Annotated in this window: 111 protein-coding genes, 35 tRNA genes, 3 rRNA genes and 1 pseudogene (2 of these 150 only partly in view); 19 read left to right on the top strand and 131 right to left on the bottom strand. The window is 37.4% G+C overall.

From position 1 onward, the window contains the following. Window positions 1-248 carry the start of a chorismate synthase gene (gene aroC / locus MOO47_RS01850; protein WP_249513516.1) on the bottom strand. Its footprint begins 922 nt before the window's first position, so only the first 248 of its 1,170 coding nucleotides appear in the window; its start codon is at window positions 246-248; the stop codon falls past the left edge of the window. A gap of 6 nt (window positions 249-254) precedes the next feature. Beyond that, window positions 255-1,424 (bottom strand): MFS transporter, encoded by a 1,170-nt coding sequence (locus tag MOO47_RS01855; RefSeq protein WP_249513141.1) that lies wholly within the window; start codon window positions 1,422-1,424, stop codon window positions 255-257. Between the two features lie 244 nt (window positions 1,425-1,668). On the opposite strand from MOO47_RS01855, the gene MOO47_RS01860 reads away from it, so the two are divergent. Then, window positions 1,669-3,735 carry a KUP/HAK/KT family potassium transporter gene (locus MOO47_RS01860; RefSeq protein WP_249513142.1) on the top strand — a complete coding sequence of 689 codons (2,067 nt, stop codon included), beginning with the start codon at window positions 1,669-1,671 and terminating at the stop codon, window positions 3,733-3,735. Window positions 3,736-3,800: 65 nt separating this feature from the next. Continuing rightward, the gene (locus MOO47_RS01865) at window positions 3,801-4,838 is read left to right on the top strand and encodes a zinc-dependent alcohol dehydrogenase family protein (protein WP_249513143.1); all 1,038 of its coding nucleotides are present in this window, start codon (window positions 3,801-3,803) and stop codon (window positions 4,836-4,838) included. Window positions 4,839-4,878: 40 nt separating this feature from the next. On the opposite strand, the gene MOO47_RS01870 is transcribed toward MOO47_RS01865, so the two are convergent. From MOO47_RS01870 to MOO47_RS01895, 5 genes and pseudogenes are all read right to left on the bottom strand, one after another. Next, entirely contained in the window at window positions 4,879-5,751 is an 873-nt protein-coding gene (locus MOO47_RS01870) for a GNAT family N-acetyltransferase (RefSeq protein ID WP_249513144.1), read from the bottom strand. Window positions 5,752-5,800: 49 nt separating this feature from the next. After that, window positions 5,801-6,871: pseudogene (locus MOO47_RS07745) on the bottom strand (MFS transporter). Between the two features lie 80 nt (window positions 6,872-6,951). Further along, window positions 6,952-8,247, bottom strand: a complete 1,296-nt coding sequence (locus MOO47_RS01885) for a hypothetical protein (protein ID WP_249513147.1) — start codon at window positions 8,245-8,247, stop codon at window positions 6,952-6,954. Window positions 8,248-8,499: 252 nt separating this feature from the next. Further along, window positions 8,500-9,177, bottom strand: a complete 678-nt coding sequence (locus MOO47_RS01890; RefSeq protein ID WP_249513148.1) for a 2,3-bisphosphoglycerate-dependent phosphoglycerate mutase — start codon at window positions 9,175-9,177, stop codon at window positions 8,500-8,502. A gap of 12 nt (window positions 9,178-9,189) precedes the next feature. After that, entirely contained in the window at window positions 9,190-10,137 is a 948-nt protein-coding gene (locus MOO47_RS01895; protein WP_249513517.1) for an AEC family transporter, read from the bottom strand. A gap of 92 nt (window positions 10,138-10,229) precedes the next feature. Here MOO47_RS01895 and lepB point away from each other — a divergent pair, with 92 nt between their 5' ends. Continuing rightward, complete coding sequence (lepB, locus tag MOO47_RS01900; RefSeq protein WP_249513149.1) at window positions 10,230-10,820, top strand: signal peptidase I; 591 nt, start codon at window positions 10,230-10,232, stop codon at window positions 10,818-10,820. 43 nt (window positions 10,821-10,863) lie between these two features. On the opposite strand, the gene MOO47_RS01905 is transcribed toward lepB, so the two are convergent. Together MOO47_RS01905 and MOO47_RS01910 are read right to left on the bottom strand one after the other, a co-directional pair. Then, window positions 10,864-11,781: a cation diffusion facilitator family transporter gene (locus tag MOO47_RS01905; RefSeq protein ID WP_249513150.1), complete on the bottom strand. Its 918-nt coding sequence runs from the start codon at window positions 11,779-11,781 to the stop codon at window positions 10,864-10,866. Between the two features lie 106 nt (window positions 11,782-11,887). Continuing rightward, window positions 11,888-12,097, bottom strand: a complete 210-nt coding sequence (locus tag MOO47_RS01910) for a hypothetical protein (protein WP_249513151.1) — start codon at window positions 12,095-12,097, stop codon at window positions 11,888-11,890. Between the two features lie 183 nt (window positions 12,098-12,280). Here MOO47_RS01910 and MOO47_RS01915 point away from each other — a divergent pair, with 183 nt between their 5' ends. Then, complete coding sequence (locus MOO47_RS01915; protein WP_249513152.1) at window positions 12,281-13,201, top strand: DUF5067 domain-containing protein; 921 nt, start codon at window positions 12,281-12,283, stop codon at window positions 13,199-13,201. 118 nt (window positions 13,202-13,319) lie between these two features. On the opposite strand, the gene rpsI is transcribed toward MOO47_RS01915, so the two are convergent. The 35 genes from rpsI to rpsJ all read right to left on the bottom strand — a co-directional run bounded on the left by rpsI (window position 13,320) and on the right by rpsJ (window position 31,575). After that, on the bottom strand, window positions 13,320-13,712 hold the full coding sequence (gene rpsI / locus MOO47_RS01920) for a 30S ribosomal protein S9 (protein ID WP_249513153.1): 393 nt from the start codon (window positions 13,710-13,712) through the stop codon (window positions 13,320-13,322). A 13-nt stretch (window positions 13,713-13,725) separates the two neighbouring features. Further along, on the bottom strand, window positions 13,726-14,169 hold the full coding sequence (gene rplM / locus MOO47_RS01925; protein WP_249513154.1) for a 50S ribosomal protein L13: 444 nt from the start codon (window positions 14,167-14,169) through the stop codon (window positions 13,726-13,728). Window positions 14,170-14,286: 117 nt separating this feature from the next. Continuing rightward, window positions 14,287-15,033: a tRNA pseudouridine(38-40) synthase TruA gene (gene truA / locus MOO47_RS01930; RefSeq protein ID WP_249513155.1), complete on the bottom strand. Its 747-nt coding sequence runs from the start codon at window positions 15,031-15,033 to the stop codon at window positions 14,287-14,289. Beyond that, window positions 15,033-15,830, bottom strand: coding sequence for an energy-coupling factor transporter transmembrane component T family protein (locus MOO47_RS01935; RefSeq protein WP_249513156.1), 798 nt, complete (start codon window positions 15,828-15,830; stop codon window positions 15,033-15,035). The genes truA and MOO47_RS01935 overlap by 1 nt, the downstream gene beginning before the upstream one ends. A gap of 1 nt (window position 15,831) precedes the next feature. Beyond that, window positions 15,832-16,683, bottom strand: a complete 852-nt coding sequence (locus MOO47_RS01940; protein WP_249513157.1) for an energy-coupling factor transporter ATPase — start codon at window positions 16,681-16,683, stop codon at window positions 15,832-15,834. Then, window positions 16,659-17,495 (bottom strand): energy-coupling factor transporter ATPase, encoded by an 837-nt coding sequence (locus MOO47_RS01945; protein ID WP_249513158.1) that lies wholly within the window; start codon window positions 17,493-17,495, stop codon window positions 16,659-16,661. The genes MOO47_RS01940 and MOO47_RS01945 overlap by 25 nt, the downstream gene beginning before the upstream one ends. Before the next feature lie 209 nt (window positions 17,496-17,704). Further along, entirely contained in the window at window positions 17,705-18,085 is a 381-nt protein-coding gene (gene rplQ, locus MOO47_RS01950; protein ID WP_249513159.1) for a 50S ribosomal protein L17, read from the bottom strand. Between the two features lie 18 nt (window positions 18,086-18,103). Beyond that, window positions 18,104-19,039, bottom strand: coding sequence for a DNA-directed RNA polymerase subunit alpha (locus MOO47_RS01955; protein ID WP_249513160.1), 936 nt, complete (start codon window positions 19,037-19,039; stop codon window positions 18,104-18,106). 68 nt (window positions 19,040-19,107) lie between these two features. Next, the gene (gene rpsK / locus MOO47_RS01960; RefSeq protein WP_249513161.1) at window positions 19,108-19,503 is read right to left on the bottom strand and encodes a 30S ribosomal protein S11; all 396 of its coding nucleotides are present in this window, start codon (window positions 19,501-19,503) and stop codon (window positions 19,108-19,110) included. Window positions 19,504-19,525: 22 nt separating this feature from the next. Further along, on the bottom strand, window positions 19,526-19,891 hold the full coding sequence (rpsM, locus tag MOO47_RS01965) for a 30S ribosomal protein S13 (RefSeq protein ID WP_249513162.1): 366 nt from the start codon (window positions 19,889-19,891) through the stop codon (window positions 19,526-19,528). Window positions 19,892-19,909: 18 nt separating this feature from the next. Further along, a complete protein-coding gene (gene rpmJ, locus MOO47_RS01970) occupies window positions 19,910-20,026 on the bottom strand; it encodes a 50S ribosomal protein L36 (RefSeq protein ID WP_046315631.1) in 117 nt (38 codons plus the stop codon). Window positions 20,027-20,080: 54 nt separating this feature from the next. Next, window positions 20,081-20,299: a translation initiation factor IF-1 gene (gene infA / locus MOO47_RS01975; RefSeq protein ID WP_249513163.1), complete on the bottom strand. Its 219-nt coding sequence runs from the start codon at window positions 20,297-20,299 to the stop codon at window positions 20,081-20,083. A gap of 107 nt (window positions 20,300-20,406) precedes the next feature. Then, window positions 20,407-21,063 carry an adenylate kinase gene (locus MOO47_RS01980; RefSeq protein ID WP_249513164.1) on the bottom strand — a complete coding sequence of 219 codons (657 nt, stop codon included), beginning with the start codon at window positions 21,061-21,063 and terminating at the stop codon, window positions 20,407-20,409. Between the two features lie 20 nt (window positions 21,064-21,083). Next, window positions 21,084-22,391, bottom strand: a complete 1,308-nt coding sequence (gene secY / locus MOO47_RS01985) for a preprotein translocase subunit SecY (protein ID WP_249513165.1) — start codon at window positions 22,389-22,391, stop codon at window positions 21,084-21,086. Next, the gene (rplO, locus tag MOO47_RS01990) at window positions 22,391-22,831 is read right to left on the bottom strand and encodes a 50S ribosomal protein L15 (RefSeq protein WP_249513166.1); all 441 of its coding nucleotides are present in this window, start codon (window positions 22,829-22,831) and stop codon (window positions 22,391-22,393) included. Before rplO ends, secY begins: the two co-directional genes overlap by 1 nt. Before the next feature lie 25 nt (window positions 22,832-22,856). Beyond that, entirely contained in the window at window positions 22,857-23,042 is a 186-nt protein-coding gene (gene rpmD, locus MOO47_RS01995; RefSeq protein ID WP_249513167.1) for a 50S ribosomal protein L30, read from the bottom strand. An 11-nt stretch (window positions 23,043-23,053) separates the two neighbouring features. Further along, window positions 23,054-23,554 (bottom strand): 30S ribosomal protein S5, encoded by a 501-nt coding sequence (gene rpsE / locus MOO47_RS02000; RefSeq protein ID WP_249513168.1) that lies wholly within the window; start codon window positions 23,552-23,554, stop codon window positions 23,054-23,056. Window positions 23,555-23,572: 18 nt separating this feature from the next. Continuing rightward, window positions 23,573-23,938 (bottom strand): 50S ribosomal protein L18, encoded by a 366-nt coding sequence (rplR, locus tag MOO47_RS02005; RefSeq protein WP_317617092.1) that lies wholly within the window; start codon window positions 23,936-23,938, stop codon window positions 23,573-23,575. A 27-nt stretch (window positions 23,939-23,965) separates the two neighbouring features. Further along, complete coding sequence (gene rplF / locus MOO47_RS02010) at window positions 23,966-24,499, bottom strand: 50S ribosomal protein L6 (RefSeq protein WP_249513170.1); 534 nt, start codon at window positions 24,497-24,499, stop codon at window positions 23,966-23,968. 31 nt (window positions 24,500-24,530) lie between these two features. Beyond that, entirely contained in the window at window positions 24,531-24,929 is a 399-nt protein-coding gene (gene rpsH, locus MOO47_RS02015; RefSeq protein ID WP_249513171.1) for a 30S ribosomal protein S8, read from the bottom strand. Window positions 24,930-24,955: 26 nt separating this feature from the next. Beyond that, window positions 24,956-25,141, bottom strand: coding sequence for a type Z 30S ribosomal protein S14 (locus tag MOO47_RS02020; protein ID WP_249513172.1), 186 nt, complete (start codon window positions 25,139-25,141; stop codon window positions 24,956-24,958). Window positions 25,142-25,161: 20 nt separating this feature from the next. Continuing rightward, window positions 25,162-25,704: a 50S ribosomal protein L5 gene (gene rplE, locus MOO47_RS02025; RefSeq protein ID WP_249513173.1), complete on the bottom strand. Its 543-nt coding sequence runs from the start codon at window positions 25,702-25,704 to the stop codon at window positions 25,162-25,164. A 25-nt stretch (window positions 25,705-25,729) separates the two neighbouring features. Further along, window positions 25,730-25,978: a 50S ribosomal protein L24 gene (rplX, locus tag MOO47_RS02030; RefSeq protein ID WP_249513174.1), complete on the bottom strand. Its 249-nt coding sequence runs from the start codon at window positions 25,976-25,978 to the stop codon at window positions 25,730-25,732. A gap of 31 nt (window positions 25,979-26,009) precedes the next feature. Next, window positions 26,010-26,378 carry a 50S ribosomal protein L14 gene (gene rplN / locus MOO47_RS02035; RefSeq protein ID WP_249513175.1) on the bottom strand — a complete coding sequence of 123 codons (369 nt, stop codon included), beginning with the start codon at window positions 26,376-26,378 and terminating at the stop codon, window positions 26,010-26,012. Window positions 26,379-26,418: 40 nt separating this feature from the next. Next, window positions 26,419-26,694 (bottom strand): 30S ribosomal protein S17, encoded by a 276-nt coding sequence (rpsQ, locus tag MOO47_RS02040; protein WP_249513176.1) that lies wholly within the window; start codon window positions 26,692-26,694, stop codon window positions 26,419-26,421. A gap of 17 nt (window positions 26,695-26,711) precedes the next feature. After that, window positions 26,712-26,909 carry a 50S ribosomal protein L29 gene (gene rpmC / locus MOO47_RS02045; RefSeq protein ID WP_249513177.1) on the bottom strand — a complete coding sequence of 66 codons (198 nt, stop codon included), beginning with the start codon at window positions 26,907-26,909 and terminating at the stop codon, window positions 26,712-26,714. Continuing rightward, a complete protein-coding gene (gene rplP / locus MOO47_RS02050; protein ID WP_249513178.1) occupies window positions 26,899-27,333 on the bottom strand; it encodes a 50S ribosomal protein L16 in 435 nt (144 codons plus the stop codon). The genes rpmC and rplP overlap by 11 nt, the downstream gene beginning before the upstream one ends. A 3-nt stretch (window positions 27,334-27,336) precedes the next feature. Then, window positions 27,337-28,023, bottom strand: coding sequence for a 30S ribosomal protein S3 (gene rpsC / locus MOO47_RS02055; RefSeq protein ID WP_249513179.1), 687 nt, complete (start codon window positions 28,021-28,023; stop codon window positions 27,337-27,339). Between the two features lie 20 nt (window positions 28,024-28,043). Beyond that, window positions 28,044-28,397 (bottom strand): 50S ribosomal protein L22, encoded by a 354-nt coding sequence (gene rplV, locus MOO47_RS02060; protein WP_249513180.1) that lies wholly within the window; start codon window positions 28,395-28,397, stop codon window positions 28,044-28,046. A 17-nt stretch (window positions 28,398-28,414) separates the two neighbouring features. Beyond that, entirely contained in the window at window positions 28,415-28,693 is a 279-nt protein-coding gene (gene rpsS / locus MOO47_RS02065; protein ID WP_249513181.1) for a 30S ribosomal protein S19, read from the bottom strand. A 40-nt stretch (window positions 28,694-28,733) separates the two neighbouring features. Further along, window positions 28,734-29,573 (bottom strand): 50S ribosomal protein L2, encoded by an 840-nt coding sequence (gene rplB / locus MOO47_RS02070; RefSeq protein WP_249513182.1) that lies wholly within the window; start codon window positions 29,571-29,573, stop codon window positions 28,734-28,736. A 17-nt stretch (window positions 29,574-29,590) separates the two neighbouring features. After that, window positions 29,591-29,878: a 50S ribosomal protein L23 gene (gene rplW / locus MOO47_RS02075; RefSeq protein ID WP_249513183.1), complete on the bottom strand. Its 288-nt coding sequence runs from the start codon at window positions 29,876-29,878 to the stop codon at window positions 29,591-29,593. Next, on the bottom strand, window positions 29,878-30,501 hold the full coding sequence (gene rplD, locus MOO47_RS02080; RefSeq protein WP_249513184.1) for a 50S ribosomal protein L4: 624 nt from the start codon (window positions 30,499-30,501) through the stop codon (window positions 29,878-29,880). The genes rplW and rplD overlap by 1 nt, the downstream gene beginning before the upstream one ends. A gap of 18 nt (window positions 30,502-30,519) precedes the next feature. Next, on the bottom strand, window positions 30,520-31,224 hold the full coding sequence (gene rplC, locus MOO47_RS02085) for a 50S ribosomal protein L3 (RefSeq protein ID WP_249513185.1): 705 nt from the start codon (window positions 31,222-31,224) through the stop codon (window positions 30,520-30,522). A gap of 42 nt (window positions 31,225-31,266) precedes the next feature. Beyond that, window positions 31,267-31,575, bottom strand: coding sequence for a 30S ribosomal protein S10 (gene rpsJ, locus MOO47_RS02090; protein WP_249513186.1), 309 nt, complete (start codon window positions 31,573-31,575; stop codon window positions 31,267-31,269). A gap of 281 nt (window positions 31,576-31,856) precedes the next feature. Here rpsJ and MOO47_RS02095 point away from each other — a divergent pair, with 281 nt between their 5' ends. Continuing rightward, window positions 31,857-32,411, top strand: coding sequence for a cysteine hydrolase family protein (locus MOO47_RS02095; protein WP_249513187.1), 555 nt, complete (start codon window positions 31,857-31,859; stop codon window positions 32,409-32,411). A 192-nt stretch (window positions 32,412-32,603) separates the two neighbouring features. Here the strand turns inward: MOO47_RS02095 and pepT are convergent, their stop codons facing one another. The 6 genes from pepT to rpsL all read right to left on the bottom strand — a co-directional run bounded on the left by pepT (window position 32,604) and on the right by rpsL (window position 39,404). Beyond that, on the bottom strand, window positions 32,604-33,848 hold the full coding sequence (gene pepT, locus MOO47_RS02100) for a peptidase T (protein ID WP_249513188.1): 1,245 nt from the start codon (window positions 33,846-33,848) through the stop codon (window positions 32,604-32,606). Between the two features lie 14 nt (window positions 33,849-33,862). Further along, window positions 33,863-35,482, bottom strand: a complete 1,620-nt coding sequence (locus MOO47_RS02105) for a peptide ABC transporter substrate-binding protein (RefSeq protein ID WP_249513189.1) — start codon at window positions 35,480-35,482, stop codon at window positions 33,863-33,865. Between the two features lie 79 nt (window positions 35,483-35,561). Beyond that, entirely contained in the window at window positions 35,562-36,275 is a 714-nt protein-coding gene (locus tag MOO47_RS02110; RefSeq protein ID WP_249513190.1) for a B3/B4 domain-containing protein, read from the bottom strand. An 84-nt stretch (window positions 36,276-36,359) separates the two neighbouring features. Continuing rightward, on the bottom strand, window positions 36,360-38,453 hold the full coding sequence (fusA, locus tag MOO47_RS02115) for an elongation factor G (protein WP_249513191.1): 2,094 nt from the start codon (window positions 38,451-38,453) through the stop codon (window positions 36,360-36,362). Window positions 38,454-38,479: 26 nt separating this feature from the next. Continuing rightward, window positions 38,480-38,950, bottom strand: a complete 471-nt coding sequence (gene rpsG / locus MOO47_RS02120; RefSeq protein ID WP_249513192.1) for a 30S ribosomal protein S7 — start codon at window positions 38,948-38,950, stop codon at window positions 38,480-38,482. 40 nt (window positions 38,951-38,990) lie between these two features. Further along, window positions 38,991-39,404 (bottom strand): 30S ribosomal protein S12, encoded by a 414-nt coding sequence (gene rpsL, locus MOO47_RS02125; RefSeq protein ID WP_249513193.1) that lies wholly within the window; start codon window positions 39,402-39,404, stop codon window positions 38,991-38,993. Between the two features lie 213 nt (window positions 39,405-39,617). Between rpsL and MOO47_RS02130 the strand changes: the two genes are divergently transcribed. Further along, window positions 39,618-40,292, top strand: a complete 675-nt coding sequence (locus MOO47_RS02130) for a prepilin peptidase (protein WP_249513194.1) — start codon at window positions 39,618-39,620, stop codon at window positions 40,290-40,292. Here MOO47_RS02130 and msrA read toward each other — a convergent pair. Further along, complete coding sequence (msrA, locus tag MOO47_RS02135) at window positions 40,284-40,808, bottom strand: peptide-methionine (S)-S-oxide reductase MsrA (RefSeq protein WP_249513195.1); 525 nt, start codon at window positions 40,806-40,808, stop codon at window positions 40,284-40,286. The two genes, MOO47_RS02130 and msrA, sit on opposite strands and share 9 nt — an antisense overlap. Window positions 40,809-40,922: 114 nt before the next feature. On the opposite strand from msrA, the gene MOO47_RS02140 reads away from it, so the two are divergent. Further along, window positions 40,923-41,726, top strand: coding sequence for a TraX family protein (locus tag MOO47_RS02140; protein ID WP_249513196.1), 804 nt, complete (start codon window positions 40,923-40,925; stop codon window positions 41,724-41,726). 57 nt (window positions 41,727-41,783) lie between these two features. Here MOO47_RS02140 and MOO47_RS02145 read toward each other — a convergent pair whose 3' ends face one another. From MOO47_RS02145 to pth, 23 genes are all read right to left on the bottom strand, one after another. Further along, window positions 41,784-44,654: a DUF1542 domain-containing protein gene (locus MOO47_RS02145; RefSeq protein WP_249513197.1), complete on the bottom strand. Its 2,871-nt coding sequence runs from the start codon at window positions 44,652-44,654 to the stop codon at window positions 41,784-41,786. 277 nt (window positions 44,655-44,931) lie between these two features. After that, window positions 44,932-48,549 (bottom strand): DNA-directed RNA polymerase subunit beta', encoded by a 3,618-nt coding sequence (gene rpoC / locus MOO47_RS02150; RefSeq protein ID WP_249513198.1) that lies wholly within the window; start codon window positions 48,547-48,549, stop codon window positions 44,932-44,934. A gap of 11 nt (window positions 48,550-48,560) precedes the next feature. After that, entirely contained in the window at window positions 48,561-52,241 is a 3,681-nt protein-coding gene (rpoB, locus tag MOO47_RS02155) for a DNA-directed RNA polymerase subunit beta (protein ID WP_249513199.1), read from the bottom strand. 218 nt (window positions 52,242-52,459) lie between these two features. Next, on the bottom strand, window positions 52,460-54,925 hold the full coding sequence (locus MOO47_RS02160; protein ID WP_249513200.1) for an ATP-dependent Clp protease ATP-binding subunit: 2,466 nt from the start codon (window positions 54,923-54,925) through the stop codon (window positions 52,460-52,462). Between the two features lie 199 nt (window positions 54,926-55,124). Then, window positions 55,125-55,188 (bottom strand) — tRNA-OTHER (locus tag MOO47_RS02165). 11 nt (window positions 55,189-55,199) lie between these two features. Beyond that, window positions 55,200-55,273 (bottom strand) — tRNA-Pro (locus MOO47_RS02170). A 10-nt stretch (window positions 55,274-55,283) separates the two neighbouring features. Continuing rightward, window positions 55,284-55,355 (bottom strand) — tRNA-Gly (locus MOO47_RS02175). Window positions 55,356-55,379: 24 nt separating this feature from the next. Next, window positions 55,380-55,453, bottom strand: a tRNA-Arg gene (locus MOO47_RS02180). A gap of 10 nt (window positions 55,454-55,463) precedes the next feature. Continuing rightward, window positions 55,464-55,549 (bottom strand) — tRNA-Leu (locus MOO47_RS02185). A gap of 15 nt (window positions 55,550-55,564) precedes the next feature. After that, window positions 55,565-55,636, bottom strand: a tRNA-Gly gene (locus MOO47_RS02190). 5 nt (window positions 55,637-55,641) lie between these two features. Beyond that, a tRNA-Lys gene (locus tag MOO47_RS02195) sits at window positions 55,642-55,714 on the bottom strand. Between the two features lie 76 nt (window positions 55,715-55,790). Then, window positions 55,791-57,284 carry a lysine--tRNA ligase gene (gene lysS / locus MOO47_RS02200; RefSeq protein ID WP_249513201.1) on the bottom strand — a complete coding sequence of 498 codons (1,494 nt, stop codon included), beginning with the start codon at window positions 57,282-57,284 and terminating at the stop codon, window positions 55,791-55,793. A 12-nt stretch (window positions 57,285-57,296) separates the two neighbouring features. Continuing rightward, entirely contained in the window at window positions 57,297-58,289 is a 993-nt protein-coding gene (gene dusB / locus MOO47_RS02205) for a tRNA dihydrouridine synthase DusB (RefSeq protein ID WP_249513202.1), read from the bottom strand. 49 nt (window positions 58,290-58,338) lie between these two features. After that, window positions 58,339-59,220 (bottom strand): Hsp33 family molecular chaperone HslO, encoded by an 882-nt coding sequence (gene hslO / locus MOO47_RS02210; protein WP_249513203.1) that lies wholly within the window; start codon window positions 59,218-59,220, stop codon window positions 58,339-58,341. Between the two features lie 84 nt (window positions 59,221-59,304). Beyond that, window positions 59,305-61,386, bottom strand: a complete 2,082-nt coding sequence (gene ftsH, locus MOO47_RS02215; RefSeq protein ID WP_249513204.1) for an ATP-dependent zinc metalloprotease FtsH — start codon at window positions 61,384-61,386, stop codon at window positions 59,305-59,307. Between the two features lie 126 nt (window positions 61,387-61,512). Continuing rightward, complete coding sequence (gene hpt / locus MOO47_RS02220) at window positions 61,513-62,055, bottom strand: hypoxanthine phosphoribosyltransferase (protein WP_249513518.1); 543 nt, start codon at window positions 62,053-62,055, stop codon at window positions 61,513-61,515. After that, window positions 62,052-63,392 carry a tRNA lysidine(34) synthetase TilS gene (tilS, locus tag MOO47_RS02225; RefSeq protein WP_249513205.1) on the bottom strand — a complete coding sequence of 447 codons (1,341 nt, stop codon included), beginning with the start codon at window positions 63,390-63,392 and terminating at the stop codon, window positions 62,052-62,054. The genes hpt and tilS overlap by 4 nt, the downstream gene beginning before the upstream one ends. 34 nt (window positions 63,393-63,426) lie before the next feature. Then, entirely contained in the window at window positions 63,427-63,852 is a 426-nt protein-coding gene (locus MOO47_RS02230) for a S1 RNA-binding domain-containing protein (RefSeq protein WP_249513206.1), read from the bottom strand. 16 nt (window positions 63,853-63,868) lie between these two features. Continuing rightward, the gene (locus MOO47_RS02235) at window positions 63,869-64,264 is read right to left on the bottom strand and encodes an FtsB family cell division protein (RefSeq protein ID WP_249513207.1); all 396 of its coding nucleotides are present in this window, start codon (window positions 64,262-64,264) and stop codon (window positions 63,869-63,871) included. A gap of 66 nt (window positions 64,265-64,330) precedes the next feature. Continuing rightward, entirely contained in the window at window positions 64,331-64,573 is a 243-nt protein-coding gene (locus MOO47_RS02240; protein ID WP_249513208.1) for an RNA-binding S4 domain-containing protein, read from the bottom strand. A gap of 1 nt (window position 64,574) precedes the next feature. After that, window positions 64,575-66,113, bottom strand: a complete 1,539-nt coding sequence (locus MOO47_RS02245; protein ID WP_249513209.1) for a polysaccharide biosynthesis protein — start codon at window positions 66,111-66,113, stop codon at window positions 64,575-64,577. After that, window positions 66,110-69,628, bottom strand: coding sequence for a transcription-repair coupling factor (gene mfd / locus MOO47_RS02250; RefSeq protein ID WP_249513210.1), 3,519 nt, complete (start codon window positions 69,626-69,628; stop codon window positions 66,110-66,112). The genes MOO47_RS02245 and mfd overlap by 4 nt, the downstream gene beginning before the upstream one ends. 13 nt (window positions 69,629-69,641) lie before the next feature. Then, a complete protein-coding gene (gene pth, locus MOO47_RS02255) occupies window positions 69,642-70,199 on the bottom strand; it encodes an aminoacyl-tRNA hydrolase (RefSeq protein ID WP_249513211.1) in 558 nt (185 codons plus the stop codon). A gap of 131 nt (window positions 70,200-70,330) precedes the next feature. Between pth and MOO47_RS02260 the strand changes: the two genes are divergently transcribed. The 5 genes from MOO47_RS02260 (at window position 70,331) to cbpA (ending at window position 74,181) form a co-directional block, all read left to right on the top strand. Beyond that, window positions 70,331-71,008 carry a nucleoside/nucleotide kinase family protein gene (locus MOO47_RS02260; RefSeq protein ID WP_249513212.1) on the top strand — a complete coding sequence of 226 codons (678 nt, stop codon included), beginning with the start codon at window positions 70,331-70,333 and terminating at the stop codon, window positions 71,006-71,008. Next, window positions 70,995-72,197 carry a bifunctional phosphopantothenoylcysteine decarboxylase/phosphopantothenate--cysteine ligase CoaBC gene (coaBC, locus tag MOO47_RS02265; RefSeq protein ID WP_249513213.1) on the top strand — a complete coding sequence of 401 codons (1,203 nt, stop codon included), beginning with the start codon at window positions 70,995-70,997 and terminating at the stop codon, window positions 72,195-72,197. The genes MOO47_RS02260 and coaBC overlap by 14 nt, the downstream gene beginning before the upstream one ends. A 109-nt stretch (window positions 72,198-72,306) precedes the next feature. Then, window positions 72,307-73,275, top strand: coding sequence for an L-lactate dehydrogenase (locus MOO47_RS02270; RefSeq protein ID WP_249513214.1), 969 nt, complete (start codon window positions 72,307-72,309; stop codon window positions 73,273-73,275). Between the two features lie 90 nt (window positions 73,276-73,365). Then, window positions 73,366-73,509, top strand: a complete 144-nt coding sequence (locus MOO47_RS02275) for a hypothetical protein (RefSeq protein ID WP_249513215.1) — start codon at window positions 73,366-73,368, stop codon at window positions 73,507-73,509. Between the two features lie 15 nt (window positions 73,510-73,524). Further along, window positions 73,525-74,181, top strand: coding sequence for a cyclic di-AMP binding protein CbpA (gene cbpA, locus MOO47_RS02280; RefSeq protein WP_249513216.1), 657 nt, complete (start codon window positions 73,525-73,527; stop codon window positions 74,179-74,181). 65 nt (window positions 74,182-74,246) lie between these two features. Here the strand turns inward: cbpA and MOO47_RS02285 are convergent, their stop codons facing one another. From MOO47_RS02285 to MOO47_RS02305, 5 genes are all read right to left on the bottom strand, one after another. Next, on the bottom strand, window positions 74,247-74,591 hold the full coding sequence (locus MOO47_RS02285; protein ID WP_317617093.1) for a type II toxin-antitoxin system PemK/MazF family toxin: 345 nt from the start codon (window positions 74,589-74,591) through the stop codon (window positions 74,247-74,249). A gap of 207 nt (window positions 74,592-74,798) precedes the next feature. Next, window positions 74,799-75,908 carry an alanine racemase gene (gene alr, locus MOO47_RS02290; protein WP_249513217.1) on the bottom strand — a complete coding sequence of 370 codons (1,110 nt, stop codon included), beginning with the start codon at window positions 75,906-75,908 and terminating at the stop codon, window positions 74,799-74,801. 5 nt (window positions 75,909-75,913) lie between these two features. Continuing rightward, window positions 75,914-76,273 (bottom strand): holo-ACP synthase, encoded by a 360-nt coding sequence (acpS, locus tag MOO47_RS02295; RefSeq protein ID WP_249513218.1) that lies wholly within the window; start codon window positions 76,271-76,273, stop codon window positions 75,914-75,916. A 65-nt stretch (window positions 76,274-76,338) separates the two neighbouring features. Continuing rightward, complete coding sequence (locus tag MOO47_RS02300; RefSeq protein WP_249513219.1) at window positions 76,339-77,808, bottom strand: DEAD/DEAH box helicase; 1,470 nt, start codon at window positions 77,806-77,808, stop codon at window positions 76,339-76,341. A 171-nt stretch (window positions 77,809-77,979) separates the two neighbouring features. Then, a complete protein-coding gene (locus tag MOO47_RS02305; protein WP_249513220.1) occupies window positions 77,980-79,335 on the bottom strand; it encodes a UDP-N-acetylmuramoyl-tripeptide--D-alanyl-D-alanine ligase in 1,356 nt (451 codons plus the stop codon). Between the two features lie 86 nt (window positions 79,336-79,421). Here MOO47_RS02305 and MOO47_RS02310 point away from each other — a divergent pair, with 86 nt between their 5' ends. Further along, a complete protein-coding gene (locus MOO47_RS02310; protein WP_249513221.1) occupies window positions 79,422-80,624 on the top strand; it encodes an MFS transporter in 1,203 nt (400 codons plus the stop codon). A 43-nt stretch (window positions 80,625-80,667) separates the two neighbouring features. Here the strand turns inward: MOO47_RS02310 and MOO47_RS02315 are convergent, their stop codons facing one another. The 5 genes from MOO47_RS02315 to MOO47_RS02335 all read right to left on the bottom strand — a co-directional run bounded on the left by MOO47_RS02315 (window position 80,668) and on the right by MOO47_RS02335 (window position 85,282). Further along, window positions 80,668-80,916: a type B 50S ribosomal protein L31 gene (locus tag MOO47_RS02315; protein ID WP_249513222.1), complete on the bottom strand. Its 249-nt coding sequence runs from the start codon at window positions 80,914-80,916 to the stop codon at window positions 80,668-80,670. Window positions 80,917-81,019: 103 nt separating this feature from the next. Beyond that, entirely contained in the window at window positions 81,020-82,288 is a 1,269-nt protein-coding gene (locus tag MOO47_RS02320; protein ID WP_249513223.1) for a UDP-N-acetylglucosamine 1-carboxyvinyltransferase, read from the bottom strand. Between the two features lie 180 nt (window positions 82,289-82,468). Next, a complete protein-coding gene (locus MOO47_RS02325) occupies window positions 82,469-84,082 on the bottom strand; it encodes a CTP synthase (protein WP_249513224.1) in 1,614 nt (537 codons plus the stop codon). Between the two features lie 145 nt (window positions 84,083-84,227). Next, the gene (gene rpoE / locus MOO47_RS02330; protein WP_396022049.1) at window positions 84,228-84,794 is read right to left on the bottom strand and encodes a DNA-directed RNA polymerase subunit delta; all 567 of its coding nucleotides are present in this window, start codon (window positions 84,792-84,794) and stop codon (window positions 84,228-84,230) included. A 47-nt stretch (window positions 84,795-84,841) separates the two neighbouring features. Beyond that, window positions 84,842-85,282, bottom strand: coding sequence for a DUF1934 domain-containing protein (locus MOO47_RS02335; protein WP_249513225.1), 441 nt, complete (start codon window positions 85,280-85,282; stop codon window positions 84,842-84,844). A 71-nt stretch (window positions 85,283-85,353) separates the two neighbouring features. Here MOO47_RS02335 and MOO47_RS02340 point away from each other — a divergent pair, with 71 nt between their 5' ends. The 4 genes from MOO47_RS02340 to MOO47_RS02355 all read left to right on the top strand — a co-directional run bounded on the left by MOO47_RS02340 (window position 85,354) and on the right by MOO47_RS02355 (window position 89,541). Next, a complete protein-coding gene (locus tag MOO47_RS02340) occupies window positions 85,354-86,166 on the top strand; it encodes a lipoyl protein ligase domain-containing protein (RefSeq protein ID WP_249513226.1) in 813 nt (270 codons plus the stop codon). A 3-nt stretch (window positions 86,167-86,169) separates the two neighbouring features. Then, window positions 86,170-87,513, top strand: a complete 1,344-nt coding sequence (locus MOO47_RS02345) for an HD domain-containing protein (RefSeq protein WP_249513227.1) — start codon at window positions 86,170-86,172, stop codon at window positions 87,511-87,513. Window positions 87,514-87,542: 29 nt separating this feature from the next. Next, entirely contained in the window at window positions 87,543-87,905 is a 363-nt protein-coding gene (mscL, locus tag MOO47_RS02350; protein ID WP_249513228.1) for a large conductance mechanosensitive channel protein MscL, read from the top strand. Window positions 87,906-88,251: 346 nt separating this feature from the next. Then, entirely contained in the window at window positions 88,252-89,541 is a 1,290-nt protein-coding gene (locus tag MOO47_RS02355; RefSeq protein ID WP_249513229.1) for a pectate lyase family protein, read from the top strand. Window positions 89,542-89,607: 66 nt separating this feature from the next. On the opposite strand, the gene MOO47_RS02360 is transcribed toward MOO47_RS02355, so the two are convergent. From MOO47_RS02360 to MOO47_RS02405, 10 genes are all read right to left on the bottom strand, one after another. Further along, window positions 89,608-90,555 carry a ribose-phosphate diphosphokinase gene (locus MOO47_RS02360; RefSeq protein ID WP_396022050.1) on the bottom strand — a complete coding sequence of 316 codons (948 nt, stop codon included), beginning with the start codon at window positions 90,553-90,555 and terminating at the stop codon, window positions 89,608-89,610. 77 nt (window positions 90,556-90,632) lie between these two features. Then, window positions 90,633-92,021: a bifunctional UDP-N-acetylglucosamine diphosphorylase/glucosamine-1-phosphate N-acetyltransferase GlmU gene (gene glmU / locus MOO47_RS02365; RefSeq protein ID WP_249513231.1), complete on the bottom strand. Its 1,389-nt coding sequence runs from the start codon at window positions 92,019-92,021 to the stop codon at window positions 90,633-90,635. Window positions 92,022-92,086: 65 nt separating this feature from the next. Next, entirely contained in the window at window positions 92,087-92,941 is an 855-nt protein-coding gene (gene purR, locus MOO47_RS02370; protein ID WP_249513232.1) for a pur operon repressor, read from the bottom strand. A gap of 113 nt (window positions 92,942-93,054) precedes the next feature. After that, complete coding sequence (locus MOO47_RS02375) at window positions 93,055-93,288, bottom strand: Veg family protein (RefSeq protein WP_249513233.1); 234 nt, start codon at window positions 93,286-93,288, stop codon at window positions 93,055-93,057. 74 nt (window positions 93,289-93,362) lie between these two features. Further along, on the bottom strand, window positions 93,363-94,253 hold the full coding sequence (rsmA, locus tag MOO47_RS02380) for a 16S rRNA (adenine(1518)-N(6)/adenine(1519)-N(6))-dimethyltransferase RsmA (RefSeq protein WP_249513234.1): 891 nt from the start codon (window positions 94,251-94,253) through the stop codon (window positions 93,363-93,365). Further along, entirely contained in the window at window positions 94,243-94,812 is a 570-nt protein-coding gene (gene rnmV / locus MOO47_RS02385) for a ribonuclease M5 (protein ID WP_249513235.1), read from the bottom strand. The genes rsmA and rnmV overlap by 11 nt, the downstream gene beginning before the upstream one ends. Next, window positions 94,799-95,569 carry a TatD family hydrolase gene (locus MOO47_RS02390; RefSeq protein ID WP_249513236.1) on the bottom strand — a complete coding sequence of 257 codons (771 nt, stop codon included), beginning with the start codon at window positions 95,567-95,569 and terminating at the stop codon, window positions 94,799-94,801. The genes rnmV and MOO47_RS02390 overlap by 14 nt, the downstream gene beginning before the upstream one ends. Window positions 95,570-95,578: 9 nt before the next feature. Beyond that, complete coding sequence (metG, locus tag MOO47_RS02395; RefSeq protein WP_249513237.1) at window positions 95,579-97,597, bottom strand: methionine--tRNA ligase; 2,019 nt, start codon at window positions 97,595-97,597, stop codon at window positions 95,579-95,581. 83 nt (window positions 97,598-97,680) lie between these two features. Continuing rightward, window positions 97,681-98,376 (bottom strand): NAD-dependent protein deacylase, encoded by a 696-nt coding sequence (locus MOO47_RS02400; protein ID WP_249513521.1) that lies wholly within the window; start codon window positions 98,374-98,376, stop codon window positions 97,681-97,683. Between the two features lie 3 nt (window positions 98,377-98,379). Continuing rightward, window positions 98,380-99,339 carry a hypothetical protein gene (locus MOO47_RS02405; RefSeq protein WP_249513238.1) on the bottom strand — a complete coding sequence of 320 codons (960 nt, stop codon included), beginning with the start codon at window positions 99,337-99,339 and terminating at the stop codon, window positions 98,380-98,382. A gap of 94 nt (window positions 99,340-99,433) precedes the next feature. Between MOO47_RS02405 and MOO47_RS02410 the strand changes: the two genes are divergently transcribed. Next, the gene (locus MOO47_RS02410; protein WP_249513239.1) at window positions 99,434-99,946 is read left to right on the top strand and encodes a YbhB/YbcL family Raf kinase inhibitor-like protein; all 513 of its coding nucleotides are present in this window, start codon (window positions 99,434-99,436) and stop codon (window positions 99,944-99,946) included. 32 nt (window positions 99,947-99,978) lie between these two features. Here MOO47_RS02410 and MOO47_RS02415 read toward each other — a convergent pair whose 3' ends face one another. From MOO47_RS02415 to trpS, 6 genes are all read right to left on the bottom strand, one after another. After that, window positions 99,979-100,866 carry a Ppx/GppA phosphatase family protein gene (locus tag MOO47_RS02415; protein ID WP_249513240.1) on the bottom strand — a complete coding sequence of 296 codons (888 nt, stop codon included), beginning with the start codon at window positions 100,864-100,866 and terminating at the stop codon, window positions 99,979-99,981. A gap of 18 nt (window positions 100,867-100,884) precedes the next feature. Further along, entirely contained in the window at window positions 100,885-101,784 is a 900-nt protein-coding gene (locus MOO47_RS02420; RefSeq protein WP_249513241.1) for a DNA/RNA non-specific endonuclease, read from the bottom strand. A 75-nt stretch (window positions 101,785-101,859) separates the two neighbouring features. After that, a complete protein-coding gene (locus MOO47_RS02425) occupies window positions 101,860-102,567 on the bottom strand; it encodes a DUF4811 domain-containing protein (RefSeq protein ID WP_249513242.1) in 708 nt (235 codons plus the stop codon). After that, window positions 102,564-104,036, bottom strand: a complete 1,473-nt coding sequence (locus MOO47_RS02430; RefSeq protein WP_249513243.1) for an MDR family MFS transporter — start codon at window positions 104,034-104,036, stop codon at window positions 102,564-102,566. The genes MOO47_RS02425 and MOO47_RS02430 overlap by 4 nt, the downstream gene beginning before the upstream one ends. Before the next feature lie 3 nt (window positions 104,037-104,039). Continuing rightward, window positions 104,040-104,495 (bottom strand): MarR family winged helix-turn-helix transcriptional regulator, encoded by a 456-nt coding sequence (locus tag MOO47_RS02435; RefSeq protein WP_249513244.1) that lies wholly within the window; start codon window positions 104,493-104,495, stop codon window positions 104,040-104,042. A gap of 132 nt (window positions 104,496-104,627) precedes the next feature. Continuing rightward, entirely contained in the window at window positions 104,628-105,650 is a 1,023-nt protein-coding gene (gene trpS / locus MOO47_RS02440) for a tryptophan--tRNA ligase (RefSeq protein ID WP_249513245.1), read from the bottom strand. A 337-nt stretch (window positions 105,651-105,987) separates the two neighbouring features. On the opposite strand from trpS, the gene helD reads away from it, so the two are divergent. Next, entirely contained in the window at window positions 105,988-108,255 is a 2,268-nt protein-coding gene (gene helD, locus MOO47_RS02445; protein WP_249513246.1) for an RNA polymerase recycling motor HelD, read from the top strand. Between the two features lie 82 nt (window positions 108,256-108,337). Here the strand turns inward: helD and MOO47_RS02450 are convergent. The 31 genes from MOO47_RS02450 to MOO47_RS02600 form a co-directional block, all read right to left on the bottom strand. Continuing rightward, window positions 108,338-108,421 (bottom strand) — tRNA-Leu (locus MOO47_RS02450). Between the two features lie 40 nt (window positions 108,422-108,461). Further along, window positions 108,462-108,532, bottom strand: a tRNA-Cys gene (locus MOO47_RS02455). A gap of 7 nt (window positions 108,533-108,539) precedes the next feature. Beyond that, window positions 108,540-108,611 (bottom strand) — tRNA-Gln (locus tag MOO47_RS02460). Between the two features lie 10 nt (window positions 108,612-108,621). Beyond that, window positions 108,622-108,695, bottom strand: a tRNA-His gene (locus tag MOO47_RS02465). An 11-nt stretch (window positions 108,696-108,706) separates the two neighbouring features. Further along, a tRNA-Trp gene (locus MOO47_RS02470) sits at window positions 108,707-108,777 on the bottom strand. Window positions 108,778-108,784: 7 nt separating this feature from the next. Continuing rightward, window positions 108,785-108,867 (bottom strand) — tRNA-Tyr (locus tag MOO47_RS02475). A gap of 4 nt (window positions 108,868-108,871) precedes the next feature. Next, window positions 108,872-108,944, bottom strand: a tRNA-Phe gene (locus MOO47_RS02480). 6 nt (window positions 108,945-108,950) lie between these two features. Then, a tRNA-Asp gene (locus tag MOO47_RS02485) sits at window positions 108,951-109,024 on the bottom strand. A 3-nt stretch (window positions 109,025-109,027) separates the two neighbouring features. Beyond that, a tRNA-Met gene (locus MOO47_RS02490) sits at window positions 109,028-109,101 on the bottom strand. 12 nt (window positions 109,102-109,113) lie between these two features. Continuing rightward, window positions 109,114-109,201 (bottom strand) — tRNA-Ser (locus MOO47_RS02495). Between the two features lie 15 nt (window positions 109,202-109,216). Continuing rightward, window positions 109,217-109,304: transfer RNA gene (locus MOO47_RS02500), tRNA-Ser, on the bottom strand. Window positions 109,305-109,306: 2 nt separating this feature from the next. Beyond that, window positions 109,307-109,380, bottom strand: a tRNA-Ile gene (locus MOO47_RS02505). Between the two features lie 3 nt (window positions 109,381-109,383). Next, window positions 109,384-109,454, bottom strand: a tRNA-Gly gene (locus MOO47_RS02510). A gap of 17 nt (window positions 109,455-109,471) precedes the next feature. Beyond that, window positions 109,472-109,544: transfer RNA gene (locus MOO47_RS02515), tRNA-Phe, on the bottom strand. Between the two features lie 6 nt (window positions 109,545-109,550). Then, a tRNA-Asp gene (locus MOO47_RS02520) sits at window positions 109,551-109,624 on the bottom strand. Window positions 109,625-109,627: 3 nt separating this feature from the next. Continuing rightward, window positions 109,628-109,701, bottom strand: a tRNA-Met gene (locus MOO47_RS02525). Window positions 109,702-109,733: 32 nt separating this feature from the next. Beyond that, window positions 109,734-109,807, bottom strand: a tRNA-Ile gene (locus MOO47_RS02530). Window positions 109,808-109,812: 5 nt separating this feature from the next. Further along, a tRNA-Met gene (locus MOO47_RS02535) sits at window positions 109,813-109,886 on the bottom strand. Window positions 109,887-109,904: 18 nt separating this feature from the next. Continuing rightward, window positions 109,905-109,978, bottom strand: a tRNA-Pro gene (locus MOO47_RS02540). A 6-nt stretch (window positions 109,979-109,984) separates the two neighbouring features. Further along, window positions 109,985-110,058 (bottom strand) — tRNA-Arg (locus tag MOO47_RS02545). Window positions 110,059-110,068: 10 nt separating this feature from the next. After that, window positions 110,069-110,154 (bottom strand) — tRNA-Leu (locus MOO47_RS02550). Window positions 110,155-110,169: 15 nt separating this feature from the next. Next, a tRNA-Gly gene (locus tag MOO47_RS02555) sits at window positions 110,170-110,241 on the bottom strand. A 2-nt stretch (window positions 110,242-110,243) separates the two neighbouring features. Continuing rightward, window positions 110,244-110,316 (bottom strand) — tRNA-Thr (locus MOO47_RS02560). Between the two features lie 35 nt (window positions 110,317-110,351). Further along, window positions 110,352-110,434, bottom strand: a tRNA-Leu gene (locus MOO47_RS02565). Window positions 110,435-110,439: 5 nt separating this feature from the next. After that, window positions 110,440-110,512, bottom strand: a tRNA-Lys gene (locus MOO47_RS02570). A 2-nt stretch (window positions 110,513-110,514) separates the two neighbouring features. Further along, window positions 110,515-110,587: transfer RNA gene (locus MOO47_RS02575), tRNA-Val, on the bottom strand. A gap of 11 nt (window positions 110,588-110,598) precedes the next feature. After that, window positions 110,599-110,715 (bottom strand): 5S ribosomal RNA (rrf, locus tag MOO47_RS02580). A gap of 75 nt (window positions 110,716-110,790) precedes the next feature. Continuing rightward, window positions 110,791-113,699, bottom strand: a 23S ribosomal RNA gene (locus tag MOO47_RS02585). A gap of 119 nt (window positions 113,700-113,818) precedes the next feature. Further along, a tRNA-Ala gene (locus tag MOO47_RS02590) sits at window positions 113,819-113,891 on the bottom strand. A gap of 12 nt (window positions 113,892-113,903) precedes the next feature. Then, window positions 113,904-113,977: transfer RNA gene (locus tag MOO47_RS02595), tRNA-Ile, on the bottom strand. An 89-nt stretch (window positions 113,978-114,066) separates the two neighbouring features. Beyond that, window positions 114,067-115,343, bottom strand: a 16S ribosomal RNA gene (locus MOO47_RS02600) (it continues 290 nt past the right edge of the window). The 16S, 23S and 5S rRNA genes sit together here with 28 tRNA genes alongside, the layout of an rRNA operon.

Raw genomic sequence — 115,343 nt, forward strand, 5'->3', positions numbered from 1 at the left:
GCAAAATCTTTATTCAAAATTGTTAAAGCTAGTGGCGATCCTAATGTAACTGAGTGTCGCAAACCACCAACAATTTTAACTTGATCATGCTCAATTTTTTGGCGATTACCACGGCCGTAACCGCCTTGTCGCGCTGTCAAAGCAGCATTAATTTGTGCTACATCAATCTCTAAACCGGCAGGCAAGCCATTAATAATCCCCGTCAGCTGCGGTCCATGAGATTCTCCTGCTGTCATGTAAAACAATATTTATACCTACTTTCTTTCTAAATATGAAATACCCCAACTCAGTAACACTGCTGCTCCGGCGAAAAACAATTCACAACATAAAGCTGTATGAATATTTATTTGGGCTAACCTACCCGTAATTAAAGGTACTGAAAAGGAAGCTAAACTACCAAATAGATAGTAATAACTCGTTAAAAATCCGCTTTTGGCCGGGTTAATTTTTATTAATAGCGTCAACCCTAACTGCATAATCCCATTAGCACAACTAAAACCGATTAGAAAACTAACACTACTCAAAAACCAAAATTGCTTTGTCTGCAATAAAATTGATATTGCAACCAGCGTTACTAAATTGAAATAAAATAATAAATGACGGTCTTTAATTTTGCTTTTGGACAACATGAATAAAGTTATAACGCCGACAATTGAACCTAAACTATAGCTAGACATCAAAGCATGGCTCATTGCGCTAGAATAATGTAAAACTTGTTGCGCATATAATGTAATCCACTGAGTAAATCCCAACATCAAGGCCATTGACGCATAGCCATATCCACCTAATAATATGAACAATATAATTTTTTTATTTATCGGCAATGATATAATATTTTGTGCGTAATTTACATCAGTCTCAGAATTCTCACTAGGAAACTGTGCTGTTAAAATAATTCCTAAATTAACCACAATCAATAGGCCCATGATAATAAAAGACCATCCATACCACCATTTTTGCCATTGCAAAAAGACCACTAACCAAGGCAAAGTGAACTCTCCAACAGCCATAAAACCTTTAATCAAAATAGTGGCATACCCTGCACCTTGTTTCAAGGTAACTAAAGTTGGATAAGTACCAGCATCTAAAAAAGAATTCCCCAAACCAGCCAGCATGGTTAAAATGTATAAGATAGCTATTTGCTGAAACCAGATGATACCCCAAGCAAATCCTAAATAGCATAACATAGCACAGACAATCAATTTTTGCGCCGGTAAACGGTCAGCCAAGTAACTTGTCAATAAATAACCGATTAAACGACCGATACCCATCCCCGAAACGATAAAAGCGATTTGAACTACAGGAATTTGCCAACTATGACTCAAATTAGCCATATTTTGTGCAATAATTACTAGGCTAAAACCGTGAATCAAATAATTAAAATATAGCCCCCATTCTAGTTTTAGCATTTGTTTTTTCGACATTAGACCACCATTTCAATAAAAAACAGGTATATTAGTTATACCTGTAGTTACATTAATTATCTTTAGTATATCTTATCAATTATTCAAGGATTATGGCGATAATTGGTGCTATAATTTGCAATAATTGTTATATATTGATATATGATCTACTACTAAACAGACCATATCATATCATTTTCCAAATGTTTGGGAAAGTTGTACTTTAGTGATGCAAAAACAATTATCAAATTAAGGATAAACAATTATGCAAAAATTTAACGAATTGGATACTACCAAAAAAAGTGCCCATAATCGATTATCAATGGCCGGAATCTTAGTTGCACTTGGTGTTGTCTATGGTGATATCGGGACTTCACCAATGTATACCATGTCTTCTCTAATTAGAAGCAATGGCGGTTTAAGTCATATTTCCACGGATTTCATTTTGGGTTCTGTCTCACTCATTTTTTGGACTTTGACGATCATCACAACAATTAAATACGTTTTAATTGCTCTGCGTGCCGATAACAATGGTGAGGGTGGTATTTTTGCACTTTATACCTTAGTAAGACGCAAAGCTAAGTGGCTGATTATACCTGCGATGATCGGTGGAGCAACTTTTCTAGCCGATGGAATGATGACACCTGCTGTCACTGTAACTACCTCTGTGGAAGGTTTAAAGGGCGTTAAGATTTTTCATGGTGTACCTATCAATAATCAAAATACTGTCATCTTTGCTACACTCATTATCTTATCGATCTTATTTTTTATTCAACGTTTTGGTACAGAGGCCATTGGCAAAGCTTTTGGTCCTATTATGTTAATTTGGTTTACCTGTTTAGCTTTAAGTGGTTTATATCGTTTATCTGGTGATTGGACTTTTTTACGTGCTTTCAATCCATATTACGCTTTTAAAGTGCTGATCAGTCCAGAAAATAAAAATGGAATTTTTATTTTAGGCAGTATTTTTCTAGCTACTACCGGTGCTGAAGCTTTATATTCTGATATGGGTCATGTAGGACGGAATAATATTTATGGTAGTTGGCCATACGTTAAAATTTGTCTACTAATCAACTATTTAGGTCAAGCTGTTTGGATCAACCAAATTAAAGATCAAGCAACTTATCAAAAAATAAATAACTTGAATCCCTTTTTTGCTATGGTACCCGAACGCTATCGACTAGCTATGACTTTTCTAGCAGCTATGGCTGCTGTGATTGCTTCTCAAGCTTTAATTTCTGGTTCTTATACCTTAGTTTCTGAAGCAATCAAATTAAAAATTCTGCCTCGCTTACGTACTGTTTATCCAACTAATTTTAAGGGACAATTATATATTCCCGCCGTCAATAATATTATTTGGATTATTTGTTTATTTATTGTCTTATTCTTCAAAACTTCTGCACATATGTCTGCTGCTTACGGTTTGGAAATTACGATTACCATGATCATGACAACTTTACTGTTAAACGCCTGGCTTACTACTACCAGAGTTAACCGCTGGCTGGCTAAGTTTACTATCGGCTTTTTCTTAACAATTGAATTGATTTTTATTGTGACCAATAGCGTTAAATTCGTTCACGGTGGCTATATTACTTTAGGTATCGCTTTAATTTTAATCGTGATTATGATCATCTGGCGTTACGGTGAATTACTCAAAAATGACAATACTTTCCATCGCGAATACGTTTCCTTGTTAGCTTATAAAAACCAGCTTCATGATTTGAGTAACGATCAATCTTTGCCACTATATACGACTAATTTGGTTTATTTGACCAAAATCAAAGATGGCTACAAAATCAAAAAAGATATCCTTTATTCTATTTTAGACAAACGCCCTAAAAGAGCACAAGTTTACTGGTTTGTAACAGTCAACGTTACCGATAAACCTTATACAACTGCATATAGTGTTGACACTTATGGCACTGATTATATGGTTAATGTGCAATTATATTTAGGTTTTCGAATGGAGCAAAAAGTCAATTTCTTCTTACGACAAATTGTTAACGAAATGATGATCAAGAAAGAATTACCACGTCAGCCACAACGCTACACTACTATTCCTGATCGCAGTGTAGGTGATTTTTCTTTTGTTTTAATTCAAGAAATTTTATCGCCCGATACACAATTAAATAGCGCTAAAAAGAATTTAATTCGTGGGCGCCTGTGGCTCCAAAAATATACTGTCACCCCCACTACTTGGTTTGGACTGTCTTATAGTGATGTTGTGACTGAACGTGTACCTTTGAAACTCGGGCAAATTCATTCTGATCACCTGCATTTAATCCAACGCGAGCCAATTATTAATTATGATGATGAAGATGATGAAGATTAAATTTGACTTAATGTCAACTCCAGGTGCTATCATACAAGCAGCTTTTAATGAAAGGGTAGGATAATATGAAAGCAGCAATGTTTGTTAAACCTGGGGAAATTAAAATTGTCGAAACGCCGAAACCGCAAATTCAAAGTGCCAATGATGCCATTATCAAAGTTGTGCGCACTTGTGTATGTGGTTCAGACTTATGGTGGTATCGTGGACTAAACGATCAAGAACCCAACACTTTTGTTGGTCACGAGGCGATTGGAGTCGTCCAAGAAGTGGGCACTAGTGTTACAAATATTTGTCCTGGGGACTTCGTGATTGTTCCCTTTACGCATGGTTGCGGTAACTGTATTGCTTGCCAAAATGGCTTTGATGGCAATTGCTTAAATCAGCAAAACAGTCGTTATAATACAGGTTATCAAGCTGAATATTTACGTTATAATAATGCCGATTGGGGCTTAGTTAAAATTCCTGGTCAGCCTGACGACTATAGCACAGAGCAATTAAATTCCTTGCTAGCTTTATCAGATGTCATGGCTACAGGATATCATGCATCCTGTACTGCTGAAGTCCAAAAAGGTGATACAGTCGTCGTAATTGGTGATGGTGCCGTCGGATTATGCGGCGTGATTGCTGCTAAATTACGTGGTGCGCAACGAATTATTATCATGAGTCGCCACCAAGATCGTCAAGAACTAGCTATTGAATTTGGCGCTACAGATATTATTGTTGAACGCGGTGATACTGCCGTGCAAAAAGTAATGGATCTAACTGCAGGCGCTGGTGCTGATGCAATTTTAGAATGCGTTGGTACTACACAGTCGCTCCAAACAGCGGTGCAAATTGGTTGTCCTGGGGCGCTTGTTGGTCGCGTCGGTGTCCCTCAACAAGCCCAAATGGATACAGCCCAATTATTTTGGCATAATACGGGCTTACGTGGCGGTATCGCTTCTGTCACGACTTATGACAAAAATATTTTGTTGCAAGCTGTTTTAGATCAGCGAATTAATCCCGGTAAAGTCTTCACGCAATCATTTAAGTTGACTGATATTCAACAAGCTTATGAAGCTATGGATCAACGTACAGCAATTAAATCCTTAATCACTTTCTAAAATCTCAAAAGCGACGCTCCTAATGAGAACGTCGCTTTTTTTATTTGGCTTCTTGTAAATAAACAATCTTCGTTTCTATTGCAAAACCGGATTTTTGATACAGATTTAAAGCTGGTGTATTATCACCAACCACTCCTATCACACACCGCTTCGCCGCTTTTTGTTGCAATTTATCCAACATCTGTTGCATAAAGATCGTGCCATAGCCTCGGTGTTGATCTTTTGGAGCAATAAACAAATCAAAAAAGTAATATTCACTCTCCGCATTAATCGCACAATAGCCCACAACCTCTGTTCCACGTTGCAACACAAATTGGATAGTCGCAGGATCTTTTAAGCCACTGGTAATATATTTTTGACTAACGACCAAATCATTGCCAAAAGCTTGCTGTTCCAAAGTGGCAACCATCACAATCTGTTCTGCCTTTAATTCACCAGTCGTTAATTCTGATTGTTCCATCGACCTGTGGCTGTTTTGAGCTAAGTTCAAACTCAATTGGTATTCTATTTCTGGAATTGTTAACTGTTCATGGGTCAAAAAGGCTGGGTTAGCGTTTAAAAAGTTTTGTTCTGAAATATATTGCCAATGTTGATACCCATATTGTTGCAAAATTATTTTGATAGTCGCAAGCAACTGGCGACCAACACCTTGCCGTCTAAATTGAGGTGCCACATTGATATATAAATCAACCATACCTGCTTTAGGTTCTTCATCTGCATAAATCATGGCCATGCCAACCAAGTAATCGGCTTGATAAGCTAATAAAAAAGTAGGCATTTCGGCAAAATAATTAAATTGGTTACTTAAATATGGATCGCGAAATGTGTGATCATATTGATGCACGACTTGTAGTAATTCATTGACAGCAGTCGTTTGTGCTGGATTTAATTTAGTAACACTAGTTATTTGCATTAGTTATCTCCCTTTATTCAAAAAATAATTAATTATTTTTTGAATTTGTTCACAAAAAAATAAAATAAAGTATCAATGTTAAACTAGTAGCCAGTATTCCAGTAAAGATAAATATATATTCAACTTTAAAAAGCGAAAACAAAGCCGTTATTAAAGCAGTTTCAAAAAACATTAAACAAGCGGTTAAAGTATTAACACTAGATATCAAGGATGTCCTTATCTTATCGTTAGATAAATCTTGAATTACAACATTTAGTGAAGTATCAACAAATTCAAAGCCACATTGTAATAAAATTACTGCACTAAATAATATTATATAAATATTTGTTTTTAATATTAAAAAAGCTCCAAGTACCAATACCAACGAAGTTTTTATTGCTTTCTGTGCTCCAAAAACACCAGATACTTTACCGATTGATAATGAAGTAAAAGCTGAAAAAGCTAAAGCCACTGTTAAAACAATAGAGATTTGAAAAGGTGAAAAATGCTTTTCACTTAAAAATAATTGTAAAAAATTAACTAAAACTGATATTGTACTTTGAAATAATGAAATAGTAATGACCAGTACACTAATTTTCCTGATTTTTAGAGTATTGAATAATTCCTTAATTATCTTAGACACACTATTCTTTTCAAAATCAGAACTGGAACTAATAGTAGTTAAGTCCAAGAGATATAATATTAGCGCCGCGAAAGCTTGCGTAATAATTTCAATAATAAATATTGATTACCATGATATGGTAGTTAAATATCCGCCGACTAAAGAACTACACATCTGCGCAAAGATAGTTAAAAATTCAAATAATCCTATTTTGTATTTGTAGCTTTTTTCAGAATCTATTTGAAATAATAAAGTCTGATCACTCCCAGAAATTAGTGAAAGGCCAACACCATAAAAAATAAAACCACAGATCAAAGAAAAATAACCCAAATTAAGTAACATCAACACTAAATAAACAACAATAAATCCATGCCCTAAAAGCATTACTAACTTAGAGCCTAATTTATCAGTTAGAATTCCAGATGGTAATTCAAATAAAAACATTGCCAAAGTAAGAATAGTCTGTAAAGCGCCAATTTGAAATGCATTATAACTAAATTTTTTAAATAATTTATCCAAATCGAACGTTCAAAAAATAATGCAGCTACAAATGCATATAAATATATATTACTTTTATTTATTCTAAGCATTACTCTTTTTTATAAATTTCCTTTTCTATTATCGTAAAAATATTCTTTCATGTTAATCGGATATATAACATCTTTTATTAATTCTATATCATCAACATAAAAAGTATCTTCAGCTACATTCAAGAAAAAAGATTGATTAATTAATACAGGACTCCCAATAATAGTACAATAATTTATATAGTCCTTATACATCAATTTGCTTAAATAATTAACACCTTTTTGCCATGCTTTATGACTTTTAGAATTTAAAGATTGCATTGTTTGAATAAAATCACTATCATTTCCAAAATAATGATAATGATTCTCCTTCATATTTAATTTATTCAAAAAAGGATGATATAAAGACATTGCACTCCTTACAAAAATAACCTTTTTTTCATTCTGTAAAATTTTTAAAAATAATAGCTTGGTTGCACCAATTCCCCGGATTTGTGGGTGTATAATTATCCTAGAAATTTTCCTCAAATTGGAATTTATATTTTTAAGCGATACTTCAGAAACATTATTAGGATAAGGATAACTAGTAACAGCAACACCCAAAATTTTGTTTTTATATTTTAAACAATAATACTTACCACCGTATCTTTCTAAAGTATCACAAGTAGGGTTGTCAAAATAATGATACTGTTCAAAAGGAATTATATCATCATAAGAACCATTAACCACCTCAATATCACTACTAAATGGATAGTTACCTCCATCATGGTTGTTTTTAATAATACTGATTTTGGAAAATTCATTTAATTTGACATGCACATCTGGCTGTAAATATTTTTCTAAATCGTCATTTGTAGTAATAACAACAATTGAAAGTTCACTTTTTCGAATTACTTTCTGTAAATTATAACTAACTATTTGAGCAGTATCTCTATCTAAAAATGAAGTGAACTCATCTATTAATACTTTTGAAACTCCACTTAAAAGTATCTGTGCCAAATAATATCTAAATTGTTGCCCAGTAGACAAATTTTCGTAGGGAGTAAGGTACAAATAAGCCTCAGACAGACCCACCATATTTAAGTAGTATAGAGATTTTTCAAAAGGCACATTCAAACTCTCAATAATTGGTATTTCATTTTCTACTTTTAACGGTACCTTTGAATATCCATATCTTTTTTCAATTGTTCTTCCAATTAATGACTTTCCAGAACCTGAAGGACCACTTATGCAAGTTATTTGGGCATCTTTTATTAAATCTAAATTAACATCATCATAAATTATTCGTTCTGAATTTGTAATTCCAAACATGTTTTGAATTTTTTTTACATAACTAGATGAAGAATCTAAATCTACCTTTTTTTTCATAATCTAACCTCTAATTATTTTATACTCATCATTTTTATTGATAAAAAAGTAAATATCATTTCTTAGTTTACTTTTGAAATAGTGAAATATATTCCCTATGGGGATTATGTTCGAATGGTTAATCAAGAATAAATTCAATAATTTTTGATTATCATAACTTATTATGATTAATTTCTTTTAAATTAAACCAAAAAAAGTCTAAACCTAATTGGTTTAGACTAAATTCAATATAGATGAAACTAATATCTTTGATTAACGCAAAATCAACTTATCCACAATTGCTAACCGTTCATCTAATTCATAAACTATCGGCTGGGCATTTCCTACTTCCACGCAATTGATCGCTGTATCACTAATATTTTCCAAATATTTAATTAATGCACGCAAAGTGCTACCATGCGCCACAATTAATTGACTATGCTGTGCTAACAACAATGGTGCCACCGTATCTTGAAAATACGGCACTGTTCGTTTTAAAGCCATTGCTAAACTTTCTGCTCGAGGCAAAATATCTTTAGGATAACGCTGATAAATACGTTCCTGATCATCAGCCTGCTTTAAAGCCGGTGGCACACTTTCATAACTGCGTCGCCATTGCGCTACTTGTTGTGCACCATATTCCTGGCGCGTTAATTCCTTATTCAAACCGCGCAATGCTCCATAATGACGCTCGTTTAAGCGCCATGACTTAGTTAGTTGGCGATCTACTTGACCACATTCAGCCATAATAACCAGTGCCGTCTGAATAGCTCGTTTTAAAACGGAAGTATGCACTTGTTCAAAACTTATTTTTTGTTGCTTTAACAATTGTCCCGCTAGATGCGCTTGCTGTCTGCCCTTTGGCGTCAAATCCACATCTGACCAGCCGGTATACTCATTTCGCGCATTCGCAATACTTTGTCCATGTCGTACTAAAATTAATTTAACCATTTTTCTTCCTCATCAGAACAATTGATGAACTGTTAGCATCAAGATTGGCACCATCACTAAACTAAAGACTGTTGTCGCTGTCACCATAATGGCGGCATAATCGGCATCGGCACCATATAATTTAGCGACTACTGGGGCATTAGTCATGACCGGCATGGCGGATTGCAACACAAAAATTTCTTTCATCAAATCAGGAACATGGGCTTGCCAGACTAAAACAAGCATCAAAAGTGGCGCTAATAAAAAGCGTCCTAAGAAAATCCCGCCCATATCCTTGCTCCAACGAATTTTTTCCAACCCAACTTGGGCTAATTTCATTCCAATGAAAAACATCGATAAAGGTACCGTCAATGATCCAATATATTTAAAATCTGACATCAAAAAAGATGGCAACTGAATGTGTAATAATACTAAAATAACACCGACCATAAAACCTAACAACGGTGGTGAAAAAACTTTTTTCAAAACATCAACAATCCCGAAATGATCGTCACTATCGCCATCCATACGAATTAAGTAAACACCTACTGTCCAAAAAAAGGTCGTGTTAGCCATATAATAAATTAACACATAAGGTAAACTAGCTTTACCAAATAAAGCCATATTAACGGGTAAACCTACAAAAACTGTATTAGAGTTAGCAAACATGGACTTAAAAATACCCCGATGTTCGGCATTAATACACAATAGTTTTTGTACACCCCAAGAAACAAAAAATAATAAAGTCATTGAAATAATTGGAAAGCGCAAATCCGGAAAAATTTTAATCAATTCTGCACGCGAAAATTGGCCAGTAATAGTCTGAATCATATAACAAGGTAATGCAATTTGCGTAACTAATTTAGAAACAGTTTTACTGAAATTTTCATCAAACCAGCCTAAATTTGTTAGAATATAACCAACTAGGATCATAACTAAAATGATCAAAACACCACTGACACTGTGTAAAAACAATACCAAAAACCGCCTTTCAAAATAAAACAATAATTATATGTTATCATTAATCAGTTCTTTTTTCATAAATCCATCTCGTTTAGTGAGGGTCACGCACAATGAATCGTCCAATTTCTTTTATGCAATCTTTTAAAAATTATTTACATAAACACGCTGTTATCATCAGTTTTGGTGTTGGCTTGATTATCACCGTAGGCTTATTAACTTATCTAATCTTAAACTTTATTTGGATCAATGGCTCAGTTCATGGCAAATCTATGCAACCCAACTTTTATAATGGTGATCGTGTGATCGTTTCTCCCCATTCTCCTGTCCAACGTGGTGATATCGTAGTTGTTGATCCACCCGGCACCACGCAAAACAAATTTTTCTTAAAGCGCGTAATCGGCTTGCCTAATGAAACAATTTCATCTAAAGATGATACTACTTATATTAATGATCACTCAATTGATGAGCCTTATCTAGATCCTTACAAAGCTAGATTAGCTCCCAATCAACTGCTCACCAAAAATTACAATTTAAAAGCACTGTTCGGCATTCACAAAATACCTGCTAATAAATATTTTGTGATGGGGGATAATCGGCGACAATCTGCTGATAGTCGTACTTTTGGTCCAGTTGCTAAGAATCGGATAATTGGTGTTGTTAAAGTACGTTATTGGCCTTTAAATCGTTTTAAAATTTATTAACATAAAAAAACAGCAATAATATTGCTGTTTTTTGTAATTTATTTTACTCAGATGAACCTTGTCTGCGATCAGCTAATAATTTTTCCTGCAAACCACGCTTGTACTCAGCTTGCAAAGTGACATGCCCAATACCATATTGTGTTTTCAGTAGCGTCCCGATTTGTTGATACAATAATTCCAGTTCACTAACATTAATATTGTCCTTAATATTGATATGTGCGTCAAAAGCAATCAATTCTTCATCAATCCGCCATAGATGGACATGATGGACACTACTAACTTCTGGAATTTGCAATATCGTAGCGCAAATTGCATGCAGGTCTAAATTGGGACTAGCTTCCATCAAGATCGATACCGCCTGTTTCAAGACTTCTAAGGAAGCTTTCATAATCCAAGCAGCAGTTAAAATAGTTATTACCGGATCAGCCCAATACCAACCAAATAACTTAATTAAAATAGCTGCCACAATGACCCCTACTGAAGATAGTGTATCTGAAGCCATGTGCAAAAAAGTTGCCTTAATATTTAAATTATTTCGTGCACCTTGCATCATCAATAACATCGAAATTAAATTAGCCGCTAAACCAATTATCGCCACTACTAACATCATGTTACCATTAATGGCTTGCACTTTGCCTAAACGCTTAATACTTTCTATAATCAACAAGACAGTAATGACAATTAAGACAACCGCATTAATAAAAGCTGCCAAGATTTCCGCCCGTTTATAGCCAAATGTCTGACGTTCATCATTGCTTTTCTTAGCAATCAAATGCGTCACAAAAGCTAAAACAATCGAAACAGTGTCCTCCATATTATGGAAAGCATCTGAAATCAAACTTAAACTACCGGATAATAATCCACCAATTAATTCAGCCAAAGTAATTAAGATATTTAAAAGCGTGACTCCTAAAAATTTCAGCGTTGACATATCGCCTTGTACATGATGATGTTCTTCCATCTTAAAATTCCTCCACATGTGAATTTTAAGGTAAAAATAACCATTATTCAATTATTAAAGTAATTAAAAAGATAAGAAGCTAATCTTATCTTGTCTGATTAATATATTAATGAGTATTCTTAGCATTTATTTTAATAGGACGATGAATATCTAGCGTCTCTGAGTATTCATTTTGCACCCATTGCTTCATTTTTAAAACAGCTTCTCTGCGCGAAACATTATGACAAACACGTTTAGTTGTAACCCGTTCGCCACTGATTTTGGTAAATATTCCAATAACCTCATAGTCACTAACAGGTCGGCCAAAAAACAACATCGCTTCTCCTCCAAGAAAATAATAATTTAAGCAACCAGAATGTTATATCACGTATTCATCATAAATACAACATTAAACTCTGAAATTAAACATTAAAATTTAAATTTTGTAAGTAGACTGAATGTTTTAATCGTCGTTAACATTGTATAATGATATTATTGTTAAGAATACAGGAGGTAAAATATGCCTAACAATAATCACCATAATTTTAAAACTACGAGAAATAACCAGAAATCTCCAACACCATCAGAGGCTCCACAAACACCAATTAACAATGAGTCTAAAGACATACTCACACCAAAACCAGCTTATCCTAGCGATAAGCGCCCCAACTATCATGCGCCCCAACCAGCCGAAGCTCCTGTAAAAAACACTGCTGGTAAAAAGACAACACTCACTGCCAATAAGCAACCATCAAAATCACATAAACCCTGGTATAAAAAACCATTATTTTGGATAATTACCGTAATTGTTATCATTATAACTTTAATTGGTAGTTTTCTAATTTTTCAATCAAGACAAGATTCTGAGTCAAATCCACCAGCGCCTAAGCCAGACTTGACATCAAACACATTAAAAAAGAAAAAACCTAATCAAGAAAATATCAAAAAGGCTTCTAAAGCTTCAGTATCTAGGTCCGTTAACAAATCAACCAATAAAAACAACTCTGAAAATCAACGTAATTTTAAGAATCCCGGTTCTTATTCAGATATGAAATATGAAACTGATGACTTTAAGATTGAAATAGACAATTCCTCGGACGGTGTTAAATTGATTTCCGACACTAACAGTCAGCCCGCTTTATATATACGCTACACATTCACTAATAACTCTAAGAGCGATTTAAAACCGGCAGATATCGTTAATCAAGATATTCAATTAAAACAAAACGAGCAAATCTTAAATACCGATGGTAACATTAATGATGACAGCACTGACGATAAAAATAGACTGGATACTGCACAACAACCTGTCACTCCTGGACAAAGTGCACAAGTGGCAATGATGTATCAAGTGAATAACACTAAAGATCAAATTTCAATGTTCTTCATGAATTTAAAAACTAAGCAACCTCTGAGCACTACTCAACCATTTAAACTATAAAAACAATGCTTTTAAAGGCATTGTTTTTTCGTGCTTCTAATTAAAATTATGTACAAAAAAAGCATCAGCAATAACTGATGCTTTTAATTTCCACAACAACGGCAATAAAAAAATAATATTAACGTTTGGAAAATTGTGAAGCTTTACGAGCTTTCTTCAAGCCTGGCTTCTTACGTTCTTTCATACGTGGATCACGAACTAACATGCCTGCGCTTTTTAAAGGTGCACGAAAGTCAGGATCAACTTCCAACAATGCACGAGCAATACCATGACGGATCGCACCAGCTTGACCGGCAAAACCACCACCACGAACATTAACTAAAATGTCATAGCTTTCAGCTGTTTCAGTAATGTCCAAAGGCTGCTTCAAATCTTTAATTAAACTTGCAGATGGAATGTAATCTTCAGCATTCCGCTTATTAATCGTCACGTTACCTTTACCAGGTACTAAACGTACACGAGCAACTGAGTCTTTACGACGGCCAGTTCCAGAATAAGATACTTGTGCCAAATTTTTATCCTCCTTAAACCAACTTATTAATATCTAAAACTTCAGGTTGTTGAGCCATTTGTTTATGTTCAGCTCCAACGTATACATGAAGCTTTTTAAATTGTTGACGACCAAGAGAATTCTTTGGCAACATTCCGCGAATGGATGTCTCAACTAATCTTTCTGGTTTTTCTGCTAACATTTTACCAGCAGCAGTAGCCTTCAAACCACCTGGATGATTACTATGATGATAGTAAATCTTTTGGGTAGCTTTTTTACCTGTTAATTTAACTTTGTCAGCATTGATAATAATTACATGATCACCAGTATCGACGTTCGGGGTAAATGTTGGCTTATTCTTGCCACGTAAAATCGAAGCAACAACTGAAGATAGACGACCTAAAACAACATCAGTTGCATCAATCAGATACCATTTACGTTCAACTTCGCTTGGTTTAGCTAATGGTGTTGTACGCATTTGTTTTCCTCCAATATCTGTGTTTGTTCACACACTCAATAAGTTTCCGGGGCTCATCGTGGGGCAAACAATACCATTTATCAGTATACGTTCTAACAATTGAATAGTCAACCAGCATCACTCATAAAAAACTTGTTTTAAATACAATCCGCTAGCCGGTGCCGTTAAGCGTGCTTGTTGACGATCTTTAACTTCATATAACCGCAAAAAATCGTGTACATCACGTCGACCATTTCCAATATCTAATAAAGTTGCTACCATAATGCGCACCATATTATACAAAAAGCCATTACCATGAAACCGAAAGGTTATTTCCCGGGGAAATTCAGCAACATCAACCTCTGCTCGATAAACTTCACGCACTTTATTTTTAATAACCCCTCCACTAGCTGCAAAACTAGTAAAATCATGCTTTCCCACTATATCTTTCAGAGCAGTTTGAATACGCCCTAAGTCTATTTTATAGGGATAATGTCCAGTATATAATCGCAAGAAAGGATCCGTATATCGCCCTAATGCCACACGATATTCATAAATTTTACTTATAGTATCAAAGCGTGCATTAAAATCAGCCGCAACTTGTTCACCTGCTACAAATAAAATATCCAATGGCATTAAGCTATTTAAAGCCTTAAGCATGTTTTGAGCAGGAATATTTCCCGGGTAATTAAAGGAAATAACTTGTCCCTTAGCGTGGACGCCGGCATCTGTACGTCCAGATGCTATTATTTCCACAGGATGTTGCTTGGTCATTTTTAATAAAGCTGTTTCAATTACACCTTGTACTGTTAAAAGTTGCGGTTGTTTTTGAAATCCATGATAACGGGTGCCATCGTAAGCAATCGTCATTTTATAATTAGTCATTAATAACTCCGTAAAATTAATAAAATAATCGTTAATAAACCAAAAGATGTTAGAACTAAGGTATCTGGCTTTTGCCAATGCAGTTGACGATATTTTGTTCGTCCGGCACTGCCATTATAACCTCGTGCTTCCATGGCAATGGATAGGTCGTAAGCAATATTAAAACTGCTAACAAACAAGGGAATCAGAATCGGTACAATCGCTTTAATTTGTTTAATAATATTTCCTTCACCAAAATCTACCCCTCGAGCACGTTGGGCGTTCATAATTTTAGTAGTTTCATCAGATAACAATGGGATAAATTGTAATGCGATAGACAACATCAATGCTACTTCATCTACTGGAAAATGTATTTTGCGCAAGGGTCGCAATAAATATTCAATCGCATCTGACATTTGCAATGGTGTTGTAGTAATTGTCAAAAGTGTTGAGATAAAAATAATTAAGGTAAAACGCAATAAAATAAAAATACCATTGATAATGCTAAGCTTAGATAACGATAGAATCCCCCACTGCCAAAAAGGATTACCACCAGGTGTGAAAAAAATTTGTAAAGCTACAGTAAACAAAATCAAAAACAGCATGGGACGAACACCCTTAATAAAAAACGTTAAGGAAACTTTTGATAAATACACTGCCCATAAAACGAATAAACCCAATGCTAAATAAGTTGCCCAGTTATTTGCTAAAAAAATAATTGCAACAAAAATAAAAGTAGCAATAAATTTAGCACGAGGATCTAATCGATGAATAAGTGAATTTCCCGGCAAATACCGCCCAACAATAATTTTACCCATTTTAACTTCCTAACTCTTTGACTATTTGGTTAACTAAATCTGCCGTGGTAATTGGCAATCGTGCAAACTTAAAACCTCTATCCGCCAATAAACGTGCAAATTTAGTACTTTCAGGTTGTAATAACTGGTGTTCTTGTAAAAATGTTTTGTCTGTAAAAATTGCTTGTGGCGTATCGTCACGAATTAACCGTGCTTTTTCCATTACCAACACTTGATTACTGTATTGCGCAACATCTTCCATTTGATGTGAAATTAAAATAATCGTTGTCCCTTGGCGATTTAATTGCGCAAATAATTCCATCAATTCTTGATGTCCCTTGGGATCAAGACCAGCCGTTGGTTCATCTAAAATTAAAATATCTGGTTGCGATGCTAATACTCCTGCTATTGCTACTCGGCGCATTTGTCCACCTGATAACTCAAATGGTGATTTTTGTGCGAGTTCCGATGATAAATTAACCTTTTTCAGCATGGTTAAAGCCAATTGTTCAGCATCTTTTTCCGCCATACCAAAATTTTTGGGACCAAAACTAATATCTTTAATTACCGTATCTGCAAATAATTGTTGTTCAGGAAATTGAAATACTACACCAACTTTTTTACGCAAAGGCTTCAGATGCTTATTTTTAGTTTCAGGCGTAATTATGTGATCAGAAACAGTAATCTTCCCTGCCGTTGGCTTTAAAAGCGCATTAATATGTTGCACTAACGTTGACTTTCCGCTACCCGTTCTGCCAATTATCGCAGTATAGCTACCGTCTCGAATCTGAAAACTAATATCTTTTAATCCAGTATAAGCTAATGGACCGTCTGCCTGATAAACATGCGTTACATTTTGGAATATAATTGCCATAATTCATCGACCATTTCCTGTTCTGATAGATATTTGGAATCAATGTCTATACCTTGTTTGATTAATTCCAATTGAACTTGCTGTGTAAAAGGTGGGTTTAAGCCTAATTTTGCTAATTCTTTAGGATTAGCAAAAATTTGCTCGACACTGCCACTTTGAATAATTTGACCTTCTTTTAAAACTACTACTTGATCAGCGTGTATTACTTCTGTCATATCATGCGTAATTGATAAAATGGTGATGCCTAATTCACTTTGTAAATATTGCATGATTTTCATAATATCTTGTCTGCCTTGTGGATCGAGCATACTAGTTGATTCATCCATAATAATTATTTGCGGACGTGTAGCAATAACGCCAGCAATAGCTACACGTTGTTTTTGGCCACCGGATAATGTTTGTGGTGCTTTATGAGCAAATTCGAGCATGTTGACTTGTTCCAGTGCCCAATTCACAAGTTCCACCATCTGATCTCGAGGTATGCCCAAATTCTCTAACCCAAAGGCAACATCGTCTTCTACAGTCGCACCAACAAATTGATGATCAGGATTTTGAAAAATTATCCCAACCTTTTTGCGAATATCCCACACGCTATCAGCAGTCAAAGCCATGCCATCGATAATAATATCGCCACTATCAGCAGTCAACAAGCCGTTCAAAAGTCGCGCCAATGTACTTTTACCACTACCATTAACACCAACCACTGCTACCCAAGTATGCGCTAAAATGCGCAAATTAATGTCTGACAGGGCAGGAACCTTCATCTCATCATAAGTATATGTAACATTCTTTAAATCAATAAGCGTTTTCATTATCTCACCATAATCTACATCCAATTATAGATGTATAATACCATATCAACACACTATTTTTACCAACTTATTACAAATTCCACAAAAAAATCATTCCCAAAAAGTAGCGCCGAAGCATTAGAGCTAGACTTAGTTAAAAACCAACATCATAGCGCTCACTACTAATTGAAAGAATGATAATTTAAATAGCCATTTAAAAAATTTTATAGTTAAACTAATTCGATGATTGCCATTGGTGCAGCATCACCACGTCTTGGGGCTGTTTTTAAAATACGTGTATAGCCACCTTGACGATCTTGATATCTAGGTGCAATATCACTAAATAATTTTTGCAAAGTTGATTGTACTACCACTGCATCATCTTCTTCACTAATACTAGCAACTTCATTGCGAAGGTACTTAGAAGCCAAACGACGGGAGTGTAAGTCACCACGTTTTGCTAAAGTGATCATTTTTTCAGCAGTTCTTCTCACTTCTTTAGCACGAGCTTCAGTCGTTACGATATGCTCATTGATAAATAAATCAGTTGTCAAATCACGTAACATAGCATCACGCTTATCTGATGCACGACCAAGTTTACGATAACTCATCTTTTTGCCTCCTTATCTTTAATCATCTTGACGCAATGAAAGTCCTAAGTTAATTAACTTAACTTTTACTTCTTCTAAAGACTTACGCCCTAAATTACGTACTTTCATCATGTCAGCTTCAGATTTATCGGTTAATTCTTGAACAGTATTAATTCCCGCACGTTTCAAGCAATTATAGGAACGAACTGATAAATCAAGTTCTTCAATGGTCATTTCCAGTTTCTTCTCTTTACGAGTTTCTTCTTTTTCAACCATCATTTCTGCGTTCTTAGCCGTATCCGTCAGATCCACAAAAATTTCTAGATGCTCAGTCAACACTTTAGCAGCTAAACTAATAGCATCTTTAGGTTCAATGGAACCATTTGTCCAAACATCTAACGTCAATTTATCAAAATCGCTACGCTTACCTACTCGAGTGTGTTCAACCTGATAATTGACACGAGAAACAGGGGTAAAAATTGAGTCAACAGGTAGAACACTAATTGGAGTTTCATCATTTTTATTTTGGTCAGCTGAAACATAACCTCGACCAACCTTAACAGTTAATTGCATATGCAATTGACCGCCTTCAGCAACCGTACAAATATACTGATCAGGATCCAAAATTTCTAAGTCATCATCAGTAATAATATCAGCGGCAGTAACTTTTTTCGGTCCATCAACATTAATTTCAACTTTTTTCTCGTCAGAATGTAACTTCAAAGATAATTTCTTAACATTTAAGACAATCTCAGTAACATCTTCTAAGACACCATCAATAGTTGTAAATTCATGCAAAACCCCGTCAATTTGAATGTCAGAAACTGCAGTTCCAGGCAGCGATGCTAACAAAACTCGACGCAAAGAATTACCTAAAGTAGTTCCATAACCGCGTTCTAATGGTTCAATGACGTATTTGCCATAATTATCTGTTTCATCAATTTTTGTAATAACAGGTTTTTCAAATTCAATCATTATTTATGTTTTGCCCCTTTCAATAACACTTTCTATCAACAAAAGTTATTCTCATGCACGGGTCAAAACTACACGCGACGACGCTTTGGTGGGCGTGAGCCATTATGCGGAACTGGAGTAACATCTCTAATAGCAGTAACTTCCAAACCAGTTGTTTGCAATGAACGAATAGCAGCTTCACGACCAGAACCAGGTCCTTTAACGGCAACTTCAACTGATTTCATGCCATGCTCCATTGATTCTTTAGCTGCAGCTTCACCAGCCATTTGAGCAGCAAAAGGTGTTGATTTACGACTTCCCTTAAAGCCTAGAGCACCAGCAGAAGACCAAGAAACAGCGTTACCATGAACGTCAGTAATCATAACGATAGTGTTGTTAAATGTTGAATGAATATGAGCAACACCAGATTCAATATTCTTTTTCACACGTCGCTTACGTGACGTCTTTGCTTTTTTGTTTGCCATGTGGTTGTTACCTCCTTTTTAATTATTTTTTCTTGCCGGCAATTGCCATTTTCTTACCTTTACGAGTGCGAGCGTTATTTTTAGTGTTTTGCCCACGGACAGGTAAACCACGACGATGACGCATACCACGATAAGAACCAATTTCTTGCAATCGTTTAATGTCCATACTTACTTCACGTCGTAAGTCACCTTCGACTTTAATGCCATCAACTTGCGCACGAATTTGTTCCTCTTGATCAGGAGTCAAATCACGTGTTCTGATATCTTCAGAAATACCTGCAGCAGCCAACACTTTATGAGCAGTAGTATTACCAATGCCATAAATGTAGGTCAATGCGACGACAATTCGTTTATCACGAGGTAAATCGATACCTGCAATACGTGCCATATGCTGTTAACCTCCTTATTAACCTTGTCTTTGTTTATGCTTAGGATCAGCAGAACAAATAACCATAACGCGACCCTTACGCTTAATAACTTTGCAATGTTCACACATTGGCTTAACTGATGGTCTAACTTTCATAAATAGATCCTCCCATCTAGAAATAACGGACAACCTTTTACTAACACTATTATCTTATCTGAAACGGTAAGTAATGCGTCCCTTGGTTAAGTCATAAGGTGATAATTCTACTGTAACTTTATCACCCGGCAAAATCCTAATGTAGTGCATCCGAATTTTACCAGAAACATGTGCCAATACCGTTGCACCATTCTCTAACTTAACTTTGAACATCGCATTTGGCAAAGTATCAGAAATAACACCTTCTACTTCGATTACATCATCTTTAGCCAAAAAAGCATCCTCCTGTTTCTATCTAAACACAAAAATAGTGAGAGCTTGGCACTCACTAGACGATACACTTGGAAAGTGTACCATACTACATCGTAATTGCCAATAAATTAATAAATCTTATTTAAAACTGTATCAACATCCGCAAATACTTGATCAATTGCTTGATCACCATCAATACGGTGTAAAATACCATCCTTTTGATAAAAGTCAATCAAAGGTGTATTCATTTTTACGTTAACAGCCAATCTATTTTTAACTGTCTCTGGTTTATCATCTTCACGTTGATAAAATTCATGACTGCCACAGCGATCACAAACGCCAGCAACCTTAGTAGGATGATTTAACTTATGATAAGTGGCACCACAATTTTTACAAATGAAGCGTCCAGATAAACGTTCCACTAGAATGGCTGGATCAACATCAATATCAATCACTGCATCTAGTTTCAAACCTAAATCAGCATTAATCTGAGCAAGCGCCTTGGCTTGTTCGAGATTACGAGGAAAACCATCAAGCATATATCCATTTTGCTTCACATCGTCTTGACCTAAACGTTCTTTAACTAATTCATTGGTAACTTCATCAGGAACCAATTCACCTTTATCAATAAAACCTTTAGCTTTCAACCCCACTGGTGTTTCATTAGCCATAGCTTCACGAAACATATCCCCTGTGGAAATGTGAATTATATGATATTTATCAACAATTTTTTCCGCCTGTGTTCCTTTACCTGCACCAGGCAAGCCCATAAGCATCAAATTCATTTAACTTCCTCCAAAAACAACTATCTAATAAAACCAACATATTCACGTTTCATCAATAAACCTTCGATTTGTCGATTAGTTTCAATTGCTACACCCACAACAATTAACAAACTGGTTCCACCTAAGCCTATTGACTGCGGTAATCCAAAAATGTTTGTTGCTAATTGCGGTAACAATGCGATTAAACCAAGAAAGACTGAACCTACAGTGGATAAACGCATTAATAAACCGGAAATATATTTGATAGTTTCTTTTCCAGGCCAAATACCCGGAATATAAGCTCCCTGCTTTTGCAAATTTTCTGATAATTTTTCAGGATTAACTTGCACAAAAGCATAGAAGAAAGTGAATAAAACGATTAAGACTGTATACACAATTGAACCAGTCATGGTTTGCAAACTAAAGATATTTTGCAAAACTTGGAACCAAGTATCTCCACCATGCGAGTTCTGGAAAGCCATCAAAATTGTTGAAGGCGTAACCACTAAGGAACTAGCAAAGATAACTGGAATAACACCAGCGACATTAACTTTCAGTGGTAAATAACTTTCTGAACCACCACTAGTAGCGCGTCTTGTATACTGAATTGGAACTTTTCGATTAGCTTGTTGAACATAAGTCGTAAATTGAGTAACTAATAAAACAGCAATTAAAATGAGCACTAAGAACAAAATATTTAACCACAAATCTGATGAATTAGCAGAACTAACAATTCGTTCCTTAACTAACTGATAGACGCCTTGTGGCAAGCGGGCAACAATACCAGCAAAGATGATCATTGATACACCATTACCAATACCTTTATCCGTTATTTGTTCACCCAACCAAGTCAATAACATTGATCCACCAGTCATAATAATTCCTAGTGTGATGAATGTTTGTGCATCAGGCTTAGCAACTAGATGCATTCCCTTCATTGAGCTCAAAGCATTAAAACCGGCTGTAATACCAACAGATTGAACAAAAGCTAATACGATTGTCAAGTAACGAGTAACTTGGTTCAGTTTGCGACGCCCAACTTCACCTTGTTTACTCCACTCGACAAATTTAGGAACAATATCCATTTGGAGTAATTGGATAACAATTTGGGCAGTAATATAGGGAGAAACACCCAAAGAAAAAATAGAATAGTTTGAAAGTCCCCCACCACTTACGGTATCTAGCAATGGTACTAATCCAGTAGCACCAAATTTTTCCATTGCTGAGATGTTAATACCCGGAACTGTAATTTGTGCTCCTAAACGATACACTGCTAAAATTAACAATGTGAAGAAAATCTTCTTACGTATTTCCTTAACTTTTAGAGCATGTTTAAGTGTTCCTAGCATTAAATCACCTCGACAGAACCGCCTGCAGCCTCAACTGCTTCTTTAGCAGTCTCAGATATTTTGTTTACTTTAAGAGTCAACTTCTTCTTTAATTCACCTTTGCCTAATACTTTAACACCAGCCAGCTCTTTTTTAATTAGACCAGCTTTGAGTAAAGCAGCAGCATCAACTGTACTACCAGCACGGAATTGATTTAATTGTCCTAAATTAACAATTGCATATTCTTTACGGTTAATATTGTTAAAACCACGCTTAGGAATCCGACGGAACAACGGCATTTGTCCACCTTCAAAACCTAGACGGGTTTTACCACCACTACGTGCTAATTGACCTTTTTGTCCACGACCAGAAGTCTTTCCGTAACCGGAAGAAGTTCCACGACCGACACGTTTACGCGCATGACGAGAACCAGTGCTCGTTTGTAATTCATGTAACTTCACTATTGAGGCACCTCCTTGAATTTAATTATTTAGCTTCTTCAACTTCAACTAAATGAGCAATTTTTAAAACTGCACCCCGAATTGCTGCATTATCAGGCTTTACAACTGAACTATTAATTCGGCTAAGACCCAATTCTTTAGCAACTTTACGTTGTTCTGGGATGCGGTGCGCAACACTACGCTTTAAAGTAATCTTGATTTTATTAGCCATTGTGCACTCTCCTAACCTTTAAATTCTTCAGCAGAAATACCACGCAAGTCAGCAACTTCTTGAGCAGTTTTCAATTTTGTTAATGCATCCATTGTTGCACGAATCATGTTAATTGGAGTATTGCGACCAAGTGACTTACTTGTAATATCATCAACACCAGCTAGTTCCATAACGGCACGTACAGAACCACCAGCAGCAATACCAGAACCAGCAACAGCTGGCTTTAAAAGTACACGACCAGCACCAAATTCACCAATGATTTCATGAGGAATTGTTGTGCCAACTTTAGGAACTTCAACTAAGTTCTTACGTGCATCATCAACAGCTTTACGAATAGCTTCGGGAACTTCTTGCGCTTTACCAGTACCAAAACCAACGTGACCATTTTTATCACCAACGATAACGATAGCTGCAAAACGAAGACGACGACCACCCTTAACAACCTTGGTGATCCGATTAATAGAAACTAAACGATCTTCTAATTCTAATTGTGATGGGTCAACAAAAGCCATATATCTTGTTCCTCCTTTCTAGAATTTTAAACCATTTTCACGAGCAGCTTCAGCTAATGCTTGTACACGACCTTGATATAAATAACCACCACGATCGAAAACAACATCAGTTTTACCAGCTTTAACAGCACGTTCGGCAACTAATTTACCTACTTGACTAGCTTGCTCAGTTTTGTTACTTGCAGTAACTTCTGAATCTAATGTTGAGGCACTTGCTAGCGTCACACCCGCTACGTCATCAATTAATTGCGCGTAGATGTTCTTATTAGAACGAAAAACGTTTAAGCGTGGGCGCTCAGCAGTACCAGAGATTTTTGCACGTACCCGACGATGACGTTTAATACGTGTTTTGTTCTTGTCTGGTTTAGTAATCACAATTTCCACCTCATAAATTTAACATTTGACTAGTTATTATTTACCAGTCTTACCTTCTTTGCGACGAATATGTTCGCCAACGTACTTGATTCCCTTACCTTTATAAGGTTCAGGAGGACGTACATCACGAATTTCTGCAGCAAATTGTCCAACTGCTTGTTTGCTGATACCACTAACATTAATTTGCGTATTAGCAGGCACATCAACTGTCAAGCCTTCTGGAGTCTCTATTTCAACTGGGTTAGAATAGCCAACATTTAAAATCAACTTGTTACCCTGCTTTTGAGCACGATATCCAACACCAACTAATTCAAGACCTTTTTGAAATCCTTCAGCCACACCAACAACCATGTTATTGACATTAGCTCTAGTAGTACCATGAATAGCTTTATCACTTTCATTACTACGTTCAAATTTAACTTGATTACCATCTTGAGTAATCTTGATCTTAGGACTGACAGTTCGAGTCAGTTCACCTTTTGGTCCCTTGACGGTAACTGTTGCATCATCATTGACGGTAACAGTAACATCTTTAGGAAGATCGATTAGTTTATTTCCAATACGACTCATGCTAAGCGCACCTCCTTGTTTATGTTATTAATTACCAAACGTAGGCAATAACTTCGCCGCCGACTTTTTTATCGCGTGCTTGTCGATCAGTAACAATTCCTTCAGATGTTGAAAGAATAGCAATACCTAATCCGTTAAGCACTTTGGGAACGTCATCAGCCTTAACATAATTACGCAGTCCTGGCTTAGAAATTTTCTTTAAACCAGTGATAACACGTTCATTATCTTTACTATATTTCAAGTAAACTTTGATTAAACCTTGTTTATGATCATCAATCACTTCATAATCGCGAATAAAACCTTCACGTTTAAGGATCTCAGAAATACTTTTCTTCATGTTAGAAGCAGGTACTTCTACTGAAGTATGGCGAACCATATTTGCATTACGAATACGTGTCAAGTAATCCGCAATTGGATCTGTCATAGACATGTGCTGACCTCCTAATTTTTATTTTTTTACCAACTAGCTTTTCTCATGCCTGGAATTTGACCTTCATGTGCTAATTCGCGAAGGCAAATACGGCAAAGCTTAAACTTACGATAAACTGAATGTGGACGACCACAGCGTTCACAACGTGTATAAGCTTGTGATGAAAACTTTGCTGGACGGTGATTCCGTACAATCTGTGATTTCTTAGCCAATAGATTGACCTCCTGTTTTATTACTTAGCAAATGGAACTCCGATTTGAGTTAATAATTCTTTTGATTCTTCGTCAGTTTGGGCAGTTGTAACAATAACAACATCCATACCGCGAACTTTGCTAACCTTGTCATAATCAATTTCTGGGAAAATTAATTGTTCTTTAATACCCAAAGTATAGTTACCACGACCGTCAAATGAACGACCATTGACACCATGAAAATCACGAACACGTGGTAAAGAAATATTAATTAACTTATCTAAAAAGTCATACATTCTTTCGCCACGCAAAGTAACTTTGGCACCAATTGCCATCCCTTCACGTAAACGAAAACCAGCAATGGATTTCTTAGCTTTAGTAATTAAAGGTTTTTGTCCAGAAATTAAAGTTAATTCTTCAACTGCACTATCCAAATTTTTGGAATTAGCAACTGCATCACCAACACCCATGTTCAAAACAATCTTTTCGATCTTGGGTACTTGCATTACTGAAGTATAGTCAAATTTTTCAACTAAACTTGGTACGATTTCTTCAACGTACTTTTTGTGTAAAGCATTTTCCATTTTAGACAAAATCCTCCTTTCTTAATTATTTATCTGTCTTATCAGACTTTTCAGCTGCTTCAATAACCTTAACGTTTGATGCATCAAGTGCAGCTTCCATGTCTTTAATTCCACCATTAGGTTCTGTTTGGGTAGGTTTTTGATGTTTTTTAATCATGTTAACACCCTTAACAACTACCTTATTAGTCTTGGGAAAAGCGCTAATAACAACACCGGTTTTACCCTTATCTTTTCCAGCAATGACTTTAACATTATCACCAGTTTTAACAAACACTGATTACGCACCTCCTTATGAATTTAAAATTTTACAAAACTTCAGGAGCCAATGAAACAATTTTCATGAAATTGTTATCACGTAGTTCACGTGCAACTGGTCCAAAGATACGAGTTCCCTTAGGGGTCTTGTCAGCATTAATGATAACCGCAGCATTTTCATCAAAACTGATGTAAGAACCATCAGTACGATGTGAACCAGATACAGTACGGACGATAACGGCTTTTACAACTTCACCCTTTTTGACAACGCCACCTGGTGTTGCTTGTTTGACAGTTGCAACAATCACATCACCTACATTAGCTACCTTACGGCCAGATCCACCTAATACTTTAATAGTTAATAATTCACGCGCACCTGAGTTATCGGCAACACGTAAACGCGTCTCTTGTTGAATCAATTTAGGATCCTCCTCTCATTGTCTTCCGTGCAAAAATAAACTAAATCTTAATAGCTTTTTCAACAATATTTAGTAAACGGAAACGTTTCAAACGTGACAAAGGACGAGTTTCCATGATACGAACAATATCGCCAACTTTTGCTTCATTGTTGTCATCTTGTGCATAATATTTCTTAGAATACCGAACACGTTTACCATAAACAGGGTGATTCTTGTAAGTTTCAACAACAACAGTAATTGTTTTATCCATCTTATCAGAAACCACACGACCTTGATATACCTTGCGATGGTTACGAATATTTTCTGTTTCGCTCAATTATTTTCTCTCCTTCCTTATTTGTTTTCTAAATCTTGCTGACGTAACACTGTTTTAATGCGTGCAATATTTTTCCGTACTTGCTTTAATCTTGCAGGATTTTCCAATTGACCTGTTGCTTGTTGAAAATGCAAGTTAAACAATTCTTCTTTATATTGCGTTTCTTTATCATGCATTTGAGCAGTGGTTAATTGTCTAATTTCACTAGTTTTCATCAGATTCGCCACCTACTTCCTCACGTTTAACAAACTTAGTCTTGATTGGGAGTTTGTTAGATGCAAGTCTCAAAGCTTCACGAGCAACTTCTTCGGAAACACCACCGATTTCAAACATGACTTTTTCACGTTTAACAACAGCTACCCAACCAGCAGGTGCACCTTTACCAGATCCCATACGAACACCAACACCTTTAGCGGTGTAGGACTTATGCGGGAAAATCTTAATCCAAACTTTACCGCCACGCTTCATATAACGAGTCATTGCAATACGAGCTGCTTCAATTTGGCGGTTAGTAATCCAATGGGATTCAACAGCTTGTAAACCGTATTCACCAAAAGTCACTTCACGACCACCCTTAGCAGCACCACGCATCTTACCACGAAATTCACGGCGGTGTTTTACACGCTTAGGTACTAACATCGATTAGTTTCCTCCTTTCACTCCACTATTATTGTTGCGGTTGTTATTACTCTTAGGTTTGTCTGGTAACACTTCACCACGATAAATCCAAGTTTTAACACCTAAATTACCGTATGTTGTAGCAGCTTCAACCCAAGCATAGTCAATATCTGCACGTAAAGTATGCAAAGGAACTGTTCCTTCCGTATGCCATTCAGTACGTGACATATCTGCACCATTCAAACGACCAGAGATTTGTGTTTTGATACCCTTAGCACCAGCACGACGCGTCCGTTGATTAGCTTGCCGCTGTGCACGACGAAAAGCAATACGAGCTTCTAGTTGACGGGCAATACTTTCACCAACTAATTTAGCATCCAAGTCAGGCTTTTTAATTTCCACAATGTTGATGTGGATATTTTTGCCAGTTAGTGTATTTAACTCTTTACGAAGCTTTTCAACTTCAGAACCACCCTTACCAATGACCATACCAGGTTTTGCGGTGTGAATGGATACATTGATTTTCTTAGCTGCACGTTCAATTTCAATACGTGAAATTGATGCACTAGCTAATCTCTTTTCGATGAACTTACGGATTTTTAAATCTTCCAATAAGAACTTAGAAAAGTCTTTTTTATTAGCATACCATTTGGAATCCCAGTCACGAATAACGCCAACACGGAAACCAATCGGATTAATTTTTTGACCCACGTTTTTGCCTCCTTATGGTTTTATTCTACTTCAGAAACTACAACAGTAACATGACTGGTACGTTTATTGATTGGGGATGCGGAACCCTTAGCACGTGGTCTGAAACGTTTCAATGTTGGACCTTCGTTAACATAAGCTTCGCTAACAACCAAATTTTGCACATCTAAGTCATAGTTATGTTCAGCATTTGCAATTGCTGATTTTAAGACCTTAGCTACAATTGGTGAACCTGCACGAGGAGTGAATTGTAAAATAGCCAAAGCTTCAGCAGCACTCTTGCCCTTGATTAAATCAACAACAAGCCGAGCTTTTCTAGGTGCAATGCGGACTGTTTTAGCAGTTGCGGTTGCAGTTGTAATTTGTTCTTCTGCCATTATCTAAGCTCTCCTTTCTATGCGCCTGTTCTTTTGTCATCTTTACCATGACCGTGGAAAGTACGTGTTGGCACAAATTCACCTAATTTATGGCCAACCATGTCTTCTTGAACATAAACTGGGACATGCTTTCTTCCGTTATAAACTGCGATCGTGTATCCTACAAAACTGGGGAAAATAGTAGAGCGACGTGACCAAGTCTTAATAACTGACTTTTTCTCTTGATTTGCTTGGGCATCAATTTTTTTCAATAAATGCGCATCAGCAAATGGTCCTTTTTTCAAACTACGACTCATCAGACAACCTCCCTTTTCGTTATCTTATTTTGCTAAAACTTTATTTTCTCTTATTCTTACGATGACGTACGACAAATTTCTCAGAACGTGCACGGCTTGAACGAGTTTTCTTACCAAGAGTTTTCTTACCCCAAGGAGATAATGGCGATGGACGTCCGATAGGAGCTTTACCTTCACCACCACCATGAGGGTGATCGTTAGGGTTCATTACGGAACCACGAACAGTAGGACGAATACCCATCCAACGCTTACGACCTGCTTTACCAATGTTAATCAATTCATGTTGTTCATTACCAACAGACCCAATTGTGGCACGGCAAGCTGAAAGAATCATCCGTACTTCACCAGAAACCAAGCGAATCAAAGTATATTTACCATCACGACCCAAAACTTGAGCAGATGTACCAGCTGAACGGACTAATTGTCCACCCTTACCAGGTTTTAATTCGATATTATGGATAACTGTACCAACGGGAATGTTTGCTAATGGTAAAGCATTACCTACTTTAATATCAGCATTTGCACCAGATTGGATTTTTTGACCAACTTCAAGACCTTTAGGAGCAATGATATAAGCTTTTACACCATCGTCATAATGCAAAAGAGCGATATTAGCTGAACGGTTAGGATCATATTCAATAGCCTTAACAGTTGCGGTAATGTCATCTTTATTGCGCTTGAAGTCAATAATACGGTATTTTTGTTTATGACCACCACCACGATGACGAACAGTTATATGACCATAAGAATTGCGTCCAGCCGTATGGCTTTGGGATTCTAATAAAGTTTTTTCTGGTGTTGTTTTTGTAATTTCAGCAAAATCAGAACCAGTCATATTACGTCGACCGTTAGTCGTTGGTTTGTATTTAATAATACCCATACTTATTACCTCCTATATTATTGATTTTCAAAAATCTTAATTTCTTTGGAATCTTCAGTAAGCTTAATAATTGCTTTGCGACGCTTGTTAGTTTTACCAACATAACGACCCACACGCTTTTTCTTAGGCTTAATGTTCATAATGTTAACATTAGCAACTTTAACATCAAAAATTTCTTCGATAGCTTGACGTACTTGGATTTTGTTGGCATTAACTGCAACATCAAAAACGTATTTTTTGTCATCCATGTCAGCCATTGAAGCTTCAGTGATTACAGGACGTAAAATAATATCTTGTGCTGCCATTATCCAAGTGCCTCCTCAATAGTATTTAATGCATTTTGTGTAACGATCATTTGTTTGTTATTAACAACATCTAAAACGTTAATTCCAGTTGCCTTAATAACTTTAACTTTATCAATATTACGAGCAGATAAAGCTACATTTTCGTTGTCTGCTTCAACAACAACCAATGTACGACCTTGCACATTTAATTTATCCATAACCGTTTTAAATTCTTTAGTACTTGGCTTAGCAAAGTTTAAAGAATCAATCACAATCATTTCATTATCAGCAACTTTTTGTGAAAGAGCTGATTTAATAGCTAAGCGAGCTACTTTACGTGGCAATTTGTAAGCATATGATCTTGGAGTTGGTCCAAAGACAACACCACCACCACGCCATTGAGGGGAACGGATTGAACCTTGACGAGCACGTCCAGTTCCTTTTTGACGCCATGGCTTGCGACCACCGCCACGCACTGCAGAACGATTCTTCACAGCATGTGTACCTTGACGTAAAGATGCTTGTTGCATGATAACTGCATCAGCAATTACATGTTGATTAGGTTCAATAGCAAAAACTTCGTCTTTAACTTCAGTAGAACCATTTTTGGAGCCAGTTTGTTGATATAAATCTACTTGAGCCATCTATGATAACCTCCTTTCTTATTCTTCAGTTGCTACTTCTTGTTCTTCGTTGGCAGAACTATCAGCAATTAGCGCACCGATATTTTTTTGACCTTTGATACCCTTTAATGTCGATTGGATCTTAATCAAGGATTTGTTAGCACCTGGGACATTACCCTTAATCATTAACAAATTGTTTTCAACATCAATCTTAGCAATCACAAGATTTTGTGTGGTTACTTGATTACCACCCATGCGACCTGGTAACAGCTTGCCCTTAAATACTCGGTTAATAACAGCACCCATTGAACCTGGGATCCGGTGATAACGAGAACCATGAGTTTCAGGACCACGTGATTGTCCATGACGCTTGATATTACCTTGGAAACCATGTCCTTTAGTAATACCAGTCACATCAATAACATCACCACTGGCAAACGTATTAACTTTAACTTCATCGCCAACTTTGTAATCATCCAAATTTACATCGCGAAATTCACGAATATAATGTTTTGGAGTCGTGTTGGCTTTCTTAGCATGACCTTGTTGTGGCTTGTTCGTTAAAACTTCGCGACGATCTTCAATTCCTAATTGAACAGCTTCGTAACCATCGTTTTCAACAGTTTTAAGTTGCATAACAACGTTAGGTGTTGCTTGGATAACAGTAACGGGAATTAATTCACCCTTATCAGTAAAGAGTTGTGTCATTCCGACTTTTTTACCAAGAATTCCTTTTCTGGTCATGATTACACCTCCATTAATTTGATTTTTTTATAAAACCTATAATTATAGTTTAATTTCGATATCGACACCACTTGGTAGATCAAGCTTCATCAATGAATCAACAGTCTTAGGTGACGGATTAACAATATCAATTAAACGCTTATGTGTGCGCATTTCAAATTGTTCCCGTGAGTCCTTAAACTTGTGTGGTGAACGGATAACCGTATATAGTGTACGCTCTGTTGGCAAAGGAATTGGACCTGAAATTTGTGCACCAGTTCTCTTTGCAGTTTCCACAATCTTATCAGCTGATTGATCGATAATCCGATATTCATAAGCTTTAAGACGAATCCGAATCTTTTGACTTGCCATGGAATACCCTCCTTTTTGTATCTTTAAAATACCGGTTCAGTAAAAATTACCGATAGCCCTGCCGTGGCAAAGCGTCCGGGCGTGTCGCAACCTTTCACATCAACACCGATGTGCTACATTAGCTAAATAGGGAACACTATCCCCTTGGACTAACCAGCACCTATAGTATACTACAGGTTTAAGTACTACATTTCAAGGGATTTAACTTAATTTTTTGATTTATTTTTCTCTTTTTGGTAAATGAACGTTTATAATGAAAAATAAAAAAGGATTTGATTATTATGTTAAACGAAGCTTTATTGATTATTGATTATACAAATGATTTTGTCGCCGAAGGGGGCAGTTTAACTGCTGGCAAGCCTGCCCAATTGATTGAAGACAATATTTTTAATTTAGCTCAAGAATTTCTCAACAACGACCAGTGGATTATTTTACCGACTGACTTACATCAGCTAAATGATCCTTATCATCCTGAGACTAAATTATTCCCGCCACATAATTTAGCAGATAGCTGGGGACGACAATTCTATGGTAGATTACAAGATTGGTATGATGATAATAAACAAAACGATCATGTTTATGCCTACGCTAAAAATAGATATTCAGCTTTTGCTAATACTAATTTAGATAATTTTTTGCGTGAACGTAATATTAACAAACTGCATCTAACAGGCGTTTGCACGGACATTTGCGTACTGCACACAGCAATATCTGCCTATAATTTAAATTACAATTTAGTAATTCATCAAAATGGTGTAGCTACTTTCAATCCTGACGGACAAAACTGGGCCTTAGATCATTTTAAAAATAGTTTAGGCGCAACTATTACAAATTAAACCAGGCTTACTAATTTTCAACAGCAATACTTTATTGTTAATTAAAATAGATTATCTTGTTAACATGCGACGCTGCTAACGTACAAAAAGTTTATCTTCAATTATTATGCGTACTTTACCTTATTTATTCCATATAACTCAAAAAAATTACCGGCTCGATAGTCTACATTATCTATCAAGTCGGTAAAATTATTACATATTATAAAGCATGCTAATGGTGACAATTGTCTGTGCTAATTGTGCCAAGGACTCCACTGTGACAAATTCATATGGTCCATGAAAATTTTCACCACCATTGAACAAGTTAGGCGTAGGCAGACCTAAGTACGTAATCTTGGAACCATCCGTTCCACCACGAAATGGCACAAAGTTAGGCTTAATATCCAACTTTTCTATAGCTTGCTGCGCCAAATCCAAAGGATAACGATCTAAATTAATAATATCAGCCATATTGTAATACTGATCAGCCATATGAAGTTTAATACGCGGATAATCCAAGTCTTGATTCAAGTTATCAACAATTTTCTGTAAATTATTTTTACGCTCTTCAAATTGCGCGCGCGCAAAATCACGGATAATATAAGTCAATTGTGCAGCAGCCACCGTACCACTGAAATTAGTTAGTAAATAAAATCCGTCATGACCGTCTACCAGTTCCGGTCGTTGACTTGCTGGTAAGAGTTGATCAATCATTTCTCCCAAACTAATCGCATTTACCAACTGATCCTTGGCTTGACCTGGGTGCACACTGGTACCTGCGATTTCAATAACTGCTTGAGCAGCGTTAAAAGTCTCATATTCAATATCGCCAACTAAGCCATTATCCAGCGTATAAGCAAAGTCCGCTGCAAAATCACGTACATCAAAACGATCTGCTCCACGTCCAATTTCTTCATCTGGTCCAAAAGCAACTTTAATATTACAATGTTCAACTTCTGGATGTGCGACTAAATAGCGCAAAGCTGACACTAATCCGGCAATGCCCCCCTTATCATCAACACCTAATAAAGTTGTCCCATCCGTCGTAATTAAAGTTTGTTGAATATAATTTTGCAAATTGGGAAATTGTTGGCTAGATAACACTAAGCCATTATTCCAGTGAATATCGCTGCCATCATAATTAACATGAATTTGGGGATGAATCTGGGAACCCTTATAATCAGGAGCTGTATCTAAGTGAGCAATAAAGCCTATCGTACCAGTTTGATTAGCATTATTGCTGGGTAATAATGCTGTCAAAAAAGAATTCTTTGGATTTAACTTAACTTGTTGCAACCCTAGATCATATAATTGTTGTTGTAGAATTAACGCTAATTTTGTTTGGCCAGCAGTTGTCGGCACTTGTTCTAGTGGCGCATGGGCATCAGAGGTCGTATCAATTTGCACATACTGCAAAAAATCTGCTAATAATTGTTCTTGATCAATGATTAAATCCAAAAAATCATCTCTTCCTATTTAAGATAAGCGGTTTTCCAATCATATGGAACACCCGAACCATTGTAAACAATGTTACGCACTTTGGAATTCATTAATTGTGCCTTAGTTCCTTGATAAAGCGGAATCGTTCCTTGTTGGTGCATTAGGCGTTTTTCCGCTTTTTGCTGAGCTTGCCAACGTTTAGTGGGATTTTGACCATATTTATTTTCCGATAAATCTAAATAATGATCAAATTTCTCATCCTTAAATCCAGATGTATTATAAGAGGAATCAGACTGCCAAACTTCTAAAAAGTTAATCGGATCGGCATAAACCGATTGCCATGAAGCAATCACCATATCATAATTGCCCTTGCGATCTTCAGCTAAGCGTTGTGTCTTCGGCAAAGTACGCAAACTAATTTGCACATGAGGCAATTTTTCTAATTCACCTTGAATAAATTCACCCGTATGTTTAGAACCTTCCGTATCATCAATCATCAAAGTTAATTTTAAATTTTTAACTTTAGCTTCGCGCATCCCTTTAGACAGCAATTTTTTAGCTAGTTGGAAATTAGGCGAAACTGTATTAGCAACTTGTGTACTCTTCGCAAAATCTTTTCCTTGATACGTACTTAAGCCCACAGGCACAAAACCTTTAGGCGCTAAAGAATCATCTTGCAAAACACCCTTAACTAATTTATGGCGATCAATGGCTAATGAAAAAGCCCGCCGAACATTTATATTTTTAAAAGCTGATACTTTATTTTGGTTCAAGTTTAAGTAGTTCATATTGGAGGATTGGCGCACGAGAAAATCAGATTCCCCTTTTAAATTAGGCACCTGTGCCCCAGTTAAAGTAGTCTGATCAACTTTATGATCTTGATATAAATTCAAGCCAGTTTGCGGATCCTTAACCACAGTTTCATTAATGCGCTGCAATTTAACCTTTTTCTTATCCCAATAATGACCATTTTTGACTAATTGCCAGCTAGAATCACTTGGATCCCAATGTGTTAGCTTGTAAGGTCCATTAGAAACCACTTTTTGTGAACTAGTACCATAAGCTTTACCATATTTTTGCACGGACTTTTCATTTTGTGGAAAAAATAATGGCCAAGCTAATAATTTTTTGAAATATGGGACAGGTTGTGTCAGATGGACTTCTAACTTATATTTACCTAATGCTTTTATCCCCAAAGAATCTAGTGATTTTTGCCCCGCATTAATATCTTTAGCATTTTGAATTTGATTCAAATAAAAAGCATCTTGTGATCCTGTCCTAGGATCAACTGTACGTTGCCAAGAATAAACGAAGTCACGAGCGGTCACTGTTTGTCCATTACTCCATTTGGTATCCGGTTTTAACCAAAAAGTATAGACTAAGCCATCATCAGAAATCGTTGCTTTTTGTGCCAAAGCTGGTTGCGGTGTTCCTTTGGCGTCCAAGCGATATAAACCTTCTTGGGTATTAAGTAAAACATTGAAGCTTAAAGTATCTGTCGCTTGTGAAATATCGGCAGTTGCTAACTCCGTGCTTTCTGTCCAATTTAAAACTTGTTTAGTTTTGGCAGCGACACTATTGTATTGAATACCTAGTGTCCCCGCAGTAAAGCCAACAACTATCCCTAATTGCCACTTCCTTGCATTATTCATTAATTACTCCCCCAAATAAACGATTAAAAATAACTAATTCGGTTAGGATTATATAATCGCTAGTAATGATAGTCAAGTATTAATCGTACAATAAAGCCTGCAAATCTGCTTGGGGATGGTCTTTAGTTAATTGAAATGATTTAGCCGTCACTTGCAAATAAGTTTGTAAATAAGTTTGTAAAAGCTCCAATGCTTGTATTACTTCATTATGGCGTTGTGGATTAATATTTTCCATATAAAAAATCATTTGGTGCGTTGTTGATGTAATCTCTACGCGACTACTGTCACGCCAATTAAAACAACGACAAATAACAGACTCTCCATCTTGATAAATAACCTCACCCATTAAAGCTGACTCCACATTCGCTTCACCAATTGGAATAAATTCTTCGCCACCTTGAGCGACAGTTAATTCAATATTTCCTTGAATTTTAGTCAAATCTTGCCCACCAATCGGAAAAGCCCATGTTAAAGCAACGGCATTATATAGATCAACAGCTGGATTAATACTGGTAACACCTTTGCCTTGTTTAGCACGCTTTAGCAAGTTTTCCACCGCACTACGCGCCCCCTTTTTAGTTTTAAACTGCTGATAAGCTTTCCGCCAATCTTGCACTACAGGATTAGCACTAATCGGGTCATTAGGCACCCATTGTTGTGCCTTTTCATTAGCCGTTGTTAATAACTTAGCTGGCAGAGCACCAGTATTATCCACATTATCAACTACTAATCCTACAATCTCAGCTTCTGGAAAGATTTGCCAAAAGGCTGGTTGCACATTAAACTGCTTCATTTTACTAACCTCCATATATTTATATAGCAAAAATGAACTTTAACTATATAGTTAAAGTCCATTTAATGTTAAATCATGATTTAATTAGCTAGCGCTACCGCCATTTTTCTTAATAATATCTTCTTGCACACTCTTAGGTGTTTTTTCATAATGATCAAAGGTCATTGTGAAGGTACCACGACCTTGAGTAGCAGAACGTAACGTTGTTGCATAGCCAAACATTTCAGATAATGGTACGAAAGCGTTAATTAATTGTGCATTACCGCGTTCTTCCATTCCTTCAATGCGTCCACGACGAGCTGTAACTTGACCCATAACATCACCAAGGTAATCTTCAGGTGTTACAACTTCAACCTTCATGACTGGCTCTAAAATAACTGCACCAGCAGATTTAACTGCATTGTGCAAAGCCATAGAAGCAGCAACTTTAAAGGCAGCTTCGGAAGAATCGACTTCATGATAAGAACCATCATAAAGTTTAGCTTTGATATCAATCAATGGATAGCCTGCTAAGACACCGTTGACCATAGCGTTTTTCAAACCATCTTCAACGGACGGGATATATTCACGTGGAACAACCCCACCAACAATGGCATCTTCAAATTCAAAGCCCTTACCTTCTTCGTTTGGCGTAAATTCAATCCAAACATCACCGTATTGACCTTTACCACCAGATTGGCGAACAAACTTACCTTCAGCAGAAGCTTGTTTGGTAAAGGTTTCACGATAAGCAACTTGAGGCTCACCAACTTGAGCATCAACCTTAAATTCACGCTTCATACGATCAACCATGATATCCAAATGCAATTCACCCATACCAGCGATCAAGGTTTCGCCAGTTTCTGGATTAGTTTCAGCACGGAAAGTTGGATCTTCCTCTGCTAATTTTTGGATAGCAATATCTAATTTATCACGATCTTCTTTTGATTTTGGTTCGATAGAAACTTGAATAACTGGTTCAGGGATTTCTAATGATTCCAAAATCAATGGATGACTAGGATCAGTTAAAGAATCACCTGTTGTTGTGTTTTTCAAACCGATTGCAGCAGCAATATCACCAGAGAAAACTTCAGAAATTTCACTACGGTGATTGGAGTGCATCTGCAACAAACGTCCAACACGTTCACGTTTATCCTTAGTAGCATTCAAAACATAAGAGCCAGATTCCAAAGTACCAGTATAAACCCGCAAATAAGTCAAACGACCAACAAAAGGATCGGTAGCAATCTTGAAAGCTAAACCAGCAAATGGCTTATTATCGTCAGCAGCTAAAGCTACCTTTTCACCAGTTTCTGGATCAGTGGCATTATAAGGACGCACATCTAATGGAGATGGCAAGTAATCAACCACGGCATCCATCAACATTTGCACACCCTTATTTTTGAAAGCTGAACCAGCTAAAACAGGGAACAAATCTAAACTAATTGTAGCTTTACGTAAAGCTTTCTTAATTTCAGCATTGCTAATTTCAGCACCATCTAAATATTTCTCCATGATATCATCATTAACATCAGCTAAAGTTTCAATCATTTGTGCACGACGCTTGTTAGCTTCGTCCTTGTATTCATCAGGTACATCAATAGTATCCCATTTGGAACCTAATTCATCTTCATCATACAAATCAGCTTTCATTTCAATCAAATCAATGACACCAGCAAAAGCATCTTCAGCACCAATCGGCATTTGGATCGCAATTGGCTTAGCATCTAAACGCTCTTTGATTGTTTGTACTGAATAGTCAAAATCAGCACCTAATTTGTCCATCTTGTTAACGAAAACAATTCTTGGAACGTTATAAGTGGTAGCCTGACGCCAAACATTTTCAGTTTGCGGTTCTACACCTGATTGACCATCTAAAACAGTAATTGCACCATCTAATACCCGCAAAGAACGTTCAACTTCGATTGTGAAGTCCACGTGTCCTGGGGTATCAATAATATTGATTCGATTATCTTTCCATTGAGCTGTTGTAGCTGCAGAAGTAATTGTAATACCACGCTCTTGTTCTTGAGCCATCCAGTCCATTTGGGAAGCACCATCATGAGTTTCACCAATTTTATGGATTTTACCAGTATAGTACAAAATACGTTCTGTAGTAGTTGTTTTACCAGCATCGATATGGGCCATGATACCGATATTACGTGTTCTATCTAAAGGAAATTCACGTTTATTAGCCATTACCTAATACTCCTCTCAGCAAGTTATTACCAACGATAATGCGCAAAGGCACGGTTAGCGTCAGCCATTTTATGGGTATCTTCACGCTTCTTAACAGCAGCACCAGTGTTATTAGCCGCATCCATGATTTCAGATGCTAAACGTTCATCCATTGTGTGTTCGCCACGCAAACGTGCATAGCTAACGATCCAGCGTAAACCTAACGTTGTACGTCTTTCAGGGCGCACTTCAATAGGAACTTGGTAGTTAGAACCACCGATACGGCGAGCTTTAACTTCCAAAACTGGCATAACATTTTTCATAGCTTCGTTGAATACTTCAACAGGATCATTACCAGTCTTTTCTTTGATGATGTCAAAAGCATCATATAAAATTGTAGAAGCTTTTCCTCGCTTACCGTCAACCATTAAGTGACTGATCAAACGAGTAACTAGCTTTGAATTATAAATTGGGTCAGGTAAAACATCGCGTTTTGAAACGTTGCCTTTTCTTGGCATGGATTATCCTCCTATATGCATTGCAATATTAAATTGTAGCTTATTTCTTAGGTTTTTTAGTTCCGTATTTTGAACGACCTTGCATCCGACCATCAACACCGGCAGTATCTAAGGCACCACGAACGATATGATAACGTACACCAGGTAAATCCTTTACACGACCACCACGAATTAAGACAACACTATGTTCTTGTAAGTTGTGACCAATACCAGGAATGTAAGCTGTAACTTCGATTAAGTTTGACAAACGTACACGGGCATATTTACGTAAAGCAGAGTTAGGTTTCTTTGGTGTCATTGTTCCGACACGTGTAGCAACTCCACGTTTTTGAGGTGCAGGATTATCAGTACTAATTTTTTTCATACTGTTGTAGCCAAAGTTCAAAGCAGGGGAATCTGATTTAGAACTTCTTGATTTACGACCTTTACGTACCAATTGATTAATTGTTGGCATTAAAAGTTCCTCCTTATATTTTCAAGTACACACATCCAGGTGGATCTTTTTTTATCAAATAAAAATACCACCTATGTGGTTTGCTGGCTAAAATTGACGACTACTAGTCGCCAAAAGCACAGAGATAACATTAACATCGCTAACCAGTAATGTCAATCAATATTTAATAAATAATAAAATAAAAAATTGCGTATTTAGTATGGGAGGTGAGAAATGATTATTTTTAACATTATCTTTAGTATTTGTTGTGCCTCATTTAGTGGTTTGGTAGCAATTCGTTTACCAAAAAAACGTCCCATTATTACAGGACGTTCTTACTGTGATTTTTGTCACACTCGTTTAAAGTGGTACCACGAAATTCCGATTATTAGCTATCTATTTTTACGTGGACGTTGCCATTTTTGTAAACACAAAATAAACATAGAAATCTTTATAATTGAAATTATTGGCCTAATCATTGGCTGGAAAGCTAGTCAACAAACCAGTTTTAGTCCATATATATTAATAATCTTAACTCTAAGCGTTACTATCTGTGCTCTAACTGACTGGCGAAACCTTGCTATTTGGCCAATCACACTTATTCCGATAGTCACTATCACCTTAGTGTTGCAACCATTAACTGTGAGACAATGGTTGCATTGGTTGCTGTTGGCTATAATCTTTAATTCTATTTATTGGTTAATGCCTAATAAACTCGGCTATGGTGATATCGAAGTTATTTTAGTGATTGCTTTGGTCCTTGGGATAAAGCGAGCTTTGCTGATAACCTTAGGTGCAACATCGTTAGCCATGTGTTATCTAGTCATCCAAACATCCAAACGTACAGTGATACCATTTATTCCATTTTTCTTAGCCAGTTTATTAATAGATATTATTTTTTTACTTTGACCAATGATCTTTAATGAATTTATCACGACCACCAGCCTCTTCGATCTGATAGCGCAGTGGATTTTTCTTATAAAAGTCCTGATGATAATCTTCAGCAGGATAAAAAGGTTTGGCAGGCTCAATTTTAGTAACAATCGGCTTATCAAATTTGCCACTATCTTCTAAACGCTTTTTAGAAGCTTCCGCTACCTTTTTCTGTTGTTCATTTTTTACAAAGATAACCGGACGATAACTATCCCCACGATCTTGAAATTGTCCCATAGCATCCGTAGGATCCGTTTGCTGCCAATAAATTTCTACTAACTGTTCATAAGAAATAACATCTGGATCAAAAACAATTTCCACAGCCTCAGTATGACCTGTCGTATGACTGGCAACTTGCTCATAAGTGGGATTCACAGTGTGCCCACCAGTATAACCTGAAATAACCTTCTTGATACCGGGCATTGTATCAAACGGCTTAACCATACACCAAAAACATCCACCTGCAAAAATCGCTGTTTCTTCTTTACTCATAACTATCACCTCAATCAATCATCAATCATTCCAATAAGATATATAAGTTTACAATTATATATACCATAATGTATAATTTATGTTTGCTTATAAAATAACTTATTGGAGAATAAAATGAATTCAATAATTCAAAACTTTAAAAAAGGATTTTCAACATTTGACCTAAAAGTAATCGGCATTATCCTTATGCTCATAGATCATCTGCACCAAATGTTTGTGCCATTTGGCGCTCCCAATTGGCTGGATTGGTTTGGTCGACCAGTAGCAACTATTTTCTTCTTTGTAAGTGTGGTCGGCTTCAGTCATACCCACAACAAACGTAAATATATGCTACGTCTTTATACTAGCATGGTTTTGATGTCCCTGTTTACATTTAGCTTAGAAAAGATTGTTCACTACGATCAAGTTATATTGACCAACAATATTTTTCACGATTTATTTATCGGAACAATTTTCATGTTAGCCATCGACAAATTAAAAGATAATCAAAAGCCCATCAAAAATAGCATAATTGGCATTAGCTTATTTATTTTACCTTTTGCCACTAGTATCATCATCCCCTTACTAACAGTTATTAAAGTCCCAATTCCGATTTTAATTGGTGTCACAAGCTTCGTTCCCTCAATTGCCTTAACGGAAAACAATTTAATGGTGTTGTTAATTCCCTTAATGTATTTATTCAGAGACAATTTAAAAATTCAATGTTTATTAATTGCTTTAACTGCTTTAATTTATGGTGGCTTACAATTAGCTGGATTAATGCAAGTAAATCAGTGGTTAATGATTTTTGCTGCCATTTTAATTTGGTTTTATAACAATAAAAAAGGACCAGGAATTAAATATTTCTTCTATATTTTTTATCCAGCACATATTGGTATCTTATATTTAATTTCTGCTTTCTTATATATTCATCATTAAAAACAAAAAAGCGTGGCTAAAAAGTTCTAGCCTCGCTTTTTTACATAATTAACAATATTAGTTGCGACGTTTTTTACTTTTTCCAAAACCAAACATTGCAATCACAGAATCCAATAATAGCCAGCCAATCCAACCAGTATTATTTTGTTCCCCTAATTGAGGCAAACTAGCTTTTGGATCTTTAGGATCACTAATTTGAGCTGGATCACTAATTAAATGACTAACCATTGCTGGATCTGCACTAGTTGCAAAGTCAGTACCATTGGCAGCGCTTGGATCTGTTGTCGCATAATCTGTAGAAGTTGTTTCTTCTGGCGTACTATTACCATCAGCAGAAAGTGTTTTAGCTGACACAGTAGCAATTAATTGATTAGTTTGCGTGACAAAATTATCTTTAATTGCTGTCATATCAGCTAAACTAGTTGCACCAGCCAACTTAGTTGTCGCTGTATCATAAAAACTAGCCAACTGATCTTTAAATGATGCCTTGTCTTCAGCACTGATATTAGCCTGATCGATTAAAGTATTAGCCGATGAATTAATAGCATCTAGTACTTCTTGCGTACTTTGATTAGCTGTATTCAAATTGCTTTCACTAATCGCACTGTCTACAACTTGATTCATCGCATTAATACCTGCAGTTTTAGCCGCAGTGACATCAGCTTCACTATTGGCATTATTGATAGCAGTTTTAGCGGAATCAAAAGCTGCATTTATTTGCGTGGTAAATTGATTAACATCATTAGCAGTTAGATCACGTGTTACCTGTGGGTTCAAAGCTGAAACAGTAGCCAAATCATGATCACGTGCTGTTTGCAAGGCATTGATAGCATCATTTTTAGCAATTTCTAAATTGTTATCTGCACTGCTACTGTTAATTTGAGCAATGATTTTGTTAATATTTGCAACACCGATTTCTTTAGCTTCAACAATGCCATCCATATTAGTGATAACAATTTTAGTATACGCGTCTTTATAAGCGTCCATTATCGCCTTTTTTAACGTATTCTTGTCAGAAATAGCTAGATTGGCTTGATCTAAAGTTGTCAAAGCTTGATCGCGTACTTCATTTAATTCATTAAACGCTGAAGTTTTTGCATCTGTCAATGCATCAGCACCATTGTGACCTGAAAAAACGTTAGCAATATTTTGTTTACCTGTTGTCAAAGCACTCTCTATTTCAGTAGAAGTTGTAGTACTTTGTATTGCTGCAATGGCATTTTTATAAGCTGTCTTAGTTATAGCAATGAGGTCTGCTTGTGCTTGTGCGGCACCATCTACAGACATGTCTGTAGATTGCTGAATTTTATCAATCATATCATTATATGCAGATGCTAATTCATTAAGTGCTGAAATTTTTGCATCTGTTAATGCATCAGGTCCATTGTGGCCTAAAACGTTAATAATATTTTGTTCACCTGTTGTCAAAGCACTTTGCACATCATTAGTTGTAGTTGCACTGTGAACGTTTGCAACAGCAGTATTATAAGCATCATCTGCACGAGCCAGAAAATCATCTTGAGCATCACTGGATAAACCACTATTTTGAATTTTATTGATCATCGCAGCATGTTCATCTTGCAACTGAGTCAATGCATCATTTTGAGCTAATTCTAAGCTGTCATCATAATTATTACTATTAAGTGTTGCAATAACTCGATTCAGACCTGTAATGCCTTGATCCTCAGCTTTACTGATACTAATGTCGTCTGGAGCAGCTTGGAAAATACCTGAAAAACCATTCTGATAAGCATCCATGATTTGCTGCTTTAATTGCTTTTGATGCACCTCATTCAATGTCAATTGATCTAAGGCATCTAATGCTTGATGATATACTACGTTTAAATCATTAATTGCAGTATTATAAGCAGTATTTAAGTCATCAGCACCTTCATGACCTAAAACGTTAGTAATATTTTGTTCACCTGTTGTCAAAGCACTTTGCACATCATTAGTTGTAGTTGCACTGTGAACGTTTGCAACAGCAGTATTATAAGCATCATCTGCACGAGCCAGAAAATCATCTTGAGCATCACTGGATAAACCACTATTTTGAATTTTATTGATCATCGCAGTATGTTCATCTTGCAACTGGGTCAACGCACTTTGGCGAGCAGTAGCTAAATCAGGATTATCAATAACATCGTTCAAAGATTGTAAGCCCACAGCCAAAATTTTTTGAGCTGCCTCATTAGTCGTGGCTACATCTAACAAATCACTGTTCTGTTTCCAAACATCTTCTAGGTCGGCATTTTGTTCAGGATGTTTTTTACTCAAAGATACATAACCTTGTTCCAGTTGTGCTTGAGCTTGTGTTTGTAAAATATATAACGAAAATTGCGTTTCTAATTCAGTTAATTCTGCTTGGTCATTAATTTGCTCAACATTTGTACTTGCTTCACTAACAATATTGTCAATATCTGCAACATAATTGGTCTTTTTATCCGTAGTTAAATCAGTTTGCTGGTCAATGATGGATTTTGCACTATTGGCTTGTGTTTGTAAATTATTCACTGTTGTTAGTTTAGCTTTATCCAAATCACTTGTTGCTTGACCACTATTATCCGGCTCATTAGTAGTATCATCGGCTGGAATTTGTGATGTTGCAGGCGTACTTACAGTCGGATTTTGTGTCTGTACAGGCACTTTTTGTTGTTCCTGAAATGCTTCTGTTGTATCTGTCATAGTAGATGACTGTACAGCAGTAGTATCAGTAGCTGGTTTTGTTTGTACTGCATCATCAGAATCAGCATTAACTGATGTTGCAGTAGACGAATTTGTATTGGTAACGTTATCATTAACAACATCAACTGTTTGTGGCACAGCTACGTCAGCAGCAGCTACATTTTTAGGCTTTGTACTGACCAATAAAGCGGAAGAAAATAAAGTAACTCCCATTGTAAACAGTACTTGCTTCTTAACGTACATAAAAAATCCCCCTAAATATTATAAATTGTGATCCTTTAAATATATTATCATTACTAGTTAAATTTAACACAAGTTTTGTTTAATTTATGTTGATTTTTTTTGAGATAAATCGCACATAATGATTTTATAAATATTAATTTATTAGCAAAGATCGCTAAAATAATAAAATAAATATAATTAATGAACATCTCATTTAAATAAATATCTTAATAATTCTATATAAATATGCATAAAAAAAGGCTCCTAAATATATAGGAGTCTTTTTGCTAATTAATTTTTATACTTCTTCAGGAGCACCACTTAGTTGACTATCGAATGTTGCACCAACTTTTTCTGGTTGCATATGACGATATTTAGCCATACCCGTACCAGCTGGAATAATCTTACCAATCATAACATTCTCTTTCAAACCAACTAATGGATCACTCTTGCCACGAATCGACGCATCAGTCAATACACGTGTTGTTTCTTGGAAAGAAGCTGCTGATAAGAAACTATTTGTTTCCAAAGATGCCTTAGTAATACCTAACAATACTGGTGCACCAGTAGCTGGCAATTTACCCTTAATCAATGATTCTTTATTTGTTTCTGTAAATTGACCAATATCCAATAAGGAACCGGGCAAAACATTAGTATCACCTGGATCAAGCACGCGAATTTTACGAAGCATTTTTCGCACCATAACTTCGATATGCTTATCACTGATGTCAACACCTTGCATACGGTAAACTTTTTGAACTTCAGAAAGTAAATAGTTTTCAGTAGTTTGCACATCTGTAACTTTAATCAATTGCTTAGGATCAATTGATCCAGCAGTTAACTTGTCACCACGATGGATAATATCACCCTCAGCTACAGAAACACTAGCTGTATAAGGAACACTATAAGTTCTTGTATCAATCTTACCTTCAATAGTGATCTCACGCGTATGTTCAGCAGGATTTTCATCAACAGAACTAACTACACCGTCAACCTCAGAAATATAAGCTAAACCTTTGGGATTACGTGCTTCAAAAATTTCTTCAACACGAGGCAAACCTTGCGTAATATCTTCACCACCGGCAACACCACCAGTATGGAAGTTTCTCATGGTTAATTGCGTACCCGGTTCACCAATGGATTGCGCAGCCACAACACCAACGGCTTCACCAACTTCAACTTCCTCACCAGTAGCCAAGTTACGACCATAACATTTTTGACAGACACCATGTAGTGTGTTGCAAGTGAAGGCTGAACGAATTGTAACCGATTGAACACCATCATCAATTATCATACGTGCTGTATCTTCATCAATCAAAACATTACGTCCAACAATTTCTTCACCAGTCTTGGGATCTAAAATTTCTTTTTGCGTATAACGACCAACTAAACGATCATATAATGGTTCAATAACTTCATTACCATCAGTAATTGCTGACACTACTAAACCACGATCTGTGCCACAATCTTCTTCACGAATAATCACGTCTTGAGCCACATCAACTAAACGACGTGTCAAGTAACCAGAGTTCGCTGTTTTCAAAGCTGTATCAGTCATACCTTTACGAGCACCGTGAGTGGACATGAACATTTCTAAAACAGATAAACCTTCACGGAAGTTAGAAGTAACTGGCACTTCCATCATCCCGCCGTTAGGAGCAGCCATCAAGCCACGCATTCCAGCTAATTGCGTAAAGTTTGAAATATTACCACGAGCACCAGAATCAGACATCATGGAAATCGGATTCTTTGGATCAAAACTATCAACTAATTGCTGTTGAATATCATCCTTAGCATCATTCCAAATTGTTACCACACGATTATGGCGTTCTTCATCAGTGATTAAACCCCGACGAAATTGCTTAGATACAGTAGCCACTTTTTTATGGGCTTCATCAACAATATCTTGCTTATCATCTAACTGTGGCACATCGGATACACCAACTGTTAAACCAGCTAAAGTACATGCTGTATATCCAAGTTCTTTCATATCATCCAATAATTCAGATGTTCGTTGTACTTTGTAAATCTTGAAAACTTGGGCAATAATGTCGCTTAAATAGCCTTTTTTGAAAGGATCAGTCAACGGCATATCTTTAAGACGTTGATGAATATCTTCGCCTTCATTCAAGAAATACTTATCAGGAACACCTTTCACCATATTTTCTTCGGTAGGTTCATTCAAGAATGGCATGCCATTAGGCAAAATACGGTTAAAAATAACTTTACCAACACTTGTAATCATAATGCTGTTTCGACGATCTTCAGCAAAAGCAAAATTAGTCAACGACTTAGTTGCCAAACCAATCCGACTGTGCCAATGCACTAAACCATCTTGGAAAGCCATTTCTACTTCATCCATATCGTTAAAAATAATGCCTTCGCCTTCACGACCACGTTCTTCTAAAGTCAGATAGTAATTACCTAACACAACATCTTGAGAAGGCGTAACAATTGGCTTACCATCTTTAGGAGCTAAAATATGGTGAGCTGCAAGCATTAACATACGTGCTTCTGCTTGAGCTTCATCAGACAAGGGAACATGAACAGCCATCTGGTCACCATCAAAATCGGCATTATAAGCTTCACAAGCTAGAGGATGCAAACGAATCGATTTACCTTCTACCAGAACTGGTTCAAAGGCTTGAATACCTAAACGGTGCAACGTAGGCGCACGGTTTAAGAGCACAGGACGTTCCTTGATAACATCTTCCAAAACATCCCAAACATCATCATCTTGCCGTTCAATCTTACGTTTAGCATTTTTGATATTGGATGCTAGATCACGTGAAACTAATTCATGCATCACGAACGGTTTAAACAATTCTAACGCCATTTCACGTGGTAAACCACATTGATAAAATTTCAAAGTAGGACCAACATCAATAACTGAACGACCAGAGTAGTCCACACGCTTACCTAACAAGTTTTGACGAAAACGTCCTTGTTTACCCTTAAGCATGTGTGATAGAGATTTGAGTGGTCGATTACCTGGTCCAGTTACTGGACGACCACGACGACCATTGTCAATCAATCCATCAACCGCTTCTTGCAACATCCGTTTTTCATTTTGCACAATAATATTTGGTGCATTTAAATCTAACAGACGCTTCAACCGATTATTACGATTAATAACGCGACGATACAAATCATTAAGATCAGAAGTGGCAAAACGCCCACCCTCTAATTGGACCATTGGTCTTAAATCAGGAGGAATTACCGGAATACAATCCATAACCATCCATTCTGGACGATTACCAGAATTTTTGAAGGCATTTAAGATATCCAAACGCCGAATGGAACGCGTTCTTTTTTGTCCAGTAGCACTCTTCAAGATTTCTTTTAATTCAGTTACTTCTTTGTCTAAATCAACAGCTTGCAATAACTCTTTGATACCTTCAGCGCCCATTTTAGCAGTGAAAGCATCACCATATTGTTCACGTTTTTTACGGTATTCAGTTTCTGTCAATAACTGTTTATCTTCTAGATCAGTATCACCAGATTTAATAACCACGTAAGCGGCAAAATAAATAATTTCTTCTAGTGCACGTGGACTCATACCTAAGACCAAGCCCATACGACTAGGAATACCTTTAAAATACCAAATATGCGTTACCGGAGCTGCTAATTCAATATGCCCCATACGTTCACGACGAACCTTGGAGCGAGTAACCTCAACCCCACAACGATCACAAACAATCCCCTTATAACGAATCCGCTTATATTTACCACAAGCACATTCCCAATCTTTAGTTGGTCCAAAAATTCGTTCATCGAATAAACCATCACGTTCTGGTTTTAAAGTCCGATAATTAATGGTTTCTGGTTTTTTAACTTCACCATAAGACCAACTACGGATCTTATCTGGTGAAGCTAAACCAATTTGCATGCTTTCAAATTTATTAACATCTATCAATTGGCAACCTCCTATTGTTCATCATTGTTAGAAGCGTCAGTATTACTATTGATCATTTGATCCATCACTTTTTCTAGTTCTGGTTCTTCTTGAGCTTCTATTTCTTGATCATCTTGCTTTTTATCAGCTTCTTCTTGAACTAACTTTTGTTCTTGCTCTAAAGCTAATTTAGACAAAGCATCAATACTTTTAATAGTCGGATCTTCATCCATTTCCCGAAGTTCAACTTCTTTATTCTCATGATCCAAAATCTTCATATCTAGTCCAAGCGACTCTAATTCTTTCACTAAAACTCTAAATGATTCTGGCACACCTGGCTTAGGAATCGTTTCGCCCTTCACAATAGCTTCATAAGTGTTTACACGACCAGTGACATCATCAGATTTGTAAGTCAAAATTTCTTGTAGCGTGTAGGCAGCACCATACGCTTCCAGTGCCCAAACTTCCATTTCACCAAAACGCTGACCACCAAATTGTGCCTTACCACCTAATGGCTGTTGCGTAACTAAGGAGTAAGGTCCAATTGATCGAGCATGGATCTTGTCGTCAACCATATGGGCTAATTTCATATAATACATAACACCAACAGCCACACGATTATGGAACGGTTCACCGGTACGACCATCATACAAAACAGTTTTAGCATCTGAAGCCATATTAGCTTCTTGAACAGCTTTCCACAAATCATCATCATTAACACCATCAAAAACTGGCGTTGCTACATGAATTCCCAAGTTGCGTGCTGCCATTCCCAAATGCAATTCCAAAACTTGACCAATGTTCATACGTGAAGGAACACCCATTGGATTCAACAAGATATCTACTGGTGTACCATCAGGCATATATGGCATATCTTCTTCAGGAACAACAATGGAAACTGTACCTTTGTTACCATGACGACCAGCCATTTTATCGCCAACTTGAATTTTACGTTTTTGTGCAATATAAATTCGCACCATAGAATTAACACCTGGGCTTAGTTCATCGCCTTCTTCACGAGAAAAGACTTTAACATCTTGGACGATTCCACCGCCACCATGAGGTACACGTAACGAAGTATCACGAACTTCACGAGCTTTTTCACCAAAAATAGCATGCAATAAACGTTCTTCAGCAGATAATTCCGTAACACCCTTTGGCGTAACTTTACCAACTAAAATGTCCCCATCACGAACTTCCGCACCAACACGAATGATTCCATCTTCATCTAAATCTTTCAGGGCATCTTCACCAACATTAGGGATTTCGCGAGTGATCTCCTCAGGTCCTAATTTGGTGTCTCGTGCTTCTGATTCAAATTCTTCAATATGAATAGAAGTATAAATGTCATCTTTTACTAAACGTTCAGACAAAACAATCGCATCTTCATAGTTATACATATTCCAAGTCATAAATGCAATTAAAGGATTTTGCCCTAAAGCAAGTTCACCTTCTTGCATAGCCGGACCGTCAGCAATGATTTCACTACGATCAACGTGGTTACCTTTTTCTACGATTGGACGCTGGTTATAACATTTACCCGCATTAGAACGACGATACTTCATTAAATGATAAGTGTCTACAACATCTGAATCATCACGTTTAATTTTGATAATTTTAGCATCAACATATTCCACGATTCCCGCATATTTAGCTAACATTGCCGTTCCAGAATCATGAGCAGCAACATATTCCATACTAGTACCTACCAATGGAGAATGTGGCTTAATCAAAGGCACAGCTTGGCGTTGCATGTTAGCACCCATCAAAGCACGGTTAGAGTCATCATTTTCCAAGAAAGGAATACAGGAAGTAGCTACTGAAACAACTTGACGTGGTGAAACATCCATATAATCGACTTTATCCACAGTTGTTTCGATATTATCATCTTGATGACGCGCTAAAATACGTTCTTCTGCAAATGAACCATCATCATTTAAAGGTGTGTTAGCTTGCGCTACAACATAATTATCTTCTTCATCAGCCGTTAAATAATCAATTTTGTCAGTAACTTTATGCGTATCCCAAGAAACACGGCGATAAGGCGTTTCCACAAAACCATATTTATTAACAACTCCATAAGTAGCCAAGTTGTTAATCAAACCAATGTTAGGACCTTCTGGCGTTTCAATTGGGCACATCCGACCATAATGCGTATAGTGAACATCACGAACCGCATAACCAGCACGATCACGAGTCAAACCACCCGGTCCTAAAGCTGACAAACGTCTTTTATGCGTCAACTCACCAAGAGGATTGTTTTGATCCATGAATTGTGATAATTGAGAGGAACCAAAGAATTCTTTGATAGCTGCTACAACGGGTCTAATATTGATCAATTGTTGTGGTGTCACTGTGGCAGTGTCTTGAATAGACATCCGTTCACGAACAACACGCTCCATTCTAGATAAGCCTAAACGGAATTGATTTTGCAATAATTCACCAACTGAACGAATCCGTCGATTACCCAAGTGATCAATATCATCGGTGCTACCGATACCCTCTTGCAAGTTAAAGAAATAATTAATTTCAGCTAAAATATCAGCAGGAGTAATATGTTTAACACTCTCAGGGATATTAGCGTTACCAATCATATTCACAACCCGATCTTCATCAACTTGTGAGTAAACTTTGATAATCTGAACTTTTACTGGATCAGCCAAAATACCTTCATCAGAAGGTTGGAAAGTTGTAGCTTTAAAATCAGAATTCTTCAAATAAGGAGCTAATTTACTCATCGCTTCGCGATCTAAGACCGTATCCTTATTTAAAATAATCTCCCCAGTATCCGGATCAGCTAAAGTTTCAGCTAAAGTTAAACCACGTAAACGTGTCTTTAAATTTAATTTCTTGTTAACTTTGTAGCGACCAACTGGAGCTGTATCATAACGTTTTGGATCGAAGAAACGTGCATAAAGCAAAGAACGTGAACTTTCAGCTGTTTTAGGTTCACCAGGGCGTAAACGTTCATAAATATCTTTAAGTGCTTCTTCAACACGTGAATCACTAGTATCTTTGTGGACATCTTTTTCTAAGGTTAAATTTAAAGATTCACTGCTATTACCCAAAATATCCAGAATCTCGCTATCTAAACCGAAACCTAGTGCACGCATCAACTCCGTAATTGGTAACTTACGAGTACGATCAATCCGCACATAACTAATATTTTTAGCATCATTATCAAATTCTAGCCAAGCGCCACGGTTAGGAATGACAGTCGCCCCATAAATCATGCGACCATTTTTGTCAGCTTCAGCCGTGTAATACACGCCCGGGGAACGCACTAATTGAGAAACGATAACTCGTTCAGCACCATTAATAATAAAAGTTCCTTGTTCAGTCATCAGTGGGAAATCGCCAAAGAAAACATCTTGCGTCTTGATTTCACCGCTCTCATGATTGGTCAACCGCAACTTAACATGCAGAGGAGCCGAATAGTTAGCATCGTGATCACGTGCTTCATCAACAGTATATTTTGGCTCTAAAAGCTTATAATCTACATAGTCTAAGGATAAAGTCCCCGCAAAATCATCAATTGGCATGATGTCTTGGAACATTTCCTTAAGACCTTCATCCAAAAACCAATTATAAGAATTAGTTTGAATATCAATCAAATTGGGTAATGGTAATACTTCTTTAATTCGTGCATAACTGCGACGAGTTCGGTGTTTGCCATAATTGACATTGTGATAACTTACTGTTTCTTTCGTCAAATTGTTCACCCTTTCAAATAAAATCGCTAGAATTATTACAATTACATTACAAATTAGCTATATCGGATTTGCAAGCAAAAAAAAACCAAAAATAACTCAAATGGTCATTTTTGCTTTTTATATTATTCCAAACCGGACAATATTTCGGTGGAATACGCGTACTACATCACGATAACTAATCTATTAAATGATATTATATTTGAGAAAAATTGTCAAGTTTAAGCTTCAACTAATTTAGCTTGTTTAATTTTAAAAGTTAGTTCACCCTTTGAAGCTCCGACTGACAGCTGTTCACCAGCATGTAGAGCCCCACTTAACAACAAATCACTCACCCTATCTTCAATTTCTCGCTGAATGGTTCGCCGCAAGGGGCGTGCACCTAAAGTACGATCATAGCCTTTATCAACCAAGAAATCCATCGCCTTTAAGCTCAAAGTTAACTTAATATTTTGTTTTGCTAGGCGAATAACTAATTGTCGCACCATAATTTTAATGATCTGATGTAAATTATCCTTGCTCAATTCATCAAAGACCAAAATTTCATCAATTCGATTCAAAAACTCTGGTCGGAAAAATTGTTTAACTTCCTTCATAATGTGGTCATGCAAAAATTGATCAGCATTTTGTTGTTCACCATTTTGAAAACCAACATTATGCTCGTCATTCAAGGTATCAACCCCTAAATTAGAAGTCATGATAATAATCGTATTGCTGAAATCAACTTTACGTCCTTTAGCATCTGTTAACATACCATCATCCAAAACTTGCAACAATAAATTGAAAACATCACGATGTGCTTTTTCTACCTCGTCCAATAAGATAACTGAATAAGGATGATTACGAACTTGCTCAGTTAATTGACCACCTTCTTCATAGCCAACATAACCAGGCGCTGAACCAACTAAACGCGAAACGTTATATTTTTCCATATATTCTGACATATCAATTCGAATCATGGCCGATTCATTGCCAAAAACAACATCGGCAACAGCTTTAGCAAGTTCTGTTTTACCTACGCCGGTTGGTCCCAAAAACATAAAGGAACCAATTGGACGCCTCGGATCTTTTAAGCCACTACGTGCTCTTCTAATTGCTTTAGCCACAGCTTGAACAGCAAGATCTTGACCGACTACACGTTTATGCAATTCTTTTTCCAAATTCAGTAATTGCTGTGATTGTTGATGTGTTAGCTTAGTAACAGGTATTTTGGTCCATTGCGAAACAATGTTCGCAATATCTTCTTCTTGTACTTTTACATTTTTATTGGTACCTAAATGATTGGCTTTTTGTTCAAACCTATCCAATTGTTGCTTTAACTGTAATTCTTCTTGGCGATAAGTGGCTGCTTGCGCAAAATCTTGTTGTGCAATAGCTTGTTCTTTAGCAAGACTAGCATGATTTAGTTGTTGCTCTAACTCCTGCGCTTTGTTTTGCATCTTTTTACTAGTTTGGCGAATATGCACCAACGCAGCTGCTTCGTCCATTAAATCAATAGCTTTGTCAGGCAAATAGCGGCCAGTAAGATATCGCTTGGAAAGATCAACTGCAGCATGCAAAGCATCATCTGTAATTGTTAAATGATGATGCTCTTCATATTTAGGTCGCAATCCGGCTAAAATATGATAGCTAGCTTCCACTGACGGCTCAGCTACATCTACTCGCGCAAATCTCCGTGTGAAGGCAACATCTTTTTCGATATATTTTTGATATTCATCTAGCGTGGTAGCACCAATCATCTGCAACTCACCTCTAGATAAAGCTGGTTTTAATAAATTAGAAGCATCAATTGCGCCTTCTGCTCCACCAGCACCAATCAAAGTATGCAATTCATCTACAAACAAAATAACATTGCCCGCTTGATTAATTTCATTAATAATTTTTTTGAAGCGATCCTCAAACTCACCGCGATATTTAGTTCCTGCAATTAAAGAGCCTACATCAAGCATCATTAAACGTTTTACAGCTAATTCATTAGGAACATTCAGTTGGACAATTTTTTGTGCTAATCCTTCAACTACGGCCGTTTTACCAACACCTGGTTCACCTAATAAAACCGGATTATTCTTGGTACGCCGACTTAAAATCTGGATAACACGATCTAATTCAGATTCTCGTCCAATTACGGGATCCAACCGTCCTTGACGGGCTAATGCTGTCATATCACGAGCCAAAGAATCCAAGGTTGGCGTGATACTTTTAGTCTCTGATATTGCCTTTTTTTGGTTAGCTCGATCTAAGCGCTCAGAAACACCCATTTTCTGTAACAGTAATTTGCGAGTTTTCACAATACTTAAACCAAGTTCTTCTAAAACGCGAGCCGCCAAAATGGTCTGGTCACGCAATAGCGCTAACAAAATATGTCCTGTTCCTACCTGTGGCGCTTCTAAAAGACGTGCTTGCTTGCTGGCCATCTCTAAAACTTGCGCAGCTCGAGGTGAATATGGTAAATACAATTGATCCGTTAAGTCATCGTTTCCGTAGCCAGTCAGTAATTCAATTTCCTCTTGAATATCGGTCGCTGAAACTGTGAGCTCCGTAATTGTTTTAGCAGCCACGCCAGAACCTTCTTTGACTAAACCATATAATAAATGTTCTGTTCCAACAGCATGATGGTTGAATTTCATTGCTGCTTTTTGAGCTAAACTTAAAGCTTGCTTAGCACTTGAAGTAAATAATTCGGTCATTTCTTACCTCTCTTTTTGCACATCATGTAATAATGTCTCACGAGTATAGCACAATTCACTAATAAATTTGGGAATAGCTAACTTGTATTTATAACCATTGTAATCATTTATTATAAATTTTAAAACTAAACGTTTATACTTCTAACAAAAAAAGCCATCTTCATTTTAAAATAAGATGGCTTACTAATTGGATAACTTATCGAGAAGACAGGATTCGAACCTGCGCCCCCTGCATCTGCTCTATCAAGCCGAGCTACTTCCCGATAAACAAATATCGGGAAAACAAGATTCGAACTTGCGACCTCTACGTCCCGAACGTAGCGCTCTACCAAGCTGAGCTATTTCCCGATAAACAAAAAGCGGAAGACGGGATTCGAACCCGCGACCCCCACCATGGCAAGGTGATGTTCTACCACTGAACTACTTCCGCATAAATATTAAGTTAAATTACTAATGCACCCAGTAGGAGTCGAACCTACAACCTTCTGATTCGTAGTCAGACACTCTATCCAATTGCGCTATGGGTGCAACATTATAATGCCGAGGACCGGAATCGAACCGGTACGGTAATCACTTACCGCAGGATTTTAAGTCCTGTGCGTCTGCCAGTTCCGCCACCCCGGCGTTATTACAATGTAAAGCGGAAGACGGGATTCGAACCCGCGACCCCCACCATGGCAAGGTGATGTTCTACCACTGAACTACTTCCGCATTAATGAGTCGCGTGGGACCCGAACCCACGACCCACGGCTTAAAAGGCCGTTGCTCTACCAGCTGAGCTAGCGACTCAAACAGTCATCATATCAATCAACGACTGTATTAGTATATCAAATGCAAATTAAAATTGCAAGATGACATTGCAATTTTATTTATTGTCATCAGGACGCAAAGTCGGAAACAAAATGACGTCACGAATTGAAGGTGCATCAGTCAATAACATTACTAACCGATCAATACCAATTCCTAATCCACCAGTTGGTGGCATCCCGTATTCTAAAGCTTCCACGAAATCTTCATCTATGGCTTCCGCTTCATCATTACCAGCTTCACGTTCTTTAACTTGAGCTTCAAAGCGTTCTCTTTGATCAAGAGGATCATTTAATTCTGTAAAAGCATTAGCGTATTCATTACCTAAAATAAACAACTCAAAACGATCCACAAAGCGCGGATCTTGCTCATTTTTTTTGGCTAACGGTGAAATCTCTAATGGGTGCCCATAAATAAAAGTCGGTTCGACGATTGTTTCTTCCACAAATTCTTCAAAAAAGGCATTAATAATGTGCCCAACTTGCCAGTATTCTTCATAGTGCACATGATGTTCATCAGCTAACTTTCGAGCTTGTTCAACAGTCATCGCAGGCCAAAAATCAACGCCCGTTTGCTCTTTAATTGCATCGACCATATGCACACGCTTAAACGGCTTTGCTAAATCAAGTTCATTGCCTTGATAAGTGATTTTCTGTGTACCTAAAGCACCTTGAGCAGCAGCTTTAAAAATGCCTTCCGTTTCGTCCATAACGTCTTTGAAATCAAAGTAAGCAGCATAGCTTTCTAATTCGGTAAATTCCGGATTATGCTTAGTATCAATCCCTTCATTACGAAATACTCGACCAATCTCGTAAACACGTTCCATACCACCAACAATCAGGCGCTTTAAATGCAATTCGAGAGCAATTCGCAAGTACAAATCAATATTCAAAGCATTGTGATGGGTAATGAAAGGACGAGCTGAAGCACCGCCAGCTTGAGCATGTAAGACTGGCGTTTCCACTTCAATAAAACCTTCACTATCTAAATATTGGCGAATGGCTGTAATAATTTTAGAACGTTTAATGAATCGGGCAAAACTTTCTTGATTTGTAATTAAATCTAAATATCGTTGACGATAAATTTGCTCCACATTAGTCAAGCCGTGATATTTATCAGGTAACGGACGCAAGGATTTAGACAACAAAGTCACATGGGTAGCACGAACAGTTAATTCCCCCATATCTGTCTTAATCACATCGCCTTCAATACCATATAAATCGCCTAAATCGGCACGTTTAAAAATACGATAATTTTCATCACCAACAACATCTTTTCGAACATAAATTTGAATTTTGCCAGTACGATCTTTAATATCAGCAAAACCAACTTTACCTTTACCACGCTTAGTCATCATGCGACCGGCAATTGCTACATTAATCTTTTGCGCTACCAAATCATCTTTAGACAATTGCTCATAATCTGCATGCAATTGATCAGCTGTAGCCGTCGGTTGATAACGATGGCCAAAAGGATCGATACCATCATCACGTAAAGCTTGCAGTTTTTGCCGCCGTGCCCGTAGTTGATCATTCATTTCAGTATTTGCCATGAAAACTTACTCCTATCGTTGTAATATGCGTTGCATTGATATTTCAGAAAATTCATCCAATAAGTCATCGACTTCTTGTTTCGTATCTACTTCATTAATTGCAGCTTTCGTACGAGCTGAACGCGGAATACCCTTTAAATAATAAGCGGCTTGTTGCCTAAATTCAGGCACACCAATACGTTCACCTTTCAATTCTACTAAACGAGCTAGTTGTTCTTTGGCGGTTTGGACTTTTTGCATTGGTGTTGGCTCAGGTAATAGCTCACCTGTTTCTAAATAAGTAGCCATTGCTTTTAAGGCCCACGGATTGCCAATAGCTCCGCGTGCTACCATTACAGCATCTGCCCCAACTTCATCAATCATTCGTTTAGCATCTTGTGGTGTTTTAATATCACCATTGCCCATAAAGGGAATTGTTAATTGTTGCGCTACTTCATGCAATAACTCCCAATCTGCTTGCCCACTATACATTTGTTCGCGCGTGCGCCCGTGCATAGCAACCGCATCAGCGCCAGCTTCTTGTGCAGCTAAAGCATTTTCTACAGCTAAAATGTGGTCTGCATCCCAACCAGTTCGCATTTTCAAAGTTAATGGCTTATCAATTTCTGCTTTAATTGACTTTACTAAATCGTAAATACTGTCTGGATCTAATAGCCAATGTGATCCAGCACCAGTCTTAACCACTTTCTTTACTGGACAGCCCATATTAATATCAATAATATCTGCCGCAGTATTCTCGGCAACATATTTAATAGCTGGTACTAAAGTTTCTTTAGAGCTACCAAAAACTTGAATGCTGACCGGGTGTTCATTAGGATTAACATACAGCATTTCATGCGTTTTCTCGTTATCATATAAAATGCCACGATCACTAATCATCTCACAAACTACTAAACCAACTCCAAATTCTTTGGCGGTCATACGAAAAGAATAATTAGAGATCCCTGCCATTGGAGCCACAACCACTTGATTGGGTATCGTAACATTACCGATTTTCCACTCCATGTAAATCTTCCTTTCTTTATAGGCGCTACCGTATACATCATAGCAAAACCTAATTATTGCTGACAATCATTTGTTCAAGTTCATTTTTAGAAAATTGGTATTTTTGACCACAAAACTTGCAAACAGTTTCTGCTCCACCTTGTTGATCAATCATATCTTGTAATTCTCCAGCTGACAAAGCTGCTAATGACTTACCAAAACGTTCTTTGGAACAATCGCATTGAAATGTTACGGGCATTTTTGTCAGAAATTTAGTGTCAGCAGTCGCAAAAATACGTTGCACTAATTCTTCCGGCGTATCACCAGACTGCAACATCTCGTGGATTGGTGGCAAAGAATTAATTGTTTGAATAACTTGCTCAATTTCTGAATCTGTTGCATCTGGCATTGCTTGAACCATAAAACCACCAGCATGACTTACTTGATTATCAGACTCCACGAAAACTGACAAACCGACTGCTGCTGGAATTTGCTCTGATGTAGCTAAATAGTAAGCATAATCTTCTGCAATTTCCCCGGAAATTAATGGTACTTTCCCAGTGAAAGGTTGCCCCAATTTATTATCACGCGTGACAGTCAATAAACCATTGTGACCTACAGCTTTTTGCACGTCAATTTTACCCTTAGTATTCAAAGGCACACTAATATGTGGATTTTGGATATACCCTTTGACTTGCCCATTAGCATTACCATCAGCCACAATTAATCCAACCGGACCATCACCTAAAATGCGCGCGGTCAAAATCTCGTCATTTTTCATTAGTGAAGTACTTAACAGTAAAGTGCCGATTAAGCTACGTCCTAAGGCAGCCGTTGATGCACTCCAAGTGTCATGACTTTTTTGCGCTGTTGCCACCAATTGACTAGCATTGACAGCATAAATACGAAAATGACTATTTTGTGCTAATGCTTTTACTAAATAATCACCCATAATTTACTCCTTTATAAAACAAGTAAGGGCTGGTACAAAACTAAGTTTTGTCCAACCCTTAACTATATGATTACTCTTTTAGCATTATTCCTCAAAATCATGATCGGAATCATCATCACCTGGGGTCAATGTGTTGTGATCCTCGTCTGAGTCTGTTTGCTGCTCATGTTTTTGCTTAGCAGCATCGCGTTTTTTGACAACTTCTTTAGTTTCCTCAAATGTAGCTGCTTCTTTTTCAGAAGGAAATTCTTCAGTATTAGCTTCTGGTAACTTGCCAGTATTGTAAAGACTCAAAATTTGCTTCTCATCCAAAGTCTCATATTTAAGCAGGGCCTGTGCAATTGCTTTATGCTGTTCGCGATGCCCTTGAATAATATCAACTGCAGTTTGATGACCTTCATCCAAAATCTTACGAATTTCCTCGTCAATAGCTGTCGCTGTTTCAGGCGAATAATTGGCTTGTCCGTAAGCTCCAACTGGTGCGCCACCTTTTTCTAGTTGTACCATACCTAGACGTTTAGTCATTCCATACTCAGTAACCATAGCACGAGCAATCTGGGTAGCTTGCTCAAAGTCATTGGAAGCACCTGATGATTGACTACCAAAAATAATTTCTTCGGCAGTTCGTCCACCCATTAAACCAGCTACTTGCTCCATTAAATCTTTCTTGGTAAGCAAGTTTTGATCATCTTTAGGTAACATAATCGCATAACCACCGGCACGCCCACGCGGAATAATCGTAACTTTACGCACAGTTCTTGAGTCACTTAAAACAACACCAATTAACGCGTGCCCAGCTTCATGGTAAGCAACCATGTTACGTTCTTTATCAGAAATGACCCGATCTTTTTTAGCAGGACCAGCAATCACCCGATCTTCAGCTTCATCAATGTCTGCCGCATCAATCTTTGTTTTATCACGCTCTGCAGCTACTAAAGCAGCCTCATTCAAAACATTTTCAAGATCTGCACCGACAAAACCAGGGGTTTGTTGAGCAATAACCTTCAAGTCAACATCGTCCGCCAATGGTTTATTTTTGGCATGCACTCGTAAAATTGCTTCGCGTCCTTTAACATCTGGTTGGCCAACCAAAACCTTCCGATCAAAACGACCTGGACGTAATAACGCCGGATCCAAAACATCCGAACGGTTTGTAGCAGCAATTACAATCAAGCCTTCCTTACCAGTAAAACCATCCATTTCTACTAGTAATTGATTTAATGTTTGCTCGCGTTCATCATTGCCACCACCAGTTTTACCGTTACCACGCTGGCGGCCGATCGCATCGATTTCATCAATAAATATAATCGCTGGAGCATTCTTTTTAGCACTCGTAAACAAATCACGTACTCTAGAAGCTCCAACACCTACGAACATTTCCACAAAATCTGAACCAGAAATTGAATAGAAAGGAACTTTAGCTTCACCAGCAACGGCACGTGCCAATAAAGTCTTACCAGTACCGGGAGGTCCTTCAAGCAAAACACCAGAAGGAATTCTGGCACCTAGAGCACTATACTTACGAGAATCTTTTAGAAAATCAACAACTTCTACCAACTCTTGTTTTTCTTCCTCTGCACCTGCGACATCGGAAAAACGAACTTTATTTTTCTTAGGATCAATCGGCTTGGTCTGAGATTTTCCAAAGCTCATGATGTTTCCAGTACCACCGCCCTGACCAGTTCTGCTCATCATAGAATAGAGCAAGAAAGCAAAGAATAAGAAAGGAATAACCGTCAAAGCAATATTTAACCACATGCCATTTTGTGATTCTTCACGGGTATTCATCTTAGTTTTGGTTTTTTGGGCAGCTTGATTAATTTCTTTTAATGAATCATTATTAGGCAATACTGTCGCCGTAAAACGCTTAGATGCCCTTATGTTCCCCGATTGTCTGGAGAAAAAGCTTCCAGCAGGTACATTATTTTTCTTAGTTTCAGCTTTCTTGAAAGTACCAGAGACTTTGTATACACCATTAGAAGGTTGCAATGAAAAGTCTTTCACTTTATCATTTTTTAAGCGAGATACAAAATCACTGGAACTCAAATTTTCCACTTGTGAAGAACCTTGTCCCCCCACAAACCAGCTTGTTGCCAAAAGTATCAGTAAAAAAATAATCAGATAAAATAGACTGTTATTACGTAGTCCATTTTTATTATTTTTCAATATATTTTTCCTCCACGTTAAATAACTTGGTTATCATCTTATCACACTAACAATTGTGCTTCTAGCCAATAACTATGTGAAAAATGAATGTTGCAAACACATAAAATTATAACATATACCAGCTGTTTAATTATTCATATAAACTTCCGGCTTCAAAACACCAATGTAAGATAAATTACGATAGCGCTCGTTATAGTCCATTCCATAACCAACAACAAATTCATCGGGGCATTGTAGACCAACATAATCCACCTTAACGTTTTGCTGGCGATTGGCGGGTTTATCTAATAATGCCACAATCTTAATAGAATTAGCGTGGCGTTCCTTAAATAAATCCATCAAAGCCTTTAAAGTTAAACCAGTGTCGATAATATCTTCAACAAAGACTACATCACGCCCAGCTACAGAAACATCTAAGTCTTTTAAAATTTTGACTTCACCAGAAGTGGTTGTCTGACCGTTATAACTGGAAGCATCAATAAATTCTAAATCAACACTATCGGGAATTTGGCGTACCAAATCAGTCAAAAAAACAACGGCTCCTTTTAAAATACAAACAAAAAGTGGATTTTTACCTTTGTAATCATTTGCTAATAACTTTCCTAATTTCTGATTAGCTTGTGCAATTTCCTCTTCAGAAAACAAAACTTTCTGCATATCTTGGTTCATCGGCATTGGTAATCTCCCATCTGAATTTCAAATAAATATTTAGTTGGTAATATCTGGTAACGATAAACACCTTCTACCCAAACAATCACCCCGTCAAAAGTAATTACCCATAGTTTTTGGCGCTGATCATAAGGAACTTTTTGATTAATCAAACGATCCTTGAGCTTCTGGTGATGACCATCTTGCAATAATAAAACATCACCCTCTTGGCGATGTCGCAGACCAATTTTTTGTGGTAAATTGGGAAAATAAAAAGTCTGCTTATTAAATACAGACGACTGTTTTATTTTAAACTTTTGTGTATCGTTTGCATAGAGTGTTTTATTTAATTCCAGCCAAAAAGTGTTAACAACCTGAGCATTAGTTGGTGATCTAAATTGAAGTTGTTGATAATTTTTATGAAGCTGCCAATTTTTTGTTAAATCTAGTTGTGCAGTAGCCTGATCGTTAACTAACATTTGGCGTAATTGCCTTTGCTGGTGTTGCGTAAGATCTAAATTTAAATATTCATGCAAAATATATTGTACAAATAAAATTATTTGATCACTATTTAATTCCGATAATTTTAATAAGTCAATTGTCAAAACTTGAAATTTAAAAGTAGTACTTGCTTTAGCTAGCACTTTAAAATACTGACGTAGTCCACTTAAGGCAACTTGTTGCTGTTGTGTAAAATTCAACAGATGTTGCACAAATTGTGGATTCTCTTGTACTAAAAGGGGCATAATCTGGTTACGTAAACGATTGCGTAATGTCATATCTGTAAAGTTAGTTTGATCAATTGCAAAAGCAACCTTTTTCCTTTGCAAATAATCTAACAATTCAGATTTAGTGAAATTAAGCAATGGTCTGATTAATTGCTTAGTATGAAAATCACGCACTGTAGCCATTGCTGTGGTTTCCCAGATACTACCGCTACGAATTAACTTCATAAGTAAAGTTTCTGCTTGATCATCAGCCTGATGCGCGGTCAACAAAATATCCAAATTAAATTGTTGCATAATTTCTGCAAAAAAATGGTACCTAAAGTCTCGTGCTTTACTTTCCATACCTACAATCACACTGGGATGCTCCCAAAGTGTTGTATGAAAAGCCAAACGTTCTTGATGGCAAAATTGGCGCACTAATTGAACTTCTTGTTCACTTTGTGCTCGCAAATCAAAATTCACTGTTGCCACATGGATTTCAGGTCGCCACTTTACCGGCAAATTAACCAATAAGGTCAATAACGCCATTGAATCGCTACCACCTGAAACAGCAACCAAGACTGAGCAATCAGCATTCCAGTAATTATTTTTACGTACAATTTGGTTAAACTTAGCCTGTACTTGTTCCATAACACAAAAAAGTTCGAGTTAAACTAACTCAAACTTAATTCCGACGACCTCCTCGACCACCACGTTTGCCTTCAGTATTTTTTTTCAAAGTGGAAAGACGATCTTGGCTTTCTTTCATAAAGCTAGCTAATAGATCGTCAAAGTCTCCACCTACAGCTTTTTTACCATGATGTTTGTGCCCTGTATGAGTTTTATGATGAAATGGATCGGACTTTTGAGATGATACTGGAGCTTGTGCTTTTTTAATTGACAAAGCAATTTTGCCATTGTCATCACTAATCACAATTGCTGTTATGACATCGCCAACACTTAGTTTATCGTGAATATCTTTAACATAATCACTGGAAACCTGGCTAATATGTACCAGACCACTTTGGCCATTACCAATATCAACAAAAGCTCCAAAATTCTTGATTCCGGTTACCTTACCTGTTACTTTTGTTCCTACTGATACGGTCATTTGTAAAAATTACTCCTTAAAAATTGATATTTTTATTTGCTTCATTAGGGATATTATAAATTATTTCACCATCTTTAGAATAATTAAAACGATAGCGAATCAAATTGTCTAAATATTCTGGCTGATGCAATTGCTTAATTTCATTATCTAAATCAGCTTTTTGTCTTGTAGCCTCATGCAACTTATGTTGTTGGCTGGTCAAATTATTATTGGTCGTAATTTGACTTTTATACGCTCTATAAAGCCGATTAAAACCCAGTAAAAGCACGATCAACAAAACCACTAGCAAAAAGACAATTCGGCGACGATGTACCAGGGAAACGCGTCGCTTGAACTTCAGTTCAGCCGAACGATCATCATTGTTCAAATTAATTGGACTAACATTATTATTTTTATCCAATGATTTTGTCACCAAAATCCTCTCCTAGTGTCTATGAGTATAACAATTTTCCCAATTATTTTCTAGAATTATTAACGGCTAATTTATGAAACGATACATTTGCTCTGCATCAACTTTCTTAACAATCTCAGGAGTGCTGACAACTTCCACTTGTACATCGCGATTACCATAATGAATAGTTATCTGGTCACCTGGTTGCACATCTGTCGATGATTTTGCCACTCGTTGATTAATTTCAATTCGACCCTTATCAGCAATTTCTTTAGCCAAAGTCCGTCGTTTAACTAAGCGTGACAACTTTAAATATTTATCTAAGCGCATCTTACTTTCCACCTAACTTTTTATGAATTAATTGATAACCCGGCATTAAACGCCATTCACTTGTTGTATATAAATGCCAATGATAACTATAAAATAGCACAACTAAAACGCCTAAAACAACTCCTACTAATACTTCTACACCTGAAATAAAGCGCGTCAATGGAAATACTAGTAAGCTGATTAAACTAAACATTCCTACAACAAGACCCATCAAACCACAAATTACCAGTAATTTTAATAAAAAATTATGCTCTGTCAAAGCTTTTTGTAAAACTGGACCAGAATTCCAATAAATTCCCACAGCCAAAACAGTACTAGCTAATAAAGTTGCCCAGCTAGCACCTGAAATACTTAGCACTGGTATAAACATTAAATTACCTAACCACTTAACAAATAAGGCAATAATCAGCACCAACCAATTTCTTTTTTGCAAATGCTGGGCTTGCATAATCGTGTTCATAATCGTCGCATAGGAAATGAAGGCTACTGCTAACACATAAACCGCCAGCGCTAAGCTTTGTGCCTTATCCTTAAATAATAATGTATTAATTTGGGGCATTAAAACAGCCAGCCCGACTGCACAAGCCGTCGCTAACGATGCTGCAATATGCAACGTCTTATTAATTATGACTAACTGGGATTTATTTTTGTGATCACTGATTTGTGGCAACAAAGTGGTAGCAAATGAAACTGCAACCACGATTCCCAGTTGTGCCAGTGGCTGCCCGCGATCATAAACTCCCTTAATCAACTCAGCATGAGCTGTTACTTTGCGCAATGACTTCAATAAAGTAAAAGAATCAATCATTTGAAATAAAATCAATAAACTGCCAAATAGGCTTAACAACAATCCTTCATTCAAAAAACGACGCAATAAAACACCCAGTGAAGTCCGTATTCGACTGACTTGTTGCAAACATAAGTGTGGCAAAAAAAGGCCAAGTACTGCTAACGCAGCAAAACAACCAAATACAGAACCGGCATGTGCCCATGCCCCCATATTATAAATTGACAAAATGCCATATTTGAACGAAAACGCTGCAACCACAATAATTACAACGCGCACTATTTGTTCAACAACTTGTGATAAAGCCGTTGGCAACATTTTTAAAGTGCCTTGAAAACTCCCACGCAACAAAGCTTCAATGGGTGCTAATAAATAAAACATTGTTAAAGACCGAATTAAAGGGATTAATTTATCGTCTCCCATTAATCTAGCAATTGTCGGAGCCATTTCATATAATGATACACTACTAATGACACCTAAAATCACTACCAAAATAGCCAATTGCTTAAAATTACTCCGCTGTCGCTCCGTATTTTCAGCAATGATCTGTGAAATAAACAGCGGAACACCCGTTAGAGCAATTGCATTGCAAATACCGTATAATGGATAAACTTGTTGATACACAAAAAAGCCTCGGTCACCTACAATATTTTGCAAGGGAACGCGGTACAAAGCACTGAGTATTTTAGTAATTAAAGCTGAGACAGATAAAATCCAAGTACTTTGCCATAGCCAGGCCTTAGTTGCTTTCATGATATAGAATCTTCCTTGGTTTGGGCTTGTTCAGCCAATTTAGTTAATAATTGTTGCAATTGCTCTAGATAATCTGTTGTATTTTTGGTATCTAACTTGATAACAAATTGCTGTTGCATATTATTGACTTGTGCTTTCATAGAAACCAAGCTCAAATCAGCAAAAATCAACTCACCATTCAAATATTGATTAGCCATTTTAGTAAAAGTAATTATGATATCTTTATCTTGTTGTTCAATTTTTTGGATAAATGCTTGATCTGCTAATACTTTGAGCAACGTCAACATAATTAACTTGGCGACCGTTGGTGGATATTTGCCGAAACGTTCTACCATCTCGTGTTGTAAAGCGGTGACTTGCTCAGTATTACGTGCCTCTCGTAAACGCTTATACATCTCAATTTTTTGGCGCTCATCACTAATATATTCGCTAGGGATATAAGCTTCAATTGTAAATTTTAATTCAGCTTCTGATTGTTGTACCTTACGTTGCCCTTGCTGCTTGGCAACTGCTTCATTTAGCATTTGCGTGTACAAATCATATCCCACTGAATCAATAAAACCATGTTGTTGCTGTCCCAATAGATTCCCTGCCCCACGAATCGACAAATCTCGCATAGCAACCTTAAATCCTGAGCCCAGCTCTGTGAAATTTTTGATTGCTTCTAAACGTTTTTCACCAACTTCTGTTAAAGTTTTGTCTTGTTGATACATAAAATATGCATAAGCAATTCTACTAGAGCGCCCTACACGTCCTCTTAATTGATAAAGCTGAGACAAACCATAATGATCAGCATTTTCCACAATCAACGTATTGGCATTAGCAATATCAACACCAGTTTCAATAATAGTCGTGGCCACTAAAACATCATATTCACCATTCAAAAAATCTGTCATGACATTTTCTAATTGCGTTTGCGTCATTTGCCCATTAGCAATCCCTACACGAACTTCTGGCAATAAACTTTCTAATAAGCTAACGACTTGTTCCATATCTTCCACACGATTATGCAAATAAAAAACTTGCCCACCACGTTGCATTTCACGCTCAATCGCACTTTTGATGACATCATAGTTTTGTTCAATTACAAAAGTTTGGATCGGATAACGATTAGGTGGCGGAGTTTCAATAACTGATAAATCCCGCACGCCCATCATCGACATATTCAAAGTACGCGGGATCGGCGTTGCAGTCATTGATAACACATCAATTTGTGATTTTAGCTGTTTTAAAAGTTCCTTATGTTTAACACCAAAACGCTGTTCTTCATCTATTATCAATAAGCCTAAATTAGCAAATTTAATATCCTTAGACAGTAAACGATGTGTTCCAACGACAATATCAATAGTGCCGTTAGCTAACCCTGCTTTAGTTTCATTTTTTTGCTTAGTAGTTTGAAAGCGAGACATCATTGCTATTTTCACGGGAAAACCACTAAAACGTTCTAACATAGTTTGATAATGCTGCTGTGCTAAGATCGTGGTAGGCACTAAAAAAGCCACTTGCTTATTATTATTTACCGCTTTAAAAGCTGCTCGCAAAGCGACTTCGGTTTTACCAAATCCTACATCGCCGACTAATAAACGCTCCATTGGGTGTGGGCGCTGCATGTCTTGCTTAACTTCTTTAATACTACGCAATTGATCTGGAGTTTCTATATAAGGAAACTGCTCATCAAACTTTGTTTCTAATTCATCTTCAGGAGCAAAAGAAAAACCGGGTTCAGCTTGTCTTTTGGCATATAGTTTAACTAAATCATTAGCAATATTTTCAACACTTTTTTGAACTTTTTGCTTAGTTTTATGCCATTCTGTGCCCCCAAGTTTATTAAGACGTGGTGCTTTGCCCTCAGCAGAAACATACTTTTGCACCATGTTTAATTGCGTTACCGGAATAAACAAATTGCCATCATCACGGTATTCAATTGTCATATAATCTTGGTGTTTACCGTCAACTTCTAAAGTTTGGATACCCAAAAACTTACCAATACCATGGTTCACATGGACAACATAATCGCCAGATTTCAGGTCGGTATAACTTTTTAAGCGTTCAGCATTACTCAAATTAGCTCGTCGTCGTTTCAAATGTGCCCGCTTATTGAACAACTCTTTCTCAGTAATAATAACCAATTTATCATCAGGAAAATCAATTCCCGTTTGCAACCCACCTGCAGCTAACTGAACAGTGCCTTTTTGCAATTGGTCAATTGTTGTTTTCTTTACAGCAATTTCAAAATCTGCCAAAGTTTGCTGCATTTTTTGTAAACGATTTGAATCACTAATTAATAAGACAACAGTATAATCTTGTTTTTGCCAACGTTCTAATTCCGTTTTCAATAATGGCAAGTTACTAAAAAATTGTTGCACACTACGACTGTTGACCGTCAGTAATTGCTGCAATTTAATCCGACCTAAGCCTCGCTGAAAAAGTGACAAATAAATTTGCGCCTGCTTAATCTTACCCTTAATTTGCTCCAATGGTGTATTTATGACTTGATTAGGCAACAACTTACCTTGCTCTAATTGTGTTTCTAACCAGGCACTATTTTCTTTGAAATTAGTTTGTTCTTGAGTTCGCAAACGCTCATAATCATCAAAAACAATTGTACCTGTAGAAGGCAAATAATCCGCCAAATTAGCAGTAAAATCAGGTAACCATTTTGTATACCAACCTAAATGATCTAATCGCTGGCCTTGTAATAATTGATCAATATCAGGTTGCAAATGATCTTGCAAGTTTTTAATAACTTGGGGATCTTTAACTTGAGAAATATTTTTTTGCAAAGCCAATTGCAGCTTTTGACCTGCTGTCTGCAATTGTTTAGTAGACAACAAATACTCACTGGCAGGCATAATAGTTACCTGGGGTAACGTTTTTTGTACACGCTGTGTTTGCGGATCAAATTGACTAATCTTTTCAATCTCATCACCGAAAAATTCAATTCGTACGGCTTGATCAGCTATTAAATCATAAAAATCAAAAATATCTCCACGCACAGCAAATTCACCAGACTGAGCTACTAAACTGTCTCGTCGATAACCTAAAGCGACCAGATGATTTGTCAATTCAGCTAAACTAAATTCTTGCCCTACTTCTAAATTAATCATTCTTGTAACAAAATTGTGCGGCGTTGGCAATAAATGTTGCCAACCGGCTACTGAAGTAACAACAATACCAGGTTGCTGTGTGGTTAAAAAATTCAAAGTTTGCAAACGCTGTCTTCGTTCTTCTGGCGAACTTATTGCCAATTGAGTGGCTAAATTGGCTTCAACAGTAAAATTTTGCACTTGCTCTTCTGGCAGTAATTGACGCAAATCTTCCACTAATTGTTGCGCATGATAACCATCTGCTAATACTACTAAAATCGGTTGTTGCGTTTGTTGTAACAAATCAGTCAAAAACAAAGTTTTGGCTGATCCGTTTAATCCTATTAATAATTGCCGTGAACTAAGACGCAAATTAGTAATAAAATTATGCAGTGCGTGATTTTGTTTTAAAAAATCAATTAATTGCAAGTACGATTCACCTCTAATTAAAATCGTTCATTGTTTGAGAAAAGTCATCGTGCTCAAGCCAATTTTCAACAGCCTTGACTGCTTGTTCAATACCTAAGAAAGCTTGGGTTTTCAATTCTCCTTTAAAGGGTGTTAATACCCAATCAACCACTGTAGCTTGTTTGGGGTGACCGATGCCAATCTTGACACGTTTAAATTGTTGAGTGCCGACAGCAGAAATAATACTTTTAATACCATTATGTCCACCTGCCGATCCTTGCGCTCGCAGACGAATTTTCCCTACAGGCAAATCCAAATCATCTTGAATAACGATAATTTCTTCAGGCTGGATTTGATAATAATCCATTAACATACGCACAGCCCTACCTGAATCATTCATAAAAGTTAATGGTTTCACTAAATAAATAGTTTCACCTTGATACTTAAAGCGGATATCCAATGCAGAAAATTCATTTTTATTCAATTCTACATTATAGTGATCCGCCAACTGATCAATGGCTAAAAAACCCATATTGTGTTTAGTTTGATCGTACTGCTTACCTGGATTACCCAGACCAAATATTGCTTTCATTAAATTATCCTACCTATTTTATGTTTAACGATTATATCATATCGAAGATATGGAACCAGCTATTGTATTTTGGAGCTAATTTGATTAGGCTTAAACCAAATAGTTTAAGGATAATTCCGATGTGTAAACAAATGCTTTTAAAACAATTAAAGACCTATTTTCAACAGTCCCTAAAAAAAACGATGCCTTTTATCATCGGTATAACGGGCAATGTTGCCGTTGGCAAGAGTACTTTTGCTTACCAATTGCAAAAGTATCTGCAGCAAAACTTTGAACAAGCGAAAATCAACATTATTAGTACAGACTACTTTTTATATCCTAATAATATATTACGGCAAAAAAAGCTTTTTGATCGTAAAGGTTTTCCCGAAACTTATAATTATTCTTTGCTGGAGAAATTTTGGCAAAAAATTCAACAAGGCCAAAGTGTTTCTTTACCTACTTATAATCATGCGCAAAAAGATCTTGATTTTCAAGTCACAACAACTATCAATCAACCAGATATTTTGATTATTGAAGGATTATTAGCACTGACACCGCCTTTTGATCGCTACAATAATTATAATATTTTTCTAATAGCAGAATTGGAGCAAAATTTTAATTGGTACTTGCAACGTGCTCACAAAACATACGGTTCCAATTATCAACAACAATTACCTCATATCAAAGCTGCTTGGCAACACATCAATCTACCTAATTATCAAGCTAATGTTCTTCCCCGTTCACAAACAGCTGATTGTCACATAACTTTTGACGAGCAACATCATATTATTAATTGCAAAGTGAGAGAAAAAAATGCTCAAAAATAAAAACATTACTCTTTACGTAACTGGCAGTGTAGCCAGTTACAAAGCCTTATTTTTAACGCGTTTATTGGTCAAAGCACATGCTAATGTTCAAGTTGTCATGACTAATGCGGCACAAAAATTTGTAACACCGCTCAGTTTTCAAGTTATTTCCAAAAGCCAAGTCTTTACTGACACTTTCAATTTAGCCGATCCCACCAAAATTGATCATGTCAACATCGCTCAAAAAACAGATTTAGCTGTTATGGTGCCGGCAAGTGCCAATTCAATTGGTAAAATTGCAAATGGTCTTGCTGATGATTGCACTAGTTTAACTTGGCTAACCACTGAAGCTCCTAAATTAATAGTGCCAGCTATGAATGATCAAATGTGGCATGCAAAAACAGTGCAACGTAATTTGCACACTCTAAAAATTGATGGTGTGCATATTTTATCACCAAAAACTGGTTTTTTGGCCGAAGGTTATCAAGGTATAGGACGCTTACCAGAGCCCGAAGATATTGTTGCCATGATTGATAGCTTATTGCCACAAGATCAAGTTTTGAAAGGCAAAAAAGTGCTAGTAACTGCCGGTGGAACTAGCGAAGCGCTTGATCCAGTACGATCCATAACCAATGCCTCTTCAGGTAAAATGGGCTTGGCTATTGCGCAAGCTTTTCAACAACATGGTGCCCAAGTAACTTTGATTACGACTAAGCCTAACTTAGCGTCGGTGCATGATATTGAATTAATTCCTGTTACCACAGCTCAACAAATGCAGACAGCGGTGTTGCAACATTTCCCCCACAATAACGTCTTAATCATGGCAGCAGCGGTTGCTGATTTTGGACCACAAGTTACTGCAACCAATAAAATCAAAAAAAATCCACAATCGGATTCGTGGTCTTTAACTCTAACCAAAACACCAGATATTTTGCAAGCCGTAGCAAAAATTAAGCAAAAATCACAAATTACTATCGGTTTTGCAGCTGAAACGCAAAATTTAATTGCCAATGCAACTCAAAAATTAACTGCCAAAAAATTAGATTTAATTGTCGCTAATGATGTCTCCCAGTCACAAATTGGCTTTAATACTGACGATAATCAAGTAACTTTTATTAGACCACAGCAAAAAAACTGGCAAACCCCGGTAACTTCTAAGCAAAACATCGCCCAATTAATTGTGCGACAAGTGCTCGACTTGCTCCAATAAGTATAGTTATGAAGATATTGTGAAATTAGTAATAAACTCTTTGTGGAAATGAAGTTCCATGTTAAAATTCATTAGTGAATATTTTATCAAGCAAAGGGGCTTAGTCTTTATGACAAGTATTACAAACAAAAATCATACTAAAGTTATTTTAGTAGGTGATGGTGCTGTTGGTTCGTCTTTTGCTTACGCCATGGCGTTACAAGGCACCGCTAATGAATTAGGCATTGTTGATATTGCCAAAGACAAAACGACCGGTGATGCTTTAGATATTGCCGATGCAACTCCGTACACCTATCCTAAAGCTGTTTATTCAGCTGATTATAATGATACTAAAGATGCTGATATTGTAGTTATCACAGCAGGCGCACCACAAAAACCAGGTGAAACGCGGCTGGACTTAGTTAATAAAAACTTAAATATTTTGAAATCAATTGTTGAACCAATTGTCGCTGCAGGTTTTAACGGTATCTTTGTTGTTGCTGCTAACCCAGTAGATATTTTAACTTATGGTACTTTGAAGTTATCTGGTTTTCCTAAAGAACGTGTTATTGGTTCAGGAACTTCCTTAGATTCGGCACGTTTACGCAAATTTGTCGCTCAAGAATTACAAGTTGATCCGCGCTCAATTCATGGCTATATGCTTGGTGAACACGGTGATAGCGAGTTTGCAGCTTGGTCACATACTACGATCGGTGGATTAACAATCGCTGAACTACAACAATCTCATCCGCAGTTAACTAATGATAAATTAGTAGAAATCAACGAACGCGTCGTCAAAGCAGCCTACGAAATCATTAACTTAAAAGGTGCAACTTTTTACGGTGTCGGTACTGCATTGGCACGAATTTGTAAAGCATTACTCAGCGATGAAAATACCGTTTTGCCATTATCCGTCTATATGGAAGGGCAGTATGGCTTGAACGATCTTTATATTGGTTCTCCAGCAGTAGTTAACCGTAACGGTGTGCGCGAAATTTTAGAAGTGCCACTCTCTTCAGAAGAACAGCATAAAATGCAGCAATCCGCAGCACAATTGAAGCATATTGCTAATGAAGGCTTTGAAGCTGTTGGCATTTAATAATTAATTTAGCAAAAGACAGTTTAGCTGACTGTCTTTTTTTGTACTATGCTAAAATATAGTTAGCGATCATTTCTAGGAGGTGTCTTTATGCAAAAATTTATGATCCTTTTATTAGTTCTTTGTTTGATTTCTGTCGGCGCAGGCATTCTATTGGAAAGCTGGTGGCTGGGAATTGTGCCTTTATTTGTTGCTTTATGGCCGGCGGCATACTTTGGATCCAGTGATTATTAGGAGAAAGGTAATATAATGTTAATTAAATCCTTGGTTTTAAAAAAACAATTTCTAACAACGGTGCAAGAATCTGTTACGTTAGGTGAAGCATTAACTATTCTTGAAGATACTGGATTTAGATGTGTTCCTATTTTAGATAGTACAGGCACAATTTTCCGCGGTAACATTTATAAGATGCACATTTACCGTCATAAATCACGGGGCGGTGATATGAATTTGCCAGTTACTTATCTGCTGAAAAATGCCACTAAAACTATTCCGATCAATGCGCCGTTTTTTAAAGTTTTTTTCAATATCAAAGACTTACCTTACATTGCTGTTTTAGACGAAAATAATCATTTCTACGGTATTTTAACGCATACTAAATTGCTAAATATGCTATCAGAAGCTTGGAACATTGATACCGGAAGTTACGTTTTGACAGTAATTTCTTCTGGGCAAAGTGGCGAGTTGGCAGCGATGTCTGAAATCATTTCCCGTGAAGTAGTAATTGCTGGTTGTTTAACCTTAGATGCTAAGAAAACTGCTTTAGTCCGTCGCAATTTATTTACCTTGCAATCTGGTGTTACCAAAAAACAATTAAAAAAGATCATCAAAAATCTTGAAGAACATAATTTCCATGTTTCTGAAGTCGACGATTTGCAAAATGGTGTTATTTTGAACGAGTTTTAAAAGTTTTAAATAAAAAATGCGCTCTCCATAAAAGTTATGGAAAGCGCATTTTTAGTTTTAATTTTTTAAATATGCAAACTAATCCCCAACGCCTTATCAACTGCTGCCATCTTTTCATCAGACAAAGTTGTTACCTTTTCTTGTAAACGTTGCTTATCAATAGTCCTAATTTGTTCAGTCAAAATAACAGAATTCTTATTGACGCCCTCTTCTTTAGTTATCCCTACGTGAGTAGGCATTTTAGGTTTCTCCATGCGTCCAGTTATCGCCGCAACAATCGTTGTCGGGCTATAACGATTCCCCACATTATTTTGAATAATTAAGACGGGGCGCATGCCCCCCTGCTCCGATCCGATAACTGGTGATAAATCAGCATAAAAAACATCACCGCGTTTAATTGAAATAGCCACTGTTTTGCCTATCTACTTCCTATTAACAAATTAAAAAAGCTATTAAGCTTTTGGTAAGTGCAACGTTATAAACTTAAGTATATTGATTAAACTGGATCAAACACGTAAAAAAGTAAAATAAAACCAGCTTAAGATTACCCATAAAGTATCCTACCATACTTGTCTACAAAAATTCAATAAAGCAACTATCAAACACACCATCATCTTTTAATTAATATAAGTTCGAGGTATTCGATCAGATAAGTTACAAGTTATTTCATAATTGATTGTTTTACTATAATTAGCAACATCCGTAGCACTAATTGATAAATCAGCTTGTGTTCCAATCAAAACAACTGGTGTTCCCACAGGAACCATATGCCCAACACTGACCATCAACTGATCCATACAAATCCGACCAACAATTGGACACAACTCATCATCTATTATTATTTTACTACCGCTCAGCCGGCGAAGCCATCCATCTGCATAACCAATTGGAATTGTAGCAATAATTTCATCAGAACTAGTTGTATAAGTGGCTCCATAACCAACCTTTTGACCAGCTGGTAGTTGCTTAATGTAAGACACTTCACTAGTTAAACTCAAGGCCGGATGCAGTGAATATGGTAATTCTTTCATAACTGTGCCAGAGGGATTGAGTCCATATAAACTAATTCCTAAACGAATCACATTACTAGTAACATCTTGATGCCATAAAGCAGTTGCTGAATTGGCACAATGTACATATTGAAAAGTAGTTCGAACATCACAAATCAATTCACGAAATTTGCGTTCCTGTGAATTAAAATACGTAACATCTGGTTCATCAGCGGTCGCAAAATGAGTAAAAATGCCTTCAGCAACTAAATTTGTTTCCTGTAACAAAAACTCGGTAGCAGCTATAACTTCTAAGCGATCGCGAATTCCTAGCCGATTCATGCCACTATCAATCGCCAGATGGATTTTTAAAGGTTGCTGCAAGTTATTCACAGCCTCTTCTAGCCACGCTAAAGAAGCTGCTGTTAACGATATATCATTCTCAGCAGCTAACTGTACATCTTGCACAGAAGTTATCCCCAACACCAAAATAGGTTCCTGAAGTCCATTTTGACGTAATTCTAGTGCCTCATCTAAAGTCGCTACACAAAAGCCATCTACCTGCAACTCATGCAAGACTTTAGCTACAGCAACAGCACCATGTCCATAGGCATTAGCTTTTACCACCGCAAAAATATATTTATCCGATGTCAGTTGTTGGCGCTCATGTAAAAAATTATTACGAATTGCCTGCCGATCAATGATTGCACGCGTTGGTCGATGAATGGCTGGTTGCATAAGTTTTAACCTTCTTTTTCCAAAATAACTTCTGTCATAACATAACATTTCGTGTGTGAAATGGAAACAAGTACTCGTCCAGAATAAAGGGTTTGATAAATTTTAGGTTGACCACTAGTGCTATCTAAAATACTTAAATCTAAGAAGCTAACTTGACTGCCAATACCGGTTCCCAAGGCTTTACTAAAAGCTTCCTTAGCAGAAAAACGCCCCGCTAAAAATTCTTTTTGCCGTTGCTTTTTTAAACTAGCAAAGACCATTAATTCATCTTTAGTTAAAACTTTTTCCTTAAAACGGGGGGTTTTTTGATTCGCCTGCCAAATTCGTTCAATTTCAGCAATATCAACACCTAAACCTTCAATCATAGCTGCCTCTTTTTCCAATTAAAAAAGTTGAAAGAAAGCCAAACTTTCCTCCAACAATTTTAGTTTTATTTATTATTACGGATTGTATAATTACGATCACGTTTATTACGATGACCATGATTATTATTGCTGTTGCCACGATAATTACCGTTAGATCGTGAACGACCACCGCGACGGTTATTGTCCCGACGACGATTACCACCATTATAACGGCGTGCAGCCAATGGACGTTCCGGCGTTATTTTAACTGGAATATCTTCGGAATCCTTCGTCAAATTCTTCAATAGAACAGCTACTAAAGTCGTTGCATCATATTGTTCCAATAAATCTTGCGCAGCATCATTCAGCTTAGCTAATCTATCATTCTTAACCTGTAAAGCAATTTGCTCTTTAGCAGTTTCTAATTGTCCAGCCAAAGCTTGCTCATCAGTCGGTGGTTTGAGTGGCAACATGCGCACTTTGGTTAATTGTTCAATACTGCGTAAATAACTCATTTCATTGGGCGAAACAAAAGTTACTGACACACCAGAACGACCTGCACGACCCGTTCTACCAATTCGATGCACATAACTATCAGGATCTTGAGGAATATCATAGTTATAAACATGACTCACACCGGAAATATCTAAGCCCCGGGCTGCTACATCAGTTGCTACTAAATAGTCTAATTTACCTGCTTTAAATTGGCGTAACACACTCATCCGCTTTTGTTGGGATAAATCACCGTGAATACCTTCAGCATTATAACCACGTGCTTTCAAGCCTCGTGTTAATTCATCAACTCGCCGTTTAGTACGGCCAAAAATCAAAGCTAATTCTGGTTTTTGGACGTCAAACAACCGCGTCATAATATTAAATTTCTCAAAATCTTTGGAGCGAATCATATATTGTTCAATTTTATCAGCTGTCAGTTCTTTAGACTTAATTTGAACAATTTTGGGATCTTGCATGAACCGCTCAGCAATATTCATAATCGGTTTAGGCATTGTTGCCGAATACAACAAGGTTTGATGTTTAGTTTGGACATTTTTCAAAATGTTTTCAATGTCATCTACAAAGCCCATATCTAACATTTCATCAGCTTCATCCAAAACAACTGTACGCACATTTTCTAACTTCAAAGTGTGGCGCTTGATATGGTCCAATAAACGTCCCGGAGTTCCCACAACAATTTGTGGATGATTTTGTAAAGCTTTGATCTGTCGGCGAATATCAGAGCCACCGTAAACAGCTTGGACAGAAACATGTTTATTCTTGCCTAAACGGTGTAATTCTTCTTGTGTTTGCACAGCCAATTCACGCGTTGGGGAAATGACCAAAGCTTGCACGAAAGGTGCATGTACGTCAACTTCTTGCAATAAAGGTAAACCAAAAGAAGCAGTTTTACCAGTTCCAGTTTGAGCTTGACCAATAACATCAACACCTGATAAAACTAACGGAATTGTTTGTGCCTGAATCGGCGTTGCCTCAGTAAAGCCAGCATTCGTAATAGCTGTCAATATATCTTGATCTAAATTAAGTTCACTAAATTTCAAAAAATAATCCTCCTAGAATTGTGAAAGTTAACCACAAAACAGGAATAGATTATTCTTCGTCCTACTGTCTTGTAATCATTATTATTGTTTTCATAAACTTTCACTAGCTATCCAGTTTACCACGTTTTCAAAATAAGATAAAGCTTTTTAAACACATAAGTATGCAAAATACTAATTTTGTAATGCTTGAACAACTTTATCAAGATGCAAACCGTTACTAGCTTTCAATAAAACAACATCGTTCCTTTGTAAATCAGCTTTGAGCGCCGCAATTAATTGTGCTTGTTGATCAGCTCTATAATAATGAGTTGGCAAAGTGAGTTGCTTTTGCAAATTTTTCATTAAATCGCCTAATAAATAAACTTCCGCAATCGATTTTTCAGAAATCGCTTGTACAATAGAAGCATGCAGTTGGGGAGCTTGCTCGCCTAACTCCAGCATGTCACCCAAAACTAAGATCCGTCGGCCTTTAGTCGGGACTTTACTAAAATTATTAATTACATCAATCATCGCCGTTGGATTAGCATTGTAAACATCACTTAACAGCTGTGCGCCATTGCTAGCTTTTAACCACTGTGTTCGATTCTTGGTAGGCTGAAAAACAGCCAATGCCGATTGCATCTGTTCCATCGACACTTGAAATTGTCTTCCCACTAGCAAAGCTGCCAACGCATTATCCACATTATAATCGCCCATTAAAGGTATAAAAAATTGCAGATCAGGCGCCGCATTAATTTTAAAGGTCGTATGGTCAGGATAAGTTTGCACATTATGTGCCCACAAATCACAACTTTCTTGTAATCCGAAAGTAAATTTCTTCTGTCTTACTTTTTGAGAACGTTGTTCTAGCAAAGGTTCATCACCGTTATAAATGAAGACACCTTGTTCTTTCAAACTATGCACGATTTCCATTTTAGCATCTGCAATTTTGGCACGTGTTCCAAAAAATTCAATATGTGCTTCGCCGATCATAGTAATCACAGCAACATCGGGTTGTGCCAAAGCCGACAATGCTAATAATTGCCCTGGTCGATCCATTCCCATTTCAACTACTAAAATTTGTGTGTCACTACTCATACTCAAAATAGTTAGTGGTACACCTAATTCATTATTAAAATTATCTTGCGTTTTAACTACCCGATATTTGCTAGCTAAAACTGCTGCAACCATATCTTTTGTGGTCGTTTTACCGTTGCTGCCTGTGATAGCCACAACTTTTGGATTAACTTGCTTTAAATAAGCTTTACTTAATTGCTGCAAGGCATCCAGGGTATCGTCAACTATTAAATAATTACCTACTAAATCAGCCGGTAAAGAATGATCTTTTTGCCAAAGTGTTGCTTGGGCACCATTTTTAAAAGCTGCATTCACAAAATCATGTCCATCACGTTGGGCAACCAAAGGTACAAATAAAGATCCAGCTTCAATTTTACGACTATCAAAAGTGATATTCGTAATTTGCGGATTACTTTGACCATTCCAAGGTAATTGGAGCATATCTGCAATTTGGCTTAATTTTAACTTCATAATTAACCTCTTAAATTTATTTAATTTTGACAAACTATGGTTAGCCATAGTGCTATAATATTTTTTTGTAAATGGAAGTGAAATTAATGGAAACAGAAAATCACTATTGGCAACGCAACATGTACATTTTGACCTTTGGCAATTTTATTGCTGGTATTGGTTTTAGTATGGTTACGCCCTTTTTATCTTTATATATTACCACGTTGATGCACAACAATAACACACCAACATTACATGTAGCATTATGGACAGGAATTGCTACATCGATTACTTATTTGATCTCAGCGATCATTTCACCTTTATGGGGTAAATTAGCTGATCGGCAAGGTCGAAAGTTAATTATTTTGCGAGCTTCTTTAGGAATGGCTATTGTGATTGGATGTATGTCAATTGTTAGTAATGTTTATGAATTGGTAATTTTGCGTGGTTTGCAAGGAATCTTTTCTGGTTACATAAGTAATTCGAACACCTTAATTGCAACTACTGCGCCATCTAATAAAGTTGGTAAAGCTCTAGGCACTTTAACCACAGGAACGGTTTCCGGTAATTTATTAGGACCCTTACTAGGCGGTATTTTGTCACAATTATGGGGCTTTCGCATTCCTTTCTTAATTACTGGTCTACTGTTATTAACCGCATTTTTTCTATGTTTGTTCTTTGTCAAAGAAGAGTTCACACCGGTACCTAAAAGTGCCGAGTTATCTTTCAAACAAGTTTATCACCAGCTTACAGCACCTAAAATCATCATTGGCATGTGCTTAACAACATTTTTAATCCAAACTGCGAATAATTCGATCAATCCAATTATCAGTCTATATGTCAAACAATTGATGCCCCATTCTAGTAAAGTGGCTTTAATTAGTGGCATCGTGACTGCAATGCCTGGCATTTCTTCAGCTTTATTAGCTTCCAAATTAGGAGCTCTAGGTGATCATATCGGTACTAAACGTGTTTTGATTGCTGGTTTAGTTTTTGCTACTTTGATTTATATTCCACAGGCTTTTGTAACCAATGTCTGGCAATTGATGTTCTTGCGTTTTCTTGTTGGTATTTCTAACGCCGCTTTATTGCCTCAAGTACAAACAATTTTAGCTAAAGAAAGTCCTGCTAAAATTTCTGGACGTATCTTTGGCTATAATCAGAGCTTCATGTATAGTGGTAATTTTGCTGGACCACTGCTAGGAGCCTGCTTATCAGGTGCATTTGGTTACGCTTTTGTATTCTTATCCACAGCTTTGTTAGAATTTGTCAATATCATTATTGTTCAAAAAACTAGTCGAACTAAGTAGTAATTTTATACAATAAAAAAACGCCTCATTAAGAGGCGTTTTTTTATTGTTCTGATAAACCATATTTCTTGTTGAAACGATCGATTCGACCATCTGCTTGTGTAAACTTTTGTTTGCCAGTATAAAAGGGATGGGAATCGGATGTAATTTCCATCCGAATCAATGGGTACTCTTTACCTTCATAATCAACAGTTTCACTAGAATTAACAGTTGAACCAGCTAAAAATTTCTTACCGGTTGCAGAATCCATGAATACAACTTCATGATAATCTGGATGAATTCCTTTTTTCATAATTGACACTCCTCTGCCCTAAATCATTTGCTGAATTAGAGATTATATTACCAACAGTACAAAATGTTAGCACGATTAAGCTAAACTTGCAACCAAGTTTAACTTAAATCAACTCTGTCCCATTATACGTAACATCCGCTTTTAAGTTGGTTAATTTCTCAATAACTCGGTCATAACCGCGCATAATATTCTCTGCTTGATGAATCACTGTTGTACCTTCTGCCATTAACGCTGCTACCATTAATGCCGCACCACCGCGAATCTCTTCAGCATTAACTTCCGCACCAATCAATTTATCCGTGTGATTAACTTGAATAGTGCCATCAATCACCTTAATACTGGCGCCCATCTTAATCAATTCTGGAATATGCCGCGTTCTCTTAGGATAAATAGTATCGACAATCGTACTGCAACTATCTGCCAACAACATTAAAGGAGTTAATGGTTGCTGCAGATCAGTAGCAAATCCTGGATAAGGACTAGTCTTGACCTTAACGCCCGACAATTGACTGTTAGGATACACAAAAATACTATCTTCTCTTACATCTAAATTAACACCTAACTCTTGTAACTTAGCCAAAAAAGCATCTAGATGCTCAGCAATAATATTTTGTACTAAAACGCCATCACCAACAGCGGCTGCCAAAGAAAGATACGTACCAGCTTCAATACGATCAGGAATTATTGTATGCGCATTAGTCGCTTTTAAAGAAGCCACGCCTATAATGCGAATCGTCTGTGTTCCAGCACCGCGAATCTTGGCACCCATATTATTCAAAAAAGTTGCTAGATCAATGATTTCCGGTTCTTTGGCAGCATTTTCGATGATCGTAACACCCTTAGCGCGCACTGCTGCCAAAATAATATTAATCGTGGCACCAACCGACACCATATCCAAAAAAATACGCGCACCATGCAATCCATTAGGTGCTTCAATGACAATAGAATTTTTATTTTCAGAAACTACAGCACCTAAGGCTTTAAAACCTTTAATATGTTGATCAATTGGTCGCGGACCAATATCGTCACCACCTGGAAAACCCACGACCGCTTTACCAAAACGACCTAATAAAGAACCCATAAAATAATATGATGCTCGCAGACTAGTTACTTTGCCGTGGGGAAGCGGTGTTAAATGAATATTAGTCGGATCAATTTTTAAAACATCTTTTTGAAAATCAGACGCCACCCCCATATCGTGAAGCATGTCCATCAAATTATAAACATCTTTAATTTTAGGGACACTGTCCAAAGTGACAGGTGTATCCGACAAAATGGTAGCGGGAATGATCGCCACAGTGCTATTTTTTGCGCCACCGATTGTGACAGATCCAGAAAGTCTTTTCCCCCCGTTAATAACCATCTTCGCCATATTACTCTCAGCCCTTCTTCAACTAGTTATTTATATAAGCCACTAACTTATTTAAATCATATTGAATTATATATTTTAAATTTTTATCTAAAAATTAATCAAAAATAATAACATATCCTTATTATTGGAACAAAACTCACTATAAAATAATAATACAAAAACTAGTTAAAGTACACCCTATTAAATACCTATTTCCGTTAAGCCACTTGCTTGCGCAATAAATTCTTTAAAAATTGGTTCAGGTCGATCAGGACGGGACAAAAATTCTGGATGATATTGCACACCAACAAAAAATTTATTTTCAGGAACTTCGACAATTTCTACTAAACGATTATCAGGTGAAACGCCAGAAAATACTAAGCCACTATTAGTTAACAACTCACGATAATCATTGTTGAATTCATAACGATGACGGTGACGCTCTTGAATCACACTTTGTTCACCATAAGCATGACTAGCCACGCTATCTTTTTTTAATTTACAAGGATAAAGACCCAAGCGCAAAGTACCGCCACGATTTTCAACATCTTTTTGATCAGCCATCAAGTCAATCACTTTATCAACAGCCAATTCATCAACCTCACCTGTTGTAGCGTCTTTAATACCAGCAGCATTGCGCGCATATTCAACGCAAGCCATTTGCATACCTAGACAAATTCCTAAATATGGCACATCGTTTTCCCGCGCATATTTAGCAGTCTGGATCATACCTTCTAACCCACGTGTCCCAAAACCACCAGGAATAATAATGCCATCAACATCAGCGAAGATCTCTTGCACATTATCAGCTGTAATACTTTCAGCACTAATCCGTTTGACTTTGATATCAGAGTTAAACGTATAACCAGCATGCTTTAAAGCCTCATCAACAGAAATATAAGCATCTTTTAATTCAATATATTTACCAACTAAAGCAATTGTGGTTTGATGTTGCAGATTCAAAACTCGTTGTTCAATCCGTTGCCATTCAGTCATATCGGCACCAGGGACGTCTAATTGTAATTTGTCACAAACAATCTGATCCATGCTTTGTTTTTGTAAATTCAATGGAATGGAATACAATGTGGGAACATCTAACGACTCGATTACCGCTTCTGGTGACACATCACAAAATGATGCAATTTTATTACGCATTTCCTGGGAAATAGGTTTTTCAGTTCGAACAACCAAAATATTAGGCTGGATCCCAACTCCACGCAATTCTTTGACACTATGCTGTGTGGGTTTAGTCTTCATTTCGTCAGCAGCTCGTAAATAAGGCACTAAAGTAGTGTGAATATAGACCACATTTTCTGAACCAACTTCAGCCTTCATCTGTCTTAAAGCTTCCAAATAAGGCAAAGATTCGATATCACCGACTGTTCCACCAACCTCGGTAATAACCACATCAGAATCAGTAGTAGTTGCTGCACGCATAATTTTTTCTTTAATCATATTCGTAACATGAGGGATAACTTGCACGGTAGCACCATTATAATCGCCTTTACGTTCTTTACGTAAAATTTCTGAATATAGTTTACCTGTTGTCACATTAGAATATTTATTCAGATCATTATCAATGAAACGTTCATAATGTCCTAAATCTAGATCCGTTTCAGCACCATCATCAGTAACAAAAACTTCACCATGCTGATAAGGGCTCATAGTTCCAGGATCAACATTAATATAGGGATCAAATTTCTGTAAAGTTACCTTGAGTCCCCGATTTTTCAACAGTCTTCCTAAAGATGCTGCTACGATTCCCTTACCCAGCGAAGAAACAACCCCACCTGTTACAAAGATATATTTAGTCATGTTTTTCTCCTCTGTCATTTTATATTGGGGAATTAATTAAACTTAAAAAAGACCTCCCCTTCCATAGAACGGAGAAGCCTTCAACGCACACTAAAGCGCCCAGACGATATTTTATAAGGATTGGGCTTAATTGTCAAACAATAAATTATTCTTCATCGTCATCAGCAGAAAATTCGCTTAAATCACCTTCAAGCCCATCTGCCAAATTATTATTACTACCTAAATTATCATCATCATCATTGCCAAAAGTTATATCTTGTTGAGCAAATTGTGACAAATCAGGAACATGATCATCACTTAGATCATCATCGTCACTGCTAGAAGAAGTATCATCATCATAATCAATGACATCATCATCTTCTTCATCATCCAAGAAAGCATTAACCCGTTTAATTTTAGGAATATGACTCTCATCCGAGTCTTCAGGATGGTTCACTTCTTCATCAACTGAGTCGTAAGGATACCAGGTACGCAACCCCCAAACATTCTCACCTAAAGAAATAAAACCACCATCACTATTTAAATCTGTATAAAATTGCGGCAAGCGCTCACGAATTTCACTATCACTTGTATCCATAAATTGTTGAATTGCGTTCACAATATCAGCAAAAGATAAAGCGGATCCCTTTTGTTCTAAGATTGCGTGTGCTACTTCGATCATTGATAAATCTTTCTTGTCTTCGCCGTCGAATTGTTTGAGTTCTACAGTCAACCACGTACACGTCCTTTCAACAGTCTAATAACAATAGTACCGATTACTCAACTAAAAATCAATTGTAACTTGTAATCTCCAATTAAATTATCACCCGAATGTAAAGAATAATCTAGATCAATTTGCCCAGAAAAGGGAGCTTTGGCTACTAAAACGTTTAGTTTTTTAGTACGTGAAACTAATTTCAGGGCACCAAAAGCCGTTTGATAATCAAAATTTTGTTCTGCTAATTGATTAAAAACCATATTAGTTGTCAAATTATTACCAACTTTACGTTTAATAGAAATTTGATTGTCAGAATCAATTTTAACAATAACCTTCACATTTTCATTTTCCTGTTCTGCAGGCGCTTCTTGATAACGAATATACAACTTGTCGCCTAAGCGTACGACTTCACCAGCCTGGTCGACATGGTAATTATTGATCTCGCCATCCTGCACAACTTGCGTCTTCAAATGGACTTGCACGTTTTGGGCATTTCGTTCCATAGTAACCCCACCTCAGATTTTGTTTTATAATACATTTATTATAGTATATTTAAGAAATATTGAGGGATATTATGCCGGATAAAAATTTAGTGATCTATGATCAAAATTATCAAACTACTCAGCAACTGCAAAATATTTTCCCAGAAACCAGTTATTTATTATATTATTGTCAACAAATCCAACAACCAATAATTCATCTATGGCAGAGTCAGCCTACTGTTATTCTCGGACTGCGCGACAAACATTTAAATAATTTAAAAGCTGGGGTCAATTTATTGCGAGCCAAAAATTATGCTTATATGTTGCGTAATTCCGGCGGTTTAGCTGTCGTGAGTGATGCAGGAACAATTAATTTAAGCGTATTTTTACCCAATGCCAGCACCATTTCCATAGAAAAAGCGTATTTTATTTTGTATAAATTAATCCAACAAATGTTTCCCACACTGACAATTGAGCACTATGAAATCTCTGATTCTTATTGTCCAGGTGATTTTGATTTAGTTATCCAGCATAAAAAAATTGCTGGTTTAGCACAGCGTCGCCAACATCAAGCTTTAGTCATTATGGCTTATTTATCCATCAATGGTGCGCAACTGCAACGTGGAAATTTGCTACACCAATTTTATAAACAAGCTAATACTAATTATGATCCCCATTTTCCTACCGTTAATCCAGATTCCATGGCTAATTTGAATGATTTCACATCAGAGCAGTTGACTGTCGCTATTTTTAAGAAGCGTTTATTACAAATACTCAAGCCAAAATCATCAACAATTGACTTATTGAGTAACGAGCAACTGATTAAATTACCTGATTTTTCTGAGCTATTTAACAAAGAATTACGCAATCAAAAACAATTGAATCAAATTTTATTAAGGAGCTAAATTATGGAACAGACACAATTTTTATTGCCACATGAAAAAGTTTTTCGCGATCCTGTGCATAAATATATTCACATTGAAAATCGGATAATTTTAGATTTAATCAATACCCCTGAATTTCAACGCTTAAGACGTATCAAGCAATTAGGTACAACATCAATGACTTTTCATGGTGCCGAACATACTAGATTTGCCCATTGTTTGGGTGTTTATGAAATTACACGTCGCATTTGTGACAATTTTGCGCGCAATTATCCCAGCAAAAAAACGGGTGATGGCTTATGGAATGATGATGAACGTTTAGTAGCTTTGTGTGCTGCTTTGCTACATGATATCGGGCATGGGCCTTATTCACATACGTTTGAGCATATTTTTAATACTGATCACGAAGCTTGGACTCGCCAAATTATTACTTCACCACAAACCGAAGTAAATCAGATTTTACGTCACGTTAGCTCAGATTTCCCTGAAAAAGTAGCCAGTGTAATTGCCAAAACCTACCCTAATGAACAAGTTGTGCAAATGATTTCCAGTCAAATTGATTCAGATCGAATGGATTATTTATTGCGTGATGCTTATTTTACTGGTACTAATTATGGAACTTTTGACTTAGATCGCATTATGCGCGTGATTCGTCCTTATCAAGATGGTATTGCCTTTAATATTGAGGGCATGCACGCGATCGAAGACTATATTGTGTCGCGCTTTCAAATGTATCAGCAAGTTTATTTTCATCCTGTTTCACGGGGCATGGAAGTAGTATTACTAAAATTGCTACAACGAGCACAGTTTTTGTATCACAATCAACAATTAACTGACGAAGCACTACCACAATTATTGGTACCTTTTTTTCAAAAAAAGATCAGTGTAACCAACTATTTGCGCCTGGATGATGATGCTTTAAATACTTATTTTAATTTATGGCGTGATCACCCTGATTCTATTTTACGCGATTTAGTGCACCGCTTTTTGGATCGGCATCCGTTCAAATCTATCACTTATCAGCCTGAACAAATTGATTTAGTTAATAAAATGCGTGATTGGGTAAAAGATGCTGGGTTCACTCGTGAATTTTACAGTGCTTTAAATAATAGTTTTGATCTACCTTATGATTCCTATGATCCTTCTTCCAAAGAGCCTAAGACGCAAATCGAATTAATACAACCCGACGATACTTTGGTAGAGTTATCTACAAAAAGTGACATTGTCAGTGCCTTAAGTGGCCATTTTACTGGTGATCAGCGACTTTATTTTCCGAAAGAAATGCTGCTTGATCCACAAAATAGAACTTTGACACCTTATCTGCAAAATTTCCAAGAACATATTAACAACAATTCTTTAGTAAATTAGTTACTATAATACTATAGGAGATGATCTAATTGCTGAAAGAATTCAAGCAATTTATTACTAGAGGAAATGTACTTGATCTAGCGATCGGCGTTATTATTGGGGGCGCTTTTAACAACATCGTCAGTGCTTTGACTAAATATATTTTAAATCCCTTTATCGGCTTATTTTTAGGTAAAATTGATTTATCATCTTTGAAAATTGGTATGTTTCAAATTGGTAATTTTCTAAATGCTGTAATTGAATTTTTAATTATTTCTTTTGTGATCTTCTTAATAGTTAAAGCAATCAATAAAATCAAAAAACCTCAGCCATCTGCTGCACCAAGCAATGATGATTTATCGGTCAAATATTTACAAGAAATCCGTGACGAACTTAAAAATAGCAACAATTAACATATATAAGTAATAAAAATTTATTTCATAAAATAAATTATACTAAACATTGATATTCAACTATAGTAAAATAGTTATTGTGATGATAACTTTTGGTCGCTTTACTTATTGCTAACTTGATGATTATCATAATTCCCATCTTAACAATAAGCAAAAACCTATCAATTACAGAAAGGAGATTATAGGCACCCGATTTTTTCATTTGATGTATGACCAATAATTATTAACAATAAAAGTTATTAATTATTTATGATGATTCATTTGTCGCTTAATTAGAGCTCCAATTAGGTACAATCACATGAATGCACCCAATTTCAGACATAAGGATAGAGGTAGAATAATCACAATGATCAAATTCAAAAAATTGTGGCTTACAGCAGCTATTTTTTTAGCTGGTAGTGCTACACTGGCAAATAACAAGGTTGCCGCAGCAGATACACTAGAACCGGCTATTAATCAACAAGCTAGACAAATTGCAGGCAAAGACAATGGTTTTGCCTCTGGTACTACTGGTGGCTTTCAAGCCGACACTAAGCATACTTTTGTCGTACGTAATCGTGAACAATTAGTCAAGGCATTGAAAAAAAATAAAAATGGTGAAGACTTATTGATTGTTGTCGATGGTAAAATCAATATGAACGCCGATAGTCAAGGACGTGAATTAACAGCCGACGACTATGCGGATCCTGATTACAATTTGCCCGATTATTTAAAAGCCTATGATCCACAAAACTGGGGCTATGATAAAGTTCCTAGTGGTAAATTAGAAGAAGCGCGTTATCGTTCTCAAAAAAATCAAAATAAGCAAATCACAGTGAACATTCCTTCTAATACAACTATTTTTGGCATCAACAATGCCGCAATTGATGGTGGCAATCTGAATTTGAAGAATAGCACCAATATTATTATCCGTAACATCTCTTTTGAGACACCATACGACTTTTTCCCACAATGGGATCCTACCGATGATGAATTCGGTAATTGGAACTCTGAGTATGACAGCATCACAATCAAAGGTGCGCAAAAAGTTTGGTTAGATCACAATTATTTTACTGATGGTAAACATCCTGACAGTGAATCAGAAAAATATTTTGGTCGTAAATATCAACATCATGATGGTGTGATGGATATTGTTAATGGTGCCGATTATATTACTATTTCTAATAGTAAAATTACTAACCATGATAAAACGATGCTAATTGGAAACAGTGATTCCAAAACTTCTGATCGCGGCAAATTGCATGTTACTTTAAATGATAATATTTTTGAGGATATTGTCCAACGTCAACCGCGCGTACGCTTTGGTCAAGTTCATTTGTTCAATAATTATTTTACAAATACTAATCAATCCGGTTATCAAGCTAAATATATCATTGGTGCTGGCTTTGAGTCCCAAGTTCTCGCAGAAAATAATGCAATTAATATTGCCAAAATGAAACAAAAGAACATTATCAAAAATTTCAAAGCTACTAATTTAACTATGAAACAGACCCTTTTCAATGATCATTTATTACTTGATAATGGTATCGAACAAGGATTTAATCCTGTTACTTGGCAACCACCTTATAACTATGTGTTAAAAGATACTCAAACAATTGAGGCTAGCACAACTTCCAACGCTGGTCCTATTTTATAATAGATAACAAAAAACGACAGAATAATTAAATTCTGTCGTTTTTTATTTTACATAGTAAGCAAATATTTAATGTCTTTTAAAACGATTTTGGAATAATGGACTAACTGGTTCGTTGCCATAAATCCGTTTGATCGCTTCCCCAAGCAATGGAGCTACTGATATTTCCACCATCTTAGAAATCTTTTTTTCTTCTGGTATTTGAATTGAATCAGTTACCACAAGTTGCTCAATCGGCGCATCATCTAGGCGCTTAATTGCTGGACCGGACAAAACAGCATGCGTACAGCAAGCATAAACTTCATTAGCACCCGCTTCTTTCAAAGCTTCAGCAGCCAAAGAAATGGTTCCAGCAGTATCAATCATATCATCAATAATGATACAACGTTTATCTTTAACATCACCGATGATATTCATAACTTCTGACACATTGGGACGCGGTCGTCTTTTATCAATAATTGCAATAGGCGCCTTCAAAAATTCTGCTAATCGACGTGCACGAACAACACCACCATGATCAGGCGAAACAACCACAGCATCTTTTTCCAAACTATTTTCTAGGAAATAATCAGCCAACAAAGGAGACGCGTTCAAATGATCAACAGGAATATCGAAAAAGCCCTGAATTTGTACTGCATGTAAATCTAATGCCAACACACGATCCACACCAGTATTTTGTAACATATTAGCGACTAATTTTGCAGTAATAGGTTCACGTGCTCGAGCTTTACGATCTTGCCGCGCATAACCGTAATAAGGAATCACCACATTAATCATCGCTGCCGAAGCACGACGCAAAGCATCAATCATAATTAATAATTCCATCAAATTGTCATTGACCGGATCAGCTGTTGATTGGATCAAAAAAACTTCTGAACCACGAATACTTTCTTCGATGTTGATTTGAATTTCCCCATCACTAAAACGTTTTACCGAAGATTTACCTAAGGGTATCCCCACTTCTTTAGCAATTTTTCCAGCCAAAGGCTTATTAGAATTTAAAGCAAAGATTTTCATATGATTGCCAGAGCTCATTATCGACATCGTTTCTCAACTTTCTATACATAAAATATTTAATTACTAGACCAAAAACATTAATTCCAATCAGGATCTTGTCCTAAAGGCAACTTAGACCAATAGTCAGGCTTATTAACTTGTCTAGCCCGACCTATCGCCATATCGTGACGGTTAATATCAGCCGTAATGGTCGAACCTGCCGCTACAAAAGCATGATCGGCAATTGTGACTGGTGCCACAATATTAGCATTACTACCAATAAAAGCATGATCACCGACCTGGGTATGAAATTTTTGAACACCATCATAGTTAACAAAAACTACTCCACAGCCTATATTAACATCACTGCCAATTGTAGCATCACCTACATAACTCAAGTGTCCCACTTTACTGCGCGGACCTATCAAAGCATTCTTTACTTCACAAAAGTTCCCGATATGAGCCTGCTCACCAATTTCAGCCAGTGGACGCAGATGAGAATTTGGTCCAATGTTACTATAACTGTGCATTGTAGCTTGCTCTAAAGTCGAACTCACCACACGCACATGATCAGCCAAACAAGAATCCACAATCCGTGAACCACTGGTAATATAACAATCTGAACCAATTTTAGTTTTACCTTTTAGCACTACATTGGGTTCAATCAAAGTATCATTTCCTATTTGAACATCGATATCAATTGTTGTACTAGTAGGGTCTTGAAAAGTAACACCAGCGCGCATATGTTTTTCATTAATCCGCGCTTGCATAATACGGTTAGCTTGCGCCAATGCTACACGATCATTAACCCCTAAAGATTCAGTAAAATCAGGCATTTGATAAGCTATTACTTTATCTTGATTTGCTTGCATCAAGCCAATTACATCTGGTAAATAATATTCGCCTTGCGCATTATCGTTATTGACCTGATGTAAATATGCAAACAACTTTTGATTATCAAAACAGTAAACACCAGTATTAATTTCTGCAACTGCTTGTTGTTCAACCGTAGCATCTTTTTGTTCTACAATTTGCGTAACTTGACCAGTATCATTGCGCAAAACACGCCCATAACCAAAAGGATCTGGAGCTTTTGCAGTCAAAACTGTCGCTGCAGCTTTATTTTGTTCATGGTAAGCAAATAAGTCCTGTAAAGTTTGTGCAGTGAACAACGGTGTGTCACCGCTAATCACTAATGTTGTCCCAGTTTTGTCACCCAAAATATCTTCTGCTTGCAAAACAGCATGGGCAGTACCTAATTGTTCTTGTTGAAAAGCATACTCGGTTCTTTGCTGCAACAAATCTTGGACGCCGTTTGAACCAAAGCCAACCACAGTAACTACTTGCGTGGGCGAAATAGCTTCAACTTGCGTTAAAACATGGTCAACCATAGCTCGTCCACAAACTGGATGTAATACTTTATACAATTGTGAGTTCATGCGGGTTCCCTTACCTGCCGCCAAAATCACGGTAAAACGATCAGCCATTACTTGTTCCCTTCAATTTCATTTTTACTTTTACATAATAATCATACATTATTGATTTATAGCGCTCAATAATTTGTTGTTTCAAAGAGACTAAAATCAACTTGTTCCAGATAATTTCCTAGATTAACTTGTAATTCTGGTTGCGCTTCTTCTAGACCACTGACATTAAATAATGCCGTAGCCCCGTGATCAAAAGTTGGATTGCCATCATCTTTAGCTTCCACTAACACGGTAGCACCAACTAAATCACTTTCAAACTCTTGGATTAAATTCGTCATTCCTTTAATTGTACCGCCACCCTTCATAAAATCATCTACAGCTAAAACATGTGAATTAACCAGCAAACTTCGCTTAGAAAGTTCCATTTTTTCAACATGATGTGCAGATTCAGAAGCATAGTGGACACTTAAAGTAGGACCTTCAGTAATTTTGGATTCGCGTCGTACGATCACAAATGGCACATTCAAATAACTTGCAACACTTTGGGCAATCGGGATCCCTTTAGTAGCCATCGTCATTACCACATCAATATTGTCTTTTGCATACTGCGTAGCAATTAAGCGACCAATTTTTTTCAATACTGCAGAATTTCCTAACATATCCGATAAATAAAGATAACCTCCGGGTAAAATCCGCTGGGGATCAGCTAATTGCTGTTGCAAATCCAGCAAATAATTATTAGCAGTAGCCTGGTTAATACCTGGCGTATATAAAACACCACCACCAGCGCCGGGTAAAGTTTGAATTAAACCAATATTATTCCTTAAAAAGGCATGTTTCACAATCGTGATATCTTCGCTGATTGATGATTTGGCAGATTGATATTTCTTAGCAAAAAAAGTCAAAGGCACCAATTCATGCGGACGTGCCTTTAAGTAATTGGTAATGTCTATTAAACGTTCGCTACGTCGCACTTTCATAATAAATACCTACTTAATAATCAATTTATTGCTAATTATACCTGATAATTTAAACATTATTTGACTTGAAAGCTAATTTAAACATAAAAAAAGATTGTCTTTGCGACAATCTCCTATTCAAAAGTTAATTCAATTGACTTTGTCAACAAATCAGCATAACTATATGAAACACGTTCAAAAGAATTTTCTGTCTGATCTAGATCAACGACAAAAACAGAATGAAAAGTTTCCGCTAACTTGCCATGGCGACGAGTTACCCTTTTGCGACCAACTTGAGCAATTACAGTAATGCTTTCACCCACGTGATTATCCAACTTATTTTTAATCGAAGCAAATGTTGCCGGCATAAACTCAACCCCTTTGTTGCTTGATTATACCATTAAACAAAACAAATTTCAATTAATATATTATAAATAATAATTTATACTAAATTGGTAGCGTGTAATAATTTAGCCAATTTAACTAGATCAGCAATCGATAATTGCTCTGCTCTAACTTGGTGCAACCACTGTAATTGATCAAATATTTCTTGTAACTGTTCTTTATTAGCAGTTGTTTTACCAACCAAATTAATTAAATTGTTCCACAAATTTTTGCGTTTTTGCTTAAATACCGCATTAACCACTTTCATAAATAATTCAGTATCTTGAATACCATAATCTGGCTTTTTTGTTAGATCAAAACTAACAACTGCCGAGTCAACATTAGGCTGGGGTACAAATGCTGAACGTGGCACAATTTGCGTAATTTCTACTTCAGTCTTGGTTTGTACAGCAACACTTAAAGCACCGTATTCTCGATGATTAGGTTGGGCACTTAAACGCTCTGCCACTTCTTTTTGCATCATTAATACTAATCGCTGCAAGGAAACTTGTGCATTCAACAAATGCCATAAAATGGGTGTTGTAACATAATATGGCAAGTTGGCTACTACCTTAATAGATTTCGTTTGTAAATCATTTTTTGTAAAGAATTGCCGCAAATCAATTTGCAAAAAATCTGCATTAATCACTTGTACATTAGAATAATCTGCTAAATTTTCTTGTAAAACTGGTAATAAATTTTGATCCAATTCAAATGCAAAAACTTTGTGGGCTACTTTGGCTAATTGCTGCGTTAAAGCACCAATACCTGGACCAATTTCTAAAACAATGTCCGTAGATCCAATTTGCGCACTGTCAACAATTTGATCGATTACCACCGGTGCATTCAAAAAATTTTGCCCTAAACTTTTTTTCGGACGAATTCGATACTTTTCTAAAATTGCTCGCGTCCGTACTGGATCTGCAATGTCAAATTTTTCAACTGTCATGTAATTCCTCTTTTGCTTGCTGTAAAGCTTTGGTCAGCTGGGGTAACGTGATTTTAAACATGGCCAAGCGTCGCTGAAATTGCTTAGAATTAGCATAACCAATATGCAATATATCGCCCACTAACTCGCGCAAGCGCCTAGACTGTTTTTGCCCTACTAGACCACAATCAATTAGGTTTTGTGCTGTAATTGCAGCATTTTCCGTAGTCGTAGTTGTCCACAAGGCTGATAAAGCTTTTTTAATTACAGAACTGCTAGCGTGCTCTAAGCCAAGGCTACCGCGACGACTAGACGGAACACTATCTTGTCGACGCAAAAAAGCCTGCTTGACTCCCGGAACAGCAGCTACAATTTTGCGCCTAATCCGTTCACCATTGAAATCAGGATCCGTAATTACAATCACTCCACGTTTATTTTGAGCCTTTCTAATCAATTCAATGGTTTGATCACTAATTTCTGAACCATTAGTCTCAATGGTATCTACGTCGCCCAAAACTTGGTGCAAGCGCGCTGTATCATCGCGACCTTCTACTACAATAACTTCTTTAATTTTTGTCATTTACCTGATAAACCTTGTGTGCATTTTCCCAAGTCGCTTGTGCTAAAGTGGCTAACGGAATATTTTTTGTTTGTGCAACTGCCTGCGCTACATAATGTGCATAAGCAGGTTGATTCTTCTCACCACGGTGAGGTTCTGGCGTTAAATAGGGTGCATCCGTTTCCACTAAAATTCGGTCTAGCGGTGTCTGTAAAGCGGCCTGACGTACTTCTGGTGCATTTTTAAATGAGACAACCCCACTGTAAGAAATATAACAACCTAATTCCAAAAATTTATCCAGCCAATAAAGACTTCCATTAAAGCTGTGCATAATCATACCATGAGCCACAGGATGCTGCCGTAATATTTCATAAGTGTCGGCTAAAGCATCGCGAGTGTGGATATTGACTGGCATACTATTTTGTTGTGCTAATTCTAGTTGCTGAATAAACACAGCATGCTGTTCCTTAGCACTAGGATTTTGTTCCCAATGATAATCCAACCCAATTTCACCAATCGCCACAACTTTTTTTTGTTGCAATTGTTCACTTAAAGCTGGTTCATCATAAGCATCTGCATCTTCAGGATGCCACCCAATCACCGCATACAAATTAGCATATTGTTGAGCCAACTGCACAGCACGCTGATTAAACTTTTGATTAGAGCCTACAATTGCCATTTTATCCACGGATAACTGCTCAGCTGTTTGCAAATAATCTGGCACTTGATCCCATAAAGGATCATCATTTAAATGCGTATGTGTATCAAAAATTTTCATAGTCACCTTCTACTCAACACTTGATCCATTAACTAAATCTTCAGCTACTGTAATTAATTGGACTTGACCGTTATGTTCAGCAGATAACAACATGCCTGAGCTGATTTGTCCACGCATCTTGCGCGGTTGTAAGTTAGTGATTGCTAAAACTTTTTGATCTACTAATACTTGCGGATCTGGATAATACGTAGCAATACCCGAAATTATTTGGCGCGGTTTACTTTCACCAACATCCAATTTAAATTGTAGTAAACGATCAGCGCCCTTTACTTTATCCACTGCCAAAATTTGGGCAACCTTAATCTGCACCTTAGCAAAATCATCAATTTGAATCTCTGCTTTTTTTACATTATCCTCATCGGCTTGCGCTTTAGTTGCTGCAGATTTAGAAGTTTTCAAAGTACCAGCAACCTGAGCTTTTTTTTGTTGTTGATTCATTTGTTCCTTAACATAAGCCACTTCTTCATCCATATCTAATCGTGGAAAAATTGGTGTAGGCTTTTCGACAACTTTAGTCTGCGGTAAATGACCATAAGCCACATTCTTCATATCGTTCGGTCCAAAACCAAGTTGTGTAAAAATCTTTTGTGGCGCATGTGTCATCACCGGACTAATCAAAATAGCGATAATCCGCAAAGCTTCAGCTAAATGTGCCATCACATTATTTAAGCGTGCTTTTTGAGACTCATCTTTAGCCAATGTCCAAGGACTTGTTTGATCAATATACTTATTAGCCCGTGAAATAAATTGCCAAGTAATATCCAAAGCAGTCGAAAACTGAAATTTATCCATGGCACTATCATAACCTGCAATAGTTTGAGCTGCAGCATCTTCTAATTCTTGATCCACGTCCGTCTGCTTCAATTGCAATTCAGGAATTTGACCAGCACAATATTTATTAATCATCGAAACAGTTCGATTCAATAAGTTGCCCAAATCATTAGCTAAATCATAATTAATTCGCTGAATAAAATCTTCCGGTGTGAATACACCATCACTGCCAAAAGGAATAGCTCGCATCAAGTAATAACGCAATGGATCCAAGCCATAACGTTCAACTAACATCTCGGGGTAAACCACATTTCCCTTAGATTTAGACATTTTGCCATCTTTCATCAGCAACCAACCATGTCCAAAAATTTGTTTTGGTAATGGCAAATCCAATGCCATCAAAATGATTGGCCAATAAATAGTGTGAAAACGCACAATTTCTTTACCAACAAAATGTACATCAGCTGGCCAGTATCGATTAAATTTACTTTGATCAGCCGTACCATAACCTAAAGCGGTAATATAGTTCAATAACGCATCTACCCATACATAAACGACGTGTTTAGGGTCACTGGGGATTGGCACACCCCAACTAAAACTTGTTCGTGACATAGCCAAATCTTCCAAACCGGGCTTAATGAAATTATTGATCATTTCCTTTTTGCGACTTTCCGGTTGAATAAATTCGGGATGATCTTCATAATACTGCAACAATCGATCCGCGTATTTACTCATTTTGAAGAAATAAGAAGGTTCTTTTACTAATTGAACTTCATGTCCACTAGGGGCCTTACCACCAATCACTTGCCCAGAATCATCATGATAAACTTCCGCTAGCTGTGATTCAGTAAAATATTCTTCATCATCAACTGAATACCAGCCAACATATTCTCCTAAATAAACATCACCACTGTCGATCAGTTTTTGTACAATATTTTGCACGGCTTGCACATGTTGCTGGTCAGTAGTTCTAATAAAATTATCATTAGAAATTTCCAGCAATTGCCATAATTGTTTAATATCAGTTGCCATTTTGTCCACATAAGTTTGGGGATCAATATTTTGTGCTTGTGCTTTTTCTTCAATCTTAAGACCATGTTCATCAGTACCAGTTAAGAAAAAAACATCAAAGCCACGTGATCTTTTATAACGCGCTAGCGTATCAGCACCCACTGTAGTGTAAGAATTACCAATTGTTAACTTACCTGATGGATAATAAATTGGTGTCGTTATATAAAATGTTTCTCGGTCAGACATATTATGTGCCCCACTTCCTCTATCATTGTTTAAATTATAGCATTGAACCTACGTGTGCGAAATGTTTGCCGATTAATCTGCAATTAATCAAGATTTATTTGTCGAAATACGTCCACTGCATCACCGGTAATCATCACGTCATTAATACCGACCTCTAATGGTGTTTTATTAATAGCAACCAAGCGCGCATTTGGAGTTCGATATTGCAATAAACCAGCAAATGGATACACTTGAAAACTAGTACCGACAATAATTAATAAATCAGCTTTTACCACTGCAGCTACTGATTGTTGTACAGCTTGTTCAGCGATTCCTTCACCGTATAAAACTACATGCGGGCGAATTAAACCACCACAATTTTCATGTTGATAATTCTGCAAATATTGTTGCCAAGCTACCGGTTGCTGGCATTTGGTACAATAAGTATCATAAATATTGCCGTGAAATTCAATAACATTTTCATTTTGCAGCTTTTTGTCTAAACCATCAACGTTTTGCGTGATAATCATACCTTTTCGTTGTGCAATATCAGCCATTTTTTGATGGATAACATTAGGTTCAGCTTCTGGAAAATACAGATTAGTTTTGACAAATTCCCAAAAATCTTGCGGATGATTCACAAAATTATCATGACTGAGTTGATATTCAGCATTTTGCTTTCCTGCATAAACACCAGTTTGTGAGCGATAATCCGGAATTCCCGAAGCAGTAGACACTCCGGCACCAGTCATAAAAGTTACAAAGTTAGCTTGATCTATTAATTGCTGTAATTCCATTATTTTTTACCCCCCAGGACGTAGTTGATAACTAAGTTTTTGTTGCTGTAAAAAAGTTTGTATCGTTTGTTGATAAATTGCTAGATAGCCTTGTGGCGTATCCACATTTTTTGCATCTAAATGTAAATCGCCTACCAACTGACCATCATTAGCACCTACTAAAACATAAGCCGGTTGGCGCGTTGCCAAAGATAGATAGGTTAGATGCTTAATTTTGAAAACTTGGTCAACATTTAAACGCAGCTGACGTGCACTCAAAATTGGTTGTATCGCCACAAAATCCTGATATGGCAGTTCTTGGTAATGATGCTTTGCTAAAAACTGATTAAAAGTCTGCAATAATTTAACAATTGTTCGGCGCATCCCTGTTATTTGTTCCACTTTAGCAGGTTGCAAAATATCTTGATACATTTTATTAGCTGCTTGATAGGCTTTTGGATAAGCAACTTGCCATTGATTTAAATCACGTCCTTCACTAAAGACCAGACTATCTAGTAAAACTAAAACACTAAATACAAAATAATCACTTTGTTGTTCTTTGTCAGGTAACTTTTGTTGAACCCCTGCGCAAAACAACTGCTCTATTTCCAGCGTAATTTCTTTCGTTTGCCGTTGTTGCTTAGTTAATAAAACATGTTCCACACAACCAATCAAAGATATAGCAGTAGCTTTAATTTGCTGGTCTAATTGTGGGTTAGTAGTTGTTACTGGAAAATAAATTGCCACTGCAGAATCCAATTCCAATAAAATGTGACGCAATTCATGGGCCAACGTAAAGTTCAAATCTGCAGACTGCACCAGACGGATCTGCAAGTTGCCTGCTTCATCAATTCGATGCCCTGACTGATCAAAAGCTAGCCAAGATTGCCTAGTATCATTTAAATCAATATGGATTTCTTTAGAAAATTTCTTTTTAACTTGTTGATATAATTGTTGTACTGCTAAACTAAATTCGCTTATTTGCATTTCTTTCACCTAGATTGCTATAATTACAGCTGATTTATTTTCAAAAATTAAATACCTAGCGCGATTATAACAGATAAATTAAGAGGTCTTACTAATGGAAATTAATGTTACTTTACAAAATGGTCAATTGCCTAAAAAATATGGTAAATTTGCTGCAGCTGTTGATATTGCACAACAACATTATCCATTGCGTTCTTTCCCGATAATAATTAATAATATTAATCCGTTAGCTCAATCTCTAGCATTGACACTTGTAGATCCAGATTCGATTCCGGTTTGTGGTTTTGAGTGGATCCACTGGACCGCAGCTAACATTCCTACAGATATTCAACAAATTCCAGAAGATGCTAGCCAACACCCAACCTTTAACTTCTTGCAAGGTAAAAATTCAACAGCAGGATCATTGATTGGACAAACTAATCCAAAGATTAACCAGCATTTCAATGGTCCTACACCACCACAAGGATTGCATTTATACGAATTACGTATTTTTGCATTGGATAAAAAGTTAAATCTTACTGATGGTTTTTGGTTAAATGAGCTAAAACATGCGATGAATGGTCATATTATAGAGCATCAAAAATTAATTTTACCTTACCGTGGATAAAAATAACCCCAGAAAAATTTCTGAGGTTGTTTTTATTTATTTCTTTGATGCATAAATTCTGCTAAAACACCGTCTCTTAAGGCATAAGGGCAAAATAACACTCTTTGAATTGCAAAATGTTCAATAATATTTTTCAAAGGCATCAAGCCGACTGGCATAAAGGGTGCCCGCGAAAATTCCATATTTGATAAGGCTGAATTAGCTGCTAAATTATTGTGTTGAATTCTTTCAATCCAGCGCAAAATGGGCAAACTTTCCTGCCATGTATTAAAAGGTAGCTGCATAACTTCAAATAAAGAGCGATGAACACCACCAATAACCACCAAATCACTAATATTAGAACCATTAATTTCATGCCAACAATGCCGTAATAAATTAGTCAATTCTGATTTAGCTTGGCGGCTTAAACAATTTGGTTGGGACAACTTATCATATAGTTTAACAGCACCATAAGGCCAACAACCGGCTTGTTTTAATTGACGATTGTGCACGACACACAATTCAAAACTGCCACCGCCGGTATCTAAAAACAAAAAATCTCGCTTAGAAACGACCTTTTTAATTGCTAAATAATCGTAGTATGCTTCTTGCTGACCAGTTAAGACATTAATTTTGATAGCAGCTTTATTTTGAGCAGCAACTAAAAAGTCACGCTGATTTTTAGCTTGACGAACAGCTTCCGTTGCAATAGCTTTCAAATTTGTTACGTTCATCTGTTGAATAATAGTTCGAAATCGAACTAATACTGCAATGCCTGCTTGAAAGTTATCCGCATTAATACAGCCATCTGTAGTCATATTTTTGGCTAGCTGCACAAACTCACGGTAACGCTGAAATTCTTTTACTTGTTGTTGCTCAATTTGATAAATTGCCATCCTGATAGAATTAGATCCAATATCAATTAACGCTAACTTGGTCACCAGGCATCCTCCGTTATTTTAAACATTGGCTTGACCATTTTGATAATTAATAGTCACTCCAGATTGAGTATTAAATGTCCAAACATTTAAATGCAATGCACTAGGGTTTTTAATTGATTGCACTTGTACTTGAACACCACGTGCCACTAGCTCATTACCCTTATAGTAAGGAGTGGCTTGATAAAATACAGTATCATCTTGGTGTTGACGTAAAAAGTCGCGCACCTTAGTTTCTGTATAAGCCATACCACCGGGATTATTTTGCTGATTAGTGCCCACATTTTGTGCTCGTGTTCCTAGAATAACATTTTCGCTACTCATAGATCCACCTAAAGACCATGCCAATAAATGACTTTTATTATAAAGATAGCCATGATAATTAGCCAATTGAACTATTTGATTATTAGACTGCTGACCTTGCCATTGATTTGCAGCATTATCAAATATACCATCTAGATATTCTCCAGAAACTTTAGTAGATTCTGGAAAAGCTGGTCGTTTCATAACACTAGATGAATGTTTGACCACATCTTTATAACGCACAAAACTGCTTACTTGCTGGGTTCGTCCCAGATGATCAAATCCATGATATTGAGTATCTTGCTGATCATCTGACTCATTTATATACTGATTTAAATTAGACTTGATTTGTTGGATTTTATTTTTAGTTTGCGTCGAAAATTGTGGCTGATTATTATTTAAAATTACATAATTTTGTGGATATTTCTGAATATCAAATACTAAATTAGTCAGTTGTTCACTATTAGCTATCTGTTCTGTGGGCTGATTATTGCCTAAATGCGCTAAAAAATCTTTAATTGAAGTATTGCTATTCCCAAATAAGATAGCAATCACTAAAACAAGTAGAATCCACCACGACTTATAACCAGAATTTTGTTTTTGCTTTTTTTTACTCATCAAAACCTCATTCCAAAAAATACATCTCAACAGCCAAAAATTGCCTCCAAGATGTATTGTCTAGTAAATATAATTTTAATTGTTAAGCAGTTTCTTAATAATTTGTGACTGGTACTTATCAGTTAATTGCTTAATTAACTTGTCTTGCTGTTTAGAACTTAACTGTGGATTTTGTTGCTTTGCCTGTAACAAATCCGCCATAACCTTTTGTTCAATTTCAGATTCCATTTGCTTTTGCTTAGCAGGATCTTTGAAAACTTTGTTTAATTTTTTCATTTGCTTATCAGATGCCACTAACCAATTAGCATTCACATAAAAAGTGTTTACTGTCTGGATATGATGATTGTCGTTTTTCGCAATGCCAAACATCAACCTACTAAATTTATTTTGGTATTGCCAAACACGTTTTTGAGTGACTAGACGGGGTTTTTGTTTAGTAATTTTAACACGATTAATTGTTTTATCAGGATTAGTATGTTGTATCTTATTACTATTCCCATTTTTATAAAGATAAATTTTATCTTTACCATCAGTACCTAATTGCTTATAAATTAACATCGGCAACTCTTTGTTAGGCGCAACAGCAGAAATATAAGTGGTTTTTGTTTTGGTAACTTTTTGCATACCCAAGTGATAGTTATCATTGCGTACAATCAAAAACAAAATAACAATTAAGCAAAGATCTCCAATAATTCGAATAACATTGCTAAGTGATCTATTTTTTACATAGACACCACCTAAGTAGGCTATAAAGGTGAATAATGCTAATAATATAATAATCATTTTGCAATAACCTCCTCATCAGCATTATTTGTAGTTTGCTTATTTTTCAGGAGGAATGACAAACAAAAAGTAATGAAGCAAAGTACTACAGCTACTGCAAAAGCTGCATGATAACCTGAAAGTGTGGCGCTCATCATTTTGTTCTTGTAATCAATCGGTGCTGACTTTAATAAACTGTGTGCTGGTTTAGTCATATTGGTAACATTAGTCAGCACACTAATTAAAATAGCTGTTCCCATTGAAGTAAAAACTTGCCGTGTTGTATTGTTAACTGCCGTTCCATGACTGATTAAATTGAAAGGCAAAGCGTTCATTCCTGAAGTAGTAACAGGCATATTAACCATCGAAATTCCAAACATTCTAAAAGTATAAAGCGCAACAATATAAGTAATTGATGTGTGTTCATTTAAAAATAAGAATGGTATCGTTCCCGCAGTCAAGAAAAACATTCCCGTGGTAGCCAATTTCTTTGCACCAAAGCGATCAAAAGCAGCACCCGTAATAGGACTCATAATCCCGGTAATCAAGGCTCCTAATAATAAAGCTAGTCCTGAATGAAACGCAGATAAACCATGGACAGTTTGCAAATATAAAGGCAAAATCATTTCCACGCCCATCATTGCCATATTCGTAACCGACGATAAAATGGCTGCTAGTAAAAATTCATGAGATTTAAAAACTCGCAACTCCAAAAAAGGCTTATCTAAATGCAATTGTCGAAAACCAAAAATAACAATAAAAATCAAACCAATAATAATATTTACATACACGCTCGGGGAACCCCATCCGTTATCACCAACCGCTGAAAAACCATATAACAAAACACCAAAACCAATGGTCGACTCCAAGATAGAAACAAAATCAATTGAGCTAGCCTGTGTTTTCAAAACCGGACGCATTGTAAAGAAACTGACAATCAATACCAATGCCACAATAGGAATAATAATGCTGAATAAGTCCCGCCAAGTCCAATTGTCAATAACCCAGCCAGATAAAGTAGGACCAATGGCAGGTGCTAAACCAATTACTAGACCGCCTAGCCCCATGGCCATGCCTCGCTTTTCCTTGGGAAATACACTTAACATAATCGTCTGCATCAAAGGCATAGTAATACCAACAGCCACACCTTGAATCAAACGTCCACTAAGTAAAACGCCAAAACTATTAGCAAAATAACAAATAATTGTTCCTACTAGAAAAGTACTCATCGCAAAAATATACAATACTTTAGAATTAATCCGTGTGCTCAACCAAGCACTAATAGGAATCATAACTCCGTTCACTAACATAAATCCTGTAGTTAACCACTGCACTGTGGCTGCAGAAATATCAAAAGTTTTCATTAAAGTTGGAAACGCTGTTGCCAAAATAGTCCCATTTAAAACCGTACAAAACGTCCCACATAACAATGTAATAACCATGGCCAAACGATTAAAATGTTTGCCATTATTATCAATAGTACTATTCATAAACTACACCTCTTCTTCATTCATAAAATCTGGTACATTTAGTTCATTCCAAGCATTCTCCACTCTTTGAAGCAAATCCATCAAAGATTCAATTTCCTGATTGGAAAAATTCTTAAAAATTTTTTGATTCCACCAATTAACTAATTTATTGAAAGAATGGTAAAAATCTTTGGCTTTTGTTGTCGGAAAAACTAATTTACGACGCCGATTATCCGGATCTTCTTGACGATTAATAAAAGCACTTTTTTCTAAATGCCTTAATCCACGTGCCACACCAGACTCATTAGCTAACATTATTTTTGCTAAGCGCTGTTGGCTAACGCCAGGTGTATGCAAAACTTCTAACATCAACATACCGTCAAAATAATTCAAGTTATAATCTTTCAACAAATATTGCATGATTTTTTTCTTGGAGCGATATAAAATTACGCTAAAATGTATAAAATTTTCGCCATTCATTAAAATCCCTCCTTCAACAACCAGCATTGAACATTTTAGACTTTTGATACCATGTGTCAAGTGTTATCTGATGTTTACTGTTGCATATTGCATAATAAAAAGGACTGCAGATATCAAAATCTGCAATCCTTTTTATTTATTATCAAAGTAATTAACACCAATGGCTGCACGTACTTCTTGCAAAGTTTGATTTGCCACCTCATTAGCATGCAAGCTACCTTTTTGTAACATACGGTACACTTCACCAATATCTTGGCTATAATGCTTACGTTCTTTTTGAATTGGAGTCAAGACCGCATTTAAAACTTCTTCTAAATAGCGTTTAACTTTAACATCACCTAAACCACCAGCCTGGTATTGTTGTTTTAAAGATGTCACTTCAGCTTGATCCGTTGCAAAAATATCCAAGTATTCAAAAACAATATTGCCCTCAATTTGACCTGGATCGGCAACATGAATGTGCTTAGGGTCAGTGTACATGCGCATTATTTTTTGATGCAACACTTCTGGTTCATCTGATAAATAAATGGCGTTGTTCAAGGACTTACTCATTTTGGCATTACCATCTAAGCCAGGCAAACGACCGTGTCCCTTTTGTGGAAATAAGCCCTTAGGCTCTACTAAAACATTAGTTCGATAAATCGAATTGAAAGAACGGACAATCTCGCGAGATTGTTCTAACATAGGCTCTTGGTCATCGCCAACAGGTACAGTATCAGCTTTAAAAGCAGTAATATCAGCAGCCTGGCTAACTGGATAAGTCAAAAATCCTGCCGGTACGCTTTCCCCAAAACCCTTCTGCTTGATTTCTGTTTTAACTGTTGGGTTGCGCTTTAACCGTGCTAAAGTTACCAAGTCCAAATAATACATCGTCAGTTCATTTAAAGCTGGAATTTGTGATTGAACAAAAATAGTTGATTTGCTAGGATTCAGCCCCACTGCTAAATAATCTAGCATTACTTCAATTAAACTGGCTTGAATTTTTTGTGGATTACGTGCATTATCAGTCAGTGCTTGCATATCCGCAATCATAATAAAATTATCGTATTCACCACTATTTTGTAAGCGAACCCGATTTTTTAGTGAACCCAAATAATGTCCTAAATGTAACTTACCAGTCGGGCGATCCGCCGTCAAAATTGTATGTTTTGCCATATTATCCTCCAAAATAAAAAGTCCTATTGCTTTGACTGCAATAGGACGACTAAGCCGTGGTGCCACCTGCTTTGTAGAAAAATCTACCACTTAAACGTATATAGGACGTAGCCTTATTATTCCAATTCTTCTTGAAAGTTGGCTGACTTTACAGCAAACAGTCAGTTTCTGATTTCCATTTTCAAAAATATACACAGGTATTTTAACACACTTTATTAGCTTACCAAAAATTTTCTGACAAATTATGATATTCATAGTCAATAATCAGTGACAAATGATTTATCATTTTAAACGCAAAGTGTAGAATGTTTTAAGCGAACTAAACTAGGAGGTAACTATGAATTTTCCTGACAATTCACGCATTGCAGAACAAAAAAGGGTTCATAAAGTTGATCAAATTATCACTCAACAACTCAACGATATAACAAGTCAACTACAATCAGCGCAAAAAGAACGCCAGCAAGTTGAAAAAAATTACGGTTCCAATACGCGAGCTAACTATATTGAAGCTGATGATATTTTAGAAACTTACGCCACCACACAGCAACAAAAACAATTACTTTCCAGCGCAGTAAGTAATGAAGAAATTTTGAGCAATAAACAGCGTAATTTAAAGACATTATCGGGTTCACCTTATTTTGGTCGCATCGATATCACCGAAAATAGTGAAAATGATACTTTATATATTGGTGTCGCTTCCTTAAGTAATAATGATGATTTTCTGGTCTATGATTGGCGCGCACCAATTGCCGCCATTTATTACAATGGCAATCTAGGAGCCGTCAAATATGCTACACCAGACGGTCAGCAAACCGTTAAGCTGAACCGCAAACGTCAATTTTCAATTTCCAACGGTCAAATAAATAACATGTTTGATACCAATGAAACAATTGGTGATGAAATTTTAAAAAATGCTTTAGGACAAGCTAGCTCTGCCCAAATGAAGAACATTGTTGCAACTATTCAGCGTACGCAAAATCAAATTATTCGCGACACAACTGCCGATGTGTTAATAGTACAAGGAGCTGCCGGTTCAGGCAAAACTTCCACAATTATGCAGCGTATTGCTTATTTGCTATACCATAGTCGCCAAAATCTCAAATCGGAGCAAATCATTTTATTTTCTCCTAATCATTTATTTTCTAGTTATATTGCAAAGGTTTTACCCAGCCTCGGCGAGCGCAACATGCGACAAATTACTTTGAATGATTTGTTGACACATCGCTTAGAGGGCCTCCAAGTACAAACACTTTTCGCTCGTTTTGAGCAAGATCAAGCTCAAATGGACAACACTACTAAAATCATTCAGCAATATAAAGAAAGTACTGATTTCGTGAAAGTGCTAAATAACTTTCGTACTACTAAGCAGACACCGACGTTTAATAATCTTTATTTTGAGGGCGAAATAATTTTTTCTAAGCAAGAAATTACTGATATTTATGAACAGCTACCACATAATTTGTTAGCCAGTGATAAATATCTTCAAACAAAAAATAAATTAATTCAAAATTTAAAACGACATATTAAACAACAGGCAGAAACAGATTGGTTGGCACAAGAGCTTGACAATATAAGTGATGATGTATACGAAAAAGCTATTATAGCTAATAAGTTGGCAGATGCTCCGTTAATGCAGCAACAAAAAGCTTTAACTAATTATTATTTGAAACAACATTATCTGCCATTGTACGATGCTATTTATAATGACCATTTTTTAAATATTTATCAAACTTATACCAAAGTTTTAACTAAAAGCAAACCAGCAGAAATTGCCGATTTATCCTGGAATGAGATGATTTTAGAGATTCAAGATGAATTGGAAAAACATTATTTACATTTAGATGATGCCACAGCCATTTTGTTTTTACGCAATTTAATTACCGGCAAGGGACAAAACCATCAAATCAAGTATTTATTTATTGATGAAATGCAAGATTATTCTTACATGCAGTTAGCTTACATTCACCAATCTTTCCCTGATGCCAAGCTAACTTTGGTAGGCGATATTGAGCAAAACGTATATGCATCTAAAAGTTTGCCAAGCAATCATTTTCAAAATCTTGCTAATTTATTCAATAAGAAAAAAACAACTCTATTAACCTTAAATCAAAGTTACCGCGCCACAGCTAGCATTACCAAGTTTGCTAGTCAATTTGTTCACACAGATTCACAAATTCAGGCTTTTAATCGGACAGGTATGCTACCTCAAGTCATTCAAACCAACGATTTAATAAATACCACACAAAAAATTGCTAAGAAACTCGTAAAACACCAACGCACTGTCGCAATAATTACTAAAACAAAGCAGCAAGCTGAAGCTTTGAATCAACAACTAATTATTCCACATATTCTTTTGCAAGAGACAACTCTCAAAATTCCAAAGGGATTAGTTATTCTACCTGTTTATTTAGCAAAGGGATTAGAATTTGATGCTGTTTTAGGGTATTCCATTAACAAAACAAACTATCAAACCAGTAGAGACCAAGGGATATTATATACAATTGCTACACGGGCAATGCATGAATTATATTTAATCAGTGATAATAATTTAACTAACTTTATTAAAAATATAAATTCATCAACATATAACCTAGTAACTATATAGACTTATTTTAAAGATAATTTATACAAAAAAAGAAGCTATGCTACATTAGCATAACTTCTTAGGATTACATAAAACACAATAATACCGGTGATCGGGGTCGAACCGATACTCCCTAACGGGAACTGGATTTTGAATCCAGCGCGTCTGCCAATTCCGCCACACCGGCAAAATAATAACTTAAATTAATACTTGGCTAAACAAGCCAAAGGCGGTAACCGGATTTGAACCGGTGATAAAGGTTTTGCAGACCTCTGCCTTACCACTTGGCTATACCGCCAAACAAATTGGGTTAGCTGGATTCGAACCAGCGCATAACGGAGTCAAAGTCCGTTGCCTTACCGCTTGGCTATAACCCAAAAATAAAAGGGCGGTATATGAGACTCGAACTCATGTATGCCGGTGCCACAAACCGGTGTGTTAACCAACTTCACCAATACCGCCAAGGTATTAACAGGGATAGTAGGAGTTGAACCCACATCGACGGTTTTGGAGACCGTTGTTCTACCATTGAACTATATCCCTAATTTAATGGAAGGGAGTGGATTCGAACCACCGAACCCGAAGGAGCGGATTTACAGTCCGCCGCGTTTAGCCAGACTTCGCTACCCTTCCATAATGGCGCGGGACAGAATCGAACTGCCGACACATGGAGCTTCAATCCATTGCTCTACCGACTGAGCTACCGAGCCATTTAACGGTCACAACGGGACTCGAACCCGTGATCTCCTGCGTGACAGGCAGGCGTGATAACCAACTACACCATGCGACCAAATTGCGGGAGCAGGATTTGAACCTACGACCTTCGGGTTATGAGCCCGACGAGCTACCAGACTGCTCCATCCCGCGATTATTTTATAAAGGAGGATGTGGGATTTGAACCCACGCACGCTTTTACACGCCTGACGGTTTTCAAGACCGTTCCCTTAAGCCACTTGGGTAATCCTCCAAAAAACAAATGAAACGGAGAAGGAGGGATTTGAACCCTCGCGCCGCTTGCGCGACCTACACCCTTAGCAGGGGCGCCTCTTCAGCCACTTGAGTACTTCTCCAATGGGCCTAAATGGACTTGAACCATCGACCTCACGCTTATCAGGCGTGCGCTCTAACCAGCTGAGCTATAGGCCCAAAAGCGGGTGACGAGAATCGAACTCGCGACAACAGCTTGGAAGGCTGTGGTTTTACCACTAAACTACACCCGCAATAATCTTTATGTCAATGGCGCGGGACAGAATCGAACTGCCGACACATGGAGCTTCAATCCATTGCTCTACCGACTGAGCTACCGAGCCATTTAACGGTCACAACGGGACTCGAACCCGTGATCTCCTGCGTGACAGGCAGGCGTGATAACCAACTACACCATGCGACCAAATTGCGGGAGCAGGATTTGAACCTACGACCTTCGGGTTATGAGCCCGACGAGCTACCAGACTGCTCCATCCCGCGATTATTTTATAACTTAAATACAAGTCCCAAAATGGACCTTGTAGGACTCGAACCTACGACCGAACGGTTATGAGCCGTTTGCTCTAACCAACTGAGCTAAAGGTCCGACTATAGCGGCGAAGGGGATCGAACCCCCGACCTCCCGGGTATGAACCGGACGCTCTAGCCAGCTGAGCTACACCGCCAATATAGCAAAATGCTAATCGGGAAGACAGGATTCGAACCTGCGACCCCCTGGTCCCAAACCAGGTGCTCTACCAAGCTGAGCCACTTCCCGAAATAATGCACCCAGTAGGAGTCGAACCTACAACCTTCTGATTCGTAGTCAGACACTCTATCCAATTGCGCTATGGGTGCAACATTATAATGCCGAGGACCGGAATCGAACCGGTACGGTAATCACTTACCGCAGGATTTTAAGTCCTGTGCGTCTGCCAGTTCCGCCACCCCGGCGTTATTACAATGTAAAGCGGAAGACGGGATTCGAACCCGCGACCCCCACCATGGCAAGGTGATGTTCTACCACTGAACTACTTCCGCAATGCCGACTAGAGGATTCGAACCTCCGACCCTCTGTTTACAAGACAGATGCTCTGCCAGCTGAGCTAAGTCGGCATGATAATAACTATAACCAATAAATATAATACAAATGCGGGAGAAGGGACTTGAACCCATACGTCCAAAGGACACTAGAACCTAAATCTAGCGCGTCTGCCAATTCCGCCACACCCGCATTAATGAGTCGCGTGGGACCCGAACCCACGACCCACGGCTTAAAAGGCCGTTGCTCTACCAACTGAGCTAGCGACTCAATGGAAGATACAGGGCTCGAACCTGTGACCCTCTGCTTGTAAGGCAGACGCTCTCCCAACTGAGCTAATCTTCCAAAAAGATAAAGCGTGGCAACGACCTATCCTCGCAGGCAGTTTCCCACCAACTACTTTCGGCGTTGAGAAGCTTAACTTCTGTGTTCGGCATGTCGACAGGTGTTTCCTCCTCGCTATCGCCACCACACTTGCTCTCTTCTCTTCTGAAAGAACCTTAGTCCTCTCAAAACTGAATATTAAGATAATTCTTCACCTTCACTGCTTGGTTAAGCCCTCGACCGATTAGTATTGCTCCGCTCCATATATCACTACACTTCCACGCGCAACCTATCTACCTCATCTTCTTTGAGGGGTCTTACTTCATTACTGAATGGGAAATCTCATCTTGAGGTGGGTTTCACACTTAGATGCTTTCAGCGTTTATCCCTTCCATACATAGCTACCCAGCGATGCCTTTGGCAAGACAACTGGTACACCAGTGGTATGTCCATCCCGGTCCTCTCGTACTAAGGACAGATCCTCTCAAATTTCCTACGCCCGCGACGGATAGGGACCGAACTGTCTCACGACGTTCTGAACCCAGCTCGCGTACCGCTTTAATGGGCGAACAGCCCAACCCTTGGGACCGACTACAGCCCCAGGATGCGATGAGCCGACATCGAGGTGCCAAACCTCCCCGTCGATGTGAACTCTTGGGGGAGATAAGCCTGTTATCCCCAGGGTAGCTTTTGTCCGTTGAGCGATGGCCCTTCCATACGGTGCCACCGGATCATTAAGCCCGACTTTCGTCCCTGCTCGACTTGTCTGTCTCGCAGTCAAGCTCCCTTCTACCTTTACACTCTACGAATGATTTCCAACCATTCTGAGGGAACCTTTGGGCGCCTCCGTTACTGTTTAGGAGGCGACCGCCCCAGTCAAACTGCCCACCTGACACTGTCTCCCGCCGTGCTTCAACGGCGTGGGTTAGAACTTTCATATAACAAGGGTAGTATCCCACCATTGCCTCCATCGATACTAGCGTACCGATTTCTATGGCTCCTACCTATCCTGTACATGTTACACAAAAATTCAATATCAAGCTACAGTAAAGCTCCATGGGGTCTTTCCGTCCTGTCGCGGGTAACCTGCATCTTCACGGGTATTATAATTTCACCGAGTCTATCGTTGAGACAGTGCCCAAATCATTACGCCTTTCGTGCGGGTCGGAACTTACCCGACAAGGAATTTCGCTACCTTAGGACCGTTATAGTTACGGCCGCCGTTTACTGGGGCTTCAATTCTGGGCTTCGACTCGAAGTCTAACTCATCCTCTTAACCTTCCAGCACCGGGCAGGCGTCAGCCCCTATACGTCATCTTACGATTTTGCAGAGACCTGTGTTTTTGATAAACAGTTGTTTGGGCCTTTTCACTGCGGCTGGCTTTTACACCAGCACCCCTTCTTCCGAAGTTACGGGGCTATTTTGCCGAGTTCCTTAACGATAGTTCTCTCGCTCACCTTAGGATTCTCTCCTTGACTACCTGTGTCGGTTTGCGGTACGGGTAATCAGTTTCTAACTAGAAGCTTTTCTCGGCAGTGTGACGCTCGTGCTTCGCTACTTAATTTCGCTCCCCATCACAGCTCGTCCTTAGAAATAAGCATTTGACTCATTCCCAGACTCACTGCTTGGACATGCTTTTCCAGCTGCATGCTCACGTTAATCTCCTGCGTCCCTCCATTGTTCAAACAAAACTGATTAGTACAGGAATCTCAACCTGTTATCCATCGATTACGCCTCTCGGCCTCATCTTAGGTCCCGACTAACCCTGGGCGGACGAGCCTTCCCCAGGAAACCTTAGTCTTCCGGTGGATCAGATTCTCACTGATCTCGCGCTACTCATACCGGCATTCTCACTTCTAAGCTCTCCACCAGTCCTCTCGATCTGGCTTCTTCGTGCTTACAACGCTCTCCTACCACATACACTTACGTGCACATCCACAGTTTCGGTACCATGCTTAGCCCCGGTACATTTTCGGCGCAGAGCCACTCGACTAGTGAGCTATTACGCACTCTTTAAATGAATTGCTGCTTCTAAGCCAACATCCTAGTTGTCTATGCAGCTCCACATCCTTTTCCACTTAGCATGGATTTTGGGACCTTAACTGGTGATCTGGGCTGTTTCCCTTTCGACGATGGATCTTATCACTCACCGTCTGACTCCCGAGTATAGATCTATGGCATTCGGAGTTTATCTGAATTCAGTAACCCATGACGGGCCCCTAGTCCAAACAGTGCTCTACCTCCACGATCCTCTCCTCGAGGCTAGCCCTAAAGCTATTTCGGAGAGAACCAGCTATCTCCAAGTTCGTTTGGAATTTCACCGCTACCCACACCTCATCCCCGCAATTTTCAACTTACGTGGGTTCGGTCCTCCAGTGCGTTTTACCGCACCTTCAACCTGGACATGGGTAGGTCACTTGGTTTCGGGTCTACGTCTACGTACTTCTTCGCCCTATTCAGACTCGCTTTCGCTTCGGCTCCGTCTTTTTCAACTTAACCTTGCACGCAAACGTAACTCGCCGGTTCATTCTACAAAAGGCACGCCATCACTCTTTAACGAGCTCTGACTACTTGTAGGCACACGGTTTCAGGATCTATTTCACTCCCCTCCCGGGGTGCTTTTCACCTTTCCCTCACGGTACTTGTTCACTATCGGTCACTAGGGAGTATTTAGCCTTGGGAGATGGTCCTCCCTGCTTCCGACGGGGTTTCACGTGCCCCGCCGTACTCAGGATCCTGGTAGAGTGTCTCTGATTTCGCTTACTAGACTGTCACTATCTTTGGTTCAGCTTCCCAACTGATTCTGCTATCTTTGACTTTCTCATGTCCCAGTCCTACAACCCCAAAAAGCATGCTCTTTGGTTTGGGCTCTTTCCATTTCGCTCGCCGCTACTCAGGAAATCGATTTTTCTTTCTCTTCCTGTGGCTACTTAGATGTTTCAGTTCACCACGTTTACCTCACTCTTAACTTTCGTTAAGGTGTAACTAGCTTTTACTCTAGCTGGGTTGCCCCATTCGGAGATCTCCGGATCTACGCTTACTTACAGCTACCCGAAGCATTTCGGTGTTCGTTCCGTCCTTCATCGGCTCCTAGTACCTAGGCATCCACCGTGCGCCCTTATCATCTTAACCTTACTAAAACAATAATTCGTTTCTTCTTGAATCTCTCGATTCGCAGTTTCTCGGTGTTTTCTGTTTCTTTCTCTTAATATTCAGTTTTCAAAGTACTAACATCGACAGTTTCCTGTCAATGGAGGTTAACGGGATCGAACCGATGACCTCCTGCGTGCAAAGCAGGCGCTCTCCCATCTGAGCTAAACCCCCATACAAATTGAATGGGCCTAAATGGACTTGAACCATCGACCTCACGCTTATCAGGCGTGCGCTCTAACCAGCTGAGCTATAGGCCCGACACGTGATCTTCTTCAACTTACATCTGAGAGTAGACCTCTCAAAACTAAACAAAGTTTCTACAAAGTGCTTCCGTTATTTTCCTTAGAAAGGAGGTGATCCAGCCGCAGGTTCTCCTACGGCTACCTTGTTACGACTTCACCCTAATCATTTGTCCCACCTTAGACGGCTAGCTCCCCGAAGGGTTACCCCACCGGCTTTGGGTGTTACAAACTCTCATGGTGTGACGGGCGGTGTGTACAAGGCCCGGGAACGTATTCACCGCGGCATGCTGATCCGCGATTACTAGCGATTCCAACTTCATGCAGGCGAGTTGCAGCCTGCAATCCGAACTGAGAATGGTTTTAAGAGATCTGCTTGCCCTCGCGAGTTTGCTTCTCATTGTACCATCCATTGTAGCACGTGTGTAGCCCAGGTCATAAGGGGCATGATGATTTGACGTCGTCCCCACCTTCCTCCGGTTTGTCACCGGCAGTCTCACTAGAGTGCCCAACTTAATGCTGGCAACTAGTAACAAGGGTTGCGCTCGTTGCGGGACTTAACCCAACATCTCACGACACGAGCTGACGACAACCATGCACCACCTGTCTTCCTGTCCCCGAAGGGAACCCTGTATCTCTACAGCTTTCAGGAGATGTCAAGACCTGGTAAGGTTCTTCGCGTAGCTTCGAATTAAACCACATGCTCCACCGCTTGTGCGGGCCCCCGTCAATTCCTTTGAGTTTCAACCTTGCGGTCGTACTCCCCAGGCGGAGTGCTTAATGCGTTAGCTGCAGCACTGAGAGGCGGAAACCTCCCAACACTTAGCACTCATCGTTTACGGCATGGACTACCAGGGTATCTAATCCTGTTCGCTACCCATGCTTTCGAGCCTCAGCGTCAGTAACAGACCAGAGAGCCGCCTTCGCCACTGGTGTTCTTCCATATATCTACGCATTTCACCGCTACACATGGAGTTCCACTCTCCTCTTCTGCACTCAAGTCTTCCAGTTTCTGATGCTCTTCCTCAGTTAAGCTGAGGGCTTTCACATTCAGACTTAAAAAACCGCCTGCGCTCCCTTTACGCCCAATAAATCCGGACAACGCTTGCCACCTACGTATTACCGCGGCTGCTGGCACGTAGTTAGCCGTGACTTTCTGGTTGAATACCGTCACTATCTGAGCAGTTACTCTCAAATACGTTCTTCTTCAACAACAGGATTTTACGATCCGAAAACCTTCTTCATCCACGCGGCGTTGCTCCATCAGACTTTCGTCCATTGTGGAAGATTCCCTACTGCTGCCTCCCGTAGGAGTTTGGGCCGTGTCTCAGTCCCAATGTGGCCGATTACCCTCTCAGGTCGGCTATGCATCATTGCCTTGGTA

Origin of the sequence: Bombilactobacillus thymidiniphilus (genome assembly GCF_023380245.1) — a bacterium.
Taxonomy (GTDB): Bacteria; Bacillota; Bacilli; order Lactobacillales; family Lactobacillaceae; genus Bombilactobacillus; species Bombilactobacillus thymidiniphilus.

Bases quoted from the DNA above. Each gene is read 5' to 3' on its own strand.
- MOO47_RS01855 (WP_249513141.1), bottom strand. From the start codon at position 1,424: ATGTCGAAAAAACAAATGCTAAAACTAGAATGGGGGCTATATTTTAAT.
- MOO47_RS01860 (WP_249513142.1), top strand. From the start codon at position 1,669: ATGCAAAAATTTAACGAATTGGATACTACCAAAAAAAGTGCCCATAAT.
- MOO47_RS01865 (WP_249513143.1), top strand. From the start codon at position 3,801: ATGAAAGCAGCAATGTTTGTTAAACCTGGGGAAATTAAAATTGTCGAA.
- MOO47_RS01870 (WP_249513144.1), bottom strand. From the start codon at position 5,751: ATGCAAATAACTAGTGTTACTAAATTAAATCCAGCACAAACGACTGCT.
- MOO47_RS01885 (WP_249513147.1), bottom strand. From the start codon at position 8,247: ATGAAAAAAAAGGTAGATTTAGATTCTTCATCTAGTTATGTAAAAAAA.
- MOO47_RS01890 (WP_249513148.1), bottom strand. From the start codon at position 9,177: ATGGTTAAATTAATTTTAGTACGACATGGACAAAGTATTGCGAATGCG.
- lepB (WP_249513149.1), top strand. From the start codon at position 10,230: ATGAATCGTCCAATTTCTTTTATGCAATCTTTTAAAAATTATTTACAT.
- MOO47_RS01905 (WP_249513150.1), bottom strand. From the start codon at position 11,781: ATGGAAGAACATCATCATGTACAAGGCGATATGTCAACGCTGAAATTT.
- MOO47_RS01910 (WP_249513151.1), bottom strand. From the start codon at position 12,097: ATGTTGTTTTTTGGCCGACCTGTTAGTGACTATGAGGTTATTGGAATA.
- MOO47_RS01915 (WP_249513152.1), top strand. From the start codon at position 12,281: ATGCCTAACAATAATCACCATAATTTTAAAACTACGAGAAATAACCAG.
- rplM (WP_249513154.1), bottom strand. From the start codon at position 14,169: ATGCGTACAACACCATTAGCTAAACCAAGCGAAGTTGAACGTAAATGG.
- truA (WP_249513155.1), bottom strand. From the start codon at position 15,033: ATGACTAATTATAAAATGACGATTGCTTACGATGGCACCCGTTATCAT.
- MOO47_RS01935 (WP_249513156.1), bottom strand. From the start codon at position 15,830: ATGGGTAAAATTATTGTTGGGCGGTATTTGCCGGGAAATTCACTTATT.
- MOO47_RS01940 (WP_249513157.1), bottom strand. From the start codon at position 16,683: ATGGCAATTATATTCCAAAATGTAACGCATGTTTATCAGGCAGACGGT.
- MOO47_RS01945 (WP_249513158.1), bottom strand. From the start codon at position 17,495: ATGAAAACGCTTATTGATTTAAAGAATGTTACATATACTTATGATGAG.
- rplQ (WP_249513159.1), bottom strand. From the start codon at position 18,085: ATGAGTTATCGTAAACTTGGTCGTGCATCAGATAAGCGTGATGCTATG.
- MOO47_RS01955 (WP_249513160.1), bottom strand. From the start codon at position 19,039: ATGATTGAATTTGAAAAACCTGTTATTACAAAAATTGATGAAACAGAT.
- rpsK (WP_249513161.1), bottom strand. From the start codon at position 19,503: ATGGCAAACAAAAAAGCAAAGACGTCACGTAAGCGACGTGTGAAAAAG.
- rpsM (WP_249513162.1), bottom strand. From the start codon at position 19,891: ATGGCACGTATTGCAGGTATCGATTTACCTCGTGATAAACGAATTGTC.
- rpmJ (WP_046315631.1), bottom strand. From the start codon at position 20,026: ATGAAAGTTAGACCATCAGTTAAGCCAATGTGTGAACATTGCAAAGTT.
- MOO47_RS01980 (WP_249513164.1), bottom strand. From the start codon at position 21,063: ATGAATTTGATGCTTATGGGCTTGCCTGGTGCAGGTAAAGGAACACAG.
- secY (WP_249513165.1), bottom strand. From the start codon at position 22,391: ATGCTAGGAACACTTAAACATGCTCTAAAAGTTAAGGAAATACGTAAG.
- rpmD (WP_249513167.1), bottom strand. From the start codon at position 23,042: ATGGCTAATAAAATCAAGATTACTTTAAAGCGTAGTGTTGCGCACCGC.
- rpsE (WP_249513168.1), bottom strand. From the start codon at position 23,554: ATGGCTTTTGTTGACCCATCACAATTAGAATTAGAAGATCGTTTAGTT.
- rplF (WP_249513170.1), bottom strand. From the start codon at position 24,499: ATGAGTCGTATTGGAAATAAACTAATCGATCTTCCTAAAGATGTTACT.
- rpsH (WP_249513171.1), bottom strand. From the start codon at position 24,929: ATGTCTATGACAGATCCAATTGCGGATTACTTGACACGTATTCGTAAT.
- rplE (WP_249513173.1), bottom strand. From the start codon at position 25,704: ATGGAAAATGCTTTACACAAAAAGTACGTTGAAGAAATCGTACCAAGT.
- rpmC (WP_249513177.1), bottom strand. From the start codon at position 26,909: ATGAAAACTAGTGAAATTAGACAATTAACCACTGCTCAAATGCATGAT.
- rplP (WP_249513178.1), bottom strand. From the start codon at position 27,333: ATGTTAGTACCTAAGCGTGTAAAACACCGCCGTGAATTTCGTGGTAAG.
- rplV (WP_249513180.1), bottom strand. From the start codon at position 28,397: ATGGCAGAAGAACAAATTACAACTGCAACCGCAACTGCTAAAACAGTC.
- rpsS (WP_249513181.1), bottom strand. From the start codon at position 28,693: ATGAGTCGTAGTTTGAAAAAAGGACCATTTGCTGATGCGCATTTATTG.
- rplB (WP_249513182.1), bottom strand. From the start codon at position 29,573: ATGGGTATTATTAAATACAAACCAACGACTAACGGTCGACGTAATATG.
- rplW (WP_249513183.1), bottom strand. From the start codon at position 29,878: ATGGCAGCACAAGATATTATTTTACGTCCTGTAATCACTGAAGCTTCA.
- rplD (WP_249513184.1), bottom strand. From the start codon at position 30,501: ATGGCTCAAGTAGATTTATATCAACAAACTGGCTCCAAAAATGGTTCT.
- rplC (WP_249513185.1), bottom strand. From the start codon at position 31,224: ATGACCAGAAAAGGAATTCTTGGTAAAAAAGTCGGAATGACACAACTC.
- rpsJ (WP_249513186.1), bottom strand. From the start codon at position 31,575: ATGGCAAGTCAAAAGATTCGGATTCGTCTTAAAGCTTATGAATATCGG.
- MOO47_RS02095 (WP_249513187.1), top strand. From the start codon at position 31,857: ATGTTAAACGAAGCTTTATTGATTATTGATTATACAAATGATTTTGTC.
- MOO47_RS02105 (WP_249513189.1), bottom strand. From the start codon at position 35,482: ATGAATAATGCAAGGAAGTGGCAATTAGGGATAGTTGTTGGCTTTACT.
- MOO47_RS02110 (WP_249513190.1), bottom strand. From the start codon at position 36,275: ATGAAGCAGTTTAATGTGCAACCAGCCTTTTGGCAAATCTTTCCAGAA.
- fusA (WP_249513191.1), bottom strand. From the start codon at position 38,453: ATGGCTAATAAACGTGAATTTCCTTTAGATAGAACACGTAATATCGGT.
- rpsG (WP_249513192.1), bottom strand. From the start codon at position 38,950: ATGCCAAGAAAAGGCAACGTTTCAAAACGCGATGTTTTACCTGACCCA.
- rpsL (WP_249513193.1), bottom strand. From the start codon at position 39,404: ATGCCAACAATTAATCAATTGGTACGTAAAGGTCGTAAATCAAGAAGT.
- MOO47_RS02130 (WP_249513194.1), top strand. From the start codon at position 39,618: ATGATTATTTTTAACATTATCTTTAGTATTTGTTGTGCCTCATTTAGT.
- msrA (WP_249513195.1), bottom strand. From the start codon at position 40,808: ATGAGTAAAGAAGAAACAGCGATTTTTGCAGGTGGATGTTTTTGGTGT.
- MOO47_RS02140 (WP_249513196.1), top strand. From the start codon at position 40,923: ATGAATTCAATAATTCAAAACTTTAAAAAAGGATTTTCAACATTTGAC.
- MOO47_RS02145 (WP_249513197.1), bottom strand. From the start codon at position 44,654: ATGTACGTTAAGAAGCAAGTACTGTTTACAATGGGAGTTACTTTATTT.
- MOO47_RS02160 (WP_249513200.1), bottom strand. From the start codon at position 54,925: ATGACCGAATTATTTACTTCAAGTGCTAAGCAAGCTTTAAGTTTAGCT.
- lysS (WP_249513201.1), bottom strand. From the start codon at position 57,284: ATGGCAAATACTGAAATGAATGATCAACTACGGGCACGGCGGCAAAAA.
- dusB (WP_249513202.1), bottom strand. From the start codon at position 58,289: ATGGAGTGGAAAATCGGTAATGTTACGATACCCAATCAAGTGGTTGTG.
- hslO (WP_249513203.1), bottom strand. From the start codon at position 59,220: ATGGGTGATTATTTAGTAAAAGCATTAGCACAAAATAGTCATTTTCGT.
- hpt (WP_249513518.1), bottom strand. From the start codon at position 62,055: ATGAACCAAGATATGCAGAAAGTTTTGTTTTCTGAAGAGGAAATTGCA.
- tilS (WP_249513205.1), bottom strand. From the start codon at position 63,392: ATGGAACAAGTACAGGCTAAGTTTAACCAAATTGTACGTAAAAATAAT.
- MOO47_RS02230 (WP_249513206.1), bottom strand. From the start codon at position 63,852: ATGACCGTATCAGTAGGAACAAAAGTAACAGGTAAGGTAACCGGAATC.
- MOO47_RS02240 (WP_249513208.1), bottom strand. From the start codon at position 64,573: ATGCGCTTAGATAAATATTTAAAGTTGTCACGCTTAGTTAAACGACGG.
- MOO47_RS02245 (WP_249513209.1), bottom strand. From the start codon at position 66,113: ATGAAAGCAACTAAGGCCTGGCTATGGCAAAGTACTTGGATTTTATCT.
- pth (WP_249513211.1), bottom strand. From the start codon at position 70,199: ATGAAAGCAATATTTGGTCTGGGTAATCCAGGTAAGCAGTACGATCAA.
- MOO47_RS02260 (WP_249513212.1), top strand. From the start codon at position 70,331: ATGCTTTTAAAACAATTAAAGACCTATTTTCAACAGTCCCTAAAAAAA.
- coaBC (WP_249513213.1), top strand. From the start codon at position 70,995: ATGCTCAAAAATAAAAACATTACTCTTTACGTAACTGGCAGTGTAGCC.
- MOO47_RS02270 (WP_249513214.1), top strand. From the start codon at position 72,307: ATGACAAGTATTACAAACAAAAATCATACTAAAGTTATTTTAGTAGGT.
- MOO47_RS02275 (WP_249513215.1), top strand. From the start codon at position 73,366: ATGCAAAAATTTATGATCCTTTTATTAGTTCTTTGTTTGATTTCTGTC.
- cbpA (WP_249513216.1), top strand. From the start codon at position 73,525: ATGTTAATTAAATCCTTGGTTTTAAAAAAACAATTTCTAACAACGGTG.
- alr (WP_249513217.1), bottom strand. From the start codon at position 75,908: ATGCAACCAGCCATTCATCGACCAACGCGTGCAATCATTGATCGGCAG.
- acpS (WP_249513218.1), bottom strand. From the start codon at position 76,273: ATGATTGAAGGTTTAGGTGTTGATATTGCTGAAATTGAACGAATTTGG.
- MOO47_RS02305 (WP_249513220.1), bottom strand. From the start codon at position 79,335: ATGAAGTTAAAATTAAGCCAAATTGCAGATATGCTCCAATTACCTTGG.
- MOO47_RS02310 (WP_249513221.1), top strand. From the start codon at position 79,422: ATGGAAACAGAAAATCACTATTGGCAACGCAACATGTACATTTTGACC.
- MOO47_RS02315 (WP_249513222.1), bottom strand. From the start codon at position 80,916: ATGAAAAAAGGAATTCATCCAGATTATCATGAAGTTGTATTCATGGAT.
- MOO47_RS02320 (WP_249513223.1), bottom strand. From the start codon at position 82,288: ATGGCGAAGATGGTTATTAACGGGGGGAAAAGACTTTCTGGATCTGTC.
- MOO47_RS02325 (WP_249513224.1), bottom strand. From the start codon at position 84,082: ATGACTAAATATATCTTTGTAACAGGTGGGGTTGTTTCTTCGCTGGGT.
- MOO47_RS02335 (WP_249513225.1), bottom strand. From the start codon at position 85,282: ATGGAACGAAATGCCCAAAACGTGCAAGTCCATTTGAAGACGCAAGTT.
- MOO47_RS02340 (WP_249513226.1), top strand. From the start codon at position 85,354: ATGCCGGATAAAAATTTAGTGATCTATGATCAAAATTATCAAACTACT.
- MOO47_RS02345 (WP_249513227.1), top strand. From the start codon at position 86,170: ATGGAACAGACACAATTTTTATTGCCACATGAAAAAGTTTTTCGCGAT.
- MOO47_RS02355 (WP_249513229.1), top strand. From the start codon at position 88,252: ATGATCAAATTCAAAAAATTGTGGCTTACAGCAGCTATTTTTTTAGCT.
- MOO47_RS02360 (WP_396022050.1), bottom strand. From the start codon at position 90,555: ATGAAAATCTTTGCTTTAAATTCTAATAAGCCTTTGGCTGGAAAAATT.
- glmU (WP_249513231.1), bottom strand. From the start codon at position 92,021: ATGGCTGATCGTTTTACCGTGATTTTGGCGGCAGGTAAGGGAACCCGC.
- purR (WP_249513232.1), bottom strand. From the start codon at position 92,941: ATGAAAGTGCGACGTAGCGAACGTTTAATAGACATTACCAATTACTTA.
- MOO47_RS02375 (WP_249513233.1), bottom strand. From the start codon at position 93,288: ATGCCGGCAACATTTGCTTCGATTAAAAATAAGTTGGATAATCACGTG.
- rsmA (WP_249513234.1), bottom strand. From the start codon at position 94,253: ATGACAGTTGAAAAATTTGACATTGCAGATCCAGTACGGACGCGAGCA.
- rnmV (WP_249513235.1), bottom strand. From the start codon at position 94,812: ATGACAAAAATTAAAGAAGTTATTGTAGTAGAAGGTCGCGATGATACA.
- MOO47_RS02390 (WP_249513236.1), bottom strand. From the start codon at position 95,569: ATGAAAATTTTTGATACACATACGCATTTAAATGATGATCCTTTATGG.
- metG (WP_249513237.1), bottom strand. From the start codon at position 97,597: ATGTCTGACCGAGAAACATTTTATATAACGACACCAATTTATTATCCA.
- MOO47_RS02405 (WP_249513238.1), bottom strand. From the start codon at position 99,339: ATGCAAATAAGCGAATTTAGTTTAGCAGTACAACAATTATATCAACAA.
- MOO47_RS02410 (WP_249513239.1), top strand. From the start codon at position 99,434: ATGGAAATTAATGTTACTTTACAAAATGGTCAATTGCCTAAAAAATAT.
- MOO47_RS02420 (WP_249513241.1), bottom strand. From the start codon at position 101,784: ATGAGTAAAAAAAAGCAAAAACAAAATTCTGGTTATAAGTCGTGGTGG.
- MOO47_RS02425 (WP_249513242.1), bottom strand. From the start codon at position 102,567: ATGATTATTATATTATTAGCATTATTCACCTTTATAGCCTACTTAGGT.
- MOO47_RS02430 (WP_249513243.1), bottom strand. From the start codon at position 104,036: ATGAATAGTACTATTGATAATAATGGCAAACATTTTAATCGTTTGGCC.
- MOO47_RS02435 (WP_249513244.1), bottom strand. From the start codon at position 104,495: ATGAATGGCGAAAATTTTATACATTTTAGCGTAATTTTATATCGCTCC.
- trpS (WP_249513245.1), bottom strand. From the start codon at position 105,650: ATGGCAAAACATACAATTTTGACGGCGGATCGCCCGACTGGTAAGTTA.
- helD (WP_249513246.1), top strand. From the start codon at position 105,988: ATGAATTTTCCTGACAATTCACGCATTGCAGAACAAAAAAGGGTTCAT.